Here is a 115,343-nt window from a genome sequence, read left to right as displayed (position 1 = left end):
GCCGTCGGGCAACTGCACGTCGAGGAAGACGAGGTCGGTGCGCGCGCGCAGCGCCTGGCGACATTCCGCGCAGGTGCCGGCGCCGACCACGTCGAAATTGTTCTCGCTGAAATAACCGACCAGCATCGTCCGGATCACCGGATCGTCTTCGACCACGATCAATCGCTCGCGCCCAATAGGACGCAATTCCTGAAGTGCGGAATCAGCCACGATGTTGGATGTCCTGTGTGCGTTTGACCCGGCTCGAAAATTCGAGTCGCTACGTGATGCGTTGTCGTGTGAACGAACATTCACGGCTTATTCGAGCCCCCGAATTGCCTGCCCCAATACTAGGCGTGTTGTGTCGCCTAAACAATATAGGTCACGGTATTGACGTATTAAGTATGAATTGGCCCACACTTCTCACTGAGCGCATCGATGCGCGAGCCCGGTCCGCGCGACCCGCTTCGGCCGCGCCTGGCACTAGCCGCGGGCGCGTGAACGATGTCAGGACGTTCCCACCTCGACCCGGAACGACAACTGCTCCTCCGCCCCGGGCGCGATGTGCATCAGGCCCGGCTTGTCGCTGAATGCGCCGTCGAACTCTTTGGGACTGGCATAGCCACACCAGGGTTCGATGCAAAGAAAAGGCGCGCCTGACGGTTTCGACCAGACACCGAGCTCGCGAAAGCCACGCCATGACATTTTGAGCCAGGGCCCGGTGCCATCCGTGGCGGCATAGCGGACCCCATGGCTGTTGACGGGATCGAGGATGACGGCGTCGTTGTGGAACAGTGCTTCCGACAGGGGAAGCACAGTGCCTCGGACGGGGCTCGGATCCGTTGCCGCGAGCAGGAGTCCGCCCTCGACACGGCGAACCGGAGACGGCTCCTCGTTCGTGAACGTGAGCGCGTAGCTCTCCTTCGGCACGCCTGCCTGAAGCGGCCAGTTGAAAGCGGGATGGCCTCCGAGCGACGCCGGCAATGTCTCCTTGCCGGTGTTGGCGACCGTGAGCGAGAGATCGAGACCGGACTCGTCGAGCGCATAGGCCGCCGTCAACCGAAACGCGAACGGATAGCGCGCGCGCGTCGCCTCGTTGTCTTCGAGCACGAGCGCGCAACGGCTCTCGCCACGCTCCGCCCAGGCGAAACGGCTGTCGCGCGCAAAGCCATGCTGGGTCATCCGGTAGGTCTTGCCCCGGTGCCGCATCTCGTCATTGGCAAGGCGCCCGACGATCGGAAACAGCAGCGGTGCGTGGCGGGTCCAGGCGGGACCTGCCTGCCAGACGAATTCGGTGCCGTCCTTGTGCTTGAGCGAGCACATCTCGGCACCGTGTACCTTGATGGTCGCGGAGAGCCCGCCAACTCGGATCGTGTGGGTGTCGTCGGTCATGGCAATCTCCAGAACGGCAGGCCCGCCTGGATCATATCGCATCAGAAACGACTTCGCCCGCCTCACGATGAGGCGGGCGATCATCAGCTCGACATGATCCGTCAGGCTCGGGACGACCGTCCGATGCTCTCATAGACGAAGCCGGCTTCGGCCATCTCTTCGGGGCGGTAGATGTTGCGGAGGTCGACGACGACGGGTTGCGCCATGACGCTCTTCAGCCGGTCGAGATCGAGCGCGCGGAACTGCACCCATTCGGTGACGATGACGATTGCATCGGCGCCTTGTGCGCAAGAATACGCATCCTCGGAATAAGTGATGTTCGGCAGCTCGCTTTTGGCCTGCTCCATGCCGACGGGATCGAACGCCTTCACCTTCGCGCCCATGTCGATCAGGCCGGTCACGAGCGGGATCGACGGCGCATCGCGCATGTCGTCGGTGTCGGGCTTGAAGGTGAGGCCAAGCACGGCAATGGTCTTGCCGCGCAAGGAACCGCCGAGCGCCTGGCTTACTTTCCGCGCCATCGCGCGCTTGCGGTTCTCGTTGACCGCCAGCACGGATTCGACGATGCGCAAGCTCACGTCGTAATCCTGCGCGATCTTGATCAGCGCCTTGGTGTCCTTCGGGAAGCAGGAGCCGCCGAAGCCCGGGCCGGCGTGCAGGAATTTTGTGCCGATACGGTTGTCCAGGCCAATGCCGCGCGCGACTTCCTGCACGTTGGCGCCGACCTTTTCCGAGAGGTCGGCGATCTCGTTGATGAAAGTGATCTTGGTCGCGAGGAACGCGTTCGCGGCGTATTTGATCATCTCCGCAGTACGACGTTCCGTGAACATCAGCGGCGCCTGGTTCAGCGACAGCGGACGATAGATGTCGCCCATCACCTTGCGGCCGCGCTCGTCGGACGTGCCGACGACGACGCGATCGGGGAATTTGAAGTCGCGGATCGCAGCGCCCTCGCGCAGGAACTCCGGATTGGAGGCGACGACGACGTCGGCCTTGGGATTGGCGTCGCGGATGATGCGCTCGACCTCGTCGCCGGTGCCGACCGGAACCGTCGACTTCGTCACCACGACGGTGAAGCCGGACAGCGACTGCGCGATCTCTTTCGCGGCAGCGTAGACGTAGGAGAGATCGGCATGGCCGTCGCCGCGACGCGAGGGTGTGCCGACCGCGATGAACACGGCATCGGCGTCGGCGACCGGCTTCGACAGGTCGGTGGTGAAGTCGAGGCGTTTGGCCTTGACGTTGGTCGCGACCAGCTCGTCGAGGCCGGGCTCGTAGATCGGAATCTCGCCGCGATGAAGCGCCGCGATCTTCTTCTCGTCCTTGTCGACGCAAATGACGTCGTGACCGAAATCCGCAAAGCAGGCTCCGGACACCAGTCCCACATAACCCGTGCCGATCATCGCGATTCGCATGAAAAACTCTTTCCGTTGACGACGGATGTTCCACCGAACACCCTAGACCATTTCTCTATCCGGCCGCACGCCCAACATTAGGGCAAGCTGCATCGTGAGCCGAACAAACCTTAACCGTCGCCACCCGAGTATTTTTTGTGTCTTGCCGTTCGCTTCGGCGATCACACGCCGTGGTACTTTCGATACCATTCGACGAAACGCGCGAGGCCTTCCGCGATTGGCGTCGACGGCGCGAAACCGACGTCGCGCTGGAGCGCGGAAATGTCGGCGCGCGTCTCCAGGACATCGCCGGCCTGCATCGGCAGCAGCTTGCGGATCGCAGGCTTGCCGATGATCTTCTCGAGCGTCTCGACGAACTCGAGCAGCTTGACCGACCTGTTGTTGCCGATGTTGTAGACGCGATACGGCGCATAGCTCGACGAATTTTCAGGCCGCTCCGCATTCCACGCGGGATTCGGAGCCGCGGGCCGATCAAGCGTGCGGATCACGCCCTCGACGATGTCGTCGACATAGGTGAAGTCGCGCCACATGTCGCCATGATTGAAAATCTTGATCGGCTCATTCGCGAAGATCGCGCGCGTGAACAGATAGGCGGCCATGTCGGGCCGGCCCCACGGACCGTAGACGGTGAAGAAGCGCAGACCGGTCACCGGCAATCTGTGAACATGCGCAAAGGTGTGCGCCATCAGCTCGTTGGCCTTCTTGCTCGCGGCGTAAAGGCTGACCGGATGGTTTACCGATTGCTCGGTCGAATACGGCAGGGTGCGATTGGCACCATAGACCGAGCTCGACGAGGCGTAGACCAGATGCGCCAGACCATGGCGCCGGCCGGCCTCGAGCACGGTGACAAAGCCGTCACAATTGGCGCGGATGCTGGTGATGGGATCATCGATCGAGGCGCGGACGCCCGGCTGCGCCGCAAGGTGCACAACCCGATCGGGCGCGACTTCGTCGAATACGCGGATCACCGCGGCAAAATCCGCAAGGTCGATCTCGTGGAAGCTGAAGCCCGGAAGCTGCTTGAGCTTTTCGAGGCGCGCGCGCTTCAGCGCCGGATCGTAATACGGCGTGAACGCATCGATACCAACGACCTGTTCGCCACGCGCCAACAGCCGTTCACAAACGTGCATTCCGATAAAGCCGGCAGCGCCGGTCACGATCACTGGTCGCAAAGTTGTCATCTCGTTCATTCCACGAATGCAATGCCAGACCAGGACATGAGAGGCAAGGTTTCGACGATGACGACATCATCGATTGAGGCTTGTCCATGTAAGCGCATCGAAATGTGTAGGAAACATGATGGCATCATGCATCCACGCATGCTATCCGCCTGCGAGGAAGCTCGGACGATAGCGCTGCATGTGCTAGAGATCATATCGACCGTCCATTCCGCGCGGATGCCCAGTCTTGAGGCATTGTTCGCGCAAGACACGCGCAAAGAAAAAGATCGGCTTTGAAACTCTCCATCAACGGCAGGTTCCTGACACAATCGCTGACAGGCGTGCAACGCTATGCCGCCGAGATCGTCAAAGCGATGGACCGCCTGCTCACGAGCGGCAAGGCAGCACAGCAACTCCTGGATGCGGAGTGGCAGATTCTGGTGCCGCCGGATGCACAGACGCTTGCCGGTCTTGGCCGCATCAAGGTCAAGCAAGTTGGAACTTTGCGCGGGCACGCCTGGGACCAGATCGATCTGGCGCGTGCGGCCGCCGGCACGCGCCTCGTCAGCCTCGCCAATTCCGGTCCGGTGCTCCATCGTGACCATCTCGTCGTGCTTCACGATGCGCAAGTGTTCAAGCGGCCGGACTTCTTCAGCTGGCAATACCTCGCCTTGCATCGATCGCTCGGCCATTTGCTGGCGCGCACAGCAACCATTGCAACAGTTTCGACGTTTTCACGCAACGAACTTGCCGACGTGCTCTCACTGGATCCCGGATCGATCCCGATCGTTCCAAACAGCGCGGAGCACTTCGCGTCGGTCGAACCCGATTTCTCGATCATCGAGTCCCTGCGACTCGAACCTTACCGCTTCTTCCTCTTTGTCGGCTCGATGACGAAGAACAAGAATGTCGACACCGCCATCCGTGCGGCCGAGCGGCTCGGCCGCGCGGATGTTCCGCTGGTCGTGGTCGGAGGCGACAACAGCAAGGTCTTTGGCGGCGGCGCGACCGAGTCGAAAGCCGGAATCGTCATCGCCGGCCGCCTCAAGGACGAGGAAGTCGCCGCACTCTTCGCCCGGGCTGCAGCTTTCGTGTTTCCGAGTCTCTACGAGGGCTTCGGCATCCCTCCCCTGGAGGCGATGTACTTCGCCTGCCCGGTCATTGCGAGTTCCGCGGAAGCCGTTCGCGAGACCTGCGCTGACGCCGCCGTCTATTTCGACCCACTCAACCCCGGCGAGCTGTCGGCGCGAATGCACGAAAGAATCGATCTCGGCAGGATTTCGCCGGCGGAACAGGAGAAGCAGCGGGAGCGGCTCGCGACATATTCGTGGACCAAATCGGCCGCCGCCATGCTCGATGTGCTGGCCAAATCGGCACCGCGGGGCCGCGTCCGGCGGAGCGGAACGATGACGCGGCCCAAATATTGCTGCTTGGAGACGCTACGCGTGGTCTCTGCAAGACAAGGAAGGATCGACCGTTGTCCAGCGGCCTGAAGGTTCTGCATGTCGCCGAAACGGTGAGAGGCGGCATCGCAACCTACCTCAACGAGCTTCATCCGCATCAGAGCGCGAGCTTCGGACGCGGCAATGTCAGCTATGTCGTTCCGTCCGACCATCGCGACGACCTGGTCAACATCGAGGATGAGGCCGTCACCACCTTCCCGCGCGACGGCCGCAACGCTGTCGGCCTGTTTGCCATGCTGTCCGCGACCATGCGCGCGGTCCGGCAGCAGCGGCCGGACATCATTCATTTGCATTCGTCATTCGCCGGGCTCGTGGTGCGTCCGGTGCTGTGGCTGACCTACCGGCGCTCGCGCATCGTCTATTGCCCACACGGATGGGCCTTCGGCCGCGAGACCGGCCGTCTCAGCCGCGCCGTCACCGAGTTCACCGAACTTCTGCTGTCGAAGCTGACCCATCGCATCGTCTGCATCTCTCACAGCGAGCAGGTCGACGCCAGGCGGGTCGGAATCGCGGCAAAACGCCTCGTCCTTGTGCATAACGGGATTTCCAAGCAGCGTCCCGCGCTCGACACGCGCGCAGCGCCGTGGCGGTCGGAGAAGATCAAGGTCCTTTTCATCGGACGCCTCGACCGCCAGAAGGGATATGACCTCCTGATCGAGGCGGCCCGCACGCTCGGAGACGTGCTGGATGTGCGCCTCATCGGCGCCTCGGTCGTCAGCAAATTCCAGAGAAGCGACCTGCCCTCCAACGTCTCGCTGCTGGGCTGGATGGACCGCAACCAGATCGAGGCCGAACTGGATCAGGCCGACATGGTGGCGATTCCGTCGCGCTGGGAGGCATTCGGCCTCGTCGCCATCGAGGCGATGCGGGCGGCCAAGCCGATCATCGCATTCCGCATCGGCGCCTTGCCGGAAATCGTCGAAGACGGCACCACGGGCGTGTTGTGCGACGAAGCCTCGCCCGAAAAGCTGGTTGAAGGATTCAAGCGCGCAACCACGCTCGATCTGCCTGCAGTCGGCCGGGCCGGATATGAGCGTTTCACCCGCCTCTACGACATCGAGCAGACCCATCGCAACCTGAGCCAGGTCTATGCCGACGTCCTGCAATGGGGCGAAAGCGAGGCCGGCGAGGCGAAGCTGCAGTCCGATTTCTCGAACAATCTGCGACCGTAGAGACCTGTCGATCAGGCCATCCGGTGGACGTCGCCCTGCGCCAGATCGGCATCGATGACGCGTTGATCGGAGAACGACCACGCGATCGCGAACATGACGGCCATCGCACAGATGAGAAAGCCCGCCGCGAACAGCCCGGTTTGCAACATTGTCTTCGTCTTCCCTTTTGTTTGCCCGACACCTAGCCGGATCGGGATTAGGAAGACCTTACGGACGCCAGCGTGACGCCAGCTTCCAAATCTAGGGGTTAACGGAGGCGGAATCCCGTTGCGGAAATATCGATGCAGATGCTGACGGGCGACAGCCAAGCTCACCGCAAGATCCGCGAAAATACAACGCAGAGTAAGTTCTGATTCGAATTCGAAAGCTGAAGTTTACGGTGGCGACGCCTCGCGGAGATGCTGTCGAATGCGCCAGTCGCGCTTGCGCGCTGCTCGCTGGATGAACCGAGGCCTCAATCGTGACATCGGTCTGACACTCGTATGTCTAATTTGCGAGTTGCTTAGAAAAGAGCACATCCAGCACAAGATTTGACCAATCGAATGCACGTGTACGTATGTTCACAAGTGGCAATAAGGTCACAGCCATAAGTGCTTTACCATAATCACGAAGACGCAGCAGTGACTCAGTAGCTGAACAGTTGCTACGGTAATTCAGATTTTAGGTGTGCGCGAGGGAAAGACATTGGCTAGGACCGAACAAGCTCATTCGGATTTCGGGATTAGCCGGATTCTGGCCGTTGCGGCGATCAGCATTTCTCTGACCGGCTGCGCGGGCTTCATTCCGTTAGACGCTCCCGATGCCGTCTCCACGCAAACAAATGCCGCGCTGATCACCGAGCCGACCGCGCCGCTCGCCTATGCACTGATGCCGGTCAATCCGGCCGTGCTGCAGGCGACCAACGGGTTTACCGACAGCGCCGGATTGATCTTCTCCCGCCTCCCCGGCGGCAATTATCGCGACGTCACCATCGGCGTCGGCGACATCGTCACCGTGACCGTTTACGAAGCGCAGGCGGGCGGTCTGTTCATTCCGCGCGAAGCCGGCGTGCGGCCGGGCAATTTCGTCGACATCCCGCGCCAGCAGGTCGACCAGTCCGGCAACATCAACATCCCCTACGCCGGATCGATCAAGGTCTCCGGTCTGACGCCGCGCGCCGTCTCGAACATCGTCCGCGAACGCCTCAAGGATCGCGCCATCGATCCGCAGGCGGTCGTGAGCGTCGCAGAACAGCGCGGCAACCAGATCAGCGTGCTCGGCGAAGTCAATTCGCCGCAGCGCTTTCCGGTCGACCCGGGCGGCATCCGCCTGATGGGCGCGATCGCGCGCGCCGGCGGCCCCAAGTACCCGTCCTACGAGAGCACGATCACGATCAAGCGCGAAGGACGCACCTACAACGAGTCGATGTCCTCGGTCGTGCATAATCCCAACGAGGACGTGCTGCTCGCTCCGGGCGACGTCGTCTTCCTGACCCGCATTCCCAGGGTCTACATGGCGTTCGGATCGACGCCATCGCCGGGATCGATCGGCGGAACCAACAACCGCCGCTTCACCTTCGAGAACGACAACATGTCGCTCGCCGAGGCGCTCGCGAAAGCCGGCGGTCTCGATAGCACCCGCGCCGATTCCAAGTCGATCTACGTCTATCGTTTCGAGCCGAAGCCGCTGCTCGAGCGCATCGGTGTCAATGTCTCGCAATTCCCGACCAAGACCATCCCGGCCGTCTACAAGTTCGACATGAGCAAGCCTGACGGCTGGTTCCAGGCGGACACCTTCAGGATGCGCGATCACGACGTGATTTCGGTCGCGGAATCGCCCTCGACCGAATTCATCAAGCTCATGGCCCCGCTGGACGCCGCTTCAACGAACGCGTCGAACATCTCCAGCGTCGTGGTCAACTCCAAGTAAACTTCAAGTAACGGCCACGATCGAGACTCTCTCTTGCCCGGATCTCGCCACGCGCGAGAGTCCGGGCAGGACGTCATGGCCCGCTTCTTGAATATTGTGTGACTGTTTCGGCCTCATTCCGGCGTGAGCGTTCACGTCGTTTTGGGCTCGAATGCGATTGCAGAGCCAGCTATTGCGTGGCAAGCGAGGTGCGCCCCCATCTACGATCAACGCATGAGGCGATCGTTGAAGATACTTATCGTGAACACCCTCTATCCTCCCGACATCATGGGCGGAGCAGAGGTATCGGTATCGCTGCTCGCAGAAGCCTTCATGCGCAACGGCCACCAGGTCGCCGTCGTCTGCCTGCAGAAGGCGGGCGACGTCTCGGTCGGAGATCGCAACGGCATCCGCACCTACCGCGTGCAGATCGACAACACCTATTGGCCGTTTGGACAGACGCGGAAGCCGCCACGGCTCGACCGACTGCGATGGCACTTGCGCGATACCTGGAACAGGCGTGCAGCCAAGCGCTTTGCCGCGATTCTCGACACCGAGAAGCCGGATGTCGTTCACACCAACAATCTGACCGGATTCTCCGTGTCGCTGTGGGCGGAGGCCAAGCGTCGCAATATACGCGTCGTCCATACGCTGCGCGACTACTCGCTGATCTGCAAACGGTCGACGCTGTTCAGCAAGGGCGACACGTGCAAGGAGCGCTGCCTGGCATGCAAGACGATGACCATGCCATATCTCTACGCCTCGCGCTTGGTCGATGCGGTGGTCTCCAACAGCCAGTATGTGCTGGACCGGCACCTGAAACCCGGTTTCTTCCCGGGCGTACCTCACAAGGTGATCTACAACATCGCGGACTCCAGCGCGGGACTTGCCCCGCCGTCTCCGGACGCCGACCTGACTTTCGGCTTTATCGGCCGGGTTGAACCCGAAAAGGGCATCGATGTCGTCCTTAAAGCGGTCTCTCTGCTCCCCGATTCGGGCTGGCAACTCAAAATCGCCGGAAAGGGCTTGGAAGCTTATGAGCGAGAGCTGAAAGGACGGTATGATAATCCGAGGATCAAATGGCTTGGCTTTGTAAAGTCCGCGGAATTTTACTCCGCCGTGGATGTTTGCCTCATTAGCTCGGTTTGGCCTGAGCCATTGCCGCGGACACTGATAGAAAGCATCAACGCCGGACGTGCGACCATTTGCTCAACCGCCGGCGGAATACCAGAAATCTCTCATTTCTCGACCTCACTCGGCTCGTACGAGCCAAGTGACCACCACAAACTGGCCGAACTGATGAAGCAGGCAATCAGTGAAGCACCAAAATGGAAGCAGACTTTTCCGCCTCGGCCTGACTTTGCAGCCAGCTTCACACCGGAAGCTGTCACCGGACAATATCTCGACGTCTATTTAGAAGGTAGCTCGAACACCGATGGAGACAGATGAGAGGGACTCTCGGGGTTCGTTCACAGATGCATATTGGATGAGATCCTTCCGATGAGAATATTGATCACATCGTCACTGTACCCGACACCGGGCGCACCGAAGGTGGTCGGCGGGGCCGAGATATTCGTGCGCCGTGTTGCCGAAGGCCTTTTGAAGAGTGGCGATGAAGTCGAAGTCGTTCGCGCCGCCTCGCTGCCTGAACAGGCGATGGAGACGAGCAACGGCATCGATGTGTACTCGGCGCCCGTCCATAACATCTACCGGCCCTTCACCGGACAGCGAAGCGCGCCTGCGCGCGGATTGTGGCACGCGACGGAGGACTGGCGTCAAAACGCCGAACTTGTTGCCGGCAGAATCAGGGCATTCAAGCCCGACGTGCTGCACTCGAACAACCTCTCGGGCCTCACCACGGCGGTGTGGAAGACGGCGGCCGAACTCAATGTGCCGGTGCTGCACACGCTGCACGACTACTATCTGACCTGCCCGCGGTGCTCGCGCTTCTCGAAGGGGAAGGCCTGCGAGCATACCTGCATGAGCTGCAGGCTGCTGACCATCAACCGCCGAAGTGCAACCCGATATCTGCGCGGCGTCGTCGGCGTGAGCCAGCGCATCCTCGACATCCATCTGGAGACGGGCCTGTTCGCCGATACAGAGCTGCGCAAGGTCATCCCTCACGCATCGACGGTGCCGGTCGCCGCGCCTTCGAAATATTCCGCGGGTCCCGTCCTGACCCTCGGATTCATCGGCCGTGTGACCGAAGAAAAAGGCATCTACAATCTCGTCAAGGCGTTGGCCCATCTTCCCAATGACCGGGTGCGCCTCGTCATCGCGGGCGTCGCGGACGCGGAGATACAGGACGAGCTCAGGGCCATCGCGCCGAAGGCGAGCATCGAATTTCTCGGCTTCGTCGAGCCCGAGACATTCTACCGTCAGATCGACGTCGTCGTGATTCCGCCGATCTGGGAGGAGCCGGGTCCGCTCGTCGTTGCCGACGCGCAAGCCGCACGAAAGCCTTTCCTCGGGACTCAATTCGGCGGGATTCCCGAGGCCGTCAAGCGCGGTGCCGTCGGCTGGCTGACCGCGCCGGATCCGAAGTCGCTCGCGGACAGCATTCTGCGCATCATGTCGAATCCCGACGAGCTGGCGGCGATGGTCGACAAGCTCGCCGAGAAGAACGACCATCGGACATTCACCGACGTCATCGCCGAATATCGCGACGCCTTCGAGCTCCTGAGCCGGCACAAGCAATAGCCCTGGGATGACCGGTTTGCGCAACAAGCCCGTTCCGTCCTGCGCTTCAGCCCGCAGCCTGAACCTGCCATGACCCGCCTGTTCGCGCTTGTCGGGGTCGTCTACCAGAGTGCTGCGGCGATCATCCTCATCTTTCTGCTCGGCCGGATCCTCTCGCCGCTCGCTTACGCCAATTTCTCGCTCACGCTCGCCTCCAGTCAGTTGCTCAGCGTGCTGATGTTCGAATGGCTGCAATTGGCCGGCGTGCGCTTCCTGGCCGCCGCCATGCATGACAACGCGGCGCGACTGAGAACGTCCCTGTTCGGCGCCGCGCTCGCCAGCGCGCTCGCGCTTCTGGTGATCGGGGGCCTCGCCGTTTCGATCGCTAGTCCGATCGCCACGAGCGTAGGCCTGGTCGGCCTTGCACTGGCCGTGGCGCAGGGCGCGACCGATCTCCACTTCATGGTTGTCCGCGTCTCGCATCGGCTTGGCGCAGCCGCGTTTCTCCTCATTCTGAGAGCCACGCTGATGGTGGGCGGCGCGGCGGCCGGCGCGTGGCTCCACGGCACGGCGCACGCGGCGCTGCTCGGCATGCTGGGCGCCCAGATCGCCAGCCTGATCGCCGGGCAGCTGCTGCATCCCCACAAACTTCAGAAAGTGACGCGTCCGGCCCTGCTGGAGGATTGGAGCGGCTTCGCCCGCTACGGGATGCTCGCCGCCGGCGCCTCGGTGCTCCACCTCTCGGTCCCGGTCTCGATACGCTTCGTCGTCGTTTCAGCGCTGGGTGCGAGCGCTCCCGCGGTCACCGCTGGCTTCTCGATGGCGATCGACCTGCTGCAGCGGCCGTTTGCAGTGCTGGTCGCGGCCATCCACACCGTCAACTATCCCGAAGTCGTCCATCAATACGAGCGCGGCAGTGCCGACGACTCCCGTGCGGCCGTCGCGCATCTGCTCGATTTCATCATCTGCGCCACGCTGGTGATGCTCGGAGGCCTGATCGGCTTTCTGCCGGACGCGGGACAGTTGTTCGTTCCGGCGTCCATTCTGGCAAGCTTTCTCCAGACCTCGGCGGCCGCAGCGGGCTTCTATTTCATGCACTGCCATCTGCAATCCACGCTCGCGATCGCACCCCATTTGACGAAGTCTGCCACGCGTCTCGTCGTCGTCGCCCTGTGCCAATTGCTGCTCGTCCTGGCCGTGGCGGTGCCGATACAAGCGATCACGAGATCGCCGACCTGTGTCCTGGTCGGTGCGATCGTCGCAACCGCGATCGTCATCGTGCTCGCGGCGGGACCCATGGTGCGGTTCGGCGCAACGCCGCGATGGGGGCTGGTCGCGGCATCCGTCGCGGGCTCAGCCTTCATCGGCGCATTTTCGGCCGTGCCCTCGGCGTCGCCGATTGCGCTGGTTGCGAAGATCGTGGTCGCAACCGCCATCGTCGCACTCCTCGCCTGGAAGGGGCGCTTCCTCGAGGCCGCCGGCGCATCCCGATCGGATGTGTAACGACAGCGTGACGCCGCGATGCTGTTCGCAATGAAAAATGGCCTGCCCAACAACTTGGCAATGCCTGCTGCCCGATTGCTTGTCTTGCCAGTTGTGCATGTGCGAGATAAACGCGCGGGTGCAGGGCTGGGCCGCATGGAACCTGAGTGGGCGTCATCCCGTGGCGCCCGGAGATCGACGTAATGCTGAAAAATCTGCTGTCGATGTCCGGCATGAACGTTCTCAAGTCCGGCCTGCAGTTCGCGATGACCGTCATGATGACGTATTTCGCGGCGCCGGCCGAATTCGGTCTCGTCACCTTTTCACTGCCGTTCGTCGGATTCATCGCGCTGTTGACCGATCTGGGTATGTCGAGCGCCATGGTGCAGCGGCCGACGCTCGATCGGAACGACGCGGGCGCCGCGATCACGCTGATCTGCGCCATCGGCCTACTCTGCGCCGTGATCCTGGCGGTCATCTCCGCGCCTCTCGCCGCCGGTCTCGAGATGGAGGGATTGGGAAGCGTCCTCGCCACGCTGTCGATTTCGGTGGTGCTCTCCATTGCTGCCCTCGGCCCGCGCGCCGTGCTCGAACGGCACCTGCGCTACCAGGTCGTGGCGAGCGTCGAGATCGTCGCCGTCATCGTGTCGGTGCTCACATGCGTTCTGGGCGCCTTCCTGGGCTGGGGCGTCTGGTCGCTGGTCGCCTACTATGTCGTCGTGCAGATCGTTCGCGCCGCGGCCTTCGCCATCATCGCGCGAAAGGATGTGCAGCTCAATTTTCAATGGGGCCGCGTGCGCTCGATCCTGACCTTCGGCGGTTGGGTGCTGGCGAGCAATCTGCTCAACTTTGCCGGTCGCGCGGTCGGCAACGTCCTGATCGGCGGTGCCGTGGGCGCGGCCGCCGTCGGTCTGTACGGTCTGGCTTACCAGATCATGATCCTTCCGCTGATGGTGATCACCTGGCCCGGCAGCGGCGTGCTCATGGCGACACTCAGCCGCCAGGCCGCAAAGGGATCGCTGCAGGAGCGCAACCAGATCATTTGCGGCGTGCTGTCGCTGACGGCCGCGGTGGTCTTTCCCGGCATGCTGTATCTCACGTTCGGCGCAGACTATCTTTTCACCGCGTTCTTTCCGGCCAAGTGGACCGGCATCATCCCGCTGGTCGGGCTGATGTCGATTGCCGGCGCAGCGCAGTCGATCACCGCCTATAGCGGCGCCATGCTGCTGTCGCGGGGCAAGGCTCAGCTGCAATTCTGGGTTTCGACCGCGAACAGCATCTCGACCATCGTAGCGTTCGTCATCGGCCTGAGATTTGGGCTGATCGGGATCATCAAGATCTATCTTGCGGTGACGCTCATCGTGTCCGTCGCCACAATGCTGATCACCTCGTGGGAAACCAAGCTGCCGGTGCTTGATCTGGTCAAGGCGCTTGCGCCCGCAACGGTCGCCACGACGCTCGGCCTCGTTGTCGCAAATCGCATCATGGAGATGGCCGCCACGCCGAAGTCAGCCTGGCTGCTTGGCACGACCGCATACGTCCTGACGATCGCGATCAGCTACCTGCTGTTTCATCGCCAACTGGCACGAAGCCTGCTCGGCCTGCGCGATCTCGAACTCAACAAGGAGCGCGTTGCTGCCACCTAGCCATGCGCCGCGAGGGATTGATGAGATGACATCGAAAGGACCCATGAATATTCTGATTTTGACGGCGACCATCACGCCGAAAGCCGACGTGCGAAGCCTCGGGCGGAAGGATCCCGCCCTCCGCCGCAAGGACTATGAAGACGCGCTCTGGTTCTACGGCCGGCTGGTCGGCCAGTGCATCGACCAGATCGTCTTTGTCGAGAACTCGGAATCCGACCTGTCCAGTCTCAAGGCCATCGCCGAGCAGTTGAACATCGTCGACAAGATCGAGTTTATTTCCTTTGCGGGGCTCGACTATCCCCAGATGTACGGCCGCGGCTACGGCGAGCTATTCCTGCTCGACCACGCGATGGCGAATTCGCGCTTCATCGGGGAATGCGAAGCCGACACGCCGATCTGGAAGGTGACCGGCCGCTACATCGTCCTGAATCTTGCCAAGCTGATCCAGAAGACCCCGAAAGGGTTCGCTTTCTACGTCAACATGCGGAACTACCCCAAAAGGGTGGTCGACATGTACATGATGGCGTGGACCAAAGCTGGCTATCGCCAATATCTCCAGGGCAAGTGCAAGCTCTACGAGGAGACGTCCGCCGCCGCATTCCCCGAAAAGGCGCTACGTGACGATTTCGAGGCCGCGCCGAGAACGTCAAAATTCGTTCCACGGTTCCGGACGGTGCCGCTCGTCAGCGGCATCCGCGGCCTCGACAACAAGGGATATGCAACCGACAACATCTGGAAGTTCTACGTCCGTGTCGCACTGGACACCGTTTGTCCGTGGCTCTGGATCTAGGCCGAATGTTGCCGTAGGCGCCGCACGTGCCGCGCCTACATGCCCCGCTTGGTCAGCTCCTCCGCCTCGTGCGGCGCGAGTTCCTTTCCGGCAAAGCGCGATAGCATGTAGAGCGGCACCTTCGGTGTTTTGAGGTCATACATCAGGCCGAAGCGGTTTTCCGGCGGGGCCTTCTTCGGCTCGTCAAATAACTCGTAGATCAGCACGCTCTCGATGTCGGCATCGACCTGATTGGCGATGAAGCTCAAAGTGGCGTGCAGGCTCTTGTAGCACGCCTCGGTGAGAGGCTTGCCGGCTTCGTTCTCGTAAGCCGGCTTGTAGATCTCCGCGCAATTGACTTCATTGAAGACGACCGGCTTGCCGTACGTCGCCAGTTTCTTGAACAGATTGTAGGACTGCCTGCTGCCGCCCCACGCGCGGTTCGGATTCTGATTCAGGACTTCATAGTAGTGATAGGAGATGACATCGAATCCAACGCCCTTCGACGCCATGAAGTCGAGGAAGCCGAACATCGTCGAGGTGGTGTTGAGCACGCGTCGCAAATGCGTCCCGTGTTCGCGATTGATCTTGTCGATCGCATCCGACATGCCTTTGAGGACCGCGACCCAGTCGTTCATGATCGGGATGTCGAATTCCTCGGCGGTCCAGCCGTGGCCGTAGAGCTTCTTGCCGCCCGAATCCAGCGCCAGAAGGTTGATCTCGTTGCCCATCTCCCAGTCGTTGATCTGATCCTTAAAATTGATCACGAAGGTGTAAGTTCTCGAGTAGGCCTGCTGATACAGCGCATTCCAGTCGCCGGCCGGATACTTGCCGCCATCGGTGCGATCGCCCCAGGCGAACGGGGTCGCCAATATCGGCTTGAGCGTGATGCCGTAGGTCTTGGCCAGCACAATCATGTCCCGGTACATCTGGACCTCGTAGGGATCGGTGTCCCGCGCGAGATTTGCGCTGACCCTGTACTGCGTGAGTCCGCGGGCTCGCATGACCTCGAAGACCGCCTTCAGGTCTGTGCGCCGTGCGTCGGGGCCGTCGACCCCCCAAGTGAGCGGACCCGCACTGGCATTCCCGACGGATGCCACCAGACCCAGTGTCAGCAACAGCGCGGACAGAAACACTCTCTTCATCGCCAGGAACATTGCGCCTCCATGCGCCCGAGAAACTGCATGCATCCGTCTCCGATCCATCATCACCTGCATCTGCGCGACCGACCTTCACAATATGATCACAATAGGCTCTCTCCGGCAAAGCGCAGCCGCTATCGGAGCGAACAACACGTTTGCACGCTTTTGTGGCGAAATTTGCCGGAGGAATTGCCGTTCCAATTCGACTGAGTATCTATAATGTCGCCCGAATGGAACGACTTAACGCCAAGCGAGAGTAAATTGTCGAACGCTCCCCTCGAATCGAAGCCACCGATCGTCCTCAATCGCTCGACCGAAGCGGGGCGCTCGGTCGCATGTGTCATCGTGACTTACGGGCGGCGCGAGCAGCTGGTGCGGCGGACCGTTGCGGCCGTTCAGGCCAGCCCCGCGGTCAAACGTGTGATCGTGGTCGACAATGGATGCAACCGACCCGTGACGGTTGACGATTTCGCAACCATACCTCCCGTCGATGTCATCAGGCTCGATTCAAATCTGGGATCGGCCGGCGGCTTTCACGCCGGCATCACCGCCGCCCAGCGGCTCGAAGACGACGATTTGGGGTTCGTCCTCATTCTGGACGACGATAATGTCGGCGAGGACGGTTTCCTGGACCGCTTGCTCGCGCTGCATACGGCGCTCGGCGCGACGGACGATACCGGGCTGTGCGCATTGCGCAGGCATCGGGGCATCTATCCGACGTTGCTCGCCGATCAGAACGCCGTGGCCATCCGCGCCAACTCGTTCCTCAACTTTCATCTCGCCTCGCTTCCGTCGAAACTATGGCGACGGTTCGCGCGATCCGCGCGGCGAGATCCGGAGAATCACGGGGAGTTTCATCTGCGCAGGATCGAGACCGCTCCCTATGGCGGACTCCTGCTGCCGATTGGCGCTGTCCGGAAGGTCTCGCCTCCGAACAAGGAGTTCGTCCTTTATAGTGACGACCACGACTACTCGCTGCGCCTGATGGACGCCGGCATTGCCATCTATCTGACGGATGTCGGTTGCATCAACGACGCGGAAGAATCCTGGGACAAGAAGCCGAGCGCCAGCGCGCGCAGCGCGCTCGTCAGCCCCGACGCACCGGCGTGGCGACTCTATTATGCCTGCCGGAACCGGATCTTGATTGAGAAACGGTATACAACCTCCCCGATTGTCTATCGTATCAACCGAACGAGCTACGTCGGGCTGCTCGCGATCGAGGCAATCCTGGCTTACCGCAGTCTTAATGGTGCCAGCAAGGCGTTGCGTCCGCTGCTCGAGGCCATCGCTGACGGCGACGCACAGCGACTCGGATGGCGAACCGAGTATCAATTGCCCGGCGCATCACCGTCGAGCACCGCGTCCACGCATTAGCGCGCGCCGAATCATTTTCTTTTGCGCAGACGATTCACGTCGCTGTCATGGAACATTCCGTAGAACAACGGGCCAATTGTGAATCGTAATTAGGCAATCGCGACGAGTTCCTGTGAGGAACAAGCAGTGTCGCGCAATGTGCTGAAAATACTTGCAGTTCGTTCCGCGAAAAGCCGCGGATACCTACATCTTTAGCCTTCTTTCTAACGTCACTGACAAACTCTGCCGCTACGCATCATGCATCACAGCGGGAATCACCAGAGCGAGTCATGGCGAGCATCACCAGCACCAATCAAACCGTTCTCTCGGCGAGTGCGTTCACGAGTTCCATCGGCGTCAACACACACGTGTCATATGCGTGGGGCAGTTACAACAATCTCGCACTCGTCGAAGCCGATCTGAAATATCTCGGCGTCACCACGCTTCGTGACAGTCTGACGAATATCCCGGCAGCACAGCCGGTGCTCGACGGTTTGGCGAACGATGGATACAAGTTCGATCTCGGCGTTTCATCGTCGATCCCGGCGGCGGGCGCAGCCGGCCTCCAGCAATACGTCGCCGCGCTCGACGCGTTCCAGGCGGCACACCCGGGCAGCATCATCGCGCTCGAAGGCTTGAACGAGGCCAATCTCCAGGCTTTCAGCTACAACGGCAGCTCGACGATCGAGGCCGCAGCGCAGTTTCAGCAGGCGCTCTACACGGCGATCAAGGCGGATGCGTCGCTTGCAAAGCTTCCCGTCTACAATCTGACTCTCGGCTACGACGATCCCAACGATTTCGCGAAGCTCGGCAATCTCGGCTCGTCCTCGGACTATGCCAACTCCCACGCCTATGTCAGCACCGGCACCACGCCGGGGGCCGCGGTGGCGGCGGCGCTGAATCTCGCGAGCTCGGTGTCTCCCGGCGATCCCTCGGTCATTACCGAAACCGGCTACACGACGCTCAGCACCACTCCGTTCCTGGGCGTGGACGAGGCGGTTCAGGCGAAATCGATCCTCAACACCTTGATGGACGCGTTCAAGGATGGCGTCGGCAAGACCTATCTCTATGAGTTGCTCGATCGCAACTCGTCGAGCAGCGACACCAATGCGCAGAGCCATTTCGGGCTGTTCTACGACGACGGAACGCCCAAGCTGGCTGCCACCGCGGTCCATAATTTGACGACGATCCTCAACGACGACGGAACAGGCAACCACCAGCCGACGACCCCGTTGAACTATACGCTCAGCAACATGCCGGACTCCGGCAACAGCATGGTGCTCGGCAAGAGCAACGGTGCCTACGATCTCGTCGTCTGGGCCGAACCGAAGGTCTGGGATCCCAAGACGAGCACCGAGATCACCAATCCGAGCCAGACCGTCACGGTTCAGCTCGACAGCGTGCATCAGTCCATCAAGGTTTACGATCCCACCGGTGGAACGGACCCGATCGCGACCTACACCAATGTGAGTTCGTTCACGGTTCCCGTAAGCGATCACCCCATCATCATCGAGATCGACGGGGTATCCAACGCAGCGTCGAATCCGACCCAGGCCACCGACGTCACCGGCACGGCCGCCACGATCGTCGCGGAGCTCGCCGATCTTTCCGCGTCCACCACCCTGCATTCGATCACGCTCACGGACACCCATGTCCTCGCCGTGGCGTCCGTATCGACGATGAACTACATCATCTCGCACTACGGAAACGCCCTTGCGGCGATCCAGGGCGGCTACTCCTTCTCCGTGACGACCTCCACGACGAGCTGGAGCGAGACGAAGTTCTTCAGCGCGACCGGTACGCAGACGGGAACGTCGACCTCGAACTTCACCAACGGCGTCATCACCAGCAAGTCGCTTGTCAATGTCGACGGGACCAGCGACACGGTTCTGTACTCGACCGGCGTGAAAGCGCAGGAAACCATCGTCAGCGCAAACGGCACGAAGCAGACCACCAACTACAATTCGGACGGCAGCGTCGCAAGCGAGACCATCAAGAATACGGACGGCTCCCTCTCGACCGCCGTTTACACAAACGGCCTGAAGTCGAAGACATATGTCACCAACGCCGATGGAACGCATACCAATACATTCTACGGCATCACCGGGCAGGCATACGCCACCCAGATCCTGATCACCAAGGCTGACGGAACGGTGACCTCGATCACCAACCTGCACGCCGACGGCACGACGCAGTATACGAAAGTGACCAACGCGGACGGTAGCACCACGACCGACCTCTACAACAGCGCTGGCCAGAAGACATCGGAAGTACGCAACTACACGGACGGCTCCAGCGCCACCACGAACTACGACACCTCCGGCGTGGTGACGCAGACCGTCGCCAAAGCCGCCGGCGCCACCACCACCACGAACTACAGCGCGGGCGTGCAAGTCTCGGTCTATATTACCAGTGCCGACGGCACCAAGGAAACCAAGCTGTTCACCGGCGGCCAGATCGCCAGTGATTTCGTCCAGAAGACCGACGGATCATCGACGACGACGGTCTTCGCCAACGGCGTCAAATCCAAGGTCTACGTCACCAACATCGACGGGTCGCACGCCAGCACCACCTACAACATCACCGGTCAGCCCTACACGACGCAAATCCAGACGGCCAGGGCTGACGGAACCGTGACCTCCATCACCAACCTTCATGCCGATGGCACAACGCAGTACACCAAAGTCTTGAATGGGGACGGCAGCACCACCACCGGCATCTACAACACGGCCGGCCAGAAGACTTCGGAAGTGCGCAACTACGCCGATGGATCGAGCGTCACCACGAACTACAACACCTCGAGTGTGGTGACCCAGACCGTCGCCAAGGCCACTGACGGGACCACCACGACCACAAACCTCAGCGCCGGCGTCCAGACCTCGATCTACATCACCAGCGCCGACGGCACCAAGGAATCCGAGCTGTTCACCAACGGTCAGATCGCCAGTGATCTCGTCCAGAAGACGGACGGCTCGTCGACGATGACCGTCTACACCAGTGGCGTCAAATCGAAGATCTACGTCACCAACGCCGACGGAACACATACGAACACGTTCTACAACGTCACCGGCCAAGCCTACACGACCGAGATCCAGAAGACCAAGGCGGACGGCACGATCACGGCGATCACCGACCTCCACGCGGACGGCACCTTGCAGTACACCAAGGTTGTAAATGCTGATGGCAGTGTCACCACCGACCAGTATGACGGTGCCGGCCACAAGACGAGCGAGGTCCTCAACCACACCGACGGCTCGACGCTGACGTCCACCTACGATACGACAGGAAACGTCACGCAGACGGTGGCGAAGGCCGGCGGCGATTCCACGACGACCAACTTCAGCAGCGGTGTCAAGACGTCGGTCTACATCACGAACGCCGACGGCTCGAAGGAGTCCGACCTCTACACGGCGGGCCACCTGACCAGCACGCTGATCCAGAAAACCGACGGTTCGTCGTCGACGACGGTCTACAGCAACGACATCAAGACAGCGACCTATGAAACCCATGCCGACGGGACGCACACCAACACTGCCTACAATGTGACCGGCAAGGCGTACACGACCGAGATCCAGCAGAGCAAGGCGGACGGCACCATCACGTCGATCACCGATCTGCACGCCGACGGCACCCTGCAATACACCAAGGTCGTCAACTCGGACGGCAGCATCACGACGGATCTTTACGACAGCACGGGCCACAAGACGACCGAGGTGCAGAACTACACCGACGGCTCGACCCTGTCGTCCGCCTACGATACGACCGGCAGCGTGACCCAGACGGTGGCGAAAGCCAGCGGCAACACCACGACCACCAACTTCAGCAGCGGCGTGAAGACGTCGGTCTACATCAGCAATGCCGACGGCTCGAAGGATACCCAGACCTATTCGAGCGGCAAGATCGCCAGCGATTACGTTCAGAATACGGATGGCTCGAACGCGACGACGGTTTACGCCGACGGCGTCAAGGCGAAGATGTACGTCAACAACGCCGACGGGTCGCACGACAATTTCTACTTCAACGCGACCAACACGGAGCACGACTCCTACAACACGGCCGGCAATCTGGCCTATGTCGACATCCTGAACTCGGACGGCACGCACAATGCGTCGGCCAAGGTCGCGGGCATCTCGCTTGCCGGCAGCGCCGGAAACGACACCTTTGCGGCGGCCGGCGTCGGATCGACCACGATCTCCTTCGGCGGCGGCAACGACACGGTGAACGGCTTCCACGCCGGATCGGCGACGGGCCACGACACGGTCGCGATCGCCAAGCTGATGGCCACCGACTACAGCCAGCTCCAGCTCAGCCAGTCCGGTGCCGACACCGTGATCCACGTCACGGCGAACGACACCATCCTGCTGAAGAACGTCGTTGCCGCGAACGTGACCAGCAGCGACTTCCTGTTCGTCTGATCGAGCCGGGATAGCGTGCGGCGGGCCCCCTCGCCGCACGCATCCGGGATCGCCGGCGCGCCCGCATGCGGCCGCCTTGTCGCTGCGGCATTGCCTCATTCATCATCATCGCGCCAAAAAATCAGGATTTGACCGATCATTGATGCGATCGGTAAAATCGAGCACCAGCGCGGCATTGAGGCGACATTGACGGATATCGAGGGTGCGCGGTCCCCCAAGGGAGGGATCGTACCGGGAATTCAATACCTGCGCGGCTTTGCAGCCATTCTGGTGGTGATCTGGCACGTCAACTGGCTGGTCAGCCTGCCGCCGTCTTACGGCGAGAGTCCGTTTGCGCTCGCTGAAACCGGCCTGTTCGGTGTCGCGATCTTCTTCGTCATCAGCGGCTTCATCATCACGATTGTTTCATTCGGCCCGATCCGCAGCACGCGTGCGGAATTCTTCGCCCGGCGCTTCGTGCGCATCATTCCCTTCATGTGGGCATGCGTGATCGGATACAACCTGCTGTCGATGGCCGGCACGGCGAAGATCGATCTTCTCCCCGGCCTGCGCGCCATGGCGCTGTGGCCGATCGGAGAGCTGCGGCCCCACGTGGTCTGGACGCTCAGGCACGAGCTCATTTTCTACATCCTGTTTGCAGTCACCATGTTGCGGCCGCGCCCGCTTTCATATGTGCTGGCCGCCTGGTTCCTTGCGCCGCTGGCGTGGTACGCGGCGTCTCACCTGCTGGCGTGGCCGGAACTGCTGCAGCCCGAGAGTTCAGGGCTCGCGCTTGCGACCGTGGTCGGTTACGGCAACATCATGATGCCCAACCTTCAGTTCGGCATGGGTTTTGCGTTGGGTCTGCTGTGGCTGAAGGGGTATCCCATCGTGCAGAGCCGCTATCCTGCAGCATTCCTGCTCACACTCGCTGCGACCATCCTGGCAACCGCCCTTGTCGGGGCGACACTGTCGGAAGACAACGGGCTCCGCGCCCTCTGGTGGACGCTGTTCGCGACCATCGTCGTCTGGCTGGGCGTCGTCTCGACCGAGAAGCCGGGACCGCTGCATTCCCTCGGCATGCTGCTCGGCGACGCCTCCTATTCAATCTACCTCACCCACGCCGCCACCGCGGTCGTGCTGATTCAGATCTCCGCGCGTCTCCACAATCCATTGCCGTCCGCGCTGTTCGTCATTGCTGCGGTGGTCGCGTCGGTCCTCGCCGGGATCCTGATCCATTGGTATGTCGAGCAGCCGCTCATTGCCTATTGCCGCAGGCTCGGACGCCGCCGTTCGATCGTCGCATAAGCCGCGTTCGGTTGGGCGAACGCCGCAATTCGATGCTATGCCAAGGCGGCCGCACGGCCATGAATTGGCTCCAACTCCGTGGCATCCGCTGATGCCGCCAAACAGGCGCATGAAAGGCTGACGAGAATGTCGCAAACGGATCGAGACGCAGAGCTCGCAACCGTTTCGTTGCCGGGCACACTCGGCCGCGAGCGCCCCTCCGCACCGTTGCGCCTCTGGCGGCTGCCCGACACCATCCAGTCTGGCCTGGCGCGGCAGGAAACCGCGGAAAGCATTTTGGCGAGGAACGAAGGCCTCGGACCGGGCTTCAACATGATGCGGCACCTGCTGTCGCTGGTCATCGTGTCGCATCACTGTCGTGTCGCCGTTGCCGGCCTGTTCGCCGGGGCCGCCTTCGTCAAGAAGCTCGATGAACCGGGAATGGCCGTCTACGTTCTCAAGGATCCCGGCGCCGCCGCCTTTGACAAGATGGGAGGACTGACTGCGCTGTCCTTCGGCCACCTCCATGCGTCCGAAATCATCCAGGAACTGCTCCGGCCCGGGCTGATCGCGCTGGTCGGGATGTTCTTCGCGCTGAGCGGCTTCCTGGTCACCGGCAGCGCCATGAAGAATCCTGATCTCAAGACGTTCTTCATCAACCGCGTGCTGCGGATCGTCCCGGCGCTCAGCGTCGAGGTGACGCTCTGCGCACTCGTGGTCGGACCGCTGCTGACGCAATTGCCGCTGTCGCAATATTTGTCCGAGTACCAGTTCTACCGCTATTTCGGCAACATCGTCGGTCACGTCACGTTCGAGCTGCCCGGCCTGTTCCTGCACAATCCTTGGCCGGAGATGGTCAATGCCAATCTCTGGACCCTGCCCTGGGAACTCTGGTGCTACGTCTTCGCCTTCGCGCTCCTGCTCGTGCGCATGATCTCGAATGAGCCGCGAAAGATCCATTGGATCACGCTGCTGGTGGGCGCCGCACTCGTGGCCGAACTGGTCGCTTACTTCGTCGATCCCGCGACCTTCAACGTCCGGTCCGATTCGACGAGGCTGGCCGGCTGGTACCTCGTCTTCATGTTCTTCTTCGGCATGGTGTTCCGCCTGCACGCCAAATACGTGCCGATCCACTGGGCGATTTTCGCGGCCTCGGCGCTCTGCTACGCGGCGATCATGTGGCTCAACGTCCTGCTGCCGCTCGCCGGGATCTTCCTGACCTATTGCACGGTTTACATCGGCATGCAGAGCTTCAAAGCATTCGATCGCCTGTTCAGCCAGGATCTTTCCTACGGCATCTACCTCTACGGCTTCCCGATCACGCAGGCGACGATCGACATCTTCCAGCGCATGCTGGGGCCGGATCATCGCCTCTCGCTGGCGATGATCCTGCCGATTGTCATCGTGTTGACGCTCGGCTTTGCGGCCTTCTCCTGGAACGTCATTGAAAAACCGGCGCTGCGGCTGCGCCGGTTCTACCAGAGGCCTGCCTGACGCGATCAGGCCGCCGGGCTCTGCGCCATTTTCCGCGCGAGAATGTGCCGGAGCGTCCCATCGATGAACCGGCGCAGGCGCACCTCGATGATCTCATAGCTCAGCGCACTTGCGATCAAGGCGAGCACCAGCCCGAAAATCACGAACCCGCTCCATAGCAGCCAGCGATCGACGCCGCGATCGACCAGCTTCAACCCGATGACCTGCAACGGGAACAGCACGAAGGGGTGAACGAGATAGAGGCTGTAACTGATCTTGCCGATGTATTGCAGCGGCGCCAAACTCAACAGGCCGGCCATTCCCGATCCCGTCGCCAGCACCATTCCGAACAGCAGAAAGCCCGGGACCAGCGCAGCAAAAGGATGCAACACGTCGAGTGCGGCATACATGGCGGCAAAACAGGTGAGCCCCGCAACGACGCCCACGGCCCCCGTAATCCGAAAGCGCAGATTGCTCGCGCTGAAAAGCATGCCGATCACGAAGAAGGCAGTAATCGGCCAATGCAGGATGCAGAGGAATCCGAGAAGGATCAGCGGCGCGGCAAGCCACCAGCTCTTCAGCCGCACCACGGCACCGAAGCAAAAAGCGAACAGGATATAGAACGCCCATTCGTAGGTCAGCGTCCAGGCGTTTTGCTGGGCGATCGGAAGCCCGATCGCGTCTTGGACGAAGAACAGGTTGGCGAAAAACACCTGAAGATAGGTCGGCAGATCGATGCCCCGGAAGAACTTGTATCCAACAATGGGGCCGGCCACGAACAACGCCAGATGCAGCACGACGAACACCGGCATGATGCGCAGCATGCGATCATACATGAACTTTCCGATCGACCCGTGCCGCACCAGGCTCGCGGGGATCAGAAAGCCGCTGATCATGAAGAACAACTCGACACCATGCCCGCCGGAGTTGATCACCGATTGCAGCCACGGCCAGATCGGCGGCAGAAACCCGGGATTGGGGATGTCGTAGACGCCGCCTTTCGGCATGTCACAAAAATGGTCAATCAGTACGCTCATCGCCGCGACGCCGCGAAGGCCCTGAATGGACGGCACGAAACCGCCGCCGGCCTCGGCATAGGATGCGTGCGCCGGCATCGTCACTCTGCCCCCTGGCTTCGCAGGGACGGCTGGAGCGGCACCGAAGCAAACGCGCGCGGGGATCGGAATCGATGCCCGAAGTTGATGGAAGGCTTCTCGATCGTCAGATAGGTCAGCCAGCTGACGAGAATGGACGCGGCGACCACGGCGGCAGTGAAGAGGAACCACTGCAGGGGGCCGCTCCCGCCGCCAAAAAAGTAGAAGATGACGATCATGGCGAACGACCCCATCAGGTAGATCGAATAACTGATCGTCCCGACGAACGACATGAAGCGCCAGGCAGCCTTCTCACCGAGGGCCGCGAAACCAATGAACACGAAGGCGGCCAGAATATAGGCGCCGCCCATCCCGTAAGCACAGAAGAAATTCTCCTGGTAGTCGATGCCGTAACGCCTGTACGCAACGCCCGCGGCAAAGATTACATACAAAGCGGCGCAGATCGCGACATGGCGCCAGCTGAGCTTGTCTTCCATGACGGTATCACGGATCACCTTGCCGAAGAACATCGCCGTCAGGTCAAGAGCCAGTTCAAGCACGCCCCACACGGCGTGAATTTTGACGAACGGGAAAGCAACGATGCCGACGACGCACGTCGCGACGACAATCTGAAACGCAGTCAAGCGGCGCGTGAGAAAGCCGGTCGCGAACAAGCCAATACAGCTGACGTAGAACATGAGCTCGACCGCAAGCGTCCAATAGGCAATCCTGATATTGGGAATGCCCATGAACATCTGAAACATGGTCGCGTTGGCCGCAACGTGCGACAGCGGGAAGGTCTTTCCTTCAATGGTCGGGGACAGAACCAGCAGAACGACGATCGAGAGCCAGTACGCCGGATAAAGGCGAAAAAAGCGACTGACGACGAAATCCCGAACCGGCGCGGCACTCTTCGGAAAGCTGTAGGGAATCACGAAGCCGCTGACGAAGAAGAACAGCACCACGCCGAAGCGGCCGAAGTTGAAATACTCTCCGAGCGCACGGTGAAACGCCCAATAGTAGCTTCCGGTCTGCTGGTTGAGCACAATCTGCTCCAGCGAGTGCTGCAGCACGACCGACAGCACGGCGATGCCGCGAAGCGTGTCGACGAAAGCCAATCGTTTATGCATCACAATTCTTCCCTGGCTCGACCTACGAAGCGGGCCGCGGCACGGTCGCTCCGATGGCAGGATGTTCTTCTTCCGACAGACCTGCGCGCCCCGAATCCGGCCGTCGAGAAGGCACCTGCAGAGCAACAGACGCGTGACGTGAGAACACCTCACTGAAGCTCAGCGCGATCATCAGCAGCCCCGTCGAGGGACCATAGTTCAGAACCGTGATCGTGAAGAGATTGACCGTGAAGATCAGGGACAGTTTGTAGATGTCGGTGACCAGAAAAGTCGTCCGGAACACCATCCACATGAAGAGGACGAACGGCAACCCGAACATCAGGTACGTACCGATATAGAAGTTATCGACCGGCACCCAATACGAAACCAGGTTCGAGAACAATTGCTGCGGATAGTTGAAACAACCGGCGCCGCACCCGGTGATGAAGCCAACCGGCATCAGCTCGCTCATGTACACGAAAGGCAGCTGCCAGCTGTTGTTGATCCGGTCCATCATGCTGAACAGCAGATCCTTGTTGCCAACCGACGCCCCCGAGGCGAGCAGGATGAGAATCAATGGCGCGAACATCGAGGCGAACGACCATAATGCGATCGTCCGCACCGCCCTGAACTTCATGCGCTCCGGCAGGCTCCGGACCAGCAACATCAGCACCATGTAAAGCAGGAGCACGAGCATCGTTGTCTTGCTCGTCGTCAGCTTGATCGCGTAGACCGCGATCGAACCGAATATGAGGCACCACAAGGTGCTTTTCCGGATCGAGGTCACGACAAAGGTGATCAGGATGAAGAACGCCGCCATCGTGTTGTCGGCTGCAAAGCCCGAGAGACGCTGCTCCGCGGCGGCCCACCACAACCGCCCCGCCTCTCGAACGGCGCCGAACGATTCGTATTTGAAGCCAGTCCACGGCATGGTCGTATATTTGGACAGGAACACGCCAATGACGGAGGCGTAGAACACACCCGTGAAGATCATCAGCAATTTCTTGTAGGAACCAAAATTGCTGTCGCAGAAGGAGAAGCCGACGAACACAGGAAGCATCATCTTGAAGGATGATGAGAGAGCGTTGATCGTGCCCAGAAAAAAATACCCGATGCCGAGCGAGAGCACGATCTGGAGCAGAACGAGCGTGGCTACGATACTTCTGTTTCGTATAATACAGCGCTGAACAAACAGGCCGATGCACAGCATCGCGACAACGTCCGGCAAAAACCAGAGTGCGCCGACGTGAAGGATACTCGTATAATATCGCGCCGCGCCACCAAAGGCATCGCGGAATATGTAAAGCGTGAGCGCCACGGCTTCGAGATTGAAGCCGAGATCAAACTTCAACCTGTTTTGGGGCGCGACCGTGTGGGTCATCATCTACACCGAACTCCCTAATTCGATGGCCGTGCGGACGGCACGGCGCTGGACGACGACACATTGGGAATCCTGCCGAGGATATTCTTGGTCCACCTGCCGCCTGGAAGCTCGATGTAGCGGTAAGTCAGATTCGACAGGACCAGAACGGCGGCGACAACGACCACCAGATTCAGGGTCGTGGACAGCCCGGGGTACACCGCATCAAGAGCCGCCACCGGCCGAGCTCCCAACGCCCGGACGAAATACTCCGCGAGCAGAACGACAAAGGCGTGGACCATATAGATCGAATATGACCGCGCGCCGAGCCAAACCAGCGGCCTGGCAACAAGCATCGGAGGCACAACGGCGGCATTGGGAAATGCGAGAAGGGAGCCAAGGAACACCGCAAAGGTCACAGGCGCGGCGAAGGAGATCCAGGGATAGGCCTCCACAAGCCAGACATTCCCGACAGTCGCGACCATCGACGCCAACTGAAACGCGCCAAGCAGATACACGTTGGCGCCACGGATAGAGCTTGGCAACAGCGAGACGATCTTCACCGTGAGCACACCGAGGAAGAAGCTCGTAAAGCAGCGCAACAGACCAAAATCGTACTGTGCTCCGAGATCGCGCTTGTCGAGGATCACCGCAAGCGTGAACCAGCTCGCGGCAGCCAGAAGCAACGCCAAAACATACAGCCAGCGAAGCGAACCCAGCCTCTGCGCAATCAGCACGACGACGCCGAAAGCCAGATAGGTGTAAAACTCGACGCTGATGCTCCAGCTCGGCGCATTCCAATTCAAGTAGTGAACGAAACCCAACGAATGGAGCAGGAAGACGTTCAGGAAGAACGAGTAGGCATTGTTGACTTCGAACACCGTTGGGACCGCAACGATAATCCCGGCCATGACAAGCCCGATCCGGACCAGCCGAAACAGAAGCGTGACGAAAAGCATCACGATATGCAGCGGATAAACACGCGCGAAGCGCCGGACCATGAAGTCGCGCAAGGAAAAACGACCGAAATCCGACTGCACATAGCTCAACGACATCACCATGCCGCTGAGTACGAAAAACAGGTCGACGAGAAATCCGCCGCTGCGGAAGAACGCACAGTCGATCCACGCACGATTCGGAAAAGCCGCGAGAAAGGTCGGCATCAGGATCACATGGTGAATCACCACGGTGACCGCGGCAATTCCTCGAATGCTGTCCAGAGTGAGGACATGCGCTTTCTCGCGATGAACGGTCACCGTCACGGCAATTCCCTTGCACTTTGCAGTGCAGCATTTCTACTGGGCATTCGAGGCGAATACAATGTCCGGCCCAGCAGTTGTCGCATGCATTTCCGTTGAAGGAGTTGTGTCCGTCGGATGAAACAGCGCGACAATTAATTTGCCGCAGGCGACTCGCCTGACGCGCGATGAACAGCTGTTTGCATCGAAGATGAGCAGCGAACTGCAGAAGGCGCCTGACTTCGCGCGCGACGCACGGTTCGCGTTCATGTTGTACGTCTCGCTTGCTCGCGAGACCGTGCAAATAGCCTATTCATTCGGCACGAATGTGGCAAAAAGGGCACCGAGATTGGGAATTGAAACGCGGAGCCGTGGTGCGGCTCTTTGGGAGTTGATCTTGTACAAGGCTTCGCGGTTTGCGGCGATCGGGGTGTTCATGCTGGCCCCGCTGCCGTTCGGGTCCGTCGAGACGGTCTGGATCTGCATCTGGACGATGGTGCTCGCGCTCAGCCTTGCCACCGCCGACCTGCGCAGCGCGACGCTCGATGATTTCTACCTGTTGCTGCCGCTGTTCGCCGTTCTCGTCGTCGTCGCAGCCGTGATCACGGTTCAGTTATGGCCGAATTCACCCCTTCACGAGGTCGATGCGGCATGGGCGGTGGCGCGAGGCGTGGTGGGAGCAGATCTGCCCGGCCGAGTCTCGGTCACCGCCAACGGCCCATGGCTCGCATTCGGCTATCCGCTGTTGTTTGTGCTTGCCTTCACGCGCGCCGTCTACATCGCCACCGACGCTGAGGATGCGCGGCAGCTGCTGCGTATCCTCGCCTGGACGGGGCTTGCCTACGCTCTCTACGGAATCCTCGCGGGGATCGGCGATCCGACCTCACTCCTGTTCCGGCGCAAGGAGGCCTATATCGGCTTCGTCACGGGCACATTCGTCAACAGAAACACGGCTGCGACCTTCTTCGCGAGCTGCGCCCTGCTGTTCCTGCTGCCGTTGCTGCGCTTCATCTATCGCCAGGATCGGCCAAGTCGACCGCCTTCGCGACAAATGACCGCACTGATCGCGCACTATCTGTCCTCCCCCGTGGCGCTGGGAGGCGGCTTTGTCATCTGCCTGGTTGCGACGGCGATGACGGGCTCGCGCGCAGGGCTCCTGCTTCTGATCCTGACCGTCTTTCTGGCGACCGCCCTCTTCTTCGCACCGCTGCGCATCGGCAAGCTTCGCCGCTGGGGCTGGCTCGCAGGAATCGCAGTGGCAGCGCTGTTGCTGGTTCAGCTCGTCGGCGGCGCGGTCGCGGGGAGAATCCTGACTTACGGCCTGGTGGATGAACAGCGGTTCACGATGTATCGAACCGTGCTGATCATGATCCAGGAGCATCCTCTGCTTGGGATCGGCTACGGAAACTTCGAAAGCGCATTTCCGGCCTACAGGCCGGAATCGCTCGGCAGTCTCGGAGTTTGGGACCGCGCGCACAGCACGCCGCTCGAGCTTGCAGTCGAGCTCGGGCTGCCGGCTGCTTGTTTGATTATAGCCACATGTCTCTGGTATCTTTACCATTTGTTAAATGGAAGCTTGCATCGGCGGCGCGACCGCTACATACCGATTATCGGCGCAAGTGTGGCGACGCTTGGCTTCCTGCATACGAGCATCGATTTTTCGTTGCAGATTCCAGGTTTCGGCGTGTTTTTTGCGGCGATCACCGGGTGCGGGCTTGCACAAAGCAGGTCCTCATCCGAGCAAAAAAAGTAGCGTAGTTGCGATTTTGGCAATATGTTGAGGCAAATTTTCTCGATTGCATGGTTGGGGAGCAGAATGCGCAAATCCGTGGGGCTCGGGGCTGCGTTGCTCGTGATGACGGCAGCGACGTCGACTTTTGCAGCACAGAGCGGCTGCGTTCCAAATCCCGACGCAGTGACCTCTGAGCGGGCAACTCAATTTCTCGGCAATCCCGAGGCTCTTCTGAACCAGTTCAAGGACGGTCAGGGCGGTCTCGCCGCGCAGGTCCGGGATCTGCTGACCAATCGACCAGAAAGCCTGGAAGGAATGGCCTCGCTCGCCAAGGCGAGTTCGGATGACCAGGGCCGCGCAATTGGCGCCGGAATGGGCACCGCCGCTGCGGTCTGCGTGCTGACGCAACCCCAGTTCGCCCAGCAGATCCAAGAAGTCGCGTTGAAGACTGACAGGCCCGGGCTGATCCAGTCGTTCACGAGCATCACCGGCGACATCCCGACCGAGGCCATCACGGGCGCGGACGCCAATGGCGATACAAGCGCAGGCGGCGGGCAGGGGACGACGCCGGACCAGCGCGCTGGTGGAGCGGCCAATTCGACCCCCACGACCCAGCCTTCCTCCGGCGCATCCCCGGTCGCCCAGACAACCACGACCATCACCATCACCACCTTGTTCGCAGCGTCGACGGGGACCTCGTCGCTCACGGCCACCAGCCCGTCGCGCTAGTCCCGGAACGAATTCAAACCCAGCGTATTGATTAACCAAGCCGGCCACGCGCACACGTGGCCGGTCATTTGCATTCAATTTTAGAGGTTCGGGGAACTCCGCTCTAAAAGCTTTGTGCGAGACCTGTTGCGTCAAGAAGACGGATAACGGGGGATGACATGAAACTGTTGTACGCGCCGTTGCTCGCAGCCCTCATCGCCTGCGCCGGCAACACTGCGAAGGCCGAATCGGATAGCACACAGCGTCCGGCCGGAGCTTCGTTCATCGAAGAATTCGACAACGCACTTGCGCCGATGAACTTCGTCAAGTTCTGCATGAAGAACGATGCGGAATGCGGCACCGATACCAGTGAGCGCGCACTGCCGCCTGCGGACACCGCCATGGCGATGCTTCGTCAGGTGAACCTCTCGGTCAACGGATCCATTGCACCGATGCGCAAGCCGACGGATCCGATGACCGCAAACTGGACGGTCTCGCCGTCAGCGGGTGACTGCAACGACTACGCTGTCACCAAGCGCCACCAATTGATCGCGATGGGATGGCCCCAGGCCGCCCTGCGTCTTGCGGTTGTGCGGATCGACGGTGGACAGGGTCACCTGGTGCTGGTGGCACGGCTTTCGGATGGCGACGTGGTGCTGGACAATCTGTCCTCGAGCGTTCGCCCCTGGAATTCGCTCGGCTACGAATGGATCTCGATGCAATCCGGTGCCAACCCGCACTTCTGGGTGAACATCGGCGATCATGGACGCAAGCTTCGCGAGAAGCGCTTCGCGGCCCTCTCCGGCTCGTCGCTCTGATCGGCCGCACGTCCAAACCCACCTTCCTCAAGGGCAACGCCCGCGGCCTACGCCGCGGGCTTTGCCGTATACTCTGTTCGCAATGCGGCATCCGCGCACTGCGAAATTTGCTAGGAATTGCCGGGGTTTCAGACTATATTTTGCACCGCACAAGAATTTGACATAGTTAAGCGCGATACTCGGTTTGAGTGAAGTATTGCGGCGGTCTGTTTGAATGAACGCGATGAATGGTTTGGCCCTGCCTCGACGACGACAATTTGCCGATCGCGACACAGGCGGTAACCGCTTGGCGATCGCGTTGACGCTGATGATCGCTGCGTGCGCCGCCGGCCGCTGCGAAGCTCAATGCGTCGAGCAAGCGAACCGCGTGCCTGCTGTCGTCCTGCAAGCCTTTCAGCTTGAGCCTGCTTCGCTATTGCGCGAGGTCCGCAACGATCGAAGCAAGCTCGCCGGCCGGCTTGCTGCCTATATCGTGACCGATATCTCCGTCCTGCCCACGGTGCGGGCCCTCGTCAGCGAATCCGCCAACGTCGATCGCAACACAATCGGCGCGGCGTTGCGCCGGGCGCAGCTGATCTGTGTTTCCAGCAAGCCTGAAACCGCCCAGAAGATCAGTGAGTTTGTACGGAAGCTGGCAGATTCGGCCGTGAGTTCCGGGTACTCAGCGGAGCTGGAGGCGGTGGAATTCAATCCGAATTCGGTGGCTTCGCAGTCGGTCGGAAGTGCGCGATCGTCATCAACCAAAAAACCTTCTGATGCCGCGAACGGCTTAATGACCGGTGAGTGGAATACGGACATCGCCGATCCGTTTGCCCCTACACCAACTCCCCAATAACCTCACGTCAGGTCGATGAATATTCAAATGTACCAGCCCAGAGAGCAGTTTCACCTGCAAGAGAGGTCCGCTCTAGATCTGGCGGGAGCGACGCTGAGCATCGAGCGTATATTGGGCATCCTGCGGCGGCAGTGGCCGCTGATCGCAGCGATCGTCGGTGGCGCCTTCGCGCTCGTCCTCGTTTACCTGTTGACCGCGACGCCAATGTATACGGCGAATACGCGAATCCTGATGGATACCCGCCAAACCCAGGTGCTCGACAAGGACACCGGCGTCTCCAATGCGCTGATCGATCCCGGCTTCGTCGACAGCCAGGTCGAGATCATCACCTCGGACGATCTGATCCGGTATGTTGTCCGGCGCATGAAACTGACGGAAGACCCCGAGTTCAACGGCTCGGATCCGGGCCTCATTCCGGCGATCATCGGCAGGGTGATTGGACTTTTCGGATCAGATGGACCTGCGTCGAAAGAGCGCATCGAGCGTGGAACGGTTGGCGCCGTGCAGGCCAACCTGAAGGTCGAGCGCCTGCTGACGACATACGTGTTGTCGGCAAGCTTTCGTTCGCGAGACCCCGACAAGGCAGCCCAGATCACCAACGAGATCGCGGATGCCTATATCGTCGGCGCCCTCGACGCGAAGTACCAATCCACCAAGCGCGCCAGCGAATGGCTGCAGCAGCGCAGCGCCGAGTTGCGTGAGCAGGCCACCGCCAGCGACCGCGCCGTGCAGACCTTCAAGAGCCAGAACAACATCGTCGGCACCAGCCGCGGCTTGATGAACGAGCAGCAGCTCACCGACGTGAACACGCAGCTCATTCAGGCCCGCGCCGCCACCTCCGAGGCCAAGGCACGGCTGGACCGCATCGATGGGATCAGCGACAAGGATCTCGCCCAGCCGACGGTCACCGACGCGCTGAACAATCCCGTGATCACCCGGCTGCGCGCGCAATATCTCGATCTCTCGGCGCAGTATTCGGACTGGTCGACCCGGTACGGCAAGACCCATCAGGCGTCGGTCAATCTCGCCAGTCGCATGGACGAGCTGCGCAAGTCGATCGCAGACGAAGTCAAGCGTATCGGCGATGCCTATCGCAGCGAGTACGAAATCGCCAAAAGCCGCGAGACTTCGCTCGAGGAAAACCTCAAGAATCTCGTCAGCCAGGCGGGCAGCACCGGACAGGCGCAGGTGAAGCTGCGCGACCTCGAAAGCGCGGCCGACACCTATCGCAACCTGTACAACAGCTTCCTGGAGAAGCAGCAGCAGGCATTGCAGAACCAGAGCTTCCCGATCAGCGAATCCCGCATCATCAGCACCGCCGTCAAGCCGGACCGCAAGAGCTCCCCGAAGACGGTGCTCTCTCTGGTCGGAGCCCTGTTCGGTGGTCTCTGCTTCGGCCTGGGCGCTGCTTTTGCCCGCGAGATGTTGAGCGACGTGCTGCGCTCTCCGGGCGACGTCGAGGACGAGATCGGCGTCAAATGTCTCGGCGTGCTTCCCGCCATCGGCGCCAAGGCGATGGGTTTGCCCAAGGTACGCGGATCGCGACCGCCCGATGGCGGGGTCGACGCCAGCGGCCCGCTCTCCCGCTATGTCATCGACCATCCCTTCTCGCGCTATGCCGAGACCATGCGCAACATCAAGGTTTCGATCGATCTCGCCCGCCTGTCGCGGGAGGTGAAGATCATCGGCATCGTGTCGTCGCTTCCGAAGGAAGGCAAAACCACGGTTTCAGCCAACTTCGCGCACCTCACCGCATTCACCGGCAAGCGCGTGCTGTTGATCGACGGCGACCTCCATACGCGCTCGCTGACCAAGGAGCTCGATCCGACCGCCAAGAGCGGGTTGCTCGAGGCTCTCAAGAATCCGCAATCGGTCGGACACCACATCCGGCGCAGCGCGGAGACCGGGCTGGATTTCCTGCCCTCCTTTGCCGTCACGCGCATGGTGAACTCCGCCGACATCATGGCCTCGAAGGCGATGGCCGATTTGTTGGCGCTGCTGCGCAACGAATACGACTACATCGTCATCGATCTGGCGCCGGTGATGCCGGTGACCGACGCCAAGGCCATCAGCCATCTCATTGACGCCTATGTCTATGTCATCGAATGGGGCCGCACCACGCGTACGGCCCTGCAGGAATCGATGTCGAGCTCCGAAGGCATCCAGAAGAAGGTGCTGGGCGCCGTTCTCAACGGTGCCAACCCGAAGATGCTGAAGCGCATCGAGGGCTACAAGGGCTCGCACTACAACGCGTACTATGTCGAGGGAGCCTGAGGCCGAGGCCGGCGCATCTCGCCGCCCGCGCTGGCTCGCGCGCGGCGCCAATTGCTTGCTGGCGGCCTCCGCCCTGGCGTGGGCGGTATCGACCCTCCCCAATCTGACCGATCCCACGGTATCGCGGGTTGCCCGGCAAATCGCCGCCGGCGAGAGCTACGACGCGCCGTTGCTGAGGCGCATCGTGGCGGCGAACCTGCCCGCGGCTCAGCAGCAGTGCGAACCAAAGGCGCTTCGGGAATTGCTCGTCCTGCAATTGTCGGCCGCCGACATGACCGTCCGCGGCACCGACCTGCCACAGGCGGATGCGGATGTTGAGGCCGTCCAACGCATGAGCAGGATCCTGCTGGGATGCGCTCCGACCGAGTCGCTCGGATGGCTGGCGGCGTTCTGGGCCGGCTCGCGCCAGGACGGGCTAACGGCCAGAACCGTCGCGCTTCTCGACCGATCCTACCGCCTGGCACCGCATGAGGTCTGGCTGCAAATGATGCGCGTGCCCCTCGCCTTCCGGGCATTCGACGCACTGCCCACCGCGTTGACGGACGCTGCGGTACAGGACTTCAACGACGTCTTCCACGACCGGCTGTACCCCAGCGCCGCCGCGCTCTACGTCAAATCCCCGGCCTCGGCACGCGGCAGGCTTCTCGATCTGACCTGTGACGTGTCCGAACGGGAGAAATTGGCTTTCTGGTATCTGGTCCGCGACGCCGGAGGAAAGATCCAGCATCGGTGCTATCCGGCCGACGACCGTCCGCGCTACCTGATCGAGAATTAGCCGGCTGCTCCCAGCTGCATCGACAGCGCGCGGACCGGAGCGCCTTGTTGGCTGATGATCGAATGCCGTGGAGAATGTTCTGCCGCCGACGGACAGACGCTCGCGCTTCTCAGTACGCTTCCTGATGGATCAGGGCCAGAGCGGTCTTCAGGATGATCCTGACGTCCAGCCAGATGCTCCAATTGCTGACGTACCAGACATCGTACTCGACCCGCTTCTCCATCAGGTCGATGGTCGGCGTCTCGCCGCGGAAACCGTTGACCTGGGCCCAACCGGTCAGGCCCGGCTTCATGTGGTGCCGATACACGTAGTTGCTGATCAGCTGGTCGTAATAATTGTCATGCGCGAGCGCATGCGGCCGCGGTCCGACCAGCGACATCTCACCACGCAGGACGTTCCAGAGCTGCGGCAACTCGTCGATGCTGGTCCGTCGCAGCACGCGACCGACGCGAGTGACCCGGGCGTCAGACTTCGTCGCCTGCGTCACGGTGTGGCCATTCTCCGCCACCGTCATGGAACGGAACTTCCAGATCTGGAACGGCTTGCCGTTGAACCCGCGCCGGGACTGCTTGAAGATCACATGGCCAATCGAGTCGAGCTTGATCATGATCGCCGCCGTCATCAGCAGCGGTGCCAGCAGCAGCAGGGCGAACGAGGCAAGGCCGATATCCAGGCAGCGCTTCTGCGCCCGCTCGAATACGGTGAGCGGAGCACGCTGGATCTCGATGGCAACCGTGCCGCTGACCGGCTGGAACGGCCGCGAGACGAGATCGGCGATCGGAAAGTCCGGCAACAGGCGAATCGGCTGGGGAACCACGCGCAGGTGCTGGCTCAGTCTCTGCAGCAGCGGCATCTCGTCCCAGTCGATGACCAGGAGATATTCCTCGACATCGGCCGCGCGCGCCTGATGGACGACGTCGCGAATCTCGTGATCCCAGCCCGAGCCATCTTCGGACGGCCCGAGCACGAAATGACGCACGACGTTGAAGCCATGCTTGCGCAGATCCTTGAAACGGCTCGACGTGAAATCGAGCGGCTTCAGGCTGAGCAGCACGACCTTGCGATCGACCAGACGGCCTCTGGCATAGCTCGAGTTCAGCGCGACGCGCCACAGCACCCGCAGCCCACCGAGCGCAACACCACCGGTCGCAGCAAACAGCAGCGTGGTTCCGCGCGACAGATCCGCCGACGATTTGAGCAGGAACGCCTCGACCGCGAGAATGGTCAGCGAGATGACCCAGATCGCCAGCGTCTTGCGCAGCTGCCAGACCGTGTTGAGAAGACGATGATGATCGTAGATGCCCTGGAAGTAGGAAATCATCACGAACACCGCGGCGACCACGAGACCCGCGCCGACCGACGAATCCTGCTCGGCAATAAGCAGGCGATACAAACCGCTCGCCGCGAAATAGCTCAGCAGGAGCGCAAGAAAGTCACCAGCGATCAGAGCGACCTGGAGGGGACGTTGGAGGGGACCGCGACGGTTCGATATAACCGAATAATAGTTTTCCGAACCGTAAGTTGCTACAGCCATCCGAACCTCGCGCTGCCTCGTCACGCACTCGCAACCGCCGAATTGCAAGCAGTCGATTAAATATGCGGTGCGTCTTGGACAATGTCTTAACTAAACAAAGCAACAATGCGGCACCGCACCCAAAAAATCAAATCTATTTTCTGCAATGCGGCGACTGCATACGTGCATGCTCAAAGTGCTGTCACAAGCCTGACATTTAACTGAGCATCGCGCTGCGTTTCGCATCAAATCATTCTAATTTTACGCATAATTGCGCGCGCATTTGAACGGTTGTTCAACCCTGTTGCTTAAGCCGACCTTAGGCCGGCGCCATTAACACTCATGGCAGTTTCGAGGGAGTTGTGCCGTGAGTGCCGTCGCCATTTTCAGTCTGCTGATCGGATCGTTGCTTGGAGGCCGATTCCGGGTTTTCATTCTGCCTCCGACGATCGTGCTTGGCGGAGCGATGATTGGCGCCGTCTCTGCCTGGCAGGGACAAGGCGCAGCCCACATTGTCGTCATGATCGTTGTCTTTGCGGCCATGCTCCAGCTTGGCTATCTCTGCGGCGCGCTTCTGCTCCGCACGCGTGCAACAGCGTATCGCGGCAAGGCTGCTCCGTCGTTCGACAGCCGCACCTTCGGCTGAGCGCACCAGCGGCAAATCGACGCCTCATCAAACGACGCGGGTGATAAGACAGCCGCGCGAACCGCCGTTCACATGATGTGGACGAAAAAAGCGGCTCGTGCTGACCCGAATTCGTCGATAGCATATTGACATCTCGGGCGAAGCTCTCTCCAAGAGTTGGACCCCATGGTCACGACCCCGACTCAAAACTCGCCCCGGCCGAAGTTGCCGAACGGCGTGCGGATCTACGCCCTCAGCGACATCCACGGCTGCGCGCATCTGCTCGAACAGATGTTCGCCGTCATCGATGCGGACATGGCGAACAGCCGGCCCTTTCGCGCGATCGAGGTCTTTCTCGGCGATTACATCGATCGCGGACCGGACTCGCGTCACACCCTCGATCTCTTGATCGACCGCAGCCGCCGCCGCAACACGGTCTTTCTCAAGGGCAATCACGAGGCCTATTTCACCTCGGTGCTCGACGATCCCTCGCGCACCGCCGACTGGTTTCAGTTCGGCGGCCTCCAGACCCTGATGTCCTACGGAATCTCGGCAACGCCCGATCTCAGCAAGGACGAACAGTCCGATCTCGTGCGCGAGCTAACCTCCGTAATGCCGCCACAGCACATCGCGTTCCTGCGCCAGTTGCGGCCGACGTTCACATGCGGCGACTTCTTCTTCGTGCATGCCGGCGTACGTCCGGGAGTCCCGCTGTCCGAGCAGCGCGAGCAGGATCTGCTGTGGATCAGGGACGAATTTCTGCAGAGCAAGAAGCGTTTCGGCAAATACGTCGTGCACGGCCATACGCCGGTGCGCCAGGCCGAGCTGCTCGAGAACCGGGCCAATATCGACACCGGAGCGTATGCGACCGGCAACCTGACCCTGCTGTCGATTCAGGGCAACAGCATGCTCGCGATCTAGCGACGCGCGCGCGGAGCGTCAGTTGGTCTGTCTTGTCGGCGGCCGGTATTCCGGGAACCGGCTGAGCATCGCCGCCTTCAGGAATTTGAAATGGGCGATCGAGGCGCTGAGCTCCTTGAGCCTGCGCTGGCCGTTCAGGATTTCCTTGTCGAACAGATCCTGATGGTGATTGTCCAGCGCTTCGCGCTCGAGATATTCGTCATTGCCGTTGCCGATCGTCACTGCCGCGCGCGCCAGCACGTCTTCCACCCGGCGGTTCAGACCCGATTGCTCACGCTCCGCCGCATGCAGCGCGTCCTCGATCGCGACCATGATGGCTTCGATGCGCGTACGATCGGTGTCGGCGTCGCGCTCGGGCGAGCGGGCACGGAACGTCTGCTCTCCGCCGAAGCGGTCTTTCAGGAAATTGTGTGTGCGGGCCCGTAAGAAGAGCTGAAACATGCGTGCACTTTCCGGTTCGAGGCACCAAACCGGAAAATGGGCCCTGGATGGTTAACAAAGTTTAAAGGCCGCGGAACGTTGTGCTCCGGTGCGGCCCTGTGGAACCGGCGTTCAGGTCGTCGCCTTGAGGGCATCCAGCTCGCGATCGAGCGCCTGCTGCCAGCTCGGCGGCGTAATGCCGAACCGCTCGCGCAGCAGCGTGAGATCAAGGCGAGAGTTGGAGGGCCGCTTCGCCTTGACCGGAAATTCGTCCGATCGGATCGGAACGATTTCCTTCACGGCGAATTTCGCACCCCTCGACTGCAACCCGGCAACGATCGCAGTCGCAAAGCCGTGCCAGCTGGTCTCGCCGGCACAGACCAGATTGACGACGCCGCTTCGCTGCTCGAACGTCTTGCGAAGGTCGTCGTCACTCCGTGGCAGCATCGCAACCACCGCTTGCGAAATCGCATTGGCTGTCGTCGGCGCGCCGATCTGGTCGGCGACGATCCGCAACTGCTCGCGCTCTCCGGCGAGGCGCACGATTGTCTTGAGGAAATTCGCACCGGTTGCAGCGTAGACCCAGGACGTGCGCGCGATCACATGCAAGGCACCCGCCTCGGCAATGGCCTGGTCGCCAGCAAGCTTGCTCTGGCCGTACACCGAGAGCGGCGCCGGCGTGCTGTCCTCGCGCCAGGGACGTTCGCCGGAGCCGTCGAAGACATAGTCCGTCGAAAAATGTACCAGCGGCACGCCACGGGGCGCCGCCCATTGGGCGATGGCCCTGGGAGATTCAGCGTTGATCCGGAACGCGAGCTCTCGCTCGTCTTCCGCACGATCGACAGCAGTATAGGCCGCGGGATTGATGATCAGATCCGGCTTGATCGAATCCAGCTTGCCGGCAAGCTCGTCCGACCGCGACAGATCAAACTGTTCCCGCAGCGGCGCAACGATATCAGCTCGCTCCCGAAGCAGCGGAAGCAAAGCTCCGCCCACCTGCCCCGCAGAGCCCGTCAGCAGGATCCTCATGTCAGATCTCTCCGTAACGCGGGAGATTCTTCACATCTGCGAGCAAGGGCGCATCGGCATCCTTGGGCGACAGTGAGGGATCTGCGAGGCCCCAGTCGATACCGATCGCCGGATCGTTCCATCGAACCGAGATCTCATCCTTCGGGCTGTAGAGCGCGTCGCATTTGTAGAAGAAATCGGCCGTCTCGGAGAGAACGGCAAAGCCATGCGCAAAACCGCGAGGAACCCACAATTGCCGCCGATTCTCCTCATTCAGCTCGACAGCGACATGACGCCCAAAATTTGGGCTACCGACGCGAACATCAACAGCAACATCCAGAACCCGGCCGCGGAGCGCCGTGACCAGCTTGCCCTGCGTGCCCGGATTCTGTAGGTGCAGCCCACGCAACACTCCATGACGCGAGCGTGACAGATTGTCCTGAACGAACGGCTGCGCAACCCCGCTCTGCGCGTAGCGCTCGAATTGGTAGGTCTCCAAGAAAAAGCCGCGTTGATCGCCGAATAGCTTCGGCTCGATGATCAAAACCTCGGGCAGATCTGTCTTGATAACGTTCATTCCAGCGACTTCAGCTCCGCGCGTACAACAATCTTGTGCAGCGCACACTATCTGATATTTTCGAATTGGTAAACCAGAGGGACCTATGAAGGGAATTATACTCGCTGGCGGAACAGGCTCGCGCCTTTTTCCCGTCACGACAGTGGTATCGAAGCAGCTGCTTCCGGTTTTCGACAAACCGATGATCTACTATCCGCTGTCGACATTGATGCTCGCTGGGATCCGCGACATTCTCATCATCTCGACGCCGCAGGACAAGCCGCTGTTCCAGCGCTTGCTCGGCGATGGATCGGAGATCGGCGTCAACTTCTCCTACGCCACGCAGGACACCCCGCGCGGTCTTGCCGACGCCTTCATCGTCGGCCGCGAATTCGTGGGATCGGATTCCGTCGCGCTGGTTCTCGGCGATAATATCTTCTACGGCCACGGACTTCCGGAGATGCTGGCCAGGGCGGCAACTCGCAAGAGCGGCGCCACGATCTTCGGCTACGTCGTCAACTCACCCGAGCAATACGGCGTGGTCGAGCTCGATAGTGACGGACGTGCGCGCTCGATCGAAGAGAAACCCAAGCAGCCGAAGTCGAATGTGGCCGTGACCGGCCTCTATTTCTACGACAACAGCGTGGTCGAGATCGCTGCGGGGATCAAACCTTCGGCGCGGGGCGAGATCGAGATCACCGACGTGAACAACGCCTACCTCGCGCGCGGCGACCTGTTCGTCGAAGTGCTCGGGCGCGGGTTTGCCTGGCTCGACACCGGCACGCACGCCTCGCTGGTCGAAGCCAGCCACTTCGTTCAGATCCTGGAACAGCGCCAGGGCCTGCGCATCGCCTGCCCCGAGGAAATCGCCTTGCGGCGCGGTTACATTTCTCTCGAAGCCTTCAAGAAGGTTGCAGAAAGGACCGCCAAGAGCAGCTACGGCGAGTATCTGCAATCGGTTGCCCGTTCCTTCGCCGCTCAAGACTGAGGCAGATCACACATGCGTTTCGAAGGCTCCACGATTTTCGTCACGGGCGGTGCGGGTTTCATCGGCTCCGCAGTCGTCCGTCATCTCCTCCGCGATACGCACGCGCGCGTCGTCAACATCGACAAGCTGACTTATGCGGCCAACCTCGAGTCGATCCCTGACGCCGAGGCAAATCCGCGTTATGCATTCGAGAAGCAATGCATTTGCGAGGCGGCCTCGCTTCGCAAGCTGTTCGAGAAGTATCAGCCCGTCGCGGTGATGAACCTGGCGGCCGAGAGCCACGTCGATCGTTCGATCGACGGCCCCGGCGAGTTCATCCAGACCAACATCGTCGGCACCTTCACGCTGCTGCAGGAAGCGCTGCGATACTGGAGGGGGTTGAGCCCGGACCGCCGCTCGCAGTTCCGCTTTCTCCACATCTCCACCGACGAGGTGTTCGGGTCGCTCGGCAAGGACGGTTACTTCACCGAGACCACGTCCTATTCGCCCAACTCGCCCTATTCGGCGAGCAAGGCATCCTCCGATCATCTGGTTCGCGCCTGGCGCGAGACCTACGACCTTCCAACGATGGTGACGAACTGCTCGAACAATTACGGGCCGTATCACTTTCCCGAGAAGCTCATTCCCCACATCATCATCAAGGGGCTCGCCGGCGAGCCGCTGCCGGTTTACGGCGACGGCCAGAACATTCGCGACTGGCTCTACGTCGAGGACCACGCCAAGGCGCTCACGCTCGTGCTCGAGCGCGGCGCAATCGGCGAGACCTACAATGTCGGTGGCCGAAACGAACGCACCAATTTGCACGTCGTGGAAAGCATTTGCGACATGCTGGACGAAATGTCGCCGCGCACGGCAGGCCCCCGGCGCGGCCTCATTTCGTTCGTCGCCGACCGCCCCGGTCACGATCGCCGCTACGCGATCGATGCTTCGAAGCTCGAGCGCGAGCTCGGATGGCGCGCTGACGAGAATTTCGAAAGCGGCCTGGCCAAGACGGTTCGCTGGTTCTTCGACAACCGCAACTGGTGGCAAACCATTCTCGATCGCGGCTATCAGCAGAAGCGCATCGGTCTCGGCTAGCGGATCGACCACCCCTTCGTGGCAGCTGCCGTCCCGCAAGATGTGACGGCAGGCTGACCGCGTCGATCTGCAAAAGGAACTCACACGAGGATGGACGAATCCTACTTCGTCTGGATCCGCGGCCTGGATGGTCGTCCGAAGCCGCAGGTCTGGGACGCGGACCAGTTTTCGGGCCCTGAATGGAAGTTCAGGCACGTCATGGCCCGGCATGCTCTGGACGCTGGAGTCCGCGGGATCGGGCTGGACCGCCTCGCGAAGCTTTTTCCCGCGCCGCCCTTCCCGGACGAATTGACCTGAAATTCCGGCCTGTAAGACTAGAGGTAAGGCTGATCGACGCGGCTCTGCGCCATCCAGACCTTCCATGCGTCTTCATGCTTGGCATATAGCTCCAGCCAGCGCTGCTCGCCGGGAGCAGGCTGAGCGCTCCGCTCGATCCAGATTGCTCCGGTTCGGCCGCCATCCGGCTCGCTGTCGAGCCGCTCGAACTCAAAGGTCTCCTCGAGCGTCAGACCGATCAGAACGCGCCTGCCGACCGCATCAACAAAATATCGCCGCGGCGCATTGTTGTTCCTGACGCTCGTCATGGCGCACCTTTTTCGCGATCCACGGGCCGTTCAGACCAACAGGCCTGCAAGAACCGTGCGCAACTTGATGAGGGCATGCGAAGGGAACGAAATCGGGCACGGCCTAACCTGCCTCGCATGGTTACCTTCGCGGGGTGTGGTTTCGGCTGAATCCACTCAGAACGCACGGCGCGCCCTGGCAAAGGACACGTGCTGGCGCTCCCAGGCCGCGTGGATCGGTCGTTGTTCCCTGTGCGCCCGCCGCGCGCGCATCGCATAGCCGATGCAGAAGCCAACGAAGGTCGAAATCAGAATCGAAACCCAGCTCATCCGAACGTCTCTCACTTTGGTTGCGCGTCCGTCGCCTCCATTCGGCGAGCGAACATTCTCATCTTCGAGTTGTGTCGAGATCGTGATCACGGCCGCTGATTTTGTCGTCACAGGCGGGAATTTTTGGGCAGCAGCGTGCTTGCTTCCTGGCCGTTCGCATCAACCAAACAGCCAGAAGAAGAATTTCACCGACAGCAGAATGATGAAATAGGCCCATCCCGCCATTGCGATCAGCGCAATGCCGAGAAACGCACCTTCGAATGCCCGTTCTCTCATCTTCGCTAGAGGCTTTGCAGATAGCGTTTTTTCAATCATCTCGATCTTCTTGTTATTCGTATCGCTCACACGATCATAGCCGAACGAATTCGACGATCTCGTGACGGATGCAGACGAGAAACGGCTGATACACGCGCGGACTCCTGCACGACATCGATCTTCAACGAATTTTGAATCGATGCGGCGTGCAGCATCGGGTGACGGAACAATTTTTCCGATGGCGCGCCCTGGAGGAATTTCAACGAATCAGAGTTTGCAACTTTTACGCGATATCGTCCGACCGCATGTGAAAATCTCGCAAGCGGTCTTGCGGGGAGAGCGGAGACCGGTTCGGCGGCAATCGGACATGGTCGCGGGGCGTCAGGCCGGATGGCCGCGACCGTCGCTGATCGGCGCGAGACAAGGAAAACCCCGGAGTTGTACGGAGCGCCAGGCGCCGATTTCCTCGCGGTAAGGTTGAGGGGTTAGCTTAATCCCCGTTGTTTGTTGCGAAGTCTCGCCGATCGCATATCCATCTCCGCACCGGGCTTCCCCAAGAGCCCGGCCCCACCCAAGCAAAGCCGTCGAGCGACATGGGTCCGCTTGGCGGCTTTGTCGGTGTGTCGATGCAAGAGGATCATTTCGGTTATGGCGCGGAAGCCCTGGTCGTTCAAGGAAGACCGCCGGCTCATGGAGCTGGCCAAATCTTCGACGTCGTTGGAGGAGGCGGCAAAGCAGCTCGGGCGATCGCCCGACGCGATCAAGCGCATGGCCTTGCGTCTCGGCCTGGCGCTCAAGTCAAAGGCCGCCAAGAAGAGCTAGCGGGCGTACGCCGCGCGAGCGACAATTCGTGGATGCGGGCCACTGCCGTCGGCGGCAGCCGGATGCAAGTCGCAAAACGACGCATTCCGGACGCCGCAGCGCTCTCGATCTCTCCGCGCGCGGATGTTAGGCTCTCCAACTGAAAGTCGGCTGTTTGTCGCCGAGGCAATTGCTCGACGGCCTCGGTACCCGATCGATAATTTGTTGGAGGATTGCACCATGTTGTCTCGCGCACTCGTCGTAGCGTTGCTCCTGGCTCTGCCTTCCGTGGCGTCGGCGCAAGTTCCCGTGGGGTTCGGATTCCCGAATGGAGCACCCTGGTGTGCGTTTGGTTTCGATTGCCGATTCCTGAATTTCCACGAATGTGCGGACCGGATCTATGATCCCGCGCATAACTGCCTCAAGAATCCTTACTTCGCGGCGCGCTACCCGACCGACGTCGACAAGGGCTGGTCCTACAATCGGCGTTGAACGCCGCGCCTTTCCGGCACCATCGTCTTGCAGTGAGACGATCGTCGTCGCGCTTGCCCCGACGGGCGAGACCCGCGGATGACGAGAATTTGGGCCGCGCCGGTCGCTTGCCCAATCCTCGACGGAGGGAACTCTCGGGCCGCCTCAGCATTGTTCCCTAAAGGAATGCGGGAGGCGGAGCCCATCATGGCAAACTCTCTCCTAATTGTGATGTCGATTTGGTTCGCCGTTGATATCTTGTTCGTGGCGTGGCGATTGTGGGTGACGAGGCCGGATAGCTGGACGATAGGCATCGGCACTCGCCATCTCAGTCCCGTCTGTGTGAAATCGCATTTACGCCGCCACGCCTGACGCCGCCAACATCATCCATCGCGGCGGAGATCTTCGGGAGCTGCCCCGCCGGTTGATCCGTGAACTCTCGTTCACGCAACCTCATCCGGTCGCCTTAAACCCTATCTTAGCGCCTCCGAGGTTAGAGTTCTCGTCATATTCTCTTAACCTCTGCGGGCCGGATGAAAGCAGCACGGCCGAAACTCTCACTGGTGGTGCTCGTGCTTGCGGGCATGGCTGCGTTCGCCCTTGCCGGTCACATCGCGGCGACGCGGTTCATCCGGGATCAGCAAGCGCGCCAGCTCGACGAGCTGACCGAAGTCGTGCTGCGCCGGTCCGAATTCGCCGTCGACTTCGCGACCGCGAGCCTTGACGAGCTCGCCGGCCGCGGGCTCGCCACATGCGCCCCCGCCTCGCTCCAGGCGATCCGCCTCCACGTCTATCAACGCTCCGCCGTGAAGGACGTCCGCCTCGTCAATTCCGACGGCTCGGTGATCTGCTCGGCCTATTCGGAGACGCTCGAATTCGACAAGGGCTGGGTCGATCGGGCCGACATGCTTGCGTCGCGCGATTCGAAGCTGATGCTGTTTCGTGTCGAGCAGTTCGGCGGCGACGCCCTCGGCGTGCTCAGGGACATCGGCGACGACAAGGCACTGGTCGCCATTCTCGGCATCAACTCCAGCCTGTTCGACATCATGCCGGCCGAGCTGCGCGCCCATGGCGAGGTGCTGCTTGCACTCAAGAACGGCGCACAGCTCGGCGAGTTCGCGCTCGACGCCGACAAGACGCTGGCGCATCCGATTGATTTCGAGAAAAGCTCAGCGCGCTATCCGTTGCGCGCGGTCATTCGCATCGACAGATCCGTGCTGTCGACATGGAACAGCGACGTCTACTGGCCGGCGATGGCGGTCGCGTTTGCGCTCGGCGCGCTGTTCGGCGTCCTGCTGTCGCGAACGCGGCGGATGGAGGGACCGGTCGCCGATCTCGATCGTGCGCTGGCGCGGGGTGAATTCAAGCCTTACTTCCAGCCGATCTTCGATCTTCACACCGGCGAGATCAGGGGCTGCGAGATCCTGGCGCGCTGGCTGCGCGAAGACGGCACGGTGGTGCCGCCGATGAACTTCATTCCGCTGGCGGAATCCAGCGGACGGATCGAGGCCATGACCTGGCAGCTGCTCGGCCGCGCGCTGGCCGACCTCCAGCCGCATCTCAAGGCCGACAAGGATTTCAAGCTTTCGTTCAATGTCGTGCCCAGACACATGCTCGGCGCAGGGTTCGTCGAAACGCTCCGCAGCACCGTCGCTACGGCACGCGTGTCCGCGCGGCAGATCGTGCTCGAGGTGACAGAGCGCGACGAGCTCGACGATCTGGCGCGCGCCGCGGCCGTGGTGGGTGAGTTGCGCGACTACGGCTTTCGCGTTGCCATCGACGACGTCGGTGTCGGCCATAGCGGGCTGTCGCGGCTGAAGGGTCTTGGCGCCAACACGATCAAGATCGACAAGTTCTTCGTCGACACCATCACGGTGGACGCCTCGACCACGACGATCGTGGAGATGCTGGTGGCGCTCGCCAGGGACTTCCACATGACCGTGGTTGCGGAAGGCGTCGAAACCGAGGAGCAGGTTCGCGCGCTGATCTCGTGCGGCGTCGAGGAGGGCCAGGGCTATCTCGTCGCCGCGCCCCTGCCCTTCGCGAAATTCAGCGAATTGATGGCGTCGCGGCGTGCGGCGAGCGCAGCCGCGGCTCCGGCCCGCGACAGCGCACTGGTGGCGTAACCCTGCCCGGCTGGCCCGAACTCGAACAGTTGCCAACCCGAACATGTCCCGGTGCGAACCACCGGTCATGAACACACAATCGACGACATACGCCCCTTAACGATATTTTCCGCTTTCGAGAGCGGCACGCCGGTCGACCGGCTATGATGCTGCAATGCGCCGAAATCATCTCATCGCAGCTGCGGCCATCTGCCTTGCGCTGATCGTCTATGCCACGCTGGCTACGCTTGCGGGCAGGCCGGTGCTGATGGGCCATGCCGAGGCCTATTGGGTCGTCGTCATCGAGCGCTTCAGCGCCTATTGCCTGCTGGGCTTCCTGCTGTCCTTCCTGCTGCCGGGGCGCTTCAGGCTGGCTTGCGCATTCGTGATCGCCGTCGCCCTCGGACTCGAGATCCTGCAGACGCTGGTGCCCGACCGCGATCCGCGGTTCCTCGACGTGCTGCAAAAGGCGGCCGGCGGCATCTTCGGCGTCAGCCTCGCCCAAACCATTCTGGCTTTCCTGCCCAGACCGCCGTCCTGACGCGAGCGGCGTCAGCTCACATCGCGAGCGCGACGTGCGGCCTGGTCCGACAGATTATTTTGCCATCTGCCCGCGCAGCTCACCGCCTGGATTGGCCGCGGTATGGATGTTCGCATACCATTTGCCGGCCAAGAGATCGGCAGCCTGCGTCTCGGTGAGGGTCGCGGTGCCCTGGATCGGGCTTTGCGTCGACTTGAACGGCAGCGCGATGCCGGCATTCTTGCCGGATTCGCCCGGTCCGTGGAAATGCGCGCCGAGTGCGGGACCGGTCAGATCCGCGTAGGTGACCGTGTAGGTCAGGACCTTGGTATCGGTGTCGAAAGCCGCCTCGGCCTTGCCGGAGCCGGAACTCGTGTTGGGCGGCACCTCGTTGCTACCCTTGAGTTCGGCCCGCAGTTTGACCACTTCGGCGCTGGCGGCCGTCACGAGAAGAGGCGGGAGCGCAAAAAACAACGCACCCGCCAGGCACACGGCTCTCATCATGGCAACCTCCCAGCGCGGATCCCGTTGGCTTCGACCTGTTCCGGTGTGAAACCCCGGAGGTCGCGCCAAATTCCGGCTGGCAGACTATGCCTGATTCGAACGGAGCCGACTGCTGCCGGAGCGGCGGACTTACGCCACGCCGCGCCTGAAGCTGTCCTGATCGGTGCCGAAGCCGCCGGACATCTGCCGGTGGGTTTCGCGCAGCGCCGTGACCGCATCATCGAGGCCGAATTCGCCCTCGCGAATGGTCTCGAAGAACCGGGTCATCAAGCCAAAGTCCAGCTTGACGCGGGTGTTTCCATCGCGGCTCTTGCGGCGATCGAGCGACAGATGCATTGCCAGCACCCTGGCTTCGTCGGCGCTACAGCCGCTGAGGGTCGCGAGTTCGTCATAAGTCATCCAGATCTGAGGCATATCCCTGTCCGCCTTTTGTTATGGCCTCAACCTAGATTTCACTTCTAAAAGCACTCTTGCCGCGGTGCAGTCCTCAGGCGCTTTCGCGCTAACAGCGTCAACGCAAAGCTAAGGCGCAAGGCACACATCAGGAGGCGGGGGGCCTGGAGGGCGTAAACGGCGGCCTTGGCCGCGACCGGCTGTCGAGTCCCTTGGGCAGCTTGTCGGGATTGAGCTTGAGGACCGCGCATTTGGCGTCGGCTGGCAGCGCTTCTTCCTGGCTGTAGATCAGCGTGCACTCGAACCTGACCTCCGGCGCCTCTCGCGCCGTGCCCGAGCATGTCGCCATCGCGCCGCTGCACAGGCCGGTCAAATTGACCTCGACCTCATCGGGACCAAACACGCTGGGATTGCCCTCGGCATGGCGCTTCACGGTCAGGACAGCCGTGAAGCGTTGCTGATCGACCTGATAGGAGCCGCCATAAGTGAAGAAGCTGTCGCGGCCCGAGATCCGCCCCTCGACCAATTCGACAAGGCCTGTGCCCTGGCCGCGCGGGGTTCTGAACCAGGCAGCGTATTTGCCGTCTCTCAGCATGAAAAACATCCGTCGTAATATTCAAACGTATTTGCGACGAACTCTGGGGCGCGACAATGACTGATATGGTGGGTATTCCACCACGGTTAACACCTCGCAAAACCAATTCGTCAAATTGCCGGTGCCACATGCGCGACGCCGGCCGCAACTCAAAACAACTCGATGCCGTCATCCGCAGGCTCAACCGCCGCGACCCGGCGGGCGGCGGCGCTCGACGACAGCCCGAGGGCTTGCAAAAAATCCCGGTGGACGTCGCGCTCGCGCTCCATTGTGTAACGCGCGAAGAGATCGTCGAGCTGCGCCGCGTCCTGCGGCTGCGGCAGATGCGTGCCGGCGCTTGCCGTCTCCAGGCGCGCAGCGACGGTGGGCAGCGTCGCAGAGCTCTCACCGAGCGAGCTCATCAGGCCCTGCGCGGAATTCATCAGGCCTTCGAACTCGGCGCCTTCGTCGACGAGCCGGCTCATCAGTGCGCCGAGCCGTTCGTTGCCGGCTTCGACCTCGCGCAGCGCCTGGAGAATCTGCGGCTCCAGATCGGCGAGCTGCGTGGGATCGCCCTGGACGCGGAGCTCCTTTAATTCGTTGGCGGACCGCTCGATGCCGTCGAGCACGGGCCGCAAGCGCCCGGCGCCGGCGGAGACCTGGTCGGCGGTCGCCTTGAGCTCGTTGGCGATGACGACGAAGGCGCTGCCGCGGCTGCCGAGGTGGCTCGCCTTGAGACCCGCGTTCATGCCGATCAGCGTGATGTCGACCGTAGCCTCGGCCAGGCCCGCGATGGCGTGGCGGAATTTCGCCAGCGTATCCTCGACGACTGCGAGCGCCTCATCGACCGAACGGCCGGCGCTCTCGCACGTGCCGATCAGGGTCGATGCCTGTGCCAGCGTCTGCTTGATGCGGGTCAGGAACGAGGCGGAGGAACCGTTCTCGCCACCGAACAGCGAGCGGCCGTGACCGACGACGCCACCTGCATCGTTCAGGATCGCCGACAGCGCGCGGATGATCTGGCCGATGTCGCCGCCGAACTCGCGCTGCGCGTCCCTGAGCTGGGCCGCCTGCAGCCGGCGGATCGCATGCGCGCCATCCTCGCTTGCGACCGGTTCCGGGACGAGGCTCGGCTTCGATCCGGACGAGAGGCGCAAGCCGTGGCAGACATGTTCAAGGCGTTGCCGCGTGCTGTCGCCGGCCTGCAGGGAAATGATCGCGCCACCGACCGCCTCGGCGATCTTCCGCGTGCTGGCGCTGGCGAGATCGGCGAGATGGCTGCTCTTGCTGCGCTGATCGCGCAGGCCGGAATAGGCAGCACCGAGTTCGGCGCTCTCCGCGACCAGCTGATCGCCGTAGATTCTCTCGAACTCCTTCTGCCGGCCGGAGGCGGTGGCGACCGCGTCCGACAGACGCTGCTGGTCTCGCGCGCACCCCTCGATCGAGCCCTGCACAGCCTTGCCGAGATCGTAGGCCTCCTGCGTGAAGGCGAGAAAGCCCTCGCGATCGCCGTCGAGCGACGCCGCCTCGATCCGCGCGCTGCGCGCGATGATGGTGATCATCTGGATATGCTTGAACAGCGGCTTCAGCAGCGCGGATGCCTCCGCCGTGTTCTTGCCGATCGTCGTCAGCAAGGCGCTCTCGGCCGGCAAGGCCCGCGCGAGCCCGCTCAGCCGCGCCGCGATCTCCTGCAACGCGGTCGCGGCGCCCTCGATCTCGGCACCGGAGAGTTCTTCGGAAAGAGAGGCGAGCCCCTGATTCAGCTCCTTGAAGATGATGTGGCCACGACCGAGCTCGTGGCCGACGCGCGAAAACACGTCCTCGATGCGCGACGAGACGTCCTCGACCGCGACGATCGCATCAATCAAATTGTTGGCCGGAGTGGCGGACATCGCGATCAACCCGTCACCGCCGCGTGCCCCGCCTGATACCACTGCATGATCTCGCGCGGGATGTGATTCAGCGAAACCACCTTCTCGACCCCGCCATGGGCGATGGCTTCCTTGGGCATGCCGAACACCACGCAGCTCTCTTCGTCCTGCGCCCGGGTCGAGGCACCGAGCTTGCGCATTTCCAGCATGCCGCGCGCGCCGTCGTCGCCCATGCCGGTCATGATGACCCCGAGCGCGTTGGCGCCGGCATGCTGGGCCGCGGAGCGAAACAGCACATCGACCGAGGGGCGATGCCGCGACACCGGCGGGCCGTCCTTGATCGCGACCTGATAGCGCAGGCCGATGCGCTGGAGCAGCATGTGGCGGGCGCCCGGCGCGATATAGGCCCAGCCCGGCAGCACCGGCTCGCCATCCTCCGCCTCCTTGACGCGGAGCTGGCAGACGCCGTCGAGGCGCCTGGCAAAGGCAGCGGTGAAGCCCGCCGGCATGTGCTGGACGATCAGGATGGGAGGACAGTTCGCCGGCAGCATCTCGAGCACGTCGTTGAGCGCTTCTGTTCCTCCCGTCGAGGCACCGATGCAGACGATGCGCTCGGTCGTCGGCCGAACCTTGCCCTGCACCGGCGGCGGGATGATGGCGTCGGCCGTCAGCTTCTTCTCGATCATCCGCCGCTCCGTGCGAGGCCGCACGCGTGCACGCGCCGCCGACTTCACGGATTCGCGCAGCCGCGTGGAGCACTCCAGCAGCGCCTGTCGCGTGTCGATCTTCGGCTTGGGGACGATGTCGACAGCGCCGGCCTCGAACGCCTCGAACATCACGTTCGAGCCTTCCTCGGTCAGCGAGGAGCAGATGATCACCGGGATCGGACGCTGCGCCATGATCTTGCGCAGGAACGTCATGCCGTCCATGCGCGGCATCTCGAGGTCGAGGATCATGACGTCGGGGATTTCGTCCTGGAGACGCCGCGCCGCCACGAACGGATCGGACGCTGTCCCCATCACTTCGATGTCGGGATCGTCGTTGAGGATCGTCTGAAGAATTTGGCGCACCGACGCCGAATCGTCCACGATCAGTACGCGAACTTTCTCCTTCGGCATTGTCCGCGGCGCTCCAATCAGACCTGAAAAATGGTGGGCTGCACCTGCTTCAACCCCGGAACGGAACTGTGAATCATGGATTCCGAATGGCCGACAAGCAAATACCCGCCCGGCCGCAGATGACTGCAAAGCTGCTCGACGACTTTGCGCTGCGTCGGCTTGTCGAAATAGATCAGCACATTGCGGCAGAAAATCATGTCGACGTCCCGGTCGACCGGATAAGACGGGTCCATCAGGTTCATCCGCATGAAATGCGTCATGCGCCGAAGCTCCGGCACCACGCGAACCTCGCTACGGGAGCGATCCCGCGACGACAGGAAATATCGCTTCACGAACGGCTCAGGCACCGGCGCGAGCACGTCGCGGGTGTAGATCGCGGTCTTGGCGAGGCGCAGCACAGCGGTCGAGATGTCGGTTCCAAGGATACGGTATTGAAACCGCGAACCGCTCCGCGTCATGTCGTCCAGCACCATCGCAGTGGTGTAGGCTTCCATGCCGGTGGAGCTCGCCGAGCTCCAGAATTTCAGGTCCGCATTCTTGCGACCGTGCGACTTGAGCAGCGCCGAGATGGCAATGTCCCGCATGAACGAGAAGTGCTGCGGCTCGCGGAAGAAGTCGGTCTTGTTGGTCGTCACCACATCGATGAGATGGGTGAGCTCGGTGTCGAAATGCGCGGCCTCGAACAGGTTGTCGACATATTCGTTCAGGTCGGAGAAGTTCAGTGCGCGCACACGCTTGTGCAGGCGCCCCTCCAGCATCAACCGCTTGCCCTGCGGCAGCTTGATTCCGACCTGGCCTTCGATCAGTTCGGCAATGGTCCGGAAGTGACGATCCGACAGATGCACAGCCGTATCCTGCATGGCGGGCATCATGTCCGCCTGCCCCGGCCCCGAGGGCCCGCATGCAATGAATGTCGGGCCAGACGGGCCATCTTGAATCCTACGCGGTTACGCACAGCAGAAGAGGATAGGTCCACGCTCAAGGGGCGGACCTATCCCCGGAGACTCTCAGCGCTGAAAATCGGCGTCCCGATCATCCTCACCATCGTTCATGTCGAAAGCAAAGCCGCCGCTGCCCGCGGCCCTCATGGCGCGCACCGGCCTGGCCTGCGGCTTCTTGGCGGGGCGCTCGGCCGCCGCCATGGTCGCTGCCTTGGTGCGCAGCTGATTGACGGCCCGGTCGATCGGCGCCGGCGCATGGCTCTTGCCGCCATGCTCGATGCGGAAATAGGCGATCGTCGACTGGAGCTGCTCGGCCTGCGAGGCGAGCTCTTCCGAGGTCGAGGACACCTGCTCGGATGCGCTGGCGTTCTGCTGGCCGACCTTGTCGAGCTGCTGGATCGCCTGGTTGATCTGGGCCGAACCGACGTCCTGCTCGCGGCAGGCCGCGGTGATCTCCTCGACCAGCTCTGCCGTCTTCTTGATGTCTGGAACAAGCTTGGCGAGCATGGAGCCCGCCTCCTGCGCGACCTTGACGGTCTCGGCCGACAGTGTGCCGATCTCGGCGGCAGCCGCCTGGCTGCGCTCGGCGAGCTTGCGCACTTCGGAGGCGACCACGGCAAAGCCCTTGCCATGCTCGCCGGCGCGCGCCGCCTCGACCGCCGCGTTGAGCGCAAGCAGGTCGGTCTGGCGAGCGATCTCCTGCACGATGGTGATCTTCTCGGCGATGGTCTGCATTGCGTTGACGGCACGGCCCACCGCAGCACCGCTGGCTTCGGCATCCTTGGCCGACTGCGCGGCGATCTTCTCGGTCTGGTTGGCGTTGTCAGCGTTCTGCTTCACGTTCGAAGCCATCTCTTCCATCGAGGAGGAAGCTTCCTCGGCGGACGAGGCCTGCTCGGTCGCGCCCTGCGAAAGCTGCTCGGCGCTGGCCGAGAGCTCCTGGCTGCCGGCGGAGACGTTCTGCGCCGCGGTCAGGGCTTCCGAGACGATCTGACGGAGCTTTTCCACCATGCGCTCGAGCGCGAGGCCGAGCGTATCCTTGTCCGACAGCGCTTTGGCCTCGACGGTGAGGTCGCCCTGCGCGATCTGGTTGGCCAGGGCCGCGGTGGCGTTCAGGTTCACCGTCATCGCGTTCAGCGACTTGATGAGATCGCCGATCTCGTCATTGCTCGAGGATTCGATCTTCTGACTGAGATCGCCGATCGCGACCGCGTCGGCAAGGCCGACGGCCAGCGCCAGCGCGCGGCTGATATTGAGTGCGATCCAGGTCGCCGCGACAACGGCGATCAGGAGCGAGGCAATCACCAGGCTCATCAGCAGCATCTCGGCGCGGGCGCCGTCCTGCTTGGACTGCTCGGCCTGCTCCGCCATGTTTCTCTTGACGTTCTTGATGTAGCCGTCGGCCGCCTCCAGCGCATCCGCCACGACCTTGCGGCCGTCATGCATGGAGCGATCGAGCGCCTTCGGCTTGTCGGTCTTCGCAAGCCTGACCGTCTCGTCCTGATAGGCGTTCAGCTTGGCGAACGCGACGGAGAAATTTTCCATCAGCTTCTTGCCGCTTTCGCTGGCTGCGGCCGCGATCTCGTCCTTGGACTTGGTCAGCGCTTCGCGATTCTTGGCCAGGTCGGCGACGTCCTGGTCGTATTCGGCATCGTTTGCGGCGAGGATCGAGTTCTTCTCGGCGCGCACCAGGAACAGCACGCCTTCCTTGAGCTCCGCGGCCTTTTCCATCCGGCCCGCGCGGCCGACCAGCTGCTCAGTGGTGCCCACCATATCCGACAGCTTCAGATAGCCGACCGCTCCGGCGATCATGGACAGCAGGATGACGACGCCGAAGGCGCTGGCAAGCTTGGCTTTGACGGTGAATCTCATATCAGTCTCGTTGGTTCGAATTGGGGTGCTTACGCTCGATCACGCTTCACACTTGCAAGATTTCAGGCGGCGCGAGGCGCCTCGCCCGGTAGCTCGTCGTTCGCCATCAGCTTGGCGAGGTCGAAGATGACGACGAATTTCTCGCCCTTGCGGCCGATGCCGGCGGCGTAGTCGGACTGCCATTTGCCGCCCACCTCGGGGATCGGCTCGATCGCCTGCTCGTCGATGTCGGTGACCTCGAACACGCAGTCGGCGACGAAGCCGACGCCGACCAGGCGGTCCTTCATCGGCACGTCGAGGATGATGATGCGGGTCGCTTCCGTCGCTGCCACGGCCGGCAGGCCGAGCTTGGTGCGGAGATCCACGATCGGGTAACCGGCGCCGCGCACGTCGATCATGCCGAGCAGGAAATTCGGCGCATGCGGCAGGCGCGAGATCGGCCGCATGTCGAGAATTTCCCGCACGTTGCGGATCGAGATGCCGAACGTCTCCCCGGCGAGCCCGAGCGTCAGATATTGCGAGGTTGCGGCCATTGCTCAGTCCAGGGTCAGATGGTTCTTGTTGTCAGCGCTGAAACTCGGCGTCACGATCGTCTTCGCCGTCATGCATGTCGAAGGCGAAGCCGCCGCCATTGGCGACCTTCATCGCGCGCGCCGGCTTGCGAGCGGGCACGGGCTTCTTCGCGCCACGATCCGCGGCCTGCATGTGCGCCGCCTTGCTGCGCAGCTGGGTGACGGCGCGGTCGATCGGCGCTGGCGCCGCGCTTTCGCTACGTCCGGCATGCTCGATGCGGAAGAACGAGATGGTCGACTGGAGTTGCTCGGCCTGCGAGGCAAGCTCTTCCGAGGTCGAGGACACCTGTTCGGAGGCGCTGGCGTTCTGCTGGCCGACCTTGTCGAGCTGCTGGATCGCCTGGTTGATCTGCGAGGAGCCGACGTCCTGCTCGCGGCAGGCCGCGGTGATCTCCTGCACCAGTTCGGCCGTCTTCTTGATGTCGGGTACGAGCTTCGACAGCATGTCGCCGGCTTCCTGCGCAACCTTCACGGTCTCGCTCGAGAGCGTACCGATGTCGGCCGCGGCGGCCTGGCTGCGCTCGGCGAGCTTGCGCACCTCCGAGGCGACCACCGCAAAGCCCTTGCCGTGCTCGCCGGCGCGGGCGGCTTCGACCGCGGCGTTCAGGGCGAGCAGGTCGGTCTGACGCGCGATCTCCTGCACGATGGTGATCTTCTCGGCGATGGTCTGCATTGCCTGGACGGCGCGGCCGACGGCGACACCGCTGGCTTCGGCATCCTTGGCCGACTGAGCCGCGATCTTCTCGGTCTGGTTGGCGTTGTCGGCGTTCTGCTTCACGTTCGAGGCCATCTCTTCCATCGAAGAAGACGCTTCCTCGGCGGACGAGGCCTGCTCGGTCGCGCCCTGCGAGAGTTGCTCGGCGCTGGCCGAGAGCTCCTGGCTGCCGGCGGAGACGTTCTGCGCGGCGGTGAGTGCTTCGGCTACGATCTGGCGGAGCTTCTCGACCATCACGTTCAGCGACTTGATGAGATCGCCGGTCTCGTCATTGCTGGAGACACTGATCATCTGGCTGAGGTCGCCATTTGCAACCGCGCCGGCAAGGCCGACCGCGCGGCCGAGACCTCGGGTGATGCTGATGGAAATCCAGACCGCAGCAATCAGGCCGACCAGCAGCGACACCAGCACAGCCGTGATCAGCAGGAACTGCGCGCGGCCGCCGTCTTCATGAGCCTGGGCCGACTGATCCGCCATATTCTTCTTGACGTTGACGATGTAGGCATTGGCCGCTTCCATGGCCTCGCCAACTGCCTTGCGGACCTCGGTCATCGACCGCTCAGCGGCCTTCGCCTTGTCCGTCCTGGCGAGCTTCAGGGCTTCATCCTGAACCGCATTCATGCGGCCATAAGCAGCACCGAAATTGTCGAGCAGCTTCTTGCCTTCGGGCGAAGCGACGGCCTGGATTTCCTCTTTCAGCTTGAGGAGGATGTCGCGCTGCTTGGCGATCTCGGCGAGGAAGCGCTCCGCTTCGCTCTCCGGAGCCACGATCATGTTCTTCTCGGCGCGAACCTGGAGGAGGATGTTTTTCTCGAGTTCCGCGGCACGCTCCATCCGGTTGGCACGAGAGATCAGGCTGTCCGCGGTGTCGATCATCTCGGTCAGCTTGACATAAGCGAGACCCCCCGCGGCCATCGAGAGCAACAGGACCACGCCGAACGCGCTGGCAAGCTTTGCCTTGATCGTAAATCTCATATCCAGCCCCTAACCCAGTCTCGCCCCGAGACCTCGTTTCAATTCAGAATACGTTCCATGTTGGGAACGATGACGAACTCTTCACGCCACTTCGCAATGAAGCGAATGAACTCCGGCTTCCAGTGCATGCCGACGCGCGGCGTCTGCTGCACGTCGGTCTGCGAGATCTCGGTGACTTCGTAGACCTTGTCGGCGGTGACGCCGACCAGCACCGGCTCGCCATCGAGCTCGATCTCGATGACGACGATGCGCGTATCCACGGAATCTTCCGGCTGCGGCATGCCGAAGCGGATGCGCAGATCCGCGAGCGGAATGACGTTGCCGCGCACGTTGATCACGCTGGGAACGAAAGCCCGCGCGCCGGCCACCCTGGTCACGGGCACGGGATCGATGATCTCGCGCACGAGGCCGGCATCGAGCGCGAATTTCTCCTCGCCGAGGCCGATCATCACGACCTGCATCGCGTCGGCCTGGTGTTCTCCTGCCAAATCGTCGGTCATCACGCCGCCTCGCTGATATGCTGTTTCTCGACCTTCGACTGCGCCAGCATGACGAGCTGGGCGACGTCGAGGATCAGCGCCGCCGTGCCGTCACCCAGGATGGTCGCGCCGGAGAAGATCGTGACGTCCGAATGCAGCTTGGAGAGCGACTTGATCACGGTCTGGTGGTTTCCGATGATCTGGTCGGCGACGAGGCCGACATGAGTCTCGCCGGTCGAGATGATGATCGTCTTCTGGTGCCGATCGGGCGTACCCGACGACGACATGATCTCACGCAGGCGCAGGAAGGGCACGAGGTTGCCGCGCACATTGAGGAAGTTGCGCCCGCGGGAGCGTTCGTCCTCGGCGGTCAGCTCGATGCATTCCTCCACGGCCGATAGCGGAATGATGTAGCGGCCCTCGCCGACGCGGATCAGAAGACCTTCGATGATCGCGAGCGTCAGCGGCAGGCGCAGCGTCACCGTCGTACCCTGGCCCGGCCTGGTCGACAGGTCGATCGAACCGCGCATGTTCTCGATGGTGCGCTTGACCACGTCCATGCCAACGCCGCGGCCGGACAGCGCAGAGATGGTCTGCGCGGTCGAGAAGCCCGGATGGAACAGGAATTGATGGATCTCGTGATCGGAGAGCACGGCACCAGCGGCAATCAGGCCCTGCTCTTCGGCCTTGGCGCGGATGCGGGCGGTGTTGAGGCCGCCGCCATTGTCCTTCACGGTGACGAGCACCTGCGCGCCCGAATGCACGGCCGCGAGCTCGATCCTGCCTTGCTCGGTCTTGCCGTTGGCGGTGCGGGTCGAGGTGTCCTCGATGCCGTGGTCGATGGCGTTGCGGATCAGGTGCACCAGCGGATCGGCCAGACACTCGATCATGGTCTTGTCGAGCTCGGTGTCCTCACCCGTGGTGACGAACTCGACCGGCTTCGACAGGTCGCGCGACAGATCGTGGATCAGGCGGCGGAAGCGGCCGAACAGCGAGCCGATCGGCACCATGCGCGCGCCCATCGTGGTGTCGCGAAGTGAGGACGCGAGACGCTCGATTTCCTCGGCGATCATCTTGATCGAGAGATCGGAGCCGGAGGCGGCGAGCTGGGTCAGCCGCGCCTGGGCGATGACGAGTTCACCGACGCGGTCCATCAGCTCGTCGAGGCGCTCGGCCTGAACGCGGACCGTGGCGATGCCGCGATCGTCGCGCTTGGCTTCGGCCTTCGGTTCAGGCTTGGCTTCGGATTTTGGCTCCGCCCTTGCGACGGGCTGCGCGGCGACGGGCGCCGCGGCAGCCTCGACCACCGGCACGGGCATTTCGGCGACCGGCTCCTCGTCGAGGAGCAGGAACAGCGGCGCCGGCGCGGGCGCTTCGACGTGCTCCAGCGGCGACAGCGTCAGCTTCATCTCGTCCGAGACGAACATGAAGACGTCGTCGATCGCGTCCTTGTCGCAGGCCGCGTGCAGCTTGACGTCCCACTTCAGATAGCAGTCTTCCGGCTCCATCTCGTCGAGGAACGGGATGCCGTCGGTAACAGGCACGACGAAGCAGGGACCCAGCTTGCAAAGATCTTCCAGCAGGTCGAGCGGATTCGAGCCGTTGCGAAGAATGTGGGATTCGAACTCCAGGTAAAGGTGCCAACCGGCCTGCTTGCTCTCGGCGGGTGCGAGCGGCGGTGCTTCCGCGATCTCGGCCACCGGCGCGGCAGGCTGATCCGACGACACGAAGCGCTTGAGGTCGTCGAGGATGCCATCGCCGATGATATCGTCGGTCGACTGCGGATCCTCGATCAGCGCACGGATATAGTCCTTGGCGGCCAGCGCGACCGAGATCAGCTCCTGGGTCGGCTTGATCTCGCCCTTGCGGACGCGGTCGAACGCGGTTTCGAATTCGTGGGTGAAGGAGGCGACCTTGTCGAAGCCGAACATCGCGCCCGAGCCTTTGATCGTATGCAGGGCGCGGAAGGCGGAATCGACCAGCTCGCGGTCGTCGGGACGCTGGCCGAGGTCGAGCAGGGCCCCTTCCAGGACCTCGAACAGCTCGCTGGCTTCCTGGCGAAAGACCTCTGTCGGGTCCATCGCACTCATGCACGCACCAGCTTGGCGACGACAGCGAGCAGCTGCTCCGGCTTGAACGGTTTTGTGATCCAGCCGGTGGCACCGGCGCTCTTGGCTTCCTGCTTCACCGTGTCGTTGGATTCCGTGGTCAGGAACACGATGGGCATGCCGACCGCGCTCGGCAGCTTGCGCAGCGCCTTGATCAGCTCCAGCCCGTTCATGACAGGCATATTAAGATCGGTGATGACGAGGTCGAGCTTGCCGGCCTGCGCCTTGGCGAGGCCTTGCGCGCCGTCACCGGCCTCGATCACGCTGTGACCGGCCGGCTCGAGCACGACCTTGATCATCTGCCGGATGCTGGGGGAATCGTCGACCGTGAGAATCGTGGCCATTAGACGCCATCTTTCTTTTGCGGGAAGTGCTGATCGATCATCGCATCGCTGGCGAAACCGGCGCGGCGAAGGGTGTTGCGCAGAGATTGGGAGAAGGAAGTCAGGACCACCGGGCGGCCTTGGGCATCGCCGGTCTTGGCAGCCGACAGCAGAAGCTGGATCGAGGTCACGTCGGCCTTGTCGACGCTGGAGCAATCGATCTCGAGCCGGTCCTGCCGGCCGAACGCTTCGCGGATCAGGTCGTAGACGCTGCGGATCGCAGCAATGCTGCAATCTGCAGGCAGCCGTAGGGACCACTTCGGCTCAGTGACATCAGACGACATTCGTCCCCCAAATTTCGTCAGGACTCACTGCACGCATCGCGCGAATCCCGCGTAACGACTATTCGCGTAGGAGAGTATGCAAACCCCTAATGGAGTCCCCCGTACAACTACGGGTCACAATCCCTAAAACTTCGCGTCTGCATGCATGCGTGCATAGCCCGCACAAATCTCATGCGCTGCGCGCAACGTTGAGGCGGTTTGCCGCGGCATGGTTGTTTGCTCCGCGTTAAATCGCGCAGGCTATTCGTTGAGGTCATGCCTCGCCATCCGAACGAGTCCGGCCGCCGATGCTGACCCAAGCGCTTCTGGTTGATGACAGCCGCTCTGTCCTCAATTTCCTGAAACGTCATATCGAAGCGGAAGGCCTCGTCGAGGCCACCACCTTCCTCGATCCCGTCGAGGCGCTGGCTTGCGCGCGCGATCGCGTGTTCGATCTCGTGCTGGTCGACTACGAAATGCCCCACATGGACGGCATCAGCTTCATCCGCACGCTTCGTACGCTGCCGGGATGCACCGACATTCCGATCGCGATGATCACGTCGCGGCAGACCGACGACATCAAGATGGAAGCGCTGCAGGCGGGTGCAACCGATTTCCTGCCGAAGGCACCGCAGAGCGTCGAGATGACGGTGCGGCTGCGGAATTTAATTCAGCTTGGTGCAGCCGTACGCAAGCTCAACGATCGCGCCGCGCATCTGGCCAGCGAAGTCGCTGCCGCTACGCGCAAGCTCGGCGAGCGCGAGGAGGAGATCATCCTGCGGCTTGCGCTCGCGGTCGAATACCGCGACAACGATACCGGCGAGCACACGCTGCGGGTCGCCCGCTACAGCCGGATCATCGCCGAGCAGCTCGGCCTCCCCGCCCGGCTCTGCCGCGACATCTATCTCGCCGCCCCGCTGCACGACGTCGGCAAGGTCGCCATTCCCGACAACATCCTGCTCAAGCCAGGCCGGCTGACCGACGACGAGATGGCGGTGATCCGCACCCATGCCACGATCGGCGAGAAGATTTTGGCCGACTCCAGCTGCGAGCTGATCCAGCTCGGCACGCAAATTGCCGCAGGCCATCATGAGCGATGGGATGGCGCCGGCTATCCGAACGGCCTCAAGGCAGACGAGATCCCGGTCGCCGCACGCGTGGTCGCGGTCGCCGACGTCTTCGACGCGCTTACGACGCGGCGCCCATATAAAGAGCCGATGCCGCTGGAATTGGCGCGTGACTATCTGGTCGAGAACCAGGGACGGCAGTTCGACCCGGCCTGCGTCGAGGCCTTTCTGTCGCGCTGGGACGAGGTGGTGGGGATCGCCGCCGGGCAGGCTGCGACGGCGTTGCCGAAATCCGGGGCCACCCCCGCACCCTTTATATTAGGAGCGGCCGGGAGCCGTCCGAACCTGGACCGCACGGACGAAGCCGCGGCGGCGGTCTGACATTGCGTCGACAGTCACGGTTTGCCGCGGCGCCATTTTCTGCCATCACGGGTTTGAACCTGTTCCTGCCAGGGTGCACCAATACCAAGAGTGATTCTGATCACACTTGCCTGCGGCATCCGCTGCTAGGCTCCCGCCGGGACGTGGATCAGTCGGATATCGTTCGAACTGGATGAAAAAGTCATGAGAAGCCTGATCGGCGCCATCGCCGGCGTATTTTGCCTTGCGGCTCCCGCCGTTGCCGAGACGCCCGCCGCCATCGTCGAGGACGTGCAGGGCAAGGTCGACGGCATCGAATTCATGGACTACGTGGCGCCCGGCAAGATCATCAAGCTCGGCCCCAAGGCCGGCATCACGCTCAGCTACCTCAAATCCTGCCTGCGCGAGACCATCACCGAAGGCGTCGTGCTGGTCGGCGCCGAGCAAAGCACCGTGCAGCTCGGCAACGTCCAGCGCGCCAAGGTGCCCTGCGACGCCAACGCCGCGCAGCTCTCCGAGCGCGAGGCGAACCAGAGCGCGGCGACCACGTTCCGCACCATGCGAGCCGACGCCGGCAGCACCCCCGCCAAGCTGCCGACGATCTACGGCACAGCCCCGCTGATTCAGGCCAAGAGCGGCAGCACGCTGGTGATCGAGCGCACCGACGGCAAGGAGCCCACGATCAGCCTCCCGCTCAAGAGCGACATCATGGTCGCCGGAAAATTCTTTGACCTCTCGAAAGCCGGCAAGTCGCTGACGCCGGGCGGCAGCTATCTCGCGAAGCTCGGCGCCAAGCGCTACGCCTTCCAGGTCGACGCCGGCGCGACCTCGTCGCCGACGCCGATCGTCGGCCGTCTGCTGCGGCTCGAATAAACGGCCTGCGACAGCAACGATGCGACGGATCGGCAGACAAGACATCGTTGCGGCGATCCTGATTGCGCTCGTTACGGGCGCAGCTTTCACGTCTCCGCCGTTGCAGAACCTGCAAGGTCTCTCGCTCGACATCCTCACAGCCTTGCGCTGGAAGCTGATCGGCGACCGCCGCGATCCCGCGGCATCGCCGGTCGTCGTCGTGGCCATCGACGGCGAGACCTACGAGACCCCGCCCTTCAAGGGATCGCCGACCCAGACCTGGACACGCGAGATCGGCCGGGTGCTCGGCAGCATCACCGAGGGCGGCGCCAAGGTGGTCGGATTTGACGTCATCTTCAAGAACTTGATCGAGCAGTCGGAAATCCCCTTTGGCGACACGTCGTTCGGCAGCCGCGTGAAGGGATTTGACAGGGACTATCTCATCGCGCTGCGGAAGCTCTCCGACAGCGGCAAGCTCGTGCTCGGCGAGATTCTCAGCAACGACCATCCGGACAGGCCAGACCGCGCGCAGCAACTGGCGGTCAGGAACAACATCCGCGCGCTCAACGTGTATACCGACGACGATGACGTGATCCGGCGAATGCCACTGAGCTTTTCCATCGACGGCCAACCGGTGCCTGCAATGGCCGTCGAACTCGCGGCGCGCGCGCTCAGTGCCAAGCCCGAGACCGGGCCGACTGGCGTGACGAATTTCTCCGGCTACGCGATCCCGAGCGCAGTCCCCAACACGCTCACGCTCAACTTCCGCGGCATGGGCCGCGACGTCCCCGCCTATTCCTTCGCCGATTTGCGCGCCTGCGTCGAGAAGGGTGACACCGACTTCTTCCGCCGCGCCTTCGACGGCAAGATCGTGCTGCTCGGCAGCATCCTCAATTTCGATGACCGCAAGCTCACCTCGATGCGCCTGGCCGGCGGATATGACGGGACACCGGGGTCGCGATGCGCCCTGCCCGCGCCTGCGAGCACCGCGCAACAAGCCCTCAGCGCGGTTGCCGGCGTCTTCGTCCACGCCACGGTCGTGCGAAATCTGCTTGAGCATGACGCCGTCACCGAGCTGGGCTTCCCGCTCCGGACGATCCTGACGATTGTGTTCACCGCGATCATTGTCGCTGCCGCCTGCCTGCTCGCTCCGACCGGTGCGGCGATCACCTGGCTTGGACTCGCTGTCGCCTACGCGGCTGTCGCCGTCGGCACATTCACGCATGCCATCGCACTGCCCCTGACCGAACCCGTGCTCGCTGGCCTCTCAGCGCTCGCGTTGATGATCGGCTACCGCTTCGTGATCGCCGACCGTGAGGAGCGCTTCCTGCGCCAGAGCTTTGCGTTCTACCTCGCGCCCGAGGTGATCGACGGCATGGTCGCATCCGGCAAGATGCCGGTGCTCGGCGGCGAGATGCGCAACATCACCATGTTCTTCTCCGACCTCAGCGGCTTCTCCTCGATTGCCGAGAAGATGACGCCGGGCGAGCTGGTCGCATTGATGAACGACTATCTCTCCGCCATGACCGACATCATCGAAAGCCATGGCGGCTATGTCGACAAATATATCGGCGATTCCATTGTCGCGATGTTCGGCGCCCCGGCCGACGATCCCGATCACGCACGCAACGCGGTCGCCGCCGCCCTACAATGCCGCGACCGGCTCGAGGAACTCAACGAAAACCACCCCGCTTTCCGCGGCCGCGGCCTCGCCCACCGCATCGGGTTGAACAGCGGCGAAGCGGTGGTCGGCAATATCGGCTCACGCCGTCGCTTCAACTACACCGTCATGAGCGATACCGTGAACCTCGCCTCGCGGCTTGAAGGCGCCAATAAATATTTTGGCACGACGATCATGGCCTCGGAAATGACAGTGAGCCAAAGCCGCAATGCATACACTTGGCGCGAGCTGGACACGGTCCGAGTGCAGGGACGCGACGAGCCAATTATTGTGTACGAGCCGCTTGCCGACATGAACAAGGAGACGCAGGAGCAGGGCATCCGCGCGGCGACTTATGCCAGGGGACTTGCATGCTGGCGTGCGCGCGACTTCGCCAAGGCGGCCGAGCTGTTCGAAAGCGCTGCCGGCGACGATCCGCCGTGCCGATATTTTGCCAGGCGTGCGCGGACACTCGCGGCGCATCCACCGCCGGCCGACTGGACACCGGTAAATACGCTGGAAGGGAAGTAGCGGCGGACCTTGCCGTCCGCCGGGGGAGCCTAGAACGGCAGCCCCACATAGTTCTCCGCGAGCAACCGCTGCGCCGTCTCGGACGAGAGCAGATACTCCAGCTCGGTCTGCTGGAGCCGGTCTTCATACTCGGAACGATCCGGGAAACGGTGCAGCATCATCGTCATCCACCACGAGAAGCGTTGCGCCTTCCAGATCCGCGCCAATGCCTTGGCGGAGTAGCCCTTCAGCCCGGAATCGTCGCCATCCTGATAGTGCGCGAGCATGGCGTGGTAGAGATAATAGATGTCGGAGGCGGCACTGTTCAGCCCGCGCGCGCCGGTCGGCGGCACGATGTGGGCTGCATCGCCGGCGAGGAACAGGCGGCCATAGCTCATCGGCTCGGCGACGAAGCTCCGCAAGGGGGCGATGCTCTTTTCGATCGAGGGGCCGGTGATCAAACGGTCGGCGCCCTCATCGGGAAGGCGACGCTTCAGCTCCTCCCAGAACGCATCGTCCGACCAATCCTCGACCTTGTCAGTCAGCGGCACCTGGACGTAATAGCGGCTCAGCACCTGTGAGCGCAGCGAGCAGAGCGCAAAGCCGCGCGCATGCTTCACGTAGATGAGCTCCGGCGACACTGGTTTCGTGCGCGACAGCACCCCTAACCAGCCGAACGGATAAATCTTCTCGTACTCACGCAGCACATCGTTCGGGATCGACTTGCGGCTCACGCCGTGAAATCCGTCGGCGCCGACGATGTAGTCGCAGTCGACGCGGACCGTCTCGCCGTTCAATCGATATGTCACATAGGGCCGGTCGGAGGTCAGATCATGCGGCATCACGTCCTCGGCATTGTGCACGACCTTGCCGCCGAGCCGGTCGCGCGCCTCATAGAGGTCGCGCGTCAGCTCGGTCTGGCCGTAGACCAGCACCGAATTGCCGCCGGAATGCTTGTGCAGATCGATATGGGAGAGCGCGCCGTCATGGGCGATCTCGAAGCCGTTGTGGATCTCACCCTCGCGGTCCATCCGCTCGCCGCATTGCGCCTCGCGCATCAGCCGGGCAAAACCGTGCTCGAGCACGCCGGCGCGGATGCGGGCCAGCACGTGCTCGCGGCTGTATTTCTCCAGCACGACGGTGTCGATGCCCTTCAGGTGCAGGAGCTGGGACAGCAGCAGCCCGGACGGCCCGCCGCCGATGATGCAAACCTGAACTTTCATTTTTCCGTCCTCCCGTCGGCACTTTTTTGCAGATTCTGCGGCCTGGACCGATGGAGGGTTTCGCCATTGTCTTGTACTATTCGAACATGAGAACCGCAGCCCCCGCCCCGGCGATCCGGGTCTACAATCTGTTCGGCGAGGCCGGCGATCTGCCGGACGTCGTCCATTGCGAGACGATTGCGTCGCGCTCGGTGCTGCACGACTGGACGCTCGCCGTGCACCGCCACGCCCGGCTGCACCAGGTGCTGCTGATCGAGCGCGGCGGCGGCGAAGCGACGCTCGATGGACGCGTCGTGCCGCTGAAGCCGATGCAGATCGTCAACGTGCCGGTCGGCCATGTCCACGGCTTCCGCTTCGTGCCGGAGACCCAGGGCTGGGTGCTGACCATCGCTGCGGAAATCCTGGACGAGGCACTGCTCGCCGCCGAAGGCCTGCGGGGCGTGCTGTCACGATCGGCCGTGGTTCGCGGCACGCCGCAGATCCGCGCGACGATGAAGCAGATCTTTGCCGAGCACGCCGCGCGCGATTTCGGCCGCGCGCATGTGCTGCGTTCGTTGTCGGCCGCCATGATCGGTCTCGTGGCACGCGCGCTGACCGGCGAGAGCGGCACCGGCAGCAGCTCTGAATCAAATCTGTTCCGCCGCTTCGAAGCCCTGCTCGAACAGCATCATCTGGAGCGCTGGACCGTTGCGGACTACGCGAACGCGCTGGCGATCACGCCGACCCATCTCAACCGCGTCACGCGCGCGGCCACCGGCGACACCGCCTCGCACCTGATCCTGAACCGGCTGATCCGCGAGGCACGCCGCAACCTCGTCTATACAAATCTGCCGATCTCGACGATTGCGTACGCGCTCGGCTTCGAGGACCCCGCCTATTTCAGCCGGGTCTACGCGGCTGCTACGGGCCTGTCGCCGCGCGCGTTTCGGGAGCAGCTGCATGGCGGCGAATAGCCCGCCGGCTCGCGCCCTCTTGCAAACGGCGCGGCCATCCCTTATGTACGCGCCTCACTTTGTAATCAGGCAACCGACAATGCGGCAGTCACAGCAAGCATCAGTGCTGATGATGACGGGAGGGCTAATGCCCTCGTCCGCCGTGGATCTGCTTTGCGCCTGAACGAACGTCACACCTGACAATCGAAGCGGCCCGGAGCGGATACGGCTCCGGGTGCCGAACGAGCTCTCGCGGTGCCCCGAGTCGTGCAAATCCAGCACGGGAGCTCGAGCACCACAGGTGTCCTATGTCCAAAGAGAAGTTCACTCGCCTCAAGCCCAACTGCAACGTGGGCACGATCGGCCATGTGGACCATGGCAAGACGACGCTGACGGCGGCGCTGACGAAGGTCTCGGCCGACTACGGCTGGGGCGCGTTCGTCTCCTATCAGGACGTCGCCAAGGCATCGGCTGCGCAAGGCACGCGTGACGATTCCAAGATCCTGACGATCGCGACGAGCCACGTCGAATTTTCGACGGCGGCCCGGCACTACTCGCACGTCGACTGTCCAGGCCACGCCGATTATGTGAAGAACATGATCACGGGCGCGGCGCAGATGGACGGCGCGATCCTGGTCGTCTCTGCTGCGGACGGACCGATGCCCCAGACGCGCGAGCATATCCTGCTCGCGCGCCAGGTCGGCGTGCCGCGCCTTGTGGTGTTCCTGAACAAGTGCGATGTCGCCGACGATCCGGAGCTCATCGATCTCGTCGAGATCGAGGTGCGCGATCTCCTGTCGAAGTACAGCTACGACGGGGACAACGCGCCGGTCATTCGCGGCTCGGCCATCCAGGCGCTGCGCGGCGAGACCGGTCCGCTCGCGGACCAGGCCATCCTGAAGCTGTTCGAGGCACTCGATACATTCATCGAGGTGCCCGATCGGCCGAAGGATCGTCCGTTCCTGATGCCGATCGAGGGCGTCCAGTCGATCTCCGGCCGCGGCACCGTCGTGACCGGGCTGATCGAGCGCGGCACCGTCAAGCTCGGCGACGAGGTCGAGATCGTCGGCCTCGGCGAGACGCGCAAGTCGGTGGTGACGGGCATCGAGACCTACCGGAAGATCCTCGAACAGGGGCAGGCCGGCGACAATGTCGGCTGCCTGCTGCGCGGGATCGACCGGGAGGCGGTGCAGCGGGGCCAGGTGCTCTCGCGACCAGGTGCCGCGAAGCCGCACAAGGCGTTCCGGGCGGAGGTGTACGTGCTGACGAAGGACGAAGGCGGGCGGCATACGCCTTTCTTCAAGAACTATCGTCCGCAGTTCTACTTCCGTACGGCCGACGTCACCGGCACCGTCCAGTTCGACGACGGCGTCGAGATGGTGATGCCGGGCGACAGCGCCGAGCTCACGATCGAGCTCAACAAGGCGATCGCGCTCGAAGAGCGGTCGCGCTTCGCGATCCGTGAAGGCAACCGTACCGTCGGCGCGGGTGTCGTGACTGCGATCGTGGAGTAACGGATGGGGGCCGGGTCAACCGGCCCCCATTCAACCATGCTCAATCGGATCTACGCGCCGAATCTCCGGCGATAGTCCTGCGGCGCGGTGGCCAGCACGCGCAAAAAACTGCGACGCATGGTCTCTTCCGACCCGAAGCCGCAGCGCTGGGATATCCGCTTCACCGGCAGGCGCGTTTCCGACAGCATCCGCCGCGCAGCCTCCACCCGCAGCCGCTCGATCGCGCGCAGCGGCGTCAGGCCGGTGGCTCTGGCATAATGCCGGCTGAAACTGCGCTCGCTCATACCGGCCTCACGCGCCAGTCTGGGCAGAGAGAGATCGCCGGCGAGATGCTTGCTGATCCATTGGTGCAGCGCGCCGAATTCATCTTCGGCGGATTGCAGCGACAGCGCCTCGCTGAACTGCGCCTGCCCGCCCGGCCGCTTGAGGAAGACGACGAGATAACGCGCCACGGCAAGCGCGGTGGTGCGGCCGAGATCCTCCTCCACCAGGGCCAGCGCCAGATCGATGCCGGCAGTCACGCCCGCCGAGGTCCAGATCGTGCCGTCGCGCACGAAGATCGGATCGGGCTCGACGCGCACGGTGGGGAAACGCTGCGCGAGCTCTGCGCAATACGACCAATGGGTCACCGCACGACGCCCGTCGAGCGCGCCGGATGCACCGAGCAGAAATGCGCCGGTGCAGACCGACGCCACACGCCGCGCTTTCTTCATGCGCTGTCGCAGCCAGCTCAGCAGCACCGGATCGGAGGCGGCGGCATCAACGCCCGGGCCTCCCGCAACCACCAGCGTGTCGAGCCCGCTGCCGGCGCGCGGCAGCGGCTCCGTTGCAATCTCCAATCCTGAGGACGCCGTCACACGCGCGCGATCTTTCGCCACCACGCGAAGCGCATAGGGGGGCGTACCACCCGCCTCCACGACCTGCTCGTTGGCCGTCGCGAACACCTGGAGCGGTCCCGTGACGTCGAGCAGCTGCACCGATGGATAAGCCAGCACTTCGATCACGCGCGCGGAGTTCCGCGTGGCGCGCGACATGGAGCTTGGCGAGAAACGAGGGGTCTTTGGCATTTGCGCCATAGCGTGCCCGGTTATGTTGCCGCTGTCCAGCCTCGAGGAGAGACCATGACCACGAAGACTTTCACCAAGACCGCCCCGCCGGCATGGCTGCTCGCGATGTGGAAGGAAATCGACGACAAGACCTTCGGCAAGGGCTTTGACTGTTTCGCCGAAGATGCGGTTTGCAATCTCGGTGTCGCCGATTGGCACGGTCGCGAAGCGATCCGCAGCAATCTGCGGCAATTCATCGACCGCGGCTTGACGGCGCTCCACGACGTCGTCGAGTTCTGGGATAGTCCCGAGCTCAAGATCTTCCACGGCAAGGTCGCGATGCGCTTCGACGACCCCAACATCGCAGCCGTGAGACCAACGATGGTCCATTTCTTCTATATGGACGAAAAGGATCCCACCAAGGTCAAGCGCTGGGTCGGAGCAGTTGGACCGACAGGATTTTAGCTGGCGCGTCGCCGACGGAACTCGGCGGTGCAGGCTCCTCCACGACAAGAAAGCCGGCCTCATCATCGGATGCGGCCGGCTCATTCCTGATCACCTGAAGCAAACGTCGAGGAAGACGACCTCCTCCGGCTCCTGCAAGTTGATCGCGAAGGACTACACGACCTTGACGGCGCGCTCGTCGCTCGAAAATCGAAGGCGGCCATAACCGGGATCAGGCCAATTCGGACCGGGCCCGCCGCCATTCCCGGCGCTTCTACTTACCTTCGTATAGAGCGACCAACCCTTTTGATAAGATTTGTTTACCTCCGTACGATTGAGCCGGGAATGCCAACGCCTTATCGTGGCTGCATTCGGCGCCTTCGCGCTCTTTGGCGCTGGCGGCATGGGACCTCCCTAACCTTGGCGCAAGACGGCCACCCCCTGTCCGGTCGTCTGCGCTGCTTTTTCAGAAGGCCATCGGCGACCATCGTGTTTCCCGGCCGACATATCGAGCCTTCGCGGTCGAAACTGCCGGCTTCCAAGCGAAACTGGAGCTCCGTGCATAATGTCTTCGTTTGAGAAGATCGCACTCTTCATCGATGGCTCCAATCTCTATGCCACCTCCAAGGCACTCGGCTTCGACATCGATTACAGGCGTCTGCTCAGCGAGTTTCGCAACCGAGGCGTGGTGCTGCGGGCCTTCTACTACACGACCATCATCGAAGATCAGGAATACTCGTCGATCCGCCCATTGATCGATTGGCTCGACTATAACGGGTACACCGTCGTCACCAAGCTCACCAAGGAGTTCGTCGACGCTACCACCGGCCGCCGCAAGGTGAAGGGCAGCATGGATGTAGACCTCGCCGTGACGGCGATGGAACTCGCCGAGCACGTCGATCAGATCGTGTTGTTCTCGGGCGATGGGGATTTTCGTTCGCTGGTGGAAGCCGTGCAACGCCGCGGCGTCCGGGTGACCGTCATCTCCACGCTGGCCAGCCAGCCGCCGATGATCGCCGACGAACTGCGCCGGCAGGCGGACATCTTCGTCGACCTGGCGGAACTGAAGCCGAGAGTGGGGCGCGATCCGGCGGAACGGCCGGGATCGCGCGAGATGCGTCAGCAACCGCCGCAATTCATCGCGCGCGGGACGGTGAATCGAAGCGACCGGCTGGAATAATCCGGCGGGACGGCCCGCGGATCGTCAGACGTCGAAGAACACCGTCTCGTCCGGCCCCTGCAAATTGATCGTGAAGGAATAAACAGCGTTGCCGGCACGCTCGCTGCGGGTCGCGATCAGTGTCTTGCGACGCAGCGGCGGCTCGACCAGATTGAGCACGGGATCGACGGCGTTGACGGCTTCTTCGTCGGAGAAATACAGCCGCGTGTTGAGCCCGATATTGATACCGCGCGCGACAGTCCAGATGTTGACGTGTGGCGCGCATTTGCGCCCTGCCTTGTCGATGACGGCGCCCGGCTTGATGGTCTCAAAGGTGACGAGCCCACTCTCGAAATCCGAACCGCCGCGGCCCCAGCCGCGGAAATCCTCGTCCAAGGCGCCGGCCGAGCGATCGGCGGGATGATTGTAGCGGCCGGCCGCATTGGCCTGCCAGATCTCGAGCAGCACGTCGCGCAGCACCGTGCCGCTGCCGTCGATCACCTTGCCTTCCAGCGTGATGCGCTCGCCCTGGGTGTTCGGCGTCACCAGCACGTTGGAAAAATTCTTCTCGAAAATGTCGAAGCCGGCCATGGCCGGGATCAGGCCGATATGGACATAGGGTCCGGCGGTCTGCGAGGCGGTCTCCTTGAGATAGTTGAGCGGCTGCGGCATTGGCTCAGTTCCCTTCGGGACGGTTTTCGAAATAGGTGGAGCGCTGGCCGCGCAGCACGATGTCGAAGCGGTAGGCGAGCGAGTCGAACGGAGTCGAGGCGTTGAGGTCGAGCGGCGCCACCAGGCGATCAAGCGCGTCCTTGTCCGGGATCGTCGTCAGGATCGGGCAGACCGGGATCAGGGGATCACCCTCAAAGTACATCTGCGTGATCAGCCGCTGCGCAAAGCCCGAGCCGAACACCGAGAAGTGGATGTGGGCGGGACGCCAGCTATTGACGAAGTTGCGCCAGGGATAGGGGCCCGGCTTCACGGTGCGGAAATGATAGTAGCCGGTGTCATCGGTCAGCGCGCGTCCGCAGCCGCCGAAATTCGGATCGATCGGCGCCAGATACGCGTCCTTCCTGTGCCGGTAGCGGCCGCCGGCATTGGCCTGCCAGAATTCGACCAACGTGTTCGGCACGCCGCGGCCGGTCTCGTCCAGCACGCGGCCGTGGACGATGATGCGCTCCCCGACGGGATCGCCGTCCTTGGCGTAGTTGCGGATCAGATCGTTGTCGAGCGGGCCGAGATCGTTGTGGCCGAACACCGGACCCGTGATCTCCGAGACCGAGCTCTCGATCGACAGCAGCGCCTGGCGCGGCGAGCGCAGCACCGAGGATTTGTAGCCGGGCGCGTAGGCCGGCGGATGGATGTCGCGGTCGCGCTGGAAGAAGCCGCCGTCACGCGGGGTGAACGGCTCGGGGCTGTTGAGGCGGGGATCCCTGAAGGCTGGCGCCTGGGCATTCATCGGCGTTGTCTCTCCCTGTAGCGCCTCGGTCCGGGCGCACGGCTTATCCGGAGATCATGGGCCGGCCTATTCCGCAGATAAATAGATCGATTATAATATATTGCATGAAAAAAATCGATCATTTGGCGCTCGACGGCCACGCCCTCGAACTGTTCCTCGCCGTGCTGGAGGAAGGTTCGGTGACGGCCGCCGCAACCCGGCTCGGCCTGACGCAATCGGCCGTCAGCCACGCGCTGAACAAGTTGCGGCGGATCGCCGGCGATCCGCTGTTCGCCAAGTCCGGCCGCGGCATTGTCGCGACCGCCCATGCCCAGGCGCTGGCCGCAAAAGCGCGGGCGCTGATCGACGAGATGCGCAGCTTCGCGGGCGGTGTCACGTTCGAACCGGCGAGCGCGCAGCTTTCACTGACCATCGCTGCGAATGACTTCCAGCGCGACTTGCTGCTGCCGCGCTTCTTCGGACATGTCGCCGCGCAGGTGAAGAACCTCAATCTGCGCGTAATCCCGTCGCAGTCGCCCTCGCCTGCCATGCTGCGCGAGAATCGCTGCGACCTGCTGATCACGCCGCTGCCGCCGTCCGGCATCGACATCGTGCAGAAGCGGCTGCTGAGCGATCATTACGTCTGCTATTACGATGCCAAGACGCGCGCCGCTCCCTCCAGTCGCAGCGCCTATCTCGCCGCGCGCCACATCACCGTGGTCTATACCGACAACGAACGGCTCGACTTCGACCGCCGGCTTGCCGCGAACGGCTTTCACCGCGACGTCGCCATCTCCGTGCCGAGCTTCTCCGGCGTGCCGTCGTTCCTGTACGGGACGCAGATGCTGGCGAGCATGCCGAGCCTGCTGGCCTCCGGCGTGATGCGCAGCTTCGCGCATGCGCCAATTCCGCTGGCCTCGCGCACACGCACGCTGGCCGAGCTGCCGATGTTCATGGTCTGGCACCAGCGTTATCAGAAGGACCCGGCGCATCGCTGGATCCGCACGCAACTGGAATCCGTGGCTGCAACGGCCGTCGGCGCCTGAGCGTGGGCCCCACCTCCTCCCACGAAAACCAGCCCCTCGCCAAACCCACTGGTTGCGCGCGGGCGGCCACGCTAGAATTCGGCCATGACAGTGACCGATATTGCGAGCCGGACCTACAATCACAGCTGGCGGCTGGATCCCATCATCCGCAGCCTGCTTGATACCGACTTCTATAAGCTATTGATGTTACAGATGATTCGGGAAGCATACCCGAGTCAGCAGGTGACCTTCTCGGTCATCAACCGCTCGCGCCATGTGCGGCTTGCCGAGATCATCGACGAGGGCGAGCTGCGCGCCCAGCTCGACCACGCCCGCACCATCCGCTTCACCAAGAAGGAGCTGATCTGGCTCGCCGGCAACACCTTCTACGGCAAGACCCACATGTTCTCGGCGGACTTCATCCGCTGGCTCGCCGAATTCCGCCTTCCCGAATACGAGCTGCGCAAGGTCGAAGGCCAGTACGAGCTGCATTTCCACGGACCCTGGACCCACACCACGATGTGGGAGATTCCGGCACTCGCCATCCTCAACGAATTGCGCTCGCGCGCGGCCATGAAGGGGCGCGGCCGCTTCGAGCTCGACGTGCTGTTCGCCCGTGCCAAGGCCAAGCTGTGGACCAAGGTGGAACGGCTGCGCAAGCTCGAGAATTTGCGGCTGTCCGACTTCGGCACGCGCCGCCGCCACGGCTTCCTCTGGCAGCGCTGGTGCGTGGAGGCCGTGAAGGAAGGCTTGGGTCCGTCCTTCATCGGCACCTCCAACGTGCTGCTCGCGATGGACAACGATCTCGAAGCGATCGGCACCAACGCGCATGAGCTGCCGATGGTCGCGGCCGCGCTTGCCAAGGACGACGAGGAGTTGCGCTGGGCGCCCTATCGCATCCTCGACCAGTGGCGCCAAACCTATGGCGGCAATCTGCTGATCGCGCTGCCGGACGCGTTCGGCACCAAGGTTTTCCTGCGCGATGCACCGGAATGGGTCGCCGACTGGACCGGCTTCCGCCCCGACAGCGCGCCGCCGATCCAGGCCGGCGAGGAGATCATCGCCTGGTGGGAAAAGATGGGCCGCAATCCCAAGGACAAGCTGCTCGTGTTCTCCGACGCGATGGATGTCGGCTCGATCGAGGAGACCTATCACCACTTCTCCGGCCGCTCGCGGCTCTCGTTCGGCTGGGGCACCAACCTCACCAACGACTTCGTCGGCTGCGCGCCGGACGGCTCGTTCGATCTCGATCCCATCTCGCTGGTCTGCAAGGTGTCGTCGGTCGACGGACATCCCGCCGTCAAGCTGTCCGACAATCCGGAGAAGGCGACCGGCATGCCCTCGGAGATCGAGCGTTACCTGCGCGTGTTCGGCGATGCCGGCCGCGTGCGCAAGCCGGTGCTGGTCTAGTCCCGATCCAAATTCTCTCAATCGAGTAAATCGCAAGCGTCGGATTCGCTGCATCGGCGCGCGAGTTCCGGCTCAGCGGCATTTGCAACGATCTGCGCGCATCCATTTCACAGCGCTTTCACCGTGCGAGACAATCTCTCGGCTCTTTCAGGTCGAGTTAAGCAGCGTTCTCGCGTAATCCGCGTTATCAGCCGACGCTCTGGGGTCGTTGAGCGATTTGGGGAACGCAAATTGTTTCGCAGAACAGCAACGTCGGCGAAGGAGCGCAGCTTCCTTCACGTCATCAAGCTCGTCTCGCCTTTCGTCATGGTCGTCGTGCTTCAGGCGGCGATCGCGGGATTCAGCTTGGAGGTGATGTCTTCGGTTCGCGCCTATGTCGCGGGCGAGGCGATGTGGTCGCGCTCGCAGAAGAACGCCGTCTATTTCCTCAATCGCTATCTGCATTCGGGCAAAGCCGGCCAATTCGCGCAATACCAGGCCTCGCTCGCCGTCCCGATCGGCGACGAATATGCAAGATGGGCCCTCGAAGGAGATCCGGTCGACGTCGAGCTCGCGCGCATCGGCTTCCTGCAAGGCGGCAACCATCCCGATGACGTTCCCGGCTTGATCTGGCTGTTTCGCTATTTCAACCAGGTCAGCTTCCTCCGCGAAGCGATCCGGGAGTGGGCTGCCACCGATCCGATGCTGCTGGAGCTCAGCGTCTTCGGCGAAGTCATCAAGAGTGAACTAAGAGACGGTCCCGTCGGGGACAACGACCGCCTGCAATTCCTGTCGTCGCGGCTTTCGGAGCTGAACAGGCAGTTCACGGGGCATGCCGAGCGGTTCTCGACCGTGCTGGGCGAAGGCTCCCGCGCTATCAAGCTGACGCTGACATGGCTCAACATCGCCACGGCCGCGACCCTGATCCTGCTCCTGGTCTGGCACACGCGGCGACTGGTGCTGCAGCGGCAGGCGTTCGAGGATGCTCTGCATGCCGAGAAGGAGCGCCTCGCCTTTCAGGCCTCGCATGACTGGTTGACCGGCATCGCCAACCGGCGGGCCTTCGAGGCGCGCCTGCAGAGCGAGCTCGATGGTCGCGGCGATAACTCGCTCAGCCTGATCCTGCTCGACCTCGACCAGTTCAAGAGCGTCAACGACAGTTGCGGCCATCTCGCCGGCGATCGGCTGCTGTGTCAGGTCGCGGGCCTGCTCCAGCAGGACCGGCGGGCGCACGATCTGGTCGCACGGCTCGGCGGCGACGAATTCGGACTGATCCTGCCGCGATGTACGCCTTACGAAGCCGTCGACATCGCCGAGCGGCTGCGGCGGTCGCTCGAGCTGTTCAACTTCGCCTGGGACGATCAATGCTTTGCGATAACCGCCAGCATCGGCGTTGCCTGCATTGCCGATGCCAACACCACGCTCGAAGAGGCGATGCGCCAGGCCGATGCGGCCTGCTACCGCGCCAAAGAAAAGGGACGCAACCGCGTTCAGGTCGACAACGGAAGACCGGACGTCGTTCTCGTCGCAGCCCGGCCGCGCGAGGCTGCCCGCGCGTGACCGTCGCAATTATCGCGCCGGCAAGATCCCGAGCCCCAGGAGATGCGCGTCCAGGAACTGCGTGACCTGCTGGCGCAGCATCTGCGGCGGAACGGCGATCATGCGTTCTTCGAGGCCGAGCGAGATGATCCCATGCACCGCGGAGAACAGCGTGCGCGACAGCAGTGCGATCTTCACGTCGTCCGCATCCGGTAGCACACGCACCAGAGGCGGATGCATCAACGCGAAGGCGTCCATCACCATCTGAAGAATGTCGTCGGGATAAGGGCGGTCGTCCTCCATCCGATGCTCGAACAGCGAGCGCAGCAGATTGGCGTTTTCGGCGAAGAATTCGAGATAGGTCTCGGCCAAACCATAGAGCTGGCGGACCGGATCCTCAGCCGGAACCTCGCCCAGCCGCTCCGTCAGCGCCTGAACCGTCTCCCGGTTGACCGTCAGGATCACCCCGTCGAAGTCACCGAACTCGTTATAGACGCTGCCGACCGAGCAGCCGGCGGCCTCGGCTACGTCCCGAACCTTCAACGATCTCAATCCCTTAGTCGCGATAATGCTGCGGGCGATCTCCAGGATCTGGAGACGCCGTCGATTTTTTTTCTGGTCCCGCAGCGATTCTTCTTGAACATTGTTCATTTTCAAGCTACTCACGTGAACATTGTTCAAATTAACCCGGAGACCTGCAAAATGCAAACCCTCGTTGTTGATATCGCCTCCACCTTCGTCGATGACGCCGCGGCCCTCTTGAGCGGCTTCGGCCGAGCCCTGCTGCGGGTCGTCATGGCCCCGGTCGATCGGATCGCAAATGCCTGCGACATTGCCGGCGTACTCGCCGAGCGCCGCGCGACCTTCCGGATGTGGCGGACCAGCCGCGCCCGTGCCCGCCGCGAGCGCAGCCGCTTCAGCCTGCTCGGCCGCTTCAACCCCTTTCGCCATCTCGCTCACCTCACCTGAGGAGAGGCCTACGCGCATGCGAGTCCACTCGAATGCGAGGACCGGCCGCAACAAAGGACTTACTATGTCCGGACATTCGTGGCCGATTCCGCAGATGTCAGAGATGCCGTTCAGCTTTTTCTTATCGGCGAGGAGCGATATCCCCTAAGCGCGGCATTTCCGCACGAAACTGCGGCCGCGACCGGATATTTGCGAACCTAACAAGACCACTTGGAGACCAACAGGATCGGAGGGACCGAGGGGACAGAGCAGGCCGGTGACCGTCGTCACCCTGCAATCGTTCCTCCCACACCCTTTCGGTCGTGACGTTTCACCGACAACGCAACAACCTCAGGCTGATTTTCCACAACAGGACTCGTCATGATCAGGGATTTGATGTCGTCACGCCGCTTTGCGCCGCTGTTCTGGGCGCAATTCTTCTCGGCGCTCAATGACAACGTGCTCAAGAACGCACTCGTCATCATCCTGCTTTACAGCGCTGCGACCGGCCACGGCGATGCGCTGGTGACGGTGGCAGGCGCCGTCTTCATCTTCCCCTATTTCATCCTGTCCGGGCTCGGTGGCCAGCTCGCCGACAAATACGTCAAGTCGGTCGTCGCAAGGCGGCTGAAATTCGCAGAGATATTCGCTGCGGCCTTCGCCGCCGCGGGCTTCTTCCTGCACTCGGTGCCGCTGCTGTTCACGGCGCTGGCGCTGTTCGGCATCATCGCCGCCCTGTTCGGTCCCGTAAAATACTCCATGCTGCCGGACCAGCTCGAGCTCGGTGAGCTCGCGACCGGCAACGCGCTGGTCGAAGGCGCGACCTTCATGGCCATCCTGCTCGGCACCGTCGCGGGCGGCCAGTTCGTGGCCGGCTCCGCCCATATGGGCTGGGTCGCATCGGCCGTGGTCGTGCTGGCGCTGTTGTCGTGGGCCTTTGCCTCCCGCATTCCGCAAACGACGCCCTCCGCGCCCGATCTGCCCGTCGATGCCAATCCCTGGACCTCGACGCTCAGCCTGCTCAAGACACTGCATGCCGACCACCGGCTGTGGGACGGCACGGTGATCGTCTCCTGGTTCTGGCTGGTTGGCGCGATCGTGCTGTCGCTGCTGCCGGCGCTGGTCAAGGACGTCGTCGGTGGCAGCGAAGGCGTGGTGACGCTGTGTCTGGCGATCTTCGCGATCGGCATTGCGATCGGCTCGCTGTTTGCGGCCAGCCTGAGCCACGTTCGCCCGAACCTCGCGCTGGTGCCGATTGGCGCCATCATGATGGGATTTGCCGGCATCGACCTCGCATGGGCCATCGGCGTCACGGTCAAGGGCAACGACATCGCGGCGGTCGATTTCGCAACCTCGTTTGCAGGCCTGCGCATGCTGATCGACTTCGTCGTCTTCGCGTTCGGCGGCGGCTTGTTCGTCGTTCCGTCCTTCGCAGCCGTGCAGGCCTGGTCGGCTCCGAACGAGCGCGCCCGCATCATCGCCGCCGGCAACGTGCTCCAGGCCGCCTTCATGGTGGCCGGCTCGCTGTTCGTCGCGCTGCTGCAGGCGGGCGGATTGCATGTCGGCTGGATCTTCCTCGGCCTGGGTGTCGCGAGCTTCGGCGCGGTGTGGTTCGTGCTGACGAAATGGGGCAAGGAAGGCGTGCGTGATTTCGGCGGGCTCTTGTTCCGCGCGCTGTTCCGCACCGAGGTGCGCGGGCTCGAGAACCTGCCGCCTGCCGGCACGCGCATGCTGATCGCGCCCAATCATGTGAGCCTGATCGACGGCCCGCTGCTGCACGCCGTGCTGCCGATCGACGCGAGCTTCGCAGTCGATACCGGCATCTCCAAGGCGTGGTGGGCCAAGCCGTTCCTGCGCGTGGTCAAGCACTACACCATGGACCCGAGCAAGCCGCTGGCCGCACGCGACCTGATCAAGCTCGTCGCCGCCGGCGAACCGGTCGTCATCTTTCCGGAAGGACGCATCACCGTCTCCGGCTCGCTGATGAAGGTCTATGACGGTACCGCGATGATTGCCGACAAGGCCGACGCCGTGGTCGTGCCGGTTCGCATCGAGGGCGCCCAGCGTTCGCATCTCAGCTACCTCAACTCCAGCCAGATCAAGCGCTCGTGGTTTCCGCGGGTGACGGTGACGATCCTGCCGCCGGTCAAGCTTCCGGTCGATCCGGCGCTGAAGGGCAAGGCACGCCGCAATGCTGCGGGCGCCGCGCTCCAGGACGTCATGATCGATGCGATGGTCAAGAACGCCATGCTCGACCACACGCTGTTCGAGGCGCTCGGACACGCCTATCGCGACCGCGACACCGGCAAGGTCATCGTCGAGGACGCGCTCGGCACCAAGCTGACCTATCGCAAGCTGATCCTCGGCGCGCAGGTCCTGAGCCGCAAGCTCGAAGCCGGCACCTCGGCCGGCGAAAATCTCGGCGTGCTGCTGCCGAACTCGGCGGGCGTCGCCGTCGTCTTCATGGCGCTGCAGAGCATCGGCCGGGTTCCGGCGATGCTCAACTTCTCGGCCGGCCCGGTCAATGTCCTCGCCGCCATGAAGGCTGCGCAGGTCAAGACCGTGCTGACCTCAAAGGCGTTTATCGAGAAGGGCAAGCTCGACAAGCTGATGGCAGCGATCTCCGCGGAGGCGCGCGTCGTCTATCTCGAGGACGTCCGCGCCTCGATCGGCACCGCCGACAAGATCAAGGGCCTGCTCGCCGGCACCGCACCGCGCGTCGCCCGCCAGGCCAACGACCCGGCCGTCGTGCTGTTCACCTCGGGCTCGGAAGGCACGCCCAAGGGCGTGGTGCTGTCCCACCGCAACATCCTCGCCAACGCGGCACAGGCACTGGCGCGGGTCGACGCCAACGCCAATGACAAGGTGTTCAACGTGCTGCCGGTGTTCCACTCCTTCGGGCTGACCGGCGGCATGATGATGCCCATCCTCGCGGGCATTCCGATCTACATGTACCCCTCGCCGCTGCACTACCGCATCGTGCCCGAATTGATCTATCAGACCGGCGCCACGATCCTGTTCGGCACCGACACGTTCCTCACCGGCTACGCGCGTTCGGCACACGCCTACGACTTCCGCACCCTGCGGCTGGTGATCGCCGGCGCCGAAGCGGTCAAGGACCGCACGCGGCAGGTGTTCATGGAGCGCTACGGCATCCGCATCCTCGAAGGCTATGGCGTCACCGAGACGGCGCCGGTGCTGGCGATGAACACGCCGATGGCCAACCGTCCCGGCACCGTCGGCCGCCTGTCGCCGCTGATGGAAAGCCGCCTCGATCCGGTCCCCGGTATCGAGGAAGGCGGACGCCTCTCGGTGCGCGGACCGAACGTGATGCTCGGTTACTTACGGGCCGAAAATCCCGGCGTGCTCGAACCGCTCGCCGAGGGCTGGCACGACACCGGCGACATCGTGGCGATCGACCCGGCCGGCTTCATCACCATCAAGGGCCGCGCCAAACGCTTTGCCAAGATCGCAGGCGAAATGGTCTCGCTGTCGGCGGTCGAGAGCGTCGCAACGACGCTGTGGCCGCAGGCCGCATCGGTCGCCGTGTCGATCCCGGACCAGCGCAAGGGCGAGCGCATCGTGCTGCTGACCACGCAGAAGAATGCCGAGCGCAGCGCGATGCAGGCCCAGGCCAAGGCGATCGGCGCCTCCGAGCTGACCGTGCCCGCGACGATCATGGTGGTCGACAAGGTGCCGCTGCTGGGCACCGGCAAGACCGACTACGTCACGGCAACGACGATGGCCCGCGAGCAGGCGACGCCCGCGTCGGAGCGCGAAGTTGCGTGACACGCAGCCCACGGCCGTCGCACCAGCGCAAGCGCGGTGCGACGGTGTGGTGCTGCTGCATGGCATCGGCGTCGGCTCCTGGACGCTGAAGAAGCTGGATCGAGCGCTACAGCGTCGCGGCTTCGCGACGCTCAATCTCGACTATTCCAGCCGCAAGAAGCCGCTCGAGGCACTCGCGGAGGAGATCCACGCGCCGATCGCCGCATTCGCCGAGCAATGCGACGGCGCGGTCCACTTCGTCGCCCATTCCATGGGCGGGCTGCTTGCGCGGGTTTACATCGCGCGATACCGGCCGGCGCGGCTTGGCCGCGTCGTGATGCTGGGGACGCCCAATGGCGGCAGCGAGGTCGCAGATCTCTTGAAAGACCTGTCGCTCTACCGCGCCGCTTTCGGCCCGGCCGGCTTGCAGCTGACCACCACCCAGGACCCGGTGCTCACCGACCTGCCGTCACCCGATTACGCTATTGGTGTCATCGCCGGATGCCGCACCATCGCGCCGATCGCGTCGGCCTTTATTCTGCCGCGCCCCAACGACGGACGGGTTTCGGTTGCGAGCGCGAAGCTGGCCGGCATGGTCGACCACACCATCGTCAAGGCATCCCATACGGGACTGCCGCGCCACGGCGTCGCGATCGAGCAGACGATCGCGTTTCTGCACGGCGGACGCTTCCAGACTGCCTGAATCTCAAGAGCCGGCTTCGCTGCGCCGCTCCTGCGCGTAACGCACCAGCGCCGCGAAGCGATAGATGCCGTGCACGAACTTGCCATAGGGCATGGTGATGAACAGCGCGAACACCGCGCCGAGATGCAGCGCCAGCAGCGGGCCCATGGCGGCGGTCTCGCGCAAGAGCAGAAGCAGCATTCCCGTGAGCCCGGTCAGGAACAGCATGGCGATGAAACCAACATCCATGCCGTAGCTGGTCTCGTCGAGCAGCTCAGGCGCGCGGCGCGATTTGGCGACGAACAGTCCGATGGGGCCGACAACGAGGCCGATGCCGCCGAGCGTGCCGAGCGCGACCGGCAGATCCCACCACGGATACGGCGCCTCGCGGCCGAGCAGATAGTGGTACAGCGTCGCGACCGAGGTTGCCGCAAAGCACAGCAGGAACCCGTAGAACGTCAAATGATGGAAAAGCTTGCGCCGGTCAGTCGGCTTGTCGTCCTCGTTGTAGCAACCCACGCCCCCGCCATGGAGATAGCGCAGCTCGCCGGCGTCGCGGATGGCCTGGAAGATCGAGCCGCCGTCGGCGCGTCCGCCGATCGGCCTGCCGATATCGCGCCAGAATGCGCGCACGCTCATGACCAGCGCGAGGATCGCAAAGAGAAAGGCAGCGCTGAACAACGCTGCCATCGCATTGTGCGGCATCAGCTTGTAGAAGGCGCCGGGACCGGTGTGCACGCCAAGCAGCACGCCGCGATCGTTGAGGGCCGCAAAGCCGAAGATGAAGGCGGCCATGCTGAGTGCGGTGACGATGCTGATGACGAGGCCATTGCGTGCGAAGGCTCCGGACAGCGCCTGCGGCCAGGCATAGGCGGCATAAGATTCGGCGCGCGCCACCGCCAGCGTTTGGGGAACGTTGACGTTGAACTCATGCGGAGGCGAGAACTGGCAATCGACGTAGCAGGCACCGCAGGAATGGCAGAGGTTGGCGAGATAGTTGAGATCGCCGTCGGAGAAGGCGCGTCGCATTTCCATTGCGGGAAACACCGCGCAGAGACCCTCGCAATAACGGCAGGAATTGCAGACCGTCATCAGACGGTCGGCTTCGTCCAAAATTCTAGTTCCGTGCATGTTTCGCCGCTTCCCGTCCTGCGATCCGCCCAAACACGCTGCCGATGGTCATGCCCATGCCGGCGGCATAACCCTTGCCGAGCACGTTGCCAGCCATGATCTCGCCGGCCGCGAACATATTGGCCGACGGCTTGCCGTCCGCCATCAGCATCCGCGCCTCCTTGGTCACGCGCGTGCCGAGATAGGTGAAGGTAATGCCCGGCCGCACCGGATAGGCGAGATAAGGTGGCGTCTCGATCTTGCGCGCCCAATGCGTCTTTTGCGGAGTGATGCCTTCGGTGCGGCAATCGTCGAGAATGGTGTGGTCGAAGGTGCCGGGCTGCACCGCGGCGTTGAACTCGGTGATGGTCTTTTCCAGCGCGACCGGATCGAGCGTCAGCTTGCCGGCGAGCTCGGCGATCGTCTGCCCGGCAATCGGCGGGAACAGCGTCGGCATGAAGCTCGTGACGACCGTGGAGTCGAAGATGATGTAGGCGATCTGGTCGGGCTGCGCCGCAACCAGCCTGCCCCAGATCGCGTAACGCTTCGGCCAGATGTCCTCGCCCTCATCGTAGAAGCGTTGCGAATGCTTGTTGACGACGATGCCGAACACGACGGAGTCATGTCGCGTGATGATGCCGCCGTCGAATTTCGGTGCACGGGCGTCGATCGCGACCGCGTGGCACTGGGTGGGATCGCCGACCTCCTGCACGCCCTTGTCGAGCAGCATCTTCAGAATCGAACCGCGGTTATAGGGCGTGCCGCGGATCAGGAAATTATCGGCGGCCTCGCCCCAATACTGCTTCAGCCATTCGATGTTGGCCTCAAACCCGCCGGCGGCGGCGACCAGCGAGGTCGCGCGGATCTCGGTCTCGCCGTTGATCGGCCGCTTCAGGCGCGCGGCGAGGAACATGCCGTCCTCGATCACGAGGTCGGTGACCTCGGCGTCGTAATCGACGTCGACGCCGAGCCGCTCGGCAGTGAGATAGAGCGCGTTCAGCATCGCGCGTCCGCCGCCGAGGAAAAAGGAGTTGGTCCGGCCCAGACTCAGCGTGCCACCAAGCGAGGGCTGCCAGCGCACGCCCTGTTCCACGATCCAGTTCAGGATGTCCTTGGACTCGCGGATCATGTGGCGGGCAAGCACCTCGTCGGTCTGGCCACCAGTGACGCGCAGCAAATCTTCCCAGAACTCCTCTTCGGTGTAGGGGCCGGTGAGGATTTCGGTGGCGGCGTCATGGGCGCAACGCATGTTGCGGGTGTGACGGGTGTTGCCGCCGCGATAGAACTTTGGCGCACCTTCGAGCACGAGCACCGACGCGCCGCCCCGTCGTGCCGCGATCGCCGCGCACAGCGCCGCGTTGCCGCCGCCGATCACCAGCACGTCGTATTTGCTGCCCATGCCGTCCGTCCGCTGCGACGAAGTTAGAGACATTCTGCCCGCGGTCGGCCCTGGTCAAGGCTGACAGCCATTGCGTACGTTTGTATACAAAGATATACAGACACGGTGCAAGCGGCATCTCTGCATGGGCAGGATGCGCATTGCGTGCGTGAGGATTCATGGCCAGACGGCCGGCAAAGGCAGGCGGATCAATCGCACGTGGTGGCGGCGTGGCGCTCGGCGAAGCGGTGTTCCGCTCGCTCTGCGAGGCGCTCCAGGCCGGCAGCTACCGCGCCGGCGATCGCCTGCGTGAGGAAGAGGTCGCCCAGCGGCTCAAGGTCAGCCGCACGCCGGTGCGGGAGGCGCTTGGCCGCCTCGCCGCGCGCGGCTTCGTCGAGCCTGCCGGCGGCCGCGGGCTGATCGTCCGCAACCTCGACATATCGGAGGTGCTCGAGCTCTACGCCATGCGCGAGATCATGGAAGGCGCCGCCGCGCGCCTCGCCGCCGAGCACGCATCTGCGCCTGAGGTCGACGCGCTCCGCGATATCGAACAGGCCTTTGTCGAGGCGTCCGAGACTGATGCCGCCGAGATGGCAAGAGAAAGAGCAAGGCTCAACCGCGCCTTCCATGAGGCGATCTGCCGCGCCGCGCGCAACCGCTATCTCGACAATGCCTCGCGGGAACTACAGGACTGGATCGCCCTGCTCGGCCCCACGACCTTCACCGTGACGGGCCGCCCCTCGACCAGCCACAGCGAGCATCAGGCCATCATCGAGGCCATCGCCGCGCGCGACGGCGACAAGGCCGAACAGCTCGCGCGCGCGCATATCCGCGAGGCATTGCGCTGTCGGCTCAAGCTGTTGCAGAAGCAGTAAGCCACGGGCTCACGCCAGCACATCCGCGACGACCGCTTTCAGAGCATCACGCACATCGCCGGGCTTGAGGCGCACCTGCAAGCCGCGCCGACCACCATTCATATAGACCAGATCGTGAGCGAGCGCGCTCTGCTCGATCACGGTGCCAACCTGCTTGCGCTGCCCGAACGGGCTGATGCCGCCGACCTTGTAGCCGGTGACGCGTTCGGCCTCCGGCGGCTTCATCATCTGCGCCGATTTGCCGCTCCCGGCGGCAGCGAGCTTCTTCATCGAGACTTCCTGGTCGGACGGGACGATGACACAGACTGGCTTGCCGTCCACGAGCGCCATCAGCGTCTTCAGCACGCGCGCCGGGTCCTCGCCGAGCGAGGCGGCCGCCTGGAGACCGATGCTCTCAGCGTCGGGATCATAGTCGTAAGCATGGACGGTGAAGGCGACGCCGGCTGCGGAGAGTGCGCGGGTGGCCGGGGTGACTTTGGACATGGATCATTTTTACCACCGTCATCGCGGGCCGCGAAGCCGGGCGCTATTGGTGATCATGCCCTTATACAGGTGTTTTGCCCGACGGAGCAAGAAATTTCGGTAAGACCGAAAATTTTTCACTCCTTTCAACCCCTGCCCTACTGTGCATGGGGTTGTTTTCGCGGATTGCTATTCCGCCGCGTCCCGCATCTCCGCGCGCTCGGCCCTCGCCGCGCAGAACTTGAACTCCGGGATCTTGCCGAACGGATCCAACGCCGGGTTGGTCAGCAGGTTCGCCGCCGCCTCCGCGTAGCAGAACGGCATGAACACCATGTTCTCCGGCACGTCGCGGTCGGAGCGAACCTTGACCTCAACCGCGCCGCGGCGGGTCTCCAGCCGAATGAAATCGCCGGGCGCAAGCTTCTTCCTGTGCATGTCCTTCGGCGACATGAACGCGACAGCCTCCGGCTCGATCTGGTCGAGCACCTGGGCACGGCGGGTCATCGAGCCGGTGTGCCAGTGCTCCAGCACGCGGCCGGTCGACAGCACCATCGGATATTCGTCGTCGGGCAGTTCGTCCGGCGGAATGACATGGGCCGGCACGATCTTGCCGCGGCCGCTCGCGGTCGGGAAGCCCGTGGTGAAGATGATCTCGTTGCCGGGCTTGTTCGGATCGTCGGCCGGATAGGTGACGGCGCCCTCGCGCACCAGCCGCTCCCAGCTGATGTTCTTGAGCGACGGCATCAGCTCCGCCATCTCGGTGTAGACCTCGCCCGGGCCGGCATAATTCCACGGCAGCCCCATGCGCTTGCCGATCTCCTGGATGATCCAGAGATCCTGCCGCGCATCGCCGGGCGGCTTGATCACCTGGCGCGCGAGCTGCACGCGGCGGTCGGTGTTGGTGAAGGAGCCCTCCTTCTCGGCAAAGGCCGAGGCCGGCAGAATGACGTCGGCGTGAAACGCGGTCTCGGTGACGAAGAGATCCTGCACGACGAGATGATCGAGCATGGCGAGCGCCTGGCGCGCATGCTGCAAATCGGGGTCGGACATCGCGGGGTTCTCGCCCTCGATATACATGCCCGTGATCTCGCCGGCATGGATCGCATTCATGATCTCGACCACAGTCAGGCCGCGGACGGGATCGAGATCCTGTCCCCACAGCTTCTCGAAACTGCCGCGCAGATCGTCGCGGCCGACCGGCTGGTAGTCCGGCAGGAACATCGGGATCAGGCCGGCGTCGGAGGCGCCCTGCACGTTGTTCTGGCCACGCAGCGGATGCAGGCCGGTGCCGGGCCGGCCGACCTGGCCGGTGATCAGCGCGAGCGCAATCAGGCAGCGCGCATTGTCGGTGCCGTGGACGTGCTGGCTGATGCCCATGCCCCAGAAGATGATCGACGACTTTGCCCGCGCATAGGTCCGCGCAACCTCGCGCAGCGTCTGCGCCGGGACGCCGCAGATCGCCTCCATCTTCTCCGGCGTGAACTCCTTGATCTTCTCCTTGAGATCCTCAAAGCCCTCGGTATAGCCGGCGATGTACTGGTCGTCGGTCAGGCCTTCGGTGATGATCGTGTTGATCATCGCGTTCAGCATGGCGACGTCGGAGCCCGGCTTGAACTGCAGATGCTTGGTAGCGTGACGCGACAGCGACTGTCGGCGCGGATCCATCACGAACAACTTTGCGCCGTTCTGCTTGACCGCGTTCTTGATGAAGGTCGCCGCGACCGGGTGGTTCACCGTCGGGTTGGCGCCGATCACCCAGATCACTTCGGCATCCATCGCGGCGGAGAACGGCGCCGACACGGCGCCCGAGCTCAGACCTTCGAACAGCGCCGCCACCGACGAGGCGTGGCACAGCCGGGTGCAGTGATCGACATTGTTCGAGCCGAATCCGGTGCGGACCAGCTTCTGGAACAGATAGGCCTCTTCATTCGAGCCCTTGGCCGAGCCGAAGCCGGCGAGCGCCTTCACGCCCTTCTCGTCACGGATCTTGACGAGGCCCTTGGCGGCGATGTCGAGCGCCTCGTCCCAGCTCGCTTCACGGAAATGCGTGAAGGGGTTGGCGGGATCGACCTGGTCGTTGGAATCCTTCTTCGCATTCGGCAGCCGCACCAGCGGTTTGGTCAGGCGATGAGGATGGTGGATGTAGTCGAAGCCGAAGCGGCCCTTGACGCAAAGACGATTGTGATTGGCCGGGCCATCACGGCCTTCCGCATAAATCACCTTCTCGTCCTTGACCTCGTAGGTGACCTGGCAGCCGACGCCGCAGAACGGGCAGAGCGAATCCACCTTCTTGTCGGCATAGGTCACGCGGGTCTGCTTGTCGTCGAGCATCACGGCCGGCATCAACGCACCGGTCGGGCAGGCCTGCACGCATTCGCCGCAGGCGACGCAAGTGGACTCACCCATGGGATCGTCGAAGTCGAACACGATCTTCGAGCCATGGTTCCGATAGGCCATGCCGATGACGTCGTTGACCTGGACCTCGCGGCAGGCGCGCACGCACAGGCCGCACTGAATGCAGGCGTCGAGATTGACGCGCATCGCCGGATGGCTGGCGTCGGTCTCCCAGCGCTCGGCGGCGGGGAAGCGGCTTTCGGTCACGCCTGTCGTCTCGGCCCAATGCCAGAATTTCGAATCGGGATCGTGCGAGGTTTCGCGCGCCGGCTGGTCGGCGACCAGCAGCTCCATCACCATCTTCTGCGCCGACACCGCTCGCGCGGATTCGGTCTTCACCTTCATGCCGACCGACGGCGTACGTTTGCACGAGGCGGCGAGCACGCGCTCGCCCTCGATCTCGACCATGCAGGCGCGGCAATTGCCGTCGGGGCGATAGTCGGGCGCCGGCGAATAGCAGAGATGCGGAATCTCGCGGCCCTGACGTTTTGCGACTTGCCAGATCGTCTCGCCGGGTTTGGCCTCGACCTGCTTGCCGTCGAGCTCGAACGTAATCTTCGTCATTCGGCCGCTTCCTTGAACTCGTCAGGGAAATATTTGATCACGGAGGACAGCGGATTCGATGCCGCCTGTCCGAGCCCGCAGATCGAGGCATCGCGCATCGCCTGGCTCAATTCTTCCAGCAAAGCGCGGTTCCAGACCGGCTTCTGCATGAGTTGCGCCGCCTTCTGGGTTCCGACGCGGCACGGCGTGCATTGGCCGCAGCTCTCGTCCTCGAAGAACTTCATCAGGTTGAGCGCCGCCGCGCGCACGCTGTCCTTTTGCGACAAGATCATGATCGCCGCTGATCCGATGAAGCAGCCGTATTTCTCCAGCGTGCCGAAATCGAGCGGGATGTCGTCCATCGCCGCCGGCAAAATGCCGCCGGACGCGCCGCCCGGAAGATATGCATAGAACTGGTGGCCGTCGGCCATGCCGCCGCAATATTCGTCGATCAGCTCGCGCACGGTGATGCCGGCGGGTGCGAGCTTCATGCCGGGGTTCTTGACGCGACCCGAGACCGAGAAGCTGCGCAGGCCATGGTGCTCATGGCGGCCATTGCCCTTCCACCAGTCGGCGCCCTTCTCGACGATGTCGCGCACCCACCACAGCGTCTCGATGTTGTTGATCAGCGTCGGCAGGCCGAACAGGCCGACCTGGAACGGATAAGGCGGCTTGTGCCGCGGCAGGCCGCGCTTGCCCTCGATGCTTTCGAGCAGCGAAGATTCTTCGCCGCAGATGTAAGCACCGGCGCCGCGGCGCATGTGCAGCGTCGGACCGCCAGCCGGCAGTTTTGCGATCTCGCGTTCCAAAATCTCGCGCGACGCCGGATATTCGTCACGCAGATAGATGTAGACGTCGGAGGCCTGCACCACATGCGCACCGATCAGCATGCCCTCGATGAAACGATGCGGATCGGTCTCGAGATAATAGCGGTCCTTGAACGTACCAGGCTCGCCCTCGTCGCCGTTGATCGCCATCAGCCGCGGACCGGGCTCGCCCAGCACCGCGCGCCATTTCCGCCCTGTCGGGAAGCCGGCGCCGCCGAGGCCGCGTAGCGCGGCGTCGTCGAGCCCCTTCAGCAGATCGTCCTTCGACAATTCGCCGGAGCGCACGCGACCCAGCAGCTTGTAGCCGCCGCCGCCGACATAGGCGTCGTAGTCGATATATTTGGGCAGATGCGCATGCGTATCGCCAGCCTTGGCGGCCGCCATCACATAGGCGACGGTCGCATGATCGACGAAATTGTGACCGACTTCTGCGGCCGGCGCCGTATCGCAGCGGCCGACGCAGGGCGCGCGCACGACGCGGATGCCGGGTCTCGACGCGCTCTGCAAATCGGCAAGCAGCTTCTCGCCGCCGACCATCGCGCAGGTGAGGGAGTCACAGACGCGGATCGTCAGCGGCGCGATGTCGGGCTCGCCTTCCTTCACCACGTCGAAATGCGCATAGAAGGTTGCGGTCTCGAACACTTCGGCGAAGGCGAGCTTCATCTCGTCGGCGAGCGCGGCAAGATGCGCAGCCGAGATCTGGTGATATTTGTCCTGGATCAGGTGCAGATATTCGATCAGGAGATCGCGCCGCCGTGGGCGATCGCCGAGCAATTGCTCGATCTCATGCGCAGCGGTCGGATCGACCTGCCGGCCCTTGGGCGTGGCCTTGGCGCGCTTGCGGCCCTCGCCCGGATGCTCGAATTCCCTGACCTTGTGAACGTCGTCGTGGTCCATCGCTGCGTCTCGTAGACTTTCTTTAGAACGAGTCCAAGCTTAGCCCTTGGCATACCAGATGCCAAGGGGAATTCGTATGTTCCATAAAGCATTTAAGGGGCATGGAGCCCGACAAGCCCCACGCCCCCTTCACCGAGTCGAATGTGCGCGGCCTCAGGTCTTGTCCATGCAGTCCTGGATATAGAACCAGCGATCGTCGCCAATCAGTCCCTTGGCCTTCACCTCAGCGCGGCACGCCTTCAGCTTCGGCTTGTTGGCGGTCCACTTCGCCTTCATGTCCTTCAACTTTTGCATGGTGAGTTTCATCTTGCCCGGCGGCTTGGCGTCGGTCGTCGCGGCAGGTGCCGGTGCCGCAGGCGCTGCCGCAGTCTGAGCAGACGCGGTGTGAAGGCTTGCTGCCAGCAGCATGGCGGCAAGGCAGATACGGGTGCGAAACATGAAAATCCCCATGGATCCCATTCTTAGTGATTTGGATGAGCGCCGCGGGATGCACGCAGCATCCCGCGGGCGGTATAGGCCTGCCGATCAGAAGATGTTCCAGGCGCTCTGCAGCGTCTTGTACACGCCCCAGGCCAACGGGATCGCAACGAACGCCCAGAACAGTGCGGCCTTGCCGTCGAGGCCGCCCGTTCCGATTCCGAACGAACCACTCTGCCCTGCATTCGTGCCTGCGGTCGAGGCCTGGAGCTTCGACACCTCAGCCTCGCTCATGTACCACTTCGAATCGACCGGCTTGATCAGATAGTTGCAGATCAGGCCCGCGATCAGCATCGCGCAGAGAATGTACATGGTGGTGTTGTAGAGCTGGTCGCGCGGCACGCCGGCCGCGAGTTGAAACTCGCGGATGTAGTTGACCACGACGGGGCCGATGATGCCCGCGGTCGACCAGGCCGTGAGCAGTCGTCCGTGAATTGCGCCGACGAACTGCGTTCCGAACATGTCGGCGAGATAGGCCGGCACGGTGGCGAAGCCGCCGCCATACATCGACAGGATGATGCCGAAGCCGAGCACGAACAGCAGCTTCGAGCCCATCGCCGCGAAGGTCGGCGCCAGCGCGTAGAGCACGATGCCGAGAATGAAGAAGGTGTAATAGGTGTTCTTGCGGCCGATATAGTCCGACAGCGAGGCCCAGACGAAGCGGCCGCCGATGTTGAACAGCGACAGCAGACCGGCAAAGCCCGCCGCAATACCAGCGATCTGCGCCTTCTGCGCGGCGTTCAGCGCGTTGAAGCCGACGTCCGGAAGGCCGATCAGCTTGCCCGCAAAGATTTCCTGGAGCATTGGCGAGGCCATGCCGATCACGCCGATGCCGGCCGACACGTTCAAGCACAGCACCCACCAGATCAGCCAGAACTGCGGCGTCTTGTGCGCGTTGTCGAGATGAACGTGATGCTCGGAGATCATCGTCTTCTTCTCGCTCGGCGCCGTCCAGCCCTCCGGCTTCCACCCCGTGGGCGGCAGGCGATAACGGAACGCGCCAATCATCATGAAGACGAGATAGATGACGCCCATGGTGAGGAAGGTTTCCCAGACGCCGACCGAGGTCGGGGTCTTGAACTGATCCATCAACCAGTTCGCCAGCGGCGCGCCGATCATGGCGCCGCCGCCAAAGCCCATGATGGCCATGCCGGTCGCCATGCCGCGCCGGTCGGGGAACCATTTCACCAGCGTCGACACCGGCGAGATGTAGCCGAGACCGAGGCCGATGCCGCCGATCACGCCGGAGCCGAGCCACATGATCCAGAGTTGGTGGACATAGATTCCGATGGCGCCGAGCAGGAGGCCGCCGCACCAGCAGCACGCCGCGACGAAACCAGCCTTGCGCGGCCCGGCACGTTCGAGCCAGCCGCCCCACATCGCAGCAGAGAGGCCGAGCACGACGAAAAACAGCGTGTACATCCAGCCGAGGCTCGCGACCTTCCAGTCGCACGTGGTGGTGAAGAGCTCCTGCCACAGCGAGATGTCGGGGCAGGCCTTGGGCGCCGTCAATCCGATCGCGCGCGAGAGCGGCAGCCAGAACACCGAGAAGCCGTAGGCCATGCCGATGCAGAGATGGATGCAGAGCGCGGCCGGTGGCACCAGCCAGCGATTGAACCCGGCGGTCGCAATGGTCCGCTCGCGATCAAGAAACCCCGCGCCAGCGCCTGAAATCCTTCCAGCGCTTTCGATTGTCGTCATGCATTCCTCCCCAGCAACCGCCCTTCTGAGCAGCCTGCCGCTAACATCCCGGTCCTCAGCCCATTGCGGCGCAGCTGTTGTCCCTGCTGCTCCGCACAATCACCCGACACGCGCCAGGATCGTCACGCGCGTCTGAAAAGTTAACCCCTCGATCGGGGCTCTATGCCCGATACGATCTGCAGGCTTCGCAACTGGCCCGCTGATCCGCGTATCGCGGACAAGACTCAACCTCCGCGCCTGCACAGAGAAAGTCAATTGGGGCAGAAGCCGCGATCGATGTCGATAGATAAATGGTCGGTATCCGCGCGGTAACGCGTTCAAGAACGCAGCGCAGCATTGGCACTGTCTATCGAACCATTCGTTTTTTCTATCAAGAACACGATGCGCGCCTCATTGCGCTCGGTGATCTCCACCGTGTCGCCCGTCTCGCGGATCAGGTTCGGAATGTCAATCACCGACAATGGGTCGGTGCAGTGCACTTCGAGCTGATCGCCCGGCTGCAACGGTTTCAACGCCTTGCGTGTTTTCAAGGCGGGCAGCGGGCATTTCAGCCCGGTTAGATCAAGTGTCGTTCTGGTCGTTGTTCTTGTCATGGGTGCAACATGGCGGGAGGGGCCGAGGACGTCAATGCAATGGCCTAGAGCAGATCAGCATAGGACAGGAAACCTACATTCTCGCCCGGTTCGACCCGCGTGATATCTTCGCCCAGTTCAATGAGGCCGTCGGTCTCGACCAATGACGACAGCAGTCCAGCGCCTTCGCGCGGAAACTTGACAGCCTCCAGCGTGCCATCCTGTGCACGCCGCAACGACGCCCGCACATATTCGCGACGGCCGAACTTCTTCTTGTAGGTGAACGCCGCGCGCAGCGGGATCGGCAACAGCGGCTCCGGCAGACTTCCGGCGAGCGCCAGCACCGTCGGCCGCACCACATGGACGAATGTGACAAAACTCGCGACGGGATTTCCAGGCAACCCGATCAACGGCGTGCCGCCGATGACGCCCATCGCCACGGGCCGGCCCGGCTTGATCGCCATCCGCCACAGCACCAGTGAGCCGACGCTCTCGACCGCCGCCTTGACATGGTCTTCCTCGCCGGTCGAGACGCCGCCGGTGGTGAGGATCAGATCGTGGTGGCCTGCCACCTGCTTCAATCCGCTGGCAAGCGAAGTGCGCTCGTCGCGCAGAATGCCGAGATCCGAGACCTCGCAGCCGAGACGGCGCAACATCGCCATCAGCATGAAGCGGTTGGAATCGAACAGCTGCGAGGCCGCACGCGGCTCGCCGGGCGAGGCCAGCTCATCGCCAGTGGAGAAAACGGCGACACGGATACGCCTGACGACATCGAGCCGGGTCAGACCGAAGGCTGCAGCGAGCGCGACATGCTGGGGCCGCAGCCGCTGGCCGGCACGCAGCGCAACGTGCCCAACCGGAATGTCCTCTCCTGCCGGGCGAACGTTGGCACCTGGCTTCAGCCCGGGTGGCAGTACGATCTTGCCGGCTTCATCGATGCGGACGTCTTCCTGCATGAAGACGGTCTCGGCCCCCGGCGGCATCGGCGCGCCCGTGAAGATGCGCGCGGCGTGGCCGGGCTTGATCGGTGCTTGCGCAAGGCCGCCGGCCTGGATACGGCCATCGAGCGGGAACGACTGTTCCGCTTCCTGCAAAAGGTCGGCATTGCCCACTGCGTAGCCGTCGACGGCGGAGTTGGTGAAGGGCGGCAGCGGCATCGGCGCCGCGATATCGCGCGCTAGCACACGACCGTCGGCATCGACCAGCGCCACCGTCTCGAGATCGGCAATCGCGCTGACGCGTGCCGTGATCAGGCCAACGGCCTCATCGACCGACATCATCGGTCCGCCGAAGGCAAAGCAATCGTCCGACAGTTGCGCCATGGTGCCTCGTCAGCGCATCGCCGCGCTTCTTGCAACCGCTTCCTCGACCGGCATCGCCGAACGCAGCAGCAATACCGCAGCAGCTTCGATGTCATCGAGATGGACGGTCGGCAGCCGGGTTTCAACCGCCGCGTCGGTCGCAATCCCGACAATGCCGGGATCGTCGGGGAACAGCAGTGGCTTGTCATTGGCGGCGCGATGCACCTCGATCTTGCGATGCGGCTCGCGCTTGAAACCTTCGACCACCACGAGATCGACCGCGGACAGCTTGGCCAACAGTTCCGGCAGCCGCGGCTCCGGCGCCCCGCGCAACTCATGCATGAGGGCCCAACGGTTCGACGACGCCACCAGCACCTCGGCCGCACCGGCCTCGCGATGGCGCCGGGAATCCTTGCCGGGGACATCGACGTCGAACTGGTGATGCGCATGCTTGATGACGGAGACGCGCAGGCCCTGCGCGTTGAAATGCGGGATCAGCCGCGTCAACAGCGTGGTCTTGCCCGCACCGCTCCAGCCTGCAAGGCCGATGACTTTCATAACCGTTCGATCTCCGCCAACGGCTCGCCAGCCGATGGAACCTCCGGCCTCTCCCCGTCATTGCGAGCGGAGCGAAGCAATCCAGACTGCCACCCCGGATACATTTCTGGATTGCTTCGCTGCGCTCGCAATGACGAAGGGAGGCATTTCCGCTTTCCGCCAGCATGCTTATATCGGCTTGACCCGAATGTCATGCTAACGTCACGGCCATGATGAAGATCGACAAAGCCCCGGTGCCCCTGATCGTCCCGAACCCCGACGATCCGCGCCTGACCCAGAGCGTGACCGGGACCGACCAGACCGGCGCCAAGGTCGAGATCAAGGTGCCGATGGAGCGGCCGCTGACGCTCTACCTGAATTCGCAGGAGATCGTCACCATGATGACGATCGGCGACTATCCGGAATATCTGGCACTCGGCTACCTGCTGAACCAGAACATGCTGAAATATAATGACGCGGTCACCGAGGTCGAATACGACGACGACCTCCAGGTCGTGGTGGTGCGCACCGAGCACCACACCAATTTCGAAGCCAAGCTGAAGAAGCGCACGCAGACCTCGGGCTGCGCGCAGGGCACCGCCTTCGGCGACCTGTTGGAGGCGGTCGAGAGCGTCGCACTGCCAAAGGCCGAGCTGCGCACCTCCTGGCTCTACCAGATGACGCAGACCATCAACACCATGCCCTCGCTCTATCTCGAGGCCGGCGCGATCCACGGCTGCGTGCTGTGCAAAGAGGGCGAGCCGCTCTGCTACACCGAGGACGTCGGCCGCCACAACGCCGTCGACAAGATCGCGGGTTGGATGTATCGCCACGGCGTCGATGCGTCCGACAAGATCCTTTACACGACAGGACGTCTCACCTCGGAGATGGTGATCAAGACGGTGCGGATGGGCATCCCGATCCTGGTGTCGCGCTCCGGCTTCACCGCTTGGGGCGTCGATCTCGCCCGGCAAGTCGGGCTGACGCTGGTCGGACGCACCCGCGGAAAGCGCTTCATCGCGCTCGCCGGCGCGGAGCGGATCGTCTACGACCAGAACCTCGATTACGTCGAAGAGGAATCGGCGAAGCACAAGCGCAAGGGCGAACGTGGTGACGACTAGTACTCCGGCAACGAGCATTCCATCAACTCTTGGCGTGCTGCTCGCCGGCGGCCTCGCGCGCCGCATGGGCGGTGGCGACAAACCGATGCGGACTATCGGCGGCCGCACCATCCTGGAGCGCGTGATCGCGCGCCTGAAGCCCCAGTGCGACGGATTGATCCTCAATGCGAACGGCGATCCAGCGCGCTTCGCCGCGTTCGGCTTGCAGGTCATTGCCGATGACGTGCCTGGCTTCCCCGGCCCGCTCGCCGGCATTCTGGCCGCGCTCGACTGGACCGCTGCGAACCGGCCGGAGGTCGAATGGGTGCTCAGCGCCGCCGGCGACTGTCCCTTCCTCCCCCGAGACCTTGTTGCACGCCTTCATAAGGCGCGTGCGCAGGAAAACGCACAGCTTGCGGTCGCCGCATCCGGCGACCAGTCGCATCCGGTGATCGGCCTGTGGCGCGTCGCCTTGCGCGACGAGCTGCGTCACGGGCTGGTCGTCGAGGATCTCCGCAAAATCGACCGCTGGACCGCGCGATATCCGCTCGCAACGGTGACGTGGCAGACCGAGCCGCTCGATCCGTTCTTCAATGCCAATACGGTCGAGGACATCGCGGAAGCCGAGCGGCTTGCGGCGCTGGATGCGGCGTCTTAATCAAGCTCAAGCCGCCAGCGGCACCGACCAGGCGTCGTAGCCGTAGACCCAGCTCGTATCGGTCCGCTCCTTCAGCCAGATGTTGGCACGCGAGGTCTCCTGCACCCGCGTGGTCCGCACCTTGCGCGTCGCCTCGAAGCGGCGGAAGGCATCCACGACGCCGTCGCGGTCGACACCGTCGAGGCAGCGCGACAGCACCGCGGCGTCCTCGATCGCCATCGCCGCACCTTGCGCCATATAGGGCGTCATCGGATGGCAGGCGTCGCCGAGCAGCGTCACTTTGCCATCGGCCCAGCGCTCCAGCGCATCGCGATCCATGATCGCCCATTTGTGCACGTCGGGGCACGCCGCCAACACCTGACCGACCTGCGGATGAAAGCCTTCGAACGAGGCGCGCAGGTCGCGCACGTCGCCCTTCGCCGACCAGGACTCGATCCGGAAATTGGGCTCCGGCTGGCTGGTGACGAGATAAACCTCGCTGCGGTCCGGCTTGACGTAATAGATCACGATGTGGCGGTCCTCGCCCCACCACTTCGTGCAGTCGTCGATCTTCCCGCCGAGCAGCGCGGCAGGATAGGTGGTGCGATAGGCGATGCGGCCGGTGAATTTGACCGGCGCGGTGTCGAACAGAATGTCGCGCACCGCCGAATGCACGCCGTCGGCGCCGACCACGGCATCGGCAACAGCGCTGGTGCCGTCGGCAAAGCTCAACCTGACGCCCTCGCCGGTCTGGTCGAGACCGGCGAGCTTGTGGTTGAGCCGCACAAACTCATCCGGCACGACGCGCGCCAGCGCCGCATGGAGATCGCCGCGATGCGCCAGCAGATAAGGCGCGCCGAACTCCTCCTCCGCGCTCTCGCCAAAGATCATGTCGAACTTGATGTCGCCGCTCTTCCAGTCGCGGTTATTCCAGGACCGCGGATAGAACGATTGCTCGCGCATCCGTTGCTCAAGCCCGAGCGCGCGCAGCACCTTCATCGCGTTGCAGCCGATCTGGATGCCGGCACCGATCCGGGCGAACTGGGAGGCCTGCTCGTAGACCATCACGTCGACGCCGACACGCCTGAGCGCCGCAGCGGTCGCGAGCCCGCCCATGCCGGCACCGACAATCGCAACCGAAAGCGGCCTTGCCATCGCGTCCCCCACCCTGTTTTCCGCGCGGCTTGAATGCCGCGTCGTCCACTCAAGCTGGCCGGAAGCCAGCGCGCTCGAGCGCCACGCGAGCCTCGTCCGAGCCGAGTGCATCAAGAAACGCCTGCACCGCCGGACGTTGCTTGCGCGCCGTCACCAAGGCAAAGTCATAATGCTCTTCCGCGAGCGGAATGAAACCGAGGCCGACCGCATGGGCGACCGGCGCAATGGTCATGCCCCAATCGGCGCGATGCTGCGCGACGGCTGCGGCGACCGCATTGTGCGAGCGCGGCTGGTTCCAATAGCCTTCCGGACGGGCGCCACTGAGCAGCCGGTCGATCAGGATGCGCGTGCCGGCGCCCTGATTGCGGTTGACCATGATGCAGGCGGGGTCGGCGAGCGCAGCCGCAACGGCCTCCTTCGCGCCGAGCCCCTCAAATCGCTTGTCGCCCTTGCGATAGACAATGCCCTGCATCCGCCGCCAGCCCGGCACGAGCTCGAGCCCCTCGGCGAGGTAAGGCGTGTTGTAGGTCTCGCTCTTGTCGTCGAACAGATGGATCGGCGCGAGATCGCATTCGCCGCGCTTCGCGGCCGCAAGTCCGCCGAGGCTGCCCACCGCAATCGAGCGCACGGTGAGGCCGGCATGCGCGAGCGGTGCGGTGACGAGATCGAGGCCGGTGCAATGGCTGCCGACGATGACGAGATCAGGCGCCCGCACATGCGGCGTGAACAGAGTGACCTCTGCTTCGGTCCCCGCCGGCATCTGGTCGGCGAGCGCATCGATGCGCAAGAAGCCGTCGGCTTGGGCGAAGGACGTGATCGCACCAGAGCCTTTGCCGGAGGGATAGGCGATCAGGCCGTCCTTGCCCTCGACCAGCGAAACCATGACGAATTCGGTGCGGCCGAGCTCGGAAGAAATGCGCACCGGCACGACGGCGCTCACCTTGGCATCGGAGCGCGGGGGCAGGCCGGCCATCTTGCGCAGCACCGGCACGATCATGTCGTGGAAGGTGAACATCGCCGAGGTCGGAAAGCCCGGCAGGATCACAACCGGCTTGCCGTCGCACACCGCGAGACACAGCGGCTTGCCCGGCTTGAGCGCTACGCCATGCGCGATGATGCCGGGCTGGCCGAGCCGGCCGATGATGCGATGGGACAGATCGCCCGCCCCCTTTGACGTGCCGCCGGAGAGCACCAGCATATCGGCATTTGCCAGCGCGCTGCGCATGGCGGCTTCGAGCCTGGCCTCGTCGTCGGGAACGGCGCCCAGGAAAGTCGCCTCGCCACCATTTTCGTCGATCGCGGCTGCGACGATGGCGCCATTGGTGTCGTAGATTGCGGCAGGCGCAAGCGCCTCACCGGGTTGCACCAGTTCGTCGCCGGTGGAGATCACCGCAACACGCGGCTTCCGCGCAACTTTCACCTCGGCGATGCCACAGGCCGCCAGCATGCCGATCTCACGCGAGCCTATGATCGTGCCGGCGCGCAGCAGCGCCTCGCCGCGCGCGATGTCGGATCCGGCATAGGACACGAATTGCCCCGGCGAGACCGCGCGACGAACATCGATCGCATCAGAGCCGGCCGGCTGGGTGTGCTCGACCATGACCACAGCATCGGCGCCACGCGGCAGCGGACCGCCCGTGGCGATTGGCGTTGCGGTCCCCAGTGCGATTTGCAGCTTGGGCGCGGTGCCGCAGTGAATGGTCTCGCCGTTCAGCGCGAGCCGCACGGGTGCGCCTTCACCGGCTGCGGAAAGATCCGCCGAGCGCACGGCAAAACCATCAACATTGGAGCGGTCGAACGGCGGCACGTCGATCGGCGCGGTGATATCCTCGGCGAGCGCTGTACCGAGCGCATCGCCAAGCCTGCGCTGTTCGCTGGGGATCGCGCGCGGAAACAGGGCCGCCTCGAAGCGCCCGAGCGCCTCCTCACGCGAGAGGACCTTGAGGAATTGCTCCTGTTCGAGCGCGCTGCGATCTGGCGCTTTTGGGATCATCGTCATGCCGGAACCCATATCATTCCCGCATCAAATAAGCATCGACCGGCTCGCCCGCCGCAAATCCCTCATCGCTGGCCGGAATGAGCAACCATGCATCCGCGCGGGCAATGGCATGGAGCGGCCATTCACCGACTGCAAGCGGCATCCACGCTCTATGTTCCTCGGCCAGCAGGGCGATCTCGGCAATGCCGACGCTGGAAGCGATTTTTCGCGCAAGCGGCAGGGTCACCTGGCGGCGCGGCTGCCGCGCCGACATCTTGTCGATGAGCGGAAGCACCAGCGCGAACCAAACAGCGAGCGCCGGACCGGGCGCCCCGGGCAGGGCAAGGACGGGAACCTTTCCGAGCCACCCGGCGGCTGCGGTGCGTCCAGGCTGGAGCGCAAGACCATGGGCGAGCTCCGCCCCGCGCTGAGCCAGCGCCGTCACCGCGCCATCCGCGCGACCGACGCCGCTGCCGCCGATCGTCAGCAGCAGATCGCAGACGGAAACATCGAGCGCTTCCGCGATCGACGTCGCATCGCGAGCTCCGGCCTCATGCGCACTCACATCCAGCCCTGCCGCGCGCGCGAGGTCGGCGATCATCTGCATCGCCGCACTTGCGCCCGGCACGTTGACGATGCGCAACCGCGGGCGCCTGACGCTCAGCCTCTCGACATCGGCGACACGCGCGAGCAACAGAGCCGTTGCATCGGTGGGATGTCCCGCCGTGGCCGCGGGCGAGCGGTCTGCAGTGTCATCACCGGCACGCCTGACGCCTTGCCCTGGAACACCCTCGGCCAGAACCTGGGCGAGCGGTCCCGACACCTCGACCGCGCCGACATCGAGCACACAGTCACATCCTGCCGGCATCGCATCGCCGGCATCGACCCACACTGGAAGCTCGGTCAGGGGCAACGGCGAATAGGAGGACGCACCGACGAGATCGTTGGCGCGCAACGCCCAGCCATCTACGACGGCGATGTCGCGCGGCGGATAGGCTGCGAGCTGCGGCATCCCCGCGGCGATACAGCCGACCGCTTCAGCCAGCGGCAGTTCGACCGGCGCGACCGGATTGACGTCGCGCAGCAAGACAGCGAGCGCGGTGTCGAGCGGCGTCAGCGAGGGCGGCAGGCGCTGGGTCATGCCTCATGATGGATCACGCATCGCGCGGTTTGGCAACCGCTCGTGCCTCGACCAATCAGCCGCCCGGCCTGTCCGCGTTCGGAAAGAACACCTGTTGTCCGTCGACCTTGTAGCCGGCGATCGCCGCCTGCCCTTCCGGCGAGATCAACCAGTCGATGAAGGTCTGGCCCAGCTCTTTCTTGACGTTCGGATGCTTCTCCGGGTTCACCAGCATCGCGCCGTACTGGTTGAGCAGCCGCTTGTCGCCCTCGACGAGGATGTCGAGATCGCCGCGTTCCCTGAAGGCGATCCAGCTGGCGCGGTCCGCGAGCACATAGGCATTCGCCGTGCGCGCGGCGTCGAGGGCGGCGGTCATGCCCTGTGCGCTCTCGCGATACCAGGCGCCCTTGACGCTCGCGATGTCGATGCCGGCAACGATCCAGAGTGCAAGCTCCGCCGCATGGGTGCCGGAACGATCGCCGCGCGTTATGAACGGCGCGCCTTTGGCCTCGATCGTCTTCAGCGCCGTCGCAATATCCTTGCCCTTCACGCCGGCGGGATCGCTCTTCGGCCCGATCAGCACGAAATCGTTGTACATCACGTCGTAGCGTTTCGTGGCAAAACCGTCGGCGACGAATTTCTCCTCCTGCGGCCGGGCATGCATCAACACCACGTCGACTTCGCCCCGTCGCGCAACATCGAGCACCTCGTCGCTGCGGCGCGCGATCACCGTCACCTCGATGCCGGTCTTGTCGCGGACAATCGGCAGCAGATAGTCGAGCAGGCCGGAGGCCTGCGTCGATGTCGTCGAGGCCAGGACAATTGCGCGCTCCTCGGCAGACGAGGCCGCGATGCCCCCGGCGAGGCCGCAGAGAAGCGCAAATGCAACGGTCAATCGGCGAACGGCCATGACGGGTTCCCATTCAATACGACGCGATCATGATGGTCGATTGCGCCGCACTCGTGACGGTCTTGCCCGTCGCGACGGCAACAGGAGATAGAGCTTGGCCTTGCCTACTACTGAAAGGCAAGTTCACGACGCGTCCGCGGTCGTGCTAAGACGAGTCATTCGGGAAGTTTCGGCAATCAATCAACCGGCACGTTGATTGCAATCACGAGCGCGACGGCCGCAAGGCCCGCACCATTCGAGCCTCGCAAGATCGTCAACCAAAATCAAAACACGCGTCAGGATGTGTTGCAAAGCAACGAGATCATCGGGCATGGTTCGCGCGGACACAAATCGAAGTGCAGAATTCCACCTGCGTTGAACGTCAAAAAGAAGCAAGAATTTGCATAGGAATGCAGGATGGAGTTCCTGACGACCAGCGAAGCCGCGGACTATCTCCGTCTCGGCGAACGCAAGCTCTACGAACTCGTCACCAACGGCGCGATCCCCTGCTCCAAGGTGACCGGAAAGTGGCTGTTCCCGCGACACGAGCTCGATCTCTGGGTGCTGTCGGGCATGGCGCGTCCGGCCGGCATGCTGACGGCGGAGCCGCCGCCGGTCGTCGGCGGCAGCCAGGACGAGCTGCTGGACTGGAGCCTGCGTGAATCCGGCTCTGGCCTGGGATCGATGACCGAAGGCAGTGCGCGCGGGCTCGAGCGCCTGCAGCGCGACGAGGTCATGGCAGTCGCCGTGCACTTCCACAGCCTCGATGCCGAGGGCAATCTCGCCCCCGACGCCAGCGCGAAGGCGCTGCGGGACGCGCCTGACCTGCATGATGCGCTGCTGGTTGCGTTCGTGCGCCGCGAGCAGGGTCTCGTGCTGCCGCCGGGCAATCCGAAGCGGCTGCGCGGTCTCGCCGACGTGCTCGCGCTCGGCTCGCGGATGGCGATGCGGCAGCAGGGCACGGGCGCGCAGATGCTGCTCGACGTGCTGCTGACACGCGCGGGCGCCTCGATGCGCGATCTGCGCCGGGTGGAGACGCCGGCCCTCACCGGGCCGGATCTCACCGAGTTGGTCCGCGCCGGACAGGCCGATTGCGGCGTCGCGACGCGGGCGGCGGCGCGCTCGGCCGGGCTCGATTTCGTGCCGCTGGTCTGGGAGAATTTTGACCTGGCGATGCGGCAGCGCAGCTATTTTCGTCCAGCCATGCAGGCGCTGATCCGGTTCCTCAGCGAACGGCGGCTGCGCCAGCGCGCCGAGGAGCTGACCGGCTACGATCCCTCGCCCGCCGGGCAGATCCGGTTCGCCGCCTGAGATTGACGCCCGCCCCAAAATAGTTGCAAAAGAAACCAATTCAGCCGGGCCGTACCCGGGACGAGCAACTTTCGGCCAACGAGCCGGATCAGGGGAGGACAAGCGTGAATCCAGCGAGATTTGGACTGCCGGTCGCGGCCGCCTTTTTAGCGACGCCCTTGGCGGCGGCGCTGCTGTCGGGCGCCGCAATGGCGCAGGTGTCCGACGACATCGTCAAGATCGGCGTGCTCACCGACATGAACGGCCCGGCCTCCGCGCCGACCGGCCAGGGCTCGGTGACGGCGGCGCAGATGGCGATCGACGATTTCGGCGGCAGCGTGCTCGGCAAGCCGATCAGCATCGTGATCGGCGACCACCAGCTCAAGGCCGATATCGGCGGCGGCATCGCGCGGCGCTGGTACGACGTCGACCAGGTCGATCTGATCGTCGACGTGCCGGTCTCCGCCGTTGGCCTTGCGGTGCAGAACGTCGCCAACGAGAAGAAGCGGCTGTTCATCACCCACTCCACCGGCACAGCGGATTTCCACGGCAAATTCTGCTCGCCATACGCGATGCAGTGGGTGTTCGACACCCGCGCGCTCGCGGTCGGCACCGCGGATGCCGTGGTCAAGCGCGGCGGCGACAGCTGGTTCTTCATCACCGACGACTACGCCTTCGGCCACTCCCTCGAACGTGACGCCTCCAGCGTCATCACCGCCAATGGCGGCAAGGTGCTGGGCTCGGTGAAGCCGCCGCTGGCGACGCCGGATCTCTCCTCCTTCGTGCTGCAGGCGCAGGCCTCCAAGGCCAAGATCATCGGGATCGCGGCAGGTCCCCCGAACAACATGAACGAGATCAAGACCGGCTCGGAGTTCGGCGTGTTCAAGGGCGGCCAGCAGATGGCAGCACTGCTGGCGCTGATCACCGACATCCACGGCCTGGGCCTGCCGGCAGCCCAAGGCCTGTTGCTGACGACGTCGTTCTATTGGGACATGGATGACAAGACGCGCGAATGGTCGAAGCGCTATTTCGCCAAGATGAACAAGATGCCGACGATGTGGCAGGCCGGCGTCTATTCAAGCGTGATCCACTATCTCAACGCCATCAAGGCGACCGGCACCGACGATCCGCTCAAGGTCGCGGCGAAGATGCGCGAGACGCCGGTCGAGGACTTCTTCGCCCGCAACGGCCATTTGCGCGACGACAATCTGATGGTGCACGACCTCTGGCTGGTGCAGGTGAAGACGCCGGAGGAGAGCAAATATCCGTGGGACTATTACAAGATCCTCACCACGATTTCCGGCGACAAGGCGTTCGGCCCGCCGGACCCGGCCTGTCCGATGCTGAAGAAGTGATGGAGGCGAGTGGCGAATAGGGAGTAGCGAATGGGGACGCCTCCATTCGCAACTCGCCATTCGCTACTTCACGACGCCAATCTCGCGAAAATATTTCATCACGCCCGGATGAATCAGCTCCGGCTTCGGTGCCGCGGCGACCGTATTCGCCGCGGTGGTTTCGCAGGCCTGGGCGAGCTTCTTGCAGAAGATCGCTTCAGAGCCATGCAGCGTCTTGGCGAGACGATAGGCGACATCGTCGGGCAGATCCTCGCGCGTGAGGACAAAACTCCAGGAGCCGAGCGAGGCGATCGGCTCGGACTGTTTTGGATAGGAGCCGGCCGGCACGGTCAGGGGTTTAAGGAACGCATGCTTGGCGCGGATGCGCGCGATCTCCTCAGTGCTGGGCGCGATGAAGCGCGCGCCTGATGCGCTCGAGGCCACCGCGGCAAATCCGGGCCAGCCGATGCCGGCGCCCCAGAGTGCGGCGACGCGGCCATCCTCGACCATCGCGGGGCCGTCGCCGGCGCGGTCGAGATAGATCGCCTTGAAATCCTCGTCCTGCTTCAGGCCGAGGCCATCGAGCACATAGCGCGCCAGGATCGGCAGGCCCGAGCCTTTGGCGCCGAACGCGACAGGCTTCCCCACGAGATCATGGATCGTCTTGTAGGGACTGTCCGCCCGCACTACGAACATGCCGGGGTTTGAGTAGATTGCGGTGAGAATCTTCAGCCGCACCGGCGCGCGGCCGATGCCCGCAAACGCCTCATAGGCCGGCTCGCCCGCGACCAGTGCGAGATCGAGCTCGCCTTTCTCCAGGAGCGGAATGTTCTCGTTGCTGCCCTTGGTGTTGCGCGGGGCGATGGTGAGCGTGCTATCTGCCGCATTCATCACCTCCGCGAAGGCGTTGCCATAGAGCGGGAAGCCGCCGCCCGGCGTCGCGGTACCCAAGCTGATTGTGGTGGTGGAAATGGCGTTGCCTCCGGTTTGAGCAGCAGCGGGGCTCAACAGCAGTGCCGCACTGAAGAGAATCGTGATTGCGAATTTCATGGTCGTCCCGGCTGCGCCTGCGTCAACATCGACTTGAGGCGATGTAGGCAGTAGGCGGTTTTTGTGAAAGCATGCCCCCAACGACAATAGAACAATGGGAGGCGTCATGTTGCGAATTTTGCGGTGCGCTGTTTTCGGGCTGGTTTTTCTGTTCGGTCTTTTCACAGCCTCCCCTCCCGCATCCGCCGCCTACCCCGACCGCCCCGTGCACTGGATGATCGGCTTCGCCGCCGGCGGCCCGGTCGACATCGTCGCGCGCATCATGGCGCAGGCGCTGTCGGATCGGCTCGGCCAGCAGTTCATCGTCGAGAACCGCGCCGGCTCCGGCGGCAACATCGCCGCCGGTGCTGCGATCAATTCGCCGGCCGACGGCTACACGCTCTTGTTCGTCGCGCCCAACAACGCGATCTCGACCTCGCTCTACAAGAAGCTGCCGTTCGACTTTTTGCGCGACACCGTGCCGGTCGCGAGCATCATGCAGCTCACCAACATGCTGGTCGTCTCCAATGCGATGCCGGTGAAGACGGTTCAGGAGTTCATCGACTATTGCAGGGCCAATCCCGGCAAGATCTCGTTCGCCTCGTCCGGCAACGGCACCTCGGTGCACATGTCGGCGGAGCTGTTCAAGGTGATGACCAAGTGCGACATGGTGCACGTGCCCTATCGTGGCTCCGCGATCGCCTTCCCCGACATCATCTCCAACAAGGTGCAGCTGATCTTCGACAACCTCCCCTCCGCGCTCGAGCAGTCGCGCGGCGGCACTGTCCGCGCGCTCGGCGTGACCTCGCCGCAGCGCTGGCCCGCCGTGCCCGACGTGCCGGCGATCGCCGAGACCGTGCCGGGCTTCGAATCGGTCGGCTTCTACGGCATCTCCGCGCCGAAGGGCACGCCACCCGAAATCGTCGAGATCCTCAACAAGGCCGTCGGCGACGCGCTGAACGACCCGAAGGTGATCGCGCGGCTGACCGAGAACGGCGGCATCCCCAAGCCGATGACGCCAGCCGAGTTCGGCAAGCTCGTCACCGACGAGACCGACAAGTGGCGCAAGGTCGTGGAGTTCGCCGGGGTCTCGGTGGACTAGGCGCCCCCGGCGCCGGTTATGCGCCCGCAAGACAGGGGGACCTCCGGGCCTCTCTTTTTGCCAAACCCGAAAACAACCCCATGCACAGTAGAGGAGTATAACGATTTCAGTGAGTTACAAACGCGACGGCGAGATCGTCGCGAAAAACGCTTGACCCGTCGGGCAAAACAGGCGCATAAGGGCATCATCCCAAAATTCGGTAATTCGGAATAAGCCGGGATACGGCGCCGACGTTTTCGGTCGCCGCCCCGGCATTGCACCCCCGCTTCCATCCCTGTAAACGAACCGCGCACCGTTGCCGGCCGCGCTCGTTCCGCAGGCCGTCTCGCGGCGGGGCCTGTAGCTCAATGGTTAGAGCCGGCCGCTCATAACGGTCTGGTTGCAGGTTCGAGTCCTGCCGGGCCCACCAGCCTTCGCTCGCGATAGCCGAGTGAAGGCTGCCGCGCCGAAGCCTAGAGGGCAAAGGCCGGCGCCTAGGCACGCGAGCTACGGCTTGGCGATCCATTCGTCGAAGCGGCGGTAATGGTTGATTTGAGGTACGTGATAAATTTCTAGTTTGCTCATAGTATCTTTCGTTCGCACGCGAATAATCCCGCCAGTCGCGTCGCGGGTATTTGATGGCTTAGCGTCGGTCGGTATGGTTATGGCGTGCGTCGAGGTTACGGATACCACCGTGCTTATGGGTATCACCGGGGCTATCGCCGGTACTGACCTAACTTCAAGAGGGCATCGGCCCCCTTCTTACCCACAGTTCGAAGGAGCGCGACAAGACGCGCGCGTGGCGGTCGGATTGGAGACGTTAAAGAGCTTCGGAGGATCAAGCGTCGCAAGAGAAGATCAACCAGCGCGGTGCGCGGCGAAGCTGGCGGTGCGCGAAGGGCCTGTCTCCGCCGAGACAGACCCTTCATCCCGTCCGCATCCGTCGATGCGAGCCAGCTTCAGGCTTCGGCTTTCTTCACCGGCGGAATTTTCCACGATCCATTGATAATCGAGGGGTTCTTCTCGCTCGGCCAGTACAACCGCATCATCAGAACGAAATCGCCCGATGGTGCCGGAAGCCAGTTGGATTCCTTGTCCTTGCCCGGGGAATCCTTCTGGATGTAGAGATCGGTGGACCCGTCCGGATTCGATTTCAGATTCTCCCGGGCGCTGATCGAGTAGCGGTTGATTGGATTGCTCACGAAGAAATAGCCGGCATCGTACATCGTCACCGACCAGAAGCCTTGTGCCGGCGGCAGCTGCCCCTTGGGGAATCGCATCACGTATTTGTTGGCGCCACTGTATTTCCGGTCCTCGGCGTCCTTTAGCGATGTCGGATACACGGCGTCCTGCGGACGGTTGGCGCCGAGGCCAATGGCAGTGACAAGCGCCCGCATCAGATAGTCCGTGCCGTAGATGCCGGTCTTGGTCGTGAAGCCCCAGCCGTTCTCGTCCTTCATGTCCTTGTTGATCTTGAACTGGAGCATGATCCGGTCGTTGGCGATTTCCGGAACGCGTTTGACGAAATCCGCCTTGAGCTTGCTCGCATCGAAATCCTGTCCCGGCACGATTCCGATCCTGGCGAACTTGGCGAGCTGCGGCGTATCTGCCGCGGCAGGCGGATTGTCTTTCATGAGCTTGCAGAGCAGCGTGAAATAGGCAGCGGCATCCATCTTGTTCACCTGTTCGCGCACGGCCGTCTTCATGTCGAGCGATGGATCAACGGTGCCTGGAGGCGGTGTATAGGGCTTGCCGTACGCACTAAGCGGCACCAGTGCGCACTGGTCCTGAAGCTTGTGAACCTCGGCATAGTCCTCCGGCGTGCCGGTGCAGTAGATGCGGCCGAGCAGCCACACGATGCTGGTGGGCGATTTGAGCTCCTTGACTCCCGCCGGCAACGTGCCCTTCCACCCCGGACCCGTGATTGCATAGGTCTGCGCGCCGGTGCCGGTCGTTCGCTTGCCAGGCACCTGAAACACGGTGGTCCAACCGTCCAGCATCGGAAAAAGGGCGTAACGTCCCTTCATGTCGGGCATGCTCAATACCCACGGCTCCTTGCCGACATCGAAGAACGCAGAGGTATAAAGCGTGTCCGCGTTCGGCGCCGTGACATCCCGGAACGAAGCGTTGGGATATTGACGCAGCTTGATGATCTGCCCCATCGGCGCTCGCGTCCCGGCTGGTGCCGCGACGTTGGTGATAATCCTACGCGTCATCTCCATCGTCACCAGCGGATAACCGAAGATGTAGGCGTCGGTGGCAAGCGCGAAATCCTCAAATCCTTCGCCGATGCCGAGGAATTCACCGAGCTCGGCACGGCTCATGGTGCTGATGGAGGCGCCGGCGAGCAGGCTCATGCCGCCCATCGTAACGTTGCGACGGGTGAAATTCATTGGACACTCTCCGTTACATTTGCGTGTGGAAACAGTGCTTCGATGGATCGACTTCTTGTATGCCTCTCCGTCAACTCCTTCCTGGTCGCGGCAGCCCGACGCAAGATCTCAACGTGCTGCGAAGATCTCGGCAATCGGCGATGTCCCTGGTGTGGTGCGGATGAGTCTGCGGACATCCTTCAATGCCCGCAGACTCAATGGCGCTCGAACTAGTCGCTTGCTCTGACGCGGGCGTGCTGGATGATCCGATGCTCGTCGCTCGAGACCTGCGTCGGTCCAAGCTTGAACGTCAGCTTGTCGATCTTGCCGGTGAACTGGAACGGCAGCTTGTAGCTGTCATCCACGCCAGTGCGGGTATCCACCCCGACGTCGAAGGATTCATCGATCGCCATCAGGAACGAGATCGAGTGCGGGATCGACTGGCGGGAAACCTCCTTGCCGTCGACCGACAGCACGCCGGTGCCGCCCTTGCCATAGCCCGGCCCGTCATATTTGAAATCGAACGCGATGCTGTGCTTGCCCGGCTTCAGCGCAGTGCCCAGCCAGTCCCGCGCACCGACGCCCGATTCCCAGCGGTATCGCTTCAGATCCAGCATGTTGTAGACAAAAACCGGCTTGCCCTTCAGCAGATAGAGGCCGTAGCCGCTGAACCGGCCGCCGAGGGTCGCGATCATCCCCTCAGCGCCGCCCTGCGGGACGGTGATATCGGCGGTGATCGTGTAGTTCTTGTTCATGATGTTGGGTGCATTGTCGACGGGGATGCCGGGATTCAATCCCTTGTAGGTGAATTCGGTCCGTCCGGCGGTCGCGCTCGGCCGCGGCGTGGTCAGGCGCGGCAGGATTGAATTGTCGAGCGGCAAGACCTGGTATTTCGCCGCCTCACTTAGGAATAACGTCTGAAGTTCCTTCAGCTTGTCAGAGTTTTTGGTTGCGAGGTCGTTGTACTGCGAGAAGTCCTCGGCGATATTGTAGAGCTCCCATTTGTAGTCGTTGATCTCGGGCAGCTTTGCCGTTCCCAAAAGCCATGGCGGCGCAGGCGGCGTCGTGCAGGCATACCAGCCATCATGGTAGATGCCGCGGTTCGCGAACATCTCGAAGTATTGCGTGTCGCGCTTTGACGGCGCGTTGGCGTTGGCCTGGTCGAACGTATAGGCCATGCTCACGCCCTCGATGGGCTTTTGCTTGATGCCATTGACCGTCTCTGGTGCAGGGATGCCGGTGGCTTCAAGAATCGTCGGCACGATATCGACCATGTGATGAAATTGGCTGCGGATGCCGCCGACGTCCTTGATATGGCCGGGCCACGAGATAGCCATGCCTTGCCGGGTCCCGCCGAAATGCGACGCGACCTGCTTGGTCCACTTGAACGGGGTATCGAAGGCCCACGACCATGCCACTGACATATGCGGGTAGGTCTTGTCGGAGCCCCAGTCCTCGTAATGCAGCATCAACTCGGCCTCAGGAAGCTTGAGGACGCCGTTGTAGGCGGTCATCTGGTTCGGGGTACCCTCGAGCGTGCCCTCGGCGCTGGTGCCGTTGTCGCCGCTGATATAGATGATCAGCGTGTTGTCGAGCTTGCCCATGTCCTCGACCGCTTGTATGACGCGACCGATCTCGTTGTCGGTATAGGCTGCGTAGGCGGCAAACACCTCCGCCTCCCGCGCGTATAATTTCTTTTGCACGAATGAAAGCGAGTCCCACTTCGGCAGGGTATCCGGCCAGGGGGTGAGCTGGGTGTTCGCCGGGATCACCCCGAGGCGCTTCTGGTTGGCGAAGATCTGCTCGCGCAGCTTCTCCCAGCCCATGTCGAACCTGCCCTTGAACTTCTCGATCCATTCCTTCTTCGGCTGATGCGGCGAATGGGTGCCGCCAGGCACGTAATAGACGAAGAACGGCTTGTCGGGAGCGGACGCGTTCAAGCCGTTCATGTAGTTGATGGCGTCATCAGCCATATCGGTGATGAGGTTGTAGCCAGACTTGCCGATCCAGGGAAAAACCTGGGTGGTGTTGCGGAACAGGTAGGGTGTCCACTGGTCAGTCTCGCCGCCCATGAAGCCGTAGAAGTATTCGAATCCCATGCCGATCGGCCATTGGTCGAACGGACCGGCCGAGCTGTAAACATAGGTTGGCGTGTTGTGGTTCTTGCCGAACCACGAGGTGGCAAATCCGTTGTCCCGCAGAATGGTCCCGACCGTCGCGCTCTCCTGGCCAATGACGGAGTTGTAGCCGGGATAGCCGGTCGACATTTCACCGATCACGCCGAACCCAACCGAGTGGTGGTTGCGGCCGGTGATCAGCGCCGCCCGCGTCGGCGAGCAGAGCGCCGTCGAGTGAAACTGCGTATAGCGCAGGCCCGCCTTGGCGACGCGGTCCATCGCCAGCGTCGGAACCACACCGCCGAAAGTGCCGGACACACCGTAACCCTGGTCGTCGGTCATGATCAGCAGCACGTTTGGCGCGCCCTTGGGCGGCACGACGGACGGTGGCCAGTAGGGTTTCGAGTCCTTGGCGGTTTCCTCGATCACGCCGCCGAACTTCGGAGGTTCGGGCGGAAGCTGCTTGCCATCGAGTGTCATCGTGGCGCCGGGCGTGCCCGGGGTGCCGGTGATTTGCTGCGCGGCTGCCGGCGCGGTGAGAAGACCTGGCAAGGCGACGAGCAATGTCGCAAGGCCGGTGGCGAGCAGCAATCCTTGTTTCAGTCGCCAACTGCTTTGTTCATTAGTCATGGCGTCGTTTCTCCCGTTTGATGCAGCGGAACCCAACGTGACTGGCGGACGTGTCAACCGGCTCGGCATGGCGCGCCGCCGGCCGGTAGCGGCGGCAATAATTGGGTGCGCACAGATGTGATCCACCCTTAAGCACCTTGGCGTGCAAGGGTCGTAGCTCTGATCTTCGCAACCGCCGCGCGGATTCTCCGGGATGCAACAGGCTTTCTGTCCATCGGCCTCATGCTTGGCCGCGTACCAATCGGCGGTCCATTCCCAGACATTGCCGATCATGTCGTGGAGGCCATAACCGTTCGGCGGAAACGCCGTCACGGGCGACGTGCGCTCATAGCCGTCGGTCGCCAGATTCTCGTGCGGAAACTCACCCTGCCAGGTGTTGGCCAACTGCCGTCCGCCGGGCGTGAACGTGTCGCCCCAAGCGAACTCGGCTCCGTCAAGGCCGCCGCGTGACGCGAATTCCCACTCGGCCTCGGTCGGTAGTTCCTTGCCCGCCCACGTGGCATAAGCCTCGGCATCCTCGAAGGTCACATGCACGACCGGGTGCTCGTCCAGTCCGCGGATCGAACTGCCGGGCCCATAGGGCCGCCGCCAATTGGCGCCAAACTTGAACGTCCACCACTCGCCCCAATGGCGCAGATCGACGCTCCGCTTGGGCGCCACAAATGCGAGAGAACCCGCTTTGAGCATATGCGGCAACGCGCCCGGATAGTCCTTTGGGTCCGGTGGCTTTTCGGCAAAAGTGACATAGCCCGTTGTTTCAACGAACTGCCGGAATTGCCGATTGGTCACGGGTACGCGGTCCATCCAGAATCCATCGACCGTCACGCGATGAACCGGCGCCTCCTCAGGATAGTGCCGATCCGAACCCATTCGGAACGTGCCGCCGGGAACGTAGAGCATGGCGGCGTCGGCAGACTGCTCCAGCTCCTGTTCGTGGACCGCCGCAGAGTTCGCATCGGAGAGGGACATGACGGTGGCGCCCTCGTTTCAATGGGTTCAATAACAGGGCGGATACGGGTAATACCCGCAGGCCGGACGCGCGTAGTATGGTGCAGCATAGGCGGCCGCTCCGACCGCTCCGGCATACATTGCGCCGCGGAATGCAGCCCGGCGCCAGACCCCGAAAATATCGACGAAGATCGAAGCCGGTCCGTCCCCACCATTGAGATCGCCTTCAAGGGTCTGAACATTGAAGGTCAGCTTGTCGCCATCGAGCTTCGGGTTCTTCAGCACGACGACGGCGTCCTTCACCGAGCCATCCTTGCCGAGGACGGACACGGTTGCGTTCGGCGGATCCTTCACGAAGCTGTCGTTGCCTGGCGTGCTCGCGCCCCAATCTGCGATGAGATTCGCGGTAAGCTCGTGGCCCGCGGCGCGCACTGGTCGGTCGGCAAATATGATGGAATTCGGCGAGACGCCGGTCAAAGTCAGCACATCCCCTTGAAGGGTCGCCCCGCGGGAATTGAGCACGATCAAAGAGGGTATCACCTCAGGCTTGGCCGGCGTGGATGGCGTGCCGATCGTCTTCATGGAAGACGGCGCTGCTGCGCTCTGGGCAAGCGCTACGTCGGTACCGCACAGGGCGGTGGTCAGAGCCAGCAATCCGAAAATCTGATTCAATTTCGTGATGCGCATGACATCAATTCCTTCTGTTGCAGAAGTATCGATCGGGGTCATAGCTCTCTCGCTTCCAAGCGAGAGGTCGAGCATCGAAACGTGCAATATCGGCTGCAGTTAACGCCACGTGGCGTCCGCAGAATCAAAAACGCGCGCTGGAATTAAATCTTATGGACCTGTAGTCTTACAGCAGGGTGATGCTTCCGCTACCTCCACGAGCATGACACTAGCACGATCGAAGAATGAGGGCCAGCCATGGTCATTATTCTGTGTTTTTACCTCCTCGCGCTACGGGTCGTAGTCTCGAAAATCAAAATTCGCGCGGTGGGGCCGGTCGGGGACGATTTCACTGTTGATCGGCGGATCTATTCCCGCGACATTTCTTGCGCTCTATAATTATCTCACGCCGTCGGGGCGCAGCACGGTGACCGACCGACGGGACAAATTGTCGCAATCCCGCTTAAGCCGAACGCGCCGGTGAGGAAGAACGACGTGCTGTTCCAGATCGACCCGGCGCCGTTTCATACAAGGTCTCGCAGTTGCGAGGCGTCGCTCGCGGCAGCGAAGCAGCACACCGAAATCCTGAAATCGAACTACGAGCAGGCGACCTCGAATGTAGCGGGACTTACCGCGCAGGCCACCTAGTGATGATGGTCGCCGCGCGAAGAGACTGTGGCGCAAATTTGCGACAGCGTTTATAAATGCTGGAGTGTACATATTTTTCCGAGTGTTCTCGGAGTCTTCTGCCGTCCACGGAGCTGGAGGTCCTATGGAGCATCGTAACCTCGTTACTCCTATTCATCTGCT

Annotated in this window: 99 protein-coding genes, 1 tRNA gene and 1 pseudogene (2 of these 101 running past the window's edge); 47 read left to right on the top strand and 54 right to left on the bottom strand. The window is 62.8% G+C overall.

Annotation, left to right across the window (positions count from 1 at the left end; translation table 11 throughout):
• From V1280_RS38305 to V1280_RS38290, 4 genes are all read right to left on the bottom strand, one after another.
• Positions 1 to 294, bottom strand: partial view of a response regulator transcription factor gene (locus V1280_RS38305; protein WP_334535783.1) — the start only. It extends 522 nt beyond the left edge of the window; 294 of the gene's 816 nt are visible here — the first part of the coding sequence; it begins with the start codon at positions 292 to 294; the stop codon falls past the left edge of the window.
• Between the two features lie 192 nt (positions 295 to 486).
• A complete protein-coding gene (locus V1280_RS38300) occupies positions 487 to 1,371 on the bottom strand; it encodes an aldose 1-epimerase family protein (RefSeq protein ID WP_334535782.1) in 885 nt (294 codons plus the stop codon).
• 101 nt (positions 1,372 to 1,472) lie between these two features.
• Positions 1,473 to 2,786, bottom strand: coding sequence for a UDP-glucose dehydrogenase family protein (locus V1280_RS38295; RefSeq protein ID WP_334535781.1), 1,314 nt, complete (start codon positions 2,784 to 2,786; stop codon positions 1,473 to 1,475).
• Between the two features lie 161 nt (positions 2,787 to 2,947).
• The gene (locus tag V1280_RS38290) at positions 2,948 to 3,967 is read right to left on the bottom strand and encodes an NAD-dependent epimerase (RefSeq protein WP_334535780.1); all 1,020 of its coding nucleotides are present in this window, start codon (positions 3,965 to 3,967) and stop codon (positions 2,948 to 2,950) included.
• A gap of 272 nt (positions 3,968 to 4,239) precedes the next feature.
• On the opposite strand from V1280_RS38290, the gene V1280_RS38285 reads away from it, so the two are divergent.
• Positions 4,240 to 5,439, top strand: a complete 1,200-nt coding sequence (locus V1280_RS38285) for a glycosyltransferase family 4 protein (protein ID WP_334535779.1) — start codon at positions 4,240 to 4,242, stop codon at positions 5,437 to 5,439.
• Positions 5,424 to 6,581 carry a glycosyltransferase gene (locus V1280_RS38280; protein WP_334535778.1) on the top strand — a complete coding sequence of 386 codons (1,158 nt, stop codon included), beginning with the start codon at positions 5,424 to 5,426 and terminating at the stop codon, positions 6,579 to 6,581. Before V1280_RS38285 ends, V1280_RS38280 begins: the two co-directional genes overlap by 16 nt.
• 11 nt (positions 6,582 to 6,592) lie before the next feature.
• On the opposite strand, the gene V1280_RS38275 is transcribed toward V1280_RS38280, so the two are convergent.
• The gene (locus V1280_RS38275; protein WP_187437056.1) at positions 6,593 to 6,730 is read right to left on the bottom strand and encodes a hypothetical protein; all 138 of its coding nucleotides are present in this window, start codon (positions 6,728 to 6,730) and stop codon (positions 6,593 to 6,595) included.
• A gap of 535 nt (positions 6,731 to 7,265) precedes the next feature.
• Between V1280_RS38275 and V1280_RS38270 the strand changes: the two genes are divergently transcribed.
• The 6 genes from V1280_RS38270 (at position 7,266) to V1280_RS38245 (ending at position 15,065) form a co-directional block, all read left to right on the top strand.
• Entirely contained in the window at positions 7,266 to 8,489 is a 1,224-nt protein-coding gene (locus tag V1280_RS38270; RefSeq protein ID WP_334535777.1) for a polysaccharide biosynthesis/export family protein, read from the top strand.
• Between the two features lie 240 nt (positions 8,490 to 8,729).
• Positions 8,730 to 9,917, top strand: coding sequence for a glycosyltransferase family 4 protein (locus V1280_RS38265; protein ID WP_334535776.1), 1,188 nt, complete (start codon positions 8,730 to 8,732; stop codon positions 9,915 to 9,917).
• A gap of 51 nt (positions 9,918 to 9,968) precedes the next feature.
• On the top strand, positions 9,969 to 11,168 hold the full coding sequence (locus tag V1280_RS38260; RefSeq protein WP_334535775.1) for a glycosyltransferase family 4 protein: 1,200 nt from the start codon (positions 9,969 to 9,971) through the stop codon (positions 11,166 to 11,168).
• A 69-nt stretch (positions 11,169 to 11,237) separates the two neighbouring features.
• Positions 11,238 to 12,650, top strand: a complete 1,413-nt coding sequence (locus V1280_RS38255) for a hypothetical protein (protein WP_334535774.1) — start codon at positions 11,238 to 11,240, stop codon at positions 12,648 to 12,650.
• 182 nt (positions 12,651 to 12,832) lie between these two features.
• Positions 12,833 to 14,275, top strand: a complete 1,443-nt coding sequence (locus V1280_RS38250) for an oligosaccharide flippase family protein (RefSeq protein WP_334535773.1) — start codon at positions 12,833 to 12,835, stop codon at positions 14,273 to 14,275.
• Between the two features lie 43 nt (positions 14,276 to 14,318).
• Positions 14,319 to 15,065, top strand: a complete 747-nt coding sequence (locus V1280_RS38245) for a hypothetical protein (RefSeq protein ID WP_334535772.1) — start codon at positions 14,319 to 14,321, stop codon at positions 15,063 to 15,065.
• A 35-nt stretch (positions 15,066 to 15,100) separates the two neighbouring features.
• On the opposite strand, the gene V1280_RS38240 is transcribed toward V1280_RS38245, so the two are convergent.
• Positions 15,101 to 16,201: a hypothetical protein gene (locus V1280_RS38240; protein ID WP_334535771.1), complete on the bottom strand. Its 1,101-nt coding sequence runs from the start codon at positions 16,199 to 16,201 to the stop codon at positions 15,101 to 15,103.
• Positions 16,202 to 16,447: 246 nt separating this feature from the next.
• On the opposite strand from V1280_RS38240, the gene V1280_RS38235 reads away from it, so the two are divergent.
• The 4 genes from V1280_RS38235 (at position 16,448) to V1280_RS38220 (ending at position 24,714) form a co-directional block, all read left to right on the top strand.
• The gene (locus tag V1280_RS38235) at positions 16,448 to 17,560 is read left to right on the top strand and encodes a glycosyltransferase (RefSeq protein WP_334535770.1); all 1,113 of its coding nucleotides are present in this window, start codon (positions 16,448 to 16,450) and stop codon (positions 17,558 to 17,560) included.
• A 269-nt stretch (positions 17,561 to 17,829) separates the two neighbouring features.
• Positions 17,830 to 21,954: a beta strand repeat-containing protein gene (locus tag V1280_RS38230; RefSeq protein WP_334535769.1), complete on the top strand. Its 4,125-nt coding sequence runs from the start codon at positions 17,830 to 17,832 to the stop codon at positions 21,952 to 21,954.
• 186 nt (positions 21,955 to 22,140) lie between these two features.
• Positions 22,141 to 23,241 carry an acyltransferase family protein gene (locus V1280_RS38225; protein WP_334535768.1) on the top strand — a complete coding sequence of 367 codons (1,101 nt, stop codon included), beginning with the start codon at positions 22,141 to 22,143 and terminating at the stop codon, positions 23,239 to 23,241.
• A gap of 126 nt (positions 23,242 to 23,367) precedes the next feature.
• On the top strand, positions 23,368 to 24,714 hold the full coding sequence (locus V1280_RS38220; protein ID WP_334535767.1) for an acyltransferase family protein: 1,347 nt from the start codon (positions 23,368 to 23,370) through the stop codon (positions 24,712 to 24,714).
• Positions 24,715 to 24,719: 5 nt separating this feature from the next.
• Here the strand turns inward: V1280_RS38220 and V1280_RS38215 are convergent, their stop codons facing one another.
• From V1280_RS38215 to V1280_RS38200, 4 genes are read right to left on the bottom strand one after another with little or no spacing between them, the layout of a single operon-like run.
• The gene (locus tag V1280_RS38215; RefSeq protein ID WP_334535766.1) at positions 24,720 to 25,808 is read right to left on the bottom strand and encodes an acyltransferase family protein; all 1,089 of its coding nucleotides are present in this window, start codon (positions 25,806 to 25,808) and stop codon (positions 24,720 to 24,722) included.
• A gap of 2 nt (positions 25,809 to 25,810) precedes the next feature.
• On the bottom strand, positions 25,811 to 26,905 hold the full coding sequence (locus V1280_RS38210; protein ID WP_334535765.1) for an acyltransferase family protein: 1,095 nt from the start codon (positions 26,903 to 26,905) through the stop codon (positions 25,811 to 25,813).
• A gap of 34 nt (positions 26,906 to 26,939) precedes the next feature.
• On the bottom strand, positions 26,940 to 28,280 hold the full coding sequence (locus tag V1280_RS38205) for a hypothetical protein (protein WP_334535764.1): 1,341 nt from the start codon (positions 28,278 to 28,280) through the stop codon (positions 26,940 to 26,942).
• 14 nt (positions 28,281 to 28,294) lie between these two features.
• A complete protein-coding gene (locus tag V1280_RS38200; RefSeq protein WP_334535763.1) occupies positions 28,295 to 29,518 on the bottom strand; it encodes an acyltransferase family protein in 1,224 nt (407 codons plus the stop codon).
• Between the two features lie 136 nt (positions 29,519 to 29,654).
• On the opposite strand from V1280_RS38200, the gene V1280_RS38195 reads away from it, so the two are divergent.
• From V1280_RS38195 to V1280_RS38170, 6 genes are all read left to right on the top strand, one after another.
• Positions 29,655 to 31,247, top strand: coding sequence for an O-antigen ligase family protein (locus V1280_RS38195; protein ID WP_334535762.1), 1,593 nt, complete (start codon positions 29,655 to 29,657; stop codon positions 31,245 to 31,247).
• Between the two features lie 63 nt (positions 31,248 to 31,310).
• On the top strand, positions 31,311 to 31,955 hold the full coding sequence (locus tag V1280_RS38190; protein WP_334535761.1) for a hypothetical protein: 645 nt from the start codon (positions 31,311 to 31,313) through the stop codon (positions 31,953 to 31,955).
• 158 nt (positions 31,956 to 32,113) lie between these two features.
• Positions 32,114 to 32,752, top strand: a complete 639-nt coding sequence (locus tag V1280_RS38185; RefSeq protein ID WP_334535760.1) for a transglutaminase-like cysteine peptidase — start codon at positions 32,114 to 32,116, stop codon at positions 32,750 to 32,752.
• A gap of 214 nt (positions 32,753 to 32,966) precedes the next feature.
• The gene (locus V1280_RS38180; protein ID WP_334535759.1) at positions 32,967 to 33,587 is read left to right on the top strand and encodes a hypothetical protein; all 621 of its coding nucleotides are present in this window, start codon (positions 32,967 to 32,969) and stop codon (positions 33,585 to 33,587) included.
• Between the two features lie 27 nt (positions 33,588 to 33,614).
• Complete coding sequence (locus V1280_RS38175) at positions 33,615 to 35,861, top strand: polysaccharide biosynthesis tyrosine autokinase (protein WP_334535758.1); 2,247 nt, start codon at positions 33,615 to 33,617, stop codon at positions 35,859 to 35,861.
• A 55-nt stretch (positions 35,862 to 35,916) separates the two neighbouring features.
• Positions 35,917 to 36,636: a hypothetical protein gene (locus V1280_RS38170; protein WP_334535757.1), complete on the top strand. Its 720-nt coding sequence runs from the start codon at positions 35,917 to 35,919 to the stop codon at positions 36,634 to 36,636.
• A 109-nt stretch (positions 36,637 to 36,745) separates the two neighbouring features.
• Here the strand turns inward: V1280_RS38170 and V1280_RS38165 are convergent, their stop codons facing one another.
• Entirely contained in the window at positions 36,746 to 38,170 is a 1,425-nt protein-coding gene (locus V1280_RS38165) for an undecaprenyl-phosphate glucose phosphotransferase (RefSeq protein ID WP_334535756.1), read from the bottom strand.
• Between the two features lie 346 nt (positions 38,171 to 38,516).
• Here V1280_RS38165 and V1280_RS38160 point away from each other — a divergent pair, with 346 nt between their 5' ends.
• Together V1280_RS38160 and V1280_RS38155 are read left to right on the top strand one after the other, a co-directional pair.
• Complete coding sequence (locus V1280_RS38160; protein WP_148774253.1) at positions 38,517 to 38,795, top strand: hypothetical protein; 279 nt, start codon at positions 38,517 to 38,519, stop codon at positions 38,793 to 38,795.
• 165 nt (positions 38,796 to 38,960) lie between these two features.
• Positions 38,961 to 39,695, top strand: a complete 735-nt coding sequence (locus V1280_RS38155) for a metallophosphoesterase family protein (RefSeq protein WP_334535755.1) — start codon at positions 38,961 to 38,963, stop codon at positions 39,693 to 39,695.
• An 18-nt stretch (positions 39,696 to 39,713) separates the two neighbouring features.
• Here the strand turns inward: V1280_RS38155 and V1280_RS38150 are convergent, their stop codons facing one another.
• From V1280_RS38150 to rfbC, 3 genes are all read right to left on the bottom strand, one after another.
• Positions 39,714 to 40,136: a hypothetical protein gene (locus V1280_RS38150; protein ID WP_334535754.1), complete on the bottom strand. Its 423-nt coding sequence runs from the start codon at positions 40,134 to 40,136 to the stop codon at positions 39,714 to 39,716.
• A 111-nt stretch (positions 40,137 to 40,247) separates the two neighbouring features.
• The gene (gene rfbD / locus V1280_RS38145) at positions 40,248 to 41,144 is read right to left on the bottom strand and encodes a dTDP-4-dehydrorhamnose reductase (RefSeq protein WP_334535753.1); all 897 of its coding nucleotides are present in this window, start codon (positions 41,142 to 41,144) and stop codon (positions 40,248 to 40,250) included.
• Position 41,145: 1 nt separating this feature from the next.
• Positions 41,146 to 41,700: a dTDP-4-dehydrorhamnose 3,5-epimerase gene (gene rfbC, locus V1280_RS38140; RefSeq protein WP_148774344.1), complete on the bottom strand. Its 555-nt coding sequence runs from the start codon at positions 41,698 to 41,700 to the stop codon at positions 41,146 to 41,148.
• 85 nt (positions 41,701 to 41,785) lie between these two features.
• Here rfbC and rfbA point away from each other — a divergent pair, with 85 nt between their 5' ends.
• The 3 genes from rfbA to V1280_RS38125 all read left to right on the top strand — a co-directional run bounded on the left by rfbA (position 41,786) and on the right by V1280_RS38125 (position 44,041).
• Positions 41,786 to 42,667 (top strand): glucose-1-phosphate thymidylyltransferase RfbA, encoded by an 882-nt coding sequence (rfbA, locus tag V1280_RS38135; RefSeq protein ID WP_148774250.1) that lies wholly within the window; start codon positions 41,786 to 41,788, stop codon positions 42,665 to 42,667.
• A gap of 12 nt (positions 42,668 to 42,679) precedes the next feature.
• Complete coding sequence (gene rfbB / locus V1280_RS38130; protein ID WP_334535752.1) at positions 42,680 to 43,744, top strand: dTDP-glucose 4,6-dehydratase; 1,065 nt, start codon at positions 42,680 to 42,682, stop codon at positions 43,742 to 43,744.
• A gap of 90 nt (positions 43,745 to 43,834) precedes the next feature.
• Positions 43,835 to 44,041: a hypothetical protein gene (locus V1280_RS38125; protein ID WP_334535751.1), complete on the top strand. Its 207-nt coding sequence runs from the start codon at positions 43,835 to 43,837 to the stop codon at positions 44,039 to 44,041.
• 17 nt (positions 44,042 to 44,058) lie between these two features.
• On the opposite strand, the gene V1280_RS38120 is transcribed toward V1280_RS38125, so the two are convergent.
• From V1280_RS38120 to V1280_RS38110, 3 genes are all read right to left on the bottom strand, one after another.
• Positions 44,059 to 44,328, bottom strand: coding sequence for a hypothetical protein (locus V1280_RS38120; RefSeq protein ID WP_148774247.1), 270 nt, complete (start codon positions 44,326 to 44,328; stop codon positions 44,059 to 44,061).
• Between the two features lie 156 nt (positions 44,329 to 44,484).
• The gene (locus V1280_RS38115) at positions 44,485 to 44,637 is read right to left on the bottom strand and encodes a hypothetical protein (protein WP_187437050.1); all 153 of its coding nucleotides are present in this window, start codon (positions 44,635 to 44,637) and stop codon (positions 44,485 to 44,487) included.
• A 159-nt stretch (positions 44,638 to 44,796) separates the two neighbouring features.
• Positions 44,797 to 44,952 (bottom strand): hypothetical protein, encoded by a 156-nt coding sequence (locus V1280_RS38110; protein WP_334535750.1) that lies wholly within the window; start codon positions 44,950 to 44,952, stop codon positions 44,797 to 44,799.
• A 588-nt stretch (positions 44,953 to 45,540) separates the two neighbouring features.
• On the opposite strand from V1280_RS38110, the gene V1280_RS38105 reads away from it, so the two are divergent.
• From V1280_RS38105 to V1280_RS38095, 3 genes are all read left to right on the top strand, one after another.
• Positions 45,541 to 45,714 carry a hypothetical protein gene (locus V1280_RS38105; protein WP_187437049.1) on the top strand — a complete coding sequence of 58 codons (174 nt, stop codon included), beginning with the start codon at positions 45,541 to 45,543 and terminating at the stop codon, positions 45,712 to 45,714.
• A 983-nt stretch (positions 45,715 to 46,697) separates the two neighbouring features.
• Complete coding sequence (locus V1280_RS38100) at positions 46,698 to 48,290, top strand: EAL domain-containing protein (protein WP_334535749.1); 1,593 nt, start codon at positions 46,698 to 46,700, stop codon at positions 48,288 to 48,290.
• A 154-nt stretch (positions 48,291 to 48,444) separates the two neighbouring features.
• Positions 48,445 to 48,810 (top strand): VanZ family protein, encoded by a 366-nt coding sequence (locus tag V1280_RS38095; protein WP_148774243.1) that lies wholly within the window; start codon positions 48,445 to 48,447, stop codon positions 48,808 to 48,810.
• 54 nt (positions 48,811 to 48,864) lie between these two features.
• On the opposite strand, the gene V1280_RS38090 is transcribed toward V1280_RS38095, so the two are convergent.
• From V1280_RS38090 to V1280_RS38030, 13 genes are all read right to left on the bottom strand, one after another.
• Entirely contained in the window at positions 48,865 to 49,293 is a 429-nt protein-coding gene (locus tag V1280_RS38090; protein WP_334535748.1) for a CHRD domain-containing protein, read from the bottom strand.
• Positions 49,294 to 49,422: 129 nt separating this feature from the next.
• Entirely contained in the window at positions 49,423 to 49,707 is a 285-nt protein-coding gene (locus tag V1280_RS38085; protein ID WP_334535747.1) for a hypothetical protein, read from the bottom strand.
• A 127-nt stretch (positions 49,708 to 49,834) separates the two neighbouring features.
• Positions 49,835 to 50,281 (bottom strand): hypothetical protein, encoded by a 447-nt coding sequence (locus tag V1280_RS38080; protein WP_334535746.1) that lies wholly within the window; start codon positions 50,279 to 50,281, stop codon positions 49,835 to 49,837.
• A gap of 149 nt (positions 50,282 to 50,430) precedes the next feature.
• Entirely contained in the window at positions 50,431 to 52,152 is a 1,722-nt protein-coding gene (locus tag V1280_RS38075) for a chemotaxis protein (RefSeq protein WP_334535745.1), read from the bottom strand.
• Between the two features lie 5 nt (positions 52,153 to 52,157).
• Positions 52,158 to 53,249 (bottom strand): protein-glutamate methylesterase/protein-glutamine glutaminase, encoded by a 1,092-nt coding sequence (locus V1280_RS38070; protein ID WP_334535744.1) that lies wholly within the window; start codon positions 53,247 to 53,249, stop codon positions 52,158 to 52,160.
• Positions 53,250 to 53,266: 17 nt separating this feature from the next.
• Positions 53,267 to 54,121, bottom strand: coding sequence for a CheR family methyltransferase (locus V1280_RS38065; RefSeq protein WP_334535743.1), 855 nt, complete (start codon positions 54,119 to 54,121; stop codon positions 53,267 to 53,269).
• A gap of 135 nt (positions 54,122 to 54,256) precedes the next feature.
• Positions 54,257 to 56,062 carry a methyl-accepting chemotaxis protein gene (locus V1280_RS38060; RefSeq protein WP_334535742.1) on the bottom strand — a complete coding sequence of 602 codons (1,806 nt, stop codon included), beginning with the start codon at positions 56,060 to 56,062 and terminating at the stop codon, positions 54,257 to 54,259.
• A 62-nt stretch (positions 56,063 to 56,124) separates the two neighbouring features.
• Positions 56,125 to 56,595, bottom strand: coding sequence for a chemotaxis protein CheW (locus V1280_RS38055; RefSeq protein ID WP_212236936.1), 471 nt, complete (start codon positions 56,593 to 56,595; stop codon positions 56,125 to 56,127).
• Between the two features lie 31 nt (positions 56,596 to 56,626).
• Positions 56,627 to 58,324: a methyl-accepting chemotaxis protein gene (locus tag V1280_RS38050; protein WP_334535741.1), complete on the bottom strand. Its 1,698-nt coding sequence runs from the start codon at positions 58,322 to 58,324 to the stop codon at positions 56,627 to 56,629.
• A 38-nt stretch (positions 58,325 to 58,362) separates the two neighbouring features.
• On the bottom strand, positions 58,363 to 58,824 hold the full coding sequence (locus V1280_RS38045; protein WP_334535740.1) for a chemotaxis protein CheW: 462 nt from the start codon (positions 58,822 to 58,824) through the stop codon (positions 58,363 to 58,365).
• Positions 58,824 to 60,893 (bottom strand): chemotaxis protein CheA, encoded by a 2,070-nt coding sequence (locus V1280_RS38040; protein ID WP_334535739.1) that lies wholly within the window; start codon positions 60,891 to 60,893, stop codon positions 58,824 to 58,826. Before V1280_RS38040 ends, V1280_RS38045 begins: the two co-directional genes overlap by 1 nt.
• Entirely contained in the window at positions 60,890 to 61,255 is a 366-nt protein-coding gene (locus V1280_RS38035) for a response regulator (RefSeq protein WP_092300982.1), read from the bottom strand. Before V1280_RS38035 ends, V1280_RS38040 begins: the two co-directional genes overlap by 4 nt.
• Positions 61,255 to 61,578, bottom strand: coding sequence for an STAS domain-containing protein (locus V1280_RS38030; RefSeq protein WP_334535738.1), 324 nt, complete (start codon positions 61,576 to 61,578; stop codon positions 61,255 to 61,257). Before V1280_RS38030 ends, V1280_RS38035 begins: the two co-directional genes overlap by 1 nt.
• 287 nt (positions 61,579 to 61,865) lie before the next feature.
• Here V1280_RS38030 and V1280_RS38025 point away from each other — a divergent pair, with 287 nt between their 5' ends.
• The 3 genes from V1280_RS38025 (at position 61,866) to V1280_RS38015 (ending at position 66,027) form a co-directional block, all read left to right on the top strand.
• Entirely contained in the window at positions 61,866 to 63,005 is a 1,140-nt protein-coding gene (locus V1280_RS38025; RefSeq protein ID WP_334535737.1) for an HD domain-containing phosphohydrolase, read from the top strand.
• Positions 63,006 to 63,188: 183 nt separating this feature from the next.
• The gene (locus tag V1280_RS38020; protein ID WP_334535736.1) at positions 63,189 to 63,857 is read left to right on the top strand and encodes a hypothetical protein; all 669 of its coding nucleotides are present in this window, start codon (positions 63,189 to 63,191) and stop codon (positions 63,855 to 63,857) included.
• Positions 63,858 to 63,876: 19 nt separating this feature from the next.
• Positions 63,877 to 66,027 (top strand): adenylate/guanylate cyclase domain-containing protein, encoded by a 2,151-nt coding sequence (locus V1280_RS38015; protein WP_334535735.1) that lies wholly within the window; start codon positions 63,877 to 63,879, stop codon positions 66,025 to 66,027.
• 29 nt (positions 66,028 to 66,056) lie between these two features.
• Here the strand turns inward: V1280_RS38015 and pobA are convergent, their stop codons facing one another.
• Entirely contained in the window at positions 66,057 to 67,229 is a 1,173-nt protein-coding gene (gene pobA, locus V1280_RS38010) for a 4-hydroxybenzoate 3-monooxygenase (protein WP_334535734.1), read from the bottom strand.
• 50 nt (positions 67,230 to 67,279) lie between these two features.
• Here pobA and V1280_RS38005 point away from each other — a divergent pair, with 50 nt between their 5' ends.
• Positions 67,280 to 68,182 (top strand): helix-turn-helix domain-containing protein, encoded by a 903-nt coding sequence (locus V1280_RS38005; protein WP_334535733.1) that lies wholly within the window; start codon positions 67,280 to 67,282, stop codon positions 68,180 to 68,182.
• A gap of 287 nt (positions 68,183 to 68,469) precedes the next feature.
• Entirely contained in the window at positions 68,470 to 69,675 is a 1,206-nt protein-coding gene (gene tuf, locus V1280_RS38000; protein WP_334535732.1) for an elongation factor Tu, read from the top strand.
• 50 nt (positions 69,676 to 69,725) lie between these two features.
• On the opposite strand, the gene V1280_RS37995 is transcribed toward tuf, so the two are convergent.
• Positions 69,726 to 70,709, bottom strand: a complete 984-nt coding sequence (locus V1280_RS37995) for a GlxA family transcriptional regulator (protein WP_442895187.1) — start codon at positions 70,707 to 70,709, stop codon at positions 69,726 to 69,728.
• An 87-nt stretch (positions 70,710 to 70,796) separates the two neighbouring features.
• Between V1280_RS37995 and V1280_RS37990 the strand changes: the two genes are divergently transcribed.
• Both V1280_RS37990 and V1280_RS37985 read left to right on the top strand, forming a co-directional pair.
• Entirely contained in the window at positions 70,797 to 71,186 is a 390-nt protein-coding gene (locus tag V1280_RS37990) for a nuclear transport factor 2 family protein (protein WP_334535730.1), read from the top strand.
• Between the two features lie 544 nt (positions 71,187 to 71,730).
• Positions 71,731 to 72,345: a LabA-like NYN domain-containing protein gene (locus tag V1280_RS37985; protein WP_334535729.1), complete on the top strand. Its 615-nt coding sequence runs from the start codon at positions 71,731 to 71,733 to the stop codon at positions 72,343 to 72,345.
• A 24-nt stretch (positions 72,346 to 72,369) separates the two neighbouring features.
• Here the strand turns inward: V1280_RS37985 and pcaG are convergent, their stop codons facing one another.
• Positions 72,370 to 72,996 carry a protocatechuate 3,4-dioxygenase subunit alpha gene (gene pcaG / locus V1280_RS37980; RefSeq protein ID WP_334535728.1) on the bottom strand — a complete coding sequence of 209 codons (627 nt, stop codon included), beginning with the start codon at positions 72,994 to 72,996 and terminating at the stop codon, positions 72,370 to 72,372.
• A 4-nt stretch (positions 72,997 to 73,000) separates the two neighbouring features.
• Entirely contained in the window at positions 73,001 to 73,783 is a 783-nt protein-coding gene (gene pcaH, locus V1280_RS37975) for a protocatechuate 3,4-dioxygenase subunit beta (protein WP_334535727.1), read from the bottom strand.
• A gap of 104 nt (positions 73,784 to 73,887) precedes the next feature.
• Here pcaH and V1280_RS37970 point away from each other — a divergent pair, with 104 nt between their 5' ends.
• The 3 genes from V1280_RS37970 to V1280_RS37960 all read left to right on the top strand — a co-directional run bounded on the left by V1280_RS37970 (position 73,888) and on the right by V1280_RS37960 (position 77,736).
• Complete coding sequence (locus V1280_RS37970) at positions 73,888 to 74,808, top strand: LysR family transcriptional regulator (protein ID WP_334535726.1); 921 nt, start codon at positions 73,888 to 73,890, stop codon at positions 74,806 to 74,808.
• Positions 74,809 to 74,892: 84 nt separating this feature from the next.
• The gene (gene pncB, locus V1280_RS37965; protein WP_334535725.1) at positions 74,893 to 76,197 is read left to right on the top strand and encodes a nicotinate phosphoribosyltransferase; all 1,305 of its coding nucleotides are present in this window, start codon (positions 74,893 to 74,895) and stop codon (positions 76,195 to 76,197) included.
• Between the two features lie 231 nt (positions 76,198 to 76,428).
• Entirely contained in the window at positions 76,429 to 77,736 is a 1,308-nt protein-coding gene (locus V1280_RS37960) for a GGDEF domain-containing protein (protein WP_334535724.1), read from the top strand.
• A 9-nt stretch (positions 77,737 to 77,745) separates the two neighbouring features.
• Here V1280_RS37960 and V1280_RS37955 read toward each other — a convergent pair whose 3' ends face one another.
• The gene (locus V1280_RS37955; protein ID WP_334538509.1) at positions 77,746 to 78,366 is read right to left on the bottom strand and encodes a TetR/AcrR family transcriptional regulator; all 621 of its coding nucleotides are present in this window, start codon (positions 78,364 to 78,366) and stop codon (positions 77,746 to 77,748) included.
• Between the two features lie 678 nt (positions 78,367 to 79,044).
• Here V1280_RS37955 and V1280_RS37950 point away from each other — a divergent pair.
• Positions 79,045 to 82,452: an acyl-[ACP]--phospholipid O-acyltransferase gene (locus V1280_RS37950; RefSeq protein ID WP_334535723.1), complete on the top strand. Its 3,408-nt coding sequence runs from the start codon at positions 79,045 to 79,047 to the stop codon at positions 82,450 to 82,452.
• Positions 82,445 to 83,134 carry an esterase/lipase family protein gene (locus V1280_RS37945; RefSeq protein WP_334535722.1) on the top strand — a complete coding sequence of 230 codons (690 nt, stop codon included), beginning with the start codon at positions 82,445 to 82,447 and terminating at the stop codon, positions 83,132 to 83,134. Before V1280_RS37950 ends, V1280_RS37945 begins: the two co-directional genes overlap by 8 nt.
• Positions 83,135 to 83,137: 3 nt before the next feature.
• On the opposite strand, the gene tcuB is transcribed toward V1280_RS37945, so the two are convergent.
• Positions 83,138 to 84,244: a tricarballylate utilization 4Fe-4S protein TcuB gene (gene tcuB, locus V1280_RS37940; protein ID WP_334535721.1), complete on the bottom strand. Its 1,107-nt coding sequence runs from the start codon at positions 84,242 to 84,244 to the stop codon at positions 83,138 to 83,140.
• A complete protein-coding gene (gene tcuA, locus V1280_RS37935; protein ID WP_334535720.1) occupies positions 84,231 to 85,622 on the bottom strand; it encodes an FAD-dependent tricarballylate dehydrogenase TcuA in 1,392 nt (463 codons plus the stop codon). The genes tcuB and tcuA overlap by 14 nt, the downstream gene beginning before the upstream one ends.
• 158 nt (positions 85,623 to 85,780) lie before the next feature.
• On the opposite strand from tcuA, the gene V1280_RS37930 reads away from it, so the two are divergent.
• Positions 85,781 to 86,476 carry a GntR family transcriptional regulator gene (locus V1280_RS37930; protein ID WP_334535719.1) on the top strand — a complete coding sequence of 232 codons (696 nt, stop codon included), beginning with the start codon at positions 85,781 to 85,783 and terminating at the stop codon, positions 86,474 to 86,476.
• Between the two features lie 9 nt (positions 86,477 to 86,485).
• Here the strand turns inward: V1280_RS37930 and ybaK are convergent, their stop codons facing one another.
• From ybaK to mobB, 8 genes are all read right to left on the bottom strand, one after another.
• Positions 86,486 to 86,959 (bottom strand): Cys-tRNA(Pro) deacylase, encoded by a 474-nt coding sequence (gene ybaK / locus V1280_RS37925; protein WP_334535718.1) that lies wholly within the window; start codon positions 86,957 to 86,959, stop codon positions 86,486 to 86,488.
• Positions 86,960 to 87,127: 168 nt separating this feature from the next.
• Entirely contained in the window at positions 87,128 to 89,896 is a 2,769-nt protein-coding gene (fdhF, locus tag V1280_RS37920) for a formate dehydrogenase subunit alpha (RefSeq protein WP_334535717.1), read from the bottom strand.
• A complete protein-coding gene (locus tag V1280_RS37915) occupies positions 89,893 to 91,599 on the bottom strand; it encodes an NADH-ubiquinone oxidoreductase-F iron-sulfur binding region domain-containing protein (RefSeq protein ID WP_334535716.1) in 1,707 nt (568 codons plus the stop codon). Before V1280_RS37915 ends, fdhF begins: the two co-directional genes overlap by 4 nt.
• Before the next feature lie 153 nt (positions 91,600 to 91,752).
• A complete protein-coding gene (locus tag V1280_RS37910; RefSeq protein WP_334535715.1) occupies positions 91,753 to 92,037 on the bottom strand; it encodes a hypothetical protein in 285 nt (94 codons plus the stop codon).
• An 87-nt stretch (positions 92,038 to 92,124) separates the two neighbouring features.
• Complete coding sequence (locus V1280_RS37905) at positions 92,125 to 93,777, bottom strand: OFA family MFS transporter (RefSeq protein WP_334535714.1); 1,653 nt, start codon at positions 93,775 to 93,777, stop codon at positions 92,125 to 92,127.
• A 317-nt stretch (positions 93,778 to 94,094) separates the two neighbouring features.
• Positions 94,095 to 94,370, bottom strand: a complete 276-nt coding sequence (locus V1280_RS37900; protein ID WP_334535713.1) for a sulfurtransferase TusA family protein — start codon at positions 94,368 to 94,370, stop codon at positions 94,095 to 94,097.
• 44 nt (positions 94,371 to 94,414) lie between these two features.
• Complete coding sequence (locus V1280_RS37895) at positions 94,415 to 95,671, bottom strand: molybdopterin molybdotransferase MoeA (protein ID WP_334535712.1); 1,257 nt, start codon at positions 95,669 to 95,671, stop codon at positions 94,415 to 94,417.
• A 9-nt stretch (positions 95,672 to 95,680) separates the two neighbouring features.
• On the bottom strand, positions 95,681 to 96,208 hold the full coding sequence (gene mobB, locus V1280_RS37890) for a molybdopterin-guanine dinucleotide biosynthesis protein B (protein WP_334535711.1): 528 nt from the start codon (positions 96,206 to 96,208) through the stop codon (positions 95,681 to 95,683).
• Between the two features lie 209 nt (positions 96,209 to 96,417).
• Between mobB and fdhD the strand changes: the two genes are divergently transcribed.
• Both fdhD and mobA read left to right on the top strand, forming a co-directional pair.
• Positions 96,418 to 97,308: a formate dehydrogenase accessory sulfurtransferase FdhD gene (gene fdhD, locus V1280_RS37885; protein ID WP_334535710.1), complete on the top strand. Its 891-nt coding sequence runs from the start codon at positions 96,418 to 96,420 to the stop codon at positions 97,306 to 97,308.
• On the top strand, positions 97,298 to 97,945 hold the full coding sequence (gene mobA, locus V1280_RS37880) for a molybdenum cofactor guanylyltransferase MobA (RefSeq protein ID WP_334535709.1): 648 nt from the start codon (positions 97,298 to 97,300) through the stop codon (positions 97,943 to 97,945). Before fdhD ends, mobA begins: the two co-directional genes overlap by 11 nt.
• Before the next feature lie 6 nt (positions 97,946 to 97,951).
• Here mobA and V1280_RS37875 read toward each other — a convergent pair whose 3' ends face one another.
• The 4 genes from V1280_RS37875 to V1280_RS37860 are packed head-to-tail and all read right to left on the bottom strand — an operon-like array spanning position 97,952 to position 103,087.
• Complete coding sequence (locus V1280_RS37875) at positions 97,952 to 99,079, bottom strand: FAD-dependent monooxygenase (protein ID WP_334535708.1); 1,128 nt, start codon at positions 99,077 to 99,079, stop codon at positions 97,952 to 97,954.
• A gap of 49 nt (positions 99,080 to 99,128) precedes the next feature.
• Positions 99,129 to 101,078, bottom strand: coding sequence for a molybdopterin biosynthesis protein (locus tag V1280_RS37870; RefSeq protein ID WP_334535707.1), 1,950 nt, complete (start codon positions 101,076 to 101,078; stop codon positions 99,129 to 99,131).
• A gap of 13 nt (positions 101,079 to 101,091) precedes the next feature.
• On the bottom strand, positions 101,092 to 102,198 hold the full coding sequence (locus V1280_RS37865; protein ID WP_334535706.1) for a molybdopterin-binding protein: 1,107 nt from the start codon (positions 102,196 to 102,198) through the stop codon (positions 101,092 to 101,094).
• A 55-nt stretch (positions 102,199 to 102,253) separates the two neighbouring features.
• A complete protein-coding gene (locus V1280_RS37860; protein ID WP_334535705.1) occupies positions 102,254 to 103,087 on the bottom strand; it encodes an extracellular solute-binding protein in 834 nt (277 codons plus the stop codon).
• Positions 103,088 to 103,483: 396 nt separating this feature from the next.
• Here V1280_RS37860 and V1280_RS37855 point away from each other — a divergent pair, with 396 nt between their 5' ends.
• On the top strand, positions 103,484 to 104,377 hold the full coding sequence (locus tag V1280_RS37855) for a helix-turn-helix transcriptional regulator (protein WP_334535704.1): 894 nt from the start codon (positions 103,484 to 103,486) through the stop codon (positions 104,375 to 104,377).
• A gap of 104 nt (positions 104,378 to 104,481) precedes the next feature.
• Positions 104,482 to 105,711 (top strand): ABC transporter substrate-binding protein, encoded by a 1,230-nt coding sequence (locus tag V1280_RS37850; RefSeq protein ID WP_334535703.1) that lies wholly within the window; start codon positions 104,482 to 104,484, stop codon positions 105,709 to 105,711.
• 63 nt (positions 105,712 to 105,774) lie between these two features.
• Here the strand turns inward: V1280_RS37850 and V1280_RS37845 are convergent, their stop codons facing one another.
• Positions 105,775 to 106,740, bottom strand: coding sequence for a TAXI family TRAP transporter solute-binding subunit (locus V1280_RS37845; protein ID WP_334535702.1), 966 nt, complete (start codon positions 106,738 to 106,740; stop codon positions 105,775 to 105,777).
• A 106-nt stretch (positions 106,741 to 106,846) separates the two neighbouring features.
• On the opposite strand from V1280_RS37845, the gene V1280_RS37840 reads away from it, so the two are divergent.
• Both V1280_RS37840 and V1280_RS37835 read left to right on the top strand, forming a co-directional pair.
• Entirely contained in the window at positions 106,847 to 107,821 is a 975-nt protein-coding gene (locus V1280_RS37840) for a Bug family tripartite tricarboxylate transporter substrate binding protein (RefSeq protein ID WP_334535701.1), read from the top strand.
• A gap of 333 nt (positions 107,822 to 108,154) precedes the next feature.
• A tRNA-Ile gene (locus V1280_RS37835) sits at positions 108,155 to 108,230 on the top strand.
• A gap of 529 nt (positions 108,231 to 108,759) precedes the next feature.
• On the opposite strand, the gene V1280_RS37830 is transcribed toward V1280_RS37835, so the two are convergent.
• The 4 genes and pseudogenes from V1280_RS37830 to V1280_RS37815 form a co-directional block, all read right to left on the bottom strand.
• Positions 108,760 to 110,193 carry a DUF1254 domain-containing protein gene (locus tag V1280_RS37830; RefSeq protein WP_334535700.1) on the bottom strand — a complete coding sequence of 478 codons (1,434 nt, stop codon included), beginning with the start codon at positions 110,191 to 110,193 and terminating at the stop codon, positions 108,760 to 108,762.
• A 209-nt stretch (positions 110,194 to 110,402) separates the two neighbouring features.
• Positions 110,403 to 112,919 carry an arylsulfatase gene (locus V1280_RS37825; protein ID WP_334535699.1) on the bottom strand — a complete coding sequence of 839 codons (2,517 nt, stop codon included), beginning with the start codon at positions 112,917 to 112,919 and terminating at the stop codon, positions 110,403 to 110,405.
• Positions 112,912 to 113,819: pseudogene (locus V1280_RS37820) on the bottom strand (formylglycine-generating enzyme family protein). The gene V1280_RS37825 and the pseudogene V1280_RS37820 overlap by 8 nt, the downstream one beginning before the upstream one ends.
• 96 nt (positions 113,820 to 113,915) lie before the next feature.
• The gene (locus tag V1280_RS37815; protein WP_442895264.1) at positions 113,916 to 114,554 is read right to left on the bottom strand and encodes a hypothetical protein; all 639 of its coding nucleotides are present in this window, start codon (positions 114,552 to 114,554) and stop codon (positions 113,916 to 113,918) included.
• A 459-nt stretch (positions 114,555 to 115,013) separates the two neighbouring features.
• On the opposite strand from V1280_RS37815, the gene V1280_RS37810 reads away from it, so the two are divergent.
• Both V1280_RS37810 and V1280_RS37805 read left to right on the top strand, forming a co-directional pair.
• Positions 115,014 to 115,181 carry a hypothetical protein gene (locus V1280_RS37810; RefSeq protein WP_334535697.1) on the top strand — a complete coding sequence of 56 codons (168 nt, stop codon included), beginning with the start codon at positions 115,014 to 115,016 and terminating at the stop codon, positions 115,179 to 115,181.
• A gap of 124 nt (positions 115,182 to 115,305) precedes the next feature.
• On the top strand, positions 115,306 to 115,343 hold the start of the coding sequence (locus tag V1280_RS37805; RefSeq protein ID WP_334535696.1) for a hypothetical protein. It continues 295 nt past the right edge of the window; the window shows 38 of its 333 coding nt (coding positions 1–38); the start codon lies at positions 115,306 to 115,308; the stop codon falls past the right edge of the window.

The organism is Bradyrhizobium sp. AZCC 2230 (assembly GCF_036924495.1).
Taxonomy (GTDB): domain Bacteria; phylum Pseudomonadota; class Alphaproteobacteria; order Rhizobiales; family Xanthobacteraceae; genus Bradyrhizobium; species Bradyrhizobium rifense.
Note: the sequence above shows the minus strand (reverse complement) of the source record. Positions and strands in the feature narration are given on the sequence as shown.

Coding starts and splice junctions, on each gene's coding strand:
- V1280_RS38300 (WP_334535782.1), bottom strand. CDS start 1,371: ATGACCGACGACACCCACACGATCCGAGTTGGCGGGCTCTCCGCGACC.
- V1280_RS38295 (WP_334535781.1), bottom strand. CDS start 2,786: ATGCGAATCGCGATGATCGGCACGGGTTATGTGGGACTGGTGTCCGGA.
- V1280_RS38290 (WP_334535780.1), bottom strand. CDS start 3,967: ATGACAACTTTGCGACCAGTGATCGTGACCGGCGCTGCCGGCTTTATC.
- V1280_RS38275 (WP_187437056.1), bottom strand. CDS start 6,730: ATGTTGCAAACCGGGCTGTTCGCGGCGGGCTTTCTCATCTGTGCGATG.
- V1280_RS38260 (WP_334535775.1), top strand. CDS start 9,969: ATGAGAATATTGATCACATCGTCACTGTACCCGACACCGGGCGCACCG.
- V1280_RS38255 (WP_334535774.1), top strand. CDS start 11,238: ATGACCCGCCTGTTCGCGCTTGTCGGGGTCGTCTACCAGAGTGCTGCG.
- V1280_RS38250 (WP_334535773.1), top strand. CDS start 12,833: ATGCTGAAAAATCTGCTGTCGATGTCCGGCATGAACGTTCTCAAGTCC.
- V1280_RS38245 (WP_334535772.1), top strand. CDS start 14,319: ATGAATATTCTGATTTTGACGGCGACCATCACGCCGAAAGCCGACGTG.
- V1280_RS38240 (WP_334535771.1), bottom strand. CDS start 16,201: ATGTTCCTGGCGATGAAGAGAGTGTTTCTGTCCGCGCTGTTGCTGACA.
- V1280_RS38230 (WP_334535769.1), top strand. CDS start 17,830: ATGGCGAGCATCACCAGCACCAATCAAACCGTTCTCTCGGCGAGTGCG.
- V1280_RS38220 (WP_334535767.1), top strand. CDS start 23,368: ATGTCGCAAACGGATCGAGACGCAGAGCTCGCAACCGTTTCGTTGCCG.
- V1280_RS38215 (WP_334535766.1), bottom strand. CDS start 25,808: ATGCCGGCGCACGCATCCTATGCCGAGGCCGGCGGCGGTTTCGTGCCG.
- V1280_RS38205 (WP_334535764.1), bottom strand. CDS start 28,280: ATGATGACCCACACGGTCGCGCCCCAAAACAGGTTGAAGTTTGATCTC.
- V1280_RS38190 (WP_334535761.1), top strand. CDS start 31,311: ATGCGCAAATCCGTGGGGCTCGGGGCTGCGTTGCTCGTGATGACGGCA.
- V1280_RS38185 (WP_334535760.1), top strand. CDS start 32,114: ATGAAACTGTTGTACGCGCCGTTGCTCGCAGCCCTCATCGCCTGCGCC.
- V1280_RS38180 (WP_334535759.1), top strand. CDS start 32,967: ATGAACGCGATGAATGGTTTGGCCCTGCCTCGACGACGACAATTTGCC.
- V1280_RS38175 (WP_334535758.1), top strand. CDS start 33,615: ATGTACCAGCCCAGAGAGCAGTTTCACCTGCAAGAGAGGTCCGCTCTA.
- V1280_RS38165 (WP_334535756.1), bottom strand. CDS start 38,170: ATGGCTGTAGCAACTTACGGTTCGGAAAACTATTATTCGGTTATATCG.
- V1280_RS38155 (WP_334535755.1), top strand. CDS start 38,961: ATGGTCACGACCCCGACTCAAAACTCGCCCCGGCCGAAGTTGCCGAAC.
- V1280_RS38150 (WP_334535754.1), bottom strand. CDS start 40,136: ATGTTTCAGCTCTTCTTACGGGCCCGCACACACAATTTCCTGAAAGAC.
- rfbD (WP_334535753.1), bottom strand. CDS start 41,144: ATGAGGATCCTGCTGACGGGCTCTGCGGGGCAGGTGGGCGGAGCTTTG.
- rfbC (WP_148774344.1), bottom strand. CDS start 41,700: ATGAACGTTATCAAGACAGATCTGCCCGAGGTTTTGATCATCGAGCCG.
- rfbA (WP_148774250.1), top strand. CDS start 41,786: ATGAAGGGAATTATACTCGCTGGCGGAACAGGCTCGCGCCTTTTTCCC.
- rfbB (WP_334535752.1), top strand. CDS start 42,680: ATGCGTTTCGAAGGCTCCACGATTTTCGTCACGGGCGGTGCGGGTTTC.
- V1280_RS38125 (WP_334535751.1), top strand. CDS start 43,835: ATGGACGAATCCTACTTCGTCTGGATCCGCGGCCTGGATGGTCGTCCG.
- V1280_RS38120 (WP_148774247.1), bottom strand. CDS start 44,328: ATGACGAGCGTCAGGAACAACAATGCGCCGCGGCGATATTTTGTTGAT.
- V1280_RS38115 (WP_187437050.1), bottom strand. CDS start 44,637: ATGAGCTGGGTTTCGATTCTGATTTCGACCTTCGTTGGCTTCTGCATC.
- V1280_RS38110 (WP_334535750.1), bottom strand. CDS start 44,952: ATGATTGAAAAAACGCTATCTGCAAAGCCTCTAGCGAAGATGAGAGAA.
- V1280_RS38105 (WP_187437049.1), top strand. CDS start 45,541: ATGGCGCGGAAGCCCTGGTCGTTCAAGGAAGACCGCCGGCTCATGGAG.
- V1280_RS38100 (WP_334535749.1), top strand. CDS start 46,698: ATGAAAGCAGCACGGCCGAAACTCTCACTGGTGGTGCTCGTGCTTGCG.
- V1280_RS38095 (WP_148774243.1), top strand. CDS start 48,445: ATGCGCCGAAATCATCTCATCGCAGCTGCGGCCATCTGCCTTGCGCTG.
- V1280_RS38090 (WP_334535748.1), bottom strand. CDS start 49,293: ATGATGAGAGCCGTGTGCCTGGCGGGTGCGTTGTTTTTTGCGCTCCCG.
- V1280_RS38085 (WP_334535747.1), bottom strand. CDS start 49,707: ATGCCTCAGATCTGGATGACTTATGACGAACTCGCGACCCTCAGCGGC.
- V1280_RS38080 (WP_334535746.1), bottom strand. CDS start 50,281: ATGCTGAGAGACGGCAAATACGCTGCCTGGTTCAGAACCCCGCGCGGC.
- V1280_RS38075 (WP_334535745.1), bottom strand. CDS start 52,152: ATGTCCGCCACTCCGGCCAACAATTTGATTGATGCGATCGTCGCGGTC.
- V1280_RS38070 (WP_334535744.1), bottom strand. CDS start 53,249: ATGCCGAAGGAGAAAGTTCGCGTACTGATCGTGGACGATTCGGCGTCG.
- V1280_RS38065 (WP_334535743.1), bottom strand. CDS start 54,121: ATGATGCCCGCCATGCAGGATACGGCTGTGCATCTGTCGGATCGTCAC.
- V1280_RS38060 (WP_334535742.1), bottom strand. CDS start 56,062: ATGAGATTCACCGTCAAAGCCAAGCTTGCCAGCGCCTTCGGCGTCGTC.
- V1280_RS38055 (WP_212236936.1), bottom strand. CDS start 56,595: ATGGCCGCAACCTCGCAATATCTGACGCTCGGGCTCGCCGGGGAGACG.
- V1280_RS38050 (WP_334535741.1), bottom strand. CDS start 58,324: ATGAGATTTACGATCAAGGCAAAGCTTGCCAGCGCGTTCGGCGTGGTC.
- V1280_RS38045 (WP_334535740.1), bottom strand. CDS start 58,824: ATGACCGACGATTTGGCAGGAGAACACCAGGCCGACGCGATGCAGGTC.
- V1280_RS38040 (WP_334535739.1), bottom strand. CDS start 60,893: ATGAGTGCGATGGACCCGACAGAGGTCTTTCGCCAGGAAGCCAGCGAG.
- V1280_RS38035 (WP_092300982.1), bottom strand. CDS start 61,255: ATGGCCACGATTCTCACGGTCGACGATTCCCCCAGCATCCGGCAGATG.
- V1280_RS38030 (WP_334535738.1), bottom strand. CDS start 61,578: ATGTCGTCTGATGTCACTGAGCCGAAGTGGTCCCTACGGCTGCCTGCA.
- V1280_RS38025 (WP_334535737.1), top strand. CDS start 61,866: ATGCTGACCCAAGCGCTTCTGGTTGATGACAGCCGCTCTGTCCTCAAT.
- V1280_RS38020 (WP_334535736.1), top strand. CDS start 63,189: ATGAGAAGCCTGATCGGCGCCATCGCCGGCGTATTTTGCCTTGCGGCT.
- V1280_RS38015 (WP_334535735.1), top strand. CDS start 63,877: ATGCGACGGATCGGCAGACAAGACATCGTTGCGGCGATCCTGATTGCG.
- pobA (WP_334535734.1), bottom strand. CDS start 67,229: ATGAAAGTTCAGGTTTGCATCATCGGCGGCGGGCCGTCCGGGCTGCTG.
- V1280_RS38005 (WP_334535733.1), top strand. CDS start 67,280: ATGGAGGGTTTCGCCATTGTCTTGTACTATTCGAACATGAGAACCGCA.
- tuf (WP_334535732.1), top strand. CDS start 68,470: ATGTCCAAAGAGAAGTTCACTCGCCTCAAGCCCAACTGCAACGTGGGC.
- V1280_RS37995 (WP_442895187.1), bottom strand. CDS start 70,709: ATGTCGCGCGCCACGCGGAACTCCGCGCGCGTGATCGAAGTGCTGGCT.
- V1280_RS37990 (WP_334535730.1), top strand. CDS start 70,797: ATGACCACGAAGACTTTCACCAAGACCGCCCCGCCGGCATGGCTGCTC.
- V1280_RS37985 (WP_334535729.1), top strand. CDS start 71,731: ATGTCTTCGTTTGAGAAGATCGCACTCTTCATCGATGGCTCCAATCTC.
- pcaG (WP_334535728.1), bottom strand. CDS start 72,996: ATGCCGCAGCCGCTCAACTATCTCAAGGAGACCGCCTCGCAGACCGCC.
- pcaH (WP_334535727.1), bottom strand. CDS start 73,783: ATGAATGCCCAGGCGCCAGCCTTCAGGGATCCCCGCCTCAACAGCCCC.
- V1280_RS37970 (WP_334535726.1), top strand. CDS start 73,888: ATGAAAAAAATCGATCATTTGGCGCTCGACGGCCACGCCCTCGAACTG.
- pncB (WP_334535725.1), top strand. CDS start 74,893: ATGACAGTGACCGATATTGCGAGCCGGACCTACAATCACAGCTGGCGG.
- V1280_RS37955 (WP_334538509.1), bottom strand. CDS start 78,366: ATGAACAATGTTCAAGAAGAATCGCTGCGGGACCAGAAAAAAAATCGA.
- V1280_RS37950 (WP_334535723.1), top strand. CDS start 79,045: ATGATCAGGGATTTGATGTCGTCACGCCGCTTTGCGCCGCTGTTCTGG.
- tcuB (WP_334535721.1), bottom strand. CDS start 84,244: ATGCACGGAACTAGAATTTTGGACGAAGCCGACCGTCTGATGACGGTC.
- tcuA (WP_334535720.1), bottom strand. CDS start 85,622: ATGGGCAGCAAATACGACGTGCTGGTGATCGGCGGCGGCAACGCGGCG.
- V1280_RS37930 (WP_334535719.1), top strand. CDS start 85,781: ATGGCCAGACGGCCGGCAAAGGCAGGCGGATCAATCGCACGTGGTGGC.
- ybaK (WP_334535718.1), bottom strand. CDS start 86,959: ATGTCCAAAGTCACCCCGGCCACCCGCGCACTCTCCGCAGCCGGCGTC.
- fdhF (WP_334535717.1), bottom strand. CDS start 89,896: ATGACGAAGATTACGTTCGAGCTCGACGGCAAGCAGGTCGAGGCCAAA.
- V1280_RS37915 (WP_334535716.1), bottom strand. CDS start 91,599: ATGGACCACGACGACGTTCACAAGGTCAGGGAATTCGAGCATCCGGGC.
- V1280_RS37910 (WP_334535715.1), bottom strand. CDS start 92,037: ATGTTTCGCACCCGTATCTGCCTTGCCGCCATGCTGCTGGCAGCAAGC.
- V1280_RS37905 (WP_334535714.1), bottom strand. CDS start 93,777: ATGACGACAATCGAAAGCGCTGGAAGGATTTCAGGCGCTGGCGCGGGG.
- V1280_RS37900 (WP_334535713.1), bottom strand. CDS start 94,370: ATGACAAGAACAACGACCAGAACGACACTTGATCTAACCGGGCTGAAA.
- V1280_RS37895 (WP_334535712.1), bottom strand. CDS start 95,671: ATGGCGCAACTGTCGGACGATTGCTTTGCCTTCGGCGGACCGATGATG.
- mobB (WP_334535711.1), bottom strand. CDS start 96,208: ATGAAAGTCATCGGCCTTGCAGGCTGGAGCGGTGCGGGCAAGACCACG.
- fdhD (WP_334535710.1), top strand. CDS start 96,418: ATGATGAAGATCGACAAAGCCCCGGTGCCCCTGATCGTCCCGAACCCC.
- V1280_RS37875 (WP_334535708.1), bottom strand. CDS start 99,079: ATGGCAAGGCCGCTTTCGGTTGCGATTGTCGGTGCCGGCATGGGCGGG.
- V1280_RS37870 (WP_334535707.1), bottom strand. CDS start 101,078: ATGACGATGATCCCAAAAGCGCCAGATCGCAGCGCGCTCGAACAGGAG.
- V1280_RS37865 (WP_334535706.1), bottom strand. CDS start 102,198: ATGACCCAGCGCCTGCCGCCCTCGCTGACGCCGCTCGACACCGCGCTC.
- V1280_RS37860 (WP_334535705.1), bottom strand. CDS start 103,087: ATGGCCGTTCGCCGATTGACCGTTGCATTTGCGCTTCTCTGCGGCCTC.
- V1280_RS37855 (WP_334535704.1), top strand. CDS start 103,484: ATGGAGTTCCTGACGACCAGCGAAGCCGCGGACTATCTCCGTCTCGGC.
- V1280_RS37845 (WP_334535702.1), bottom strand. CDS start 106,740: ATGAAATTCGCAATCACGATTCTCTTCAGTGCGGCACTGCTGTTGAGC.
- V1280_RS37840 (WP_334535701.1), top strand. CDS start 106,847: ATGTTGCGAATTTTGCGGTGCGCTGTTTTCGGGCTGGTTTTTCTGTTC.
- V1280_RS37830 (WP_334535700.1), bottom strand. CDS start 110,193: ATGAATTTCACCCGTCGCAACGTTACGATGGGCGGCATGAGCCTGCTC.
- V1280_RS37825 (WP_334535699.1), bottom strand. CDS start 112,919: ATGACTAATGAACAAAGCAGTTGGCGACTGAAACAAGGATTGCTGCTC.
- V1280_RS37815 (WP_442895264.1), bottom strand. CDS start 114,554: ATGCGCATCACGAAATTGAATCAGATTTTCGGATTGCTGGCTCTGACC.